88 protein-coding genes (2 of these 88 cut by a window edge) are annotated in these 115,343 nt (G+C 46.3%); 50 read left to right on the top strand and 38 right to left on the bottom strand.

The genetic code is table 11. The features are described 5' to 3' along the window. From ACJJIM_RS09985 to ACJJIM_RS09975, 3 genes are all read left to right on the top strand, one after another. A protein-coding gene (locus ACJJIM_RS09985) for a CobW family GTP-binding protein (RefSeq protein ID WP_444913172.1) crosses the window boundary here: on the top strand, window positions 1–156 show its end. Its footprint begins 885 nt before the window's first position; only the last 156 of its 1,041 coding nucleotides appear in the window; its start codon lies beyond the left edge, outside the window; the stop codon is at window positions 154–156. Window positions 157–277: 121 nt separating this feature from the next. After that, window positions 278–2,641, top strand: coding sequence for a M1 family metallopeptidase (locus tag ACJJIM_RS09980; protein ID WP_444913171.1), 2,364 nt, complete (start codon window positions 278–280; stop codon window positions 2,639–2,641). Window positions 2,642–2,749: 108 nt separating this feature from the next. Continuing rightward, the gene (locus ACJJIM_RS09975; protein WP_444913170.1) at window positions 2,750–3,235 is read left to right on the top strand and encodes a DUF6702 family protein; all 486 of its coding nucleotides are present in this window, start codon (window positions 2,750–2,752) and stop codon (window positions 3,233–3,235) included. Window positions 3,236–3,393: 158 nt separating this feature from the next. Here the strand turns inward: ACJJIM_RS09975 and ACJJIM_RS09970 are convergent, their stop codons facing one another. From ACJJIM_RS09970 to ACJJIM_RS09955, 4 genes are all read right to left on the bottom strand, one after another. Further along, window positions 3,394–3,951, bottom strand: coding sequence for a hypothetical protein (locus ACJJIM_RS09970; RefSeq protein ID WP_444913169.1), 558 nt, complete (start codon window positions 3,949–3,951; stop codon window positions 3,394–3,396). 548 nt (window positions 3,952–4,499) lie between these two features. Further along, window positions 4,500–4,697 (bottom strand): hypothetical protein, encoded by a 198-nt coding sequence (locus ACJJIM_RS09965; RefSeq protein WP_444913168.1) that lies wholly within the window; start codon window positions 4,695–4,697, stop codon window positions 4,500–4,502. Between the two features lie 165 nt (window positions 4,698–4,862). Further along, complete coding sequence (locus ACJJIM_RS09960) at window positions 4,863–7,190, bottom strand: TonB-dependent receptor (protein ID WP_444913167.1); 2,328 nt, start codon at window positions 7,188–7,190, stop codon at window positions 4,863–4,865. Between the two features lie 42 nt (window positions 7,191–7,232). Continuing rightward, on the bottom strand, window positions 7,233–7,955 hold the full coding sequence (locus ACJJIM_RS09955; protein WP_444913166.1) for a DUF1826 domain-containing protein: 723 nt from the start codon (window positions 7,953–7,955) through the stop codon (window positions 7,233–7,235). Between the two features lie 630 nt (window positions 7,956–8,585). Between ACJJIM_RS09955 and ACJJIM_RS09950 the strand changes: the two genes are divergently transcribed. Beyond that, window positions 8,586–10,811, top strand: coding sequence for a S46 family peptidase (locus tag ACJJIM_RS09950; RefSeq protein ID WP_444913165.1), 2,226 nt, complete (start codon window positions 8,586–8,588; stop codon window positions 10,809–10,811). Window positions 10,812–10,861: 50 nt separating this feature from the next. On the opposite strand, the gene ACJJIM_RS09945 is transcribed toward ACJJIM_RS09950, so the two are convergent. After that, window positions 10,862–11,485 carry a DUF3299 domain-containing protein gene (locus ACJJIM_RS09945; RefSeq protein WP_444913164.1) on the bottom strand — a complete coding sequence of 208 codons (624 nt, stop codon included), beginning with the start codon at window positions 11,483–11,485 and terminating at the stop codon, window positions 10,862–10,864. A gap of 86 nt (window positions 11,486–11,571) precedes the next feature. Between ACJJIM_RS09945 and ACJJIM_RS09940 the strand changes: the two genes are divergently transcribed. The 4 genes from ACJJIM_RS09940 (at window position 11,572) to ACJJIM_RS09925 (ending at window position 15,707) form a co-directional block, all read left to right on the top strand. After that, a complete protein-coding gene (locus ACJJIM_RS09940) occupies window positions 11,572–12,309 on the top strand; it encodes an ABC transporter ATP-binding protein (protein ID WP_444913163.1) in 738 nt (245 codons plus the stop codon). After that, entirely contained in the window at window positions 12,299–13,507 is a 1,209-nt protein-coding gene (locus ACJJIM_RS09935) for an ABC transporter permease (RefSeq protein WP_444913162.1), read from the top strand. Before ACJJIM_RS09940 ends, ACJJIM_RS09935 begins: the two co-directional genes overlap by 11 nt. Before the next feature lie 254 nt (window positions 13,508–13,761). Beyond that, window positions 13,762–15,066, top strand: coding sequence for a hypothetical protein (locus tag ACJJIM_RS09930; RefSeq protein WP_444913161.1), 1,305 nt, complete (start codon window positions 13,762–13,764; stop codon window positions 15,064–15,066). Between the two features lie 119 nt (window positions 15,067–15,185). Next, window positions 15,186–15,707, top strand: coding sequence for a DUF4166 domain-containing protein (locus ACJJIM_RS09925; protein WP_413662149.1), 522 nt, complete (start codon window positions 15,186–15,188; stop codon window positions 15,705–15,707). A 68-nt stretch (window positions 15,708–15,775) separates the two neighbouring features. Here ACJJIM_RS09925 and biuH read toward each other — a convergent pair whose 3' ends face one another. Then, window positions 15,776–16,498, bottom strand: a complete 723-nt coding sequence (gene biuH / locus ACJJIM_RS09920; RefSeq protein WP_444913160.1) for a biuret amidohydrolase — start codon at window positions 16,496–16,498, stop codon at window positions 15,776–15,778. A 602-nt stretch (window positions 16,499–17,100) separates the two neighbouring features. Here biuH and ACJJIM_RS09915 point away from each other — a divergent pair. From ACJJIM_RS09915 to ACJJIM_RS09905, 3 genes are all read left to right on the top strand, one after another. Continuing rightward, window positions 17,101–18,003 carry a prohibitin family protein gene (locus tag ACJJIM_RS09915; RefSeq protein WP_444897472.1) on the top strand — a complete coding sequence of 301 codons (903 nt, stop codon included), beginning with the start codon at window positions 17,101–17,103 and terminating at the stop codon, window positions 18,001–18,003. Between the two features lie 290 nt (window positions 18,004–18,293). Further along, window positions 18,294–19,085 (top strand): penicillin-binding transpeptidase domain-containing protein, encoded by a 792-nt coding sequence (locus ACJJIM_RS09910; RefSeq protein ID WP_444897471.1) that lies wholly within the window; start codon window positions 18,294–18,296, stop codon window positions 19,083–19,085. A 116-nt stretch (window positions 19,086–19,201) separates the two neighbouring features. Further along, complete coding sequence (locus tag ACJJIM_RS09905) at window positions 19,202–20,029, top strand: DUF2059 domain-containing protein (RefSeq protein ID WP_444897470.1); 828 nt, start codon at window positions 19,202–19,204, stop codon at window positions 20,027–20,029. A 195-nt stretch (window positions 20,030–20,224) separates the two neighbouring features. On the opposite strand, the gene ACJJIM_RS09900 is transcribed toward ACJJIM_RS09905, so the two are convergent. Continuing rightward, on the bottom strand, window positions 20,225–22,114 hold the full coding sequence (locus ACJJIM_RS09900) for a potassium transporter Kup (RefSeq protein WP_413662144.1): 1,890 nt from the start codon (window positions 22,112–22,114) through the stop codon (window positions 20,225–20,227). Window positions 22,115–22,418: 304 nt separating this feature from the next. Between ACJJIM_RS09900 and ACJJIM_RS09895 the strand changes: the two genes are divergently transcribed. Further along, window positions 22,419–24,059, top strand: a complete 1,641-nt coding sequence (locus ACJJIM_RS09895; protein WP_413662143.1) for an acetolactate synthase large subunit — start codon at window positions 22,419–22,421, stop codon at window positions 24,057–24,059. Window positions 24,060–24,111: 52 nt separating this feature from the next. Here ACJJIM_RS09895 and ACJJIM_RS09890 read toward each other — a convergent pair whose 3' ends face one another. The 4 genes from ACJJIM_RS09890 to ACJJIM_RS09875 all read right to left on the bottom strand — a co-directional run bounded on the left by ACJJIM_RS09890 (window position 24,112) and on the right by ACJJIM_RS09875 (window position 28,645). Further along, window positions 24,112–25,344, bottom strand: coding sequence for a TackOD1 domain-containing metal-binding protein (locus ACJJIM_RS09890; protein WP_413662142.1), 1,233 nt, complete (start codon window positions 25,342–25,344; stop codon window positions 24,112–24,114). A 305-nt stretch (window positions 25,345–25,649) separates the two neighbouring features. After that, window positions 25,650–26,675 (bottom strand): HlyD family secretion protein, encoded by a 1,026-nt coding sequence (locus tag ACJJIM_RS09885; protein ID WP_444913159.1) that lies wholly within the window; start codon window positions 26,673–26,675, stop codon window positions 25,650–25,652. A gap of 5 nt (window positions 26,676–26,680) precedes the next feature. Beyond that, complete coding sequence (locus ACJJIM_RS09880) at window positions 26,681–27,946, bottom strand: glycosyltransferase family 2 protein (protein ID WP_444894014.1); 1,266 nt, start codon at window positions 27,944–27,946, stop codon at window positions 26,681–26,683. Window positions 27,947–28,393: 447 nt separating this feature from the next. Further along, on the bottom strand, window positions 28,394–28,645 hold the full coding sequence (locus tag ACJJIM_RS09875; RefSeq protein WP_444894013.1) for a hypothetical protein: 252 nt from the start codon (window positions 28,643–28,645) through the stop codon (window positions 28,394–28,396). A gap of 171 nt (window positions 28,646–28,816) precedes the next feature. On the opposite strand from ACJJIM_RS09875, the gene norR reads away from it, so the two are divergent. Both norR and ACJJIM_RS09865 read left to right on the top strand, forming a co-directional pair. Further along, the gene (gene norR, locus ACJJIM_RS09870) at window positions 28,817–30,388 is read left to right on the top strand and encodes a nitric oxide reductase transcriptional regulator NorR (protein WP_444913158.1); all 1,572 of its coding nucleotides are present in this window, start codon (window positions 28,817–28,819) and stop codon (window positions 30,386–30,388) included. Window positions 30,389–30,411: 23 nt separating this feature from the next. Next, window positions 30,412–30,684 (top strand): hypothetical protein, encoded by a 273-nt coding sequence (locus ACJJIM_RS09865; RefSeq protein ID WP_413662138.1) that lies wholly within the window; start codon window positions 30,412–30,414, stop codon window positions 30,682–30,684. Window positions 30,685–30,780: 96 nt separating this feature from the next. Here ACJJIM_RS09865 and ACJJIM_RS09860 read toward each other — a convergent pair whose 3' ends face one another. Both ACJJIM_RS09860 and ACJJIM_RS09855 read right to left on the bottom strand, forming a co-directional pair. Continuing rightward, a complete protein-coding gene (locus ACJJIM_RS09860) occupies window positions 30,781–31,107 on the bottom strand; it encodes an energy transducer TonB (RefSeq protein WP_444913157.1) in 327 nt (108 codons plus the stop codon). Window positions 31,108–31,413: 306 nt separating this feature from the next. Next, a complete protein-coding gene (locus ACJJIM_RS09855) occupies window positions 31,414–33,600 on the bottom strand; it encodes a heavy metal translocating P-type ATPase (protein WP_444913156.1) in 2,187 nt (728 codons plus the stop codon). A gap of 77 nt (window positions 33,601–33,677) precedes the next feature. Between ACJJIM_RS09855 and cadR the strand changes: the two genes are divergently transcribed. The 3 genes from cadR (at window position 33,678) to ACJJIM_RS09840 (ending at window position 35,478) form a co-directional block, all read left to right on the top strand. Then, window positions 33,678–34,118 carry a Cd(II)/Pb(II)-responsive transcriptional regulator gene (gene cadR, locus ACJJIM_RS09850; protein WP_444913155.1) on the top strand — a complete coding sequence of 147 codons (441 nt, stop codon included), beginning with the start codon at window positions 33,678–33,680 and terminating at the stop codon, window positions 34,116–34,118. Between the two features lie 15 nt (window positions 34,119–34,133). Then, a complete protein-coding gene (locus ACJJIM_RS09845) occupies window positions 34,134–34,970 on the top strand; it encodes a metallophosphoesterase (protein ID WP_444913154.1) in 837 nt (278 codons plus the stop codon). 103 nt (window positions 34,971–35,073) lie between these two features. Beyond that, window positions 35,074–35,478 carry an acyl-CoA thioesterase gene (locus ACJJIM_RS09840; protein WP_444913153.1) on the top strand — a complete coding sequence of 135 codons (405 nt, stop codon included), beginning with the start codon at window positions 35,074–35,076 and terminating at the stop codon, window positions 35,476–35,478. Between the two features lie 39 nt (window positions 35,479–35,517). Here the strand turns inward: ACJJIM_RS09840 and ACJJIM_RS09835 are convergent, their stop codons facing one another. Both ACJJIM_RS09835 and ACJJIM_RS09830 read right to left on the bottom strand, forming a co-directional pair. Then, window positions 35,518–35,955 (bottom strand): cupin domain-containing protein, encoded by a 438-nt coding sequence (locus ACJJIM_RS09835; RefSeq protein ID WP_444913152.1) that lies wholly within the window; start codon window positions 35,953–35,955, stop codon window positions 35,518–35,520. An 11-nt stretch (window positions 35,956–35,966) separates the two neighbouring features. Continuing rightward, the gene (locus ACJJIM_RS09830) at window positions 35,967–37,142 is read right to left on the bottom strand and encodes a thiolase family protein (protein ID WP_444908172.1); all 1,176 of its coding nucleotides are present in this window, start codon (window positions 37,140–37,142) and stop codon (window positions 35,967–35,969) included. 230 nt (window positions 37,143–37,372) lie between these two features. On the opposite strand from ACJJIM_RS09830, the gene ACJJIM_RS09825 reads away from it, so the two are divergent. The 6 genes from ACJJIM_RS09825 to ACJJIM_RS09800 all read left to right on the top strand — a co-directional run bounded on the left by ACJJIM_RS09825 (window position 37,373) and on the right by ACJJIM_RS09800 (window position 44,316). Continuing rightward, a complete protein-coding gene (locus ACJJIM_RS09825; protein ID WP_444913151.1) occupies window positions 37,373–38,233 on the top strand; it encodes a LysR substrate-binding domain-containing protein in 861 nt (286 codons plus the stop codon). A 127-nt stretch (window positions 38,234–38,360) separates the two neighbouring features. Continuing rightward, window positions 38,361–39,296: an alpha/beta fold hydrolase gene (locus ACJJIM_RS09820; protein WP_413662130.1), complete on the top strand. Its 936-nt coding sequence runs from the start codon at window positions 38,361–38,363 to the stop codon at window positions 39,294–39,296. Beyond that, a complete protein-coding gene (locus tag ACJJIM_RS09815; protein ID WP_444913150.1) occupies window positions 39,289–40,143 on the top strand; it encodes an alpha/beta hydrolase family protein in 855 nt (284 codons plus the stop codon). The genes ACJJIM_RS09820 and ACJJIM_RS09815 overlap by 8 nt, the downstream gene beginning before the upstream one ends. A 273-nt stretch (window positions 40,144–40,416) precedes the next feature. After that, window positions 40,417–41,247 (top strand): hypothetical protein, encoded by an 831-nt coding sequence (locus ACJJIM_RS09810; protein WP_444913149.1) that lies wholly within the window; start codon window positions 40,417–40,419, stop codon window positions 41,245–41,247. Between the two features lie 366 nt (window positions 41,248–41,613). Next, window positions 41,614–42,918 (top strand): hypothetical protein, encoded by a 1,305-nt coding sequence (locus ACJJIM_RS09805; protein ID WP_444913148.1) that lies wholly within the window; start codon window positions 41,614–41,616, stop codon window positions 42,916–42,918. Window positions 42,919–43,434: 516 nt separating this feature from the next. Then, complete coding sequence (locus ACJJIM_RS09800) at window positions 43,435–44,316, top strand: DMT family transporter (RefSeq protein ID WP_444913147.1); 882 nt, start codon at window positions 43,435–43,437, stop codon at window positions 44,314–44,316. Between the two features lie 116 nt (window positions 44,317–44,432). Here ACJJIM_RS09800 and ACJJIM_RS09795 read toward each other — a convergent pair whose 3' ends face one another. The 3 genes from ACJJIM_RS09795 to csrA all read right to left on the bottom strand — a co-directional run bounded on the left by ACJJIM_RS09795 (window position 44,433) and on the right by csrA (window position 49,326). After that, window positions 44,433–45,389, bottom strand: a complete 957-nt coding sequence (locus ACJJIM_RS09795) for a histone deacetylase family protein (protein WP_444913146.1) — start codon at window positions 45,387–45,389, stop codon at window positions 44,433–44,435. A gap of 855 nt (window positions 45,390–46,244) precedes the next feature. Then, window positions 46,245–48,440 carry a hypothetical protein gene (locus ACJJIM_RS09790; RefSeq protein WP_444913145.1) on the bottom strand — a complete coding sequence of 732 codons (2,196 nt, stop codon included), beginning with the start codon at window positions 48,438–48,440 and terminating at the stop codon, window positions 46,245–46,247. 712 nt (window positions 48,441–49,152) lie between these two features. Further along, a complete protein-coding gene (gene csrA, locus ACJJIM_RS09785; protein ID WP_444897449.1) occupies window positions 49,153–49,326 on the bottom strand; it encodes a carbon storage regulator CsrA in 174 nt (57 codons plus the stop codon). A 725-nt stretch (window positions 49,327–50,051) separates the two neighbouring features. Here csrA and ltrA point away from each other — a divergent pair. Next, entirely contained in the window at window positions 50,052–51,350 is a 1,299-nt protein-coding gene (gene ltrA, locus ACJJIM_RS09780) for a group II intron reverse transcriptase/maturase (RefSeq protein WP_444913144.1), read from the top strand. A gap of 699 nt (window positions 51,351–52,049) precedes the next feature. Here ltrA and ACJJIM_RS09775 read toward each other — a convergent pair. Further along, the gene (locus ACJJIM_RS09775; RefSeq protein ID WP_444913143.1) at window positions 52,050–52,874 is read right to left on the bottom strand and encodes a sulfite exporter TauE/SafE family protein; all 825 of its coding nucleotides are present in this window, start codon (window positions 52,872–52,874) and stop codon (window positions 52,050–52,052) included. 634 nt (window positions 52,875–53,508) lie between these two features. On the opposite strand from ACJJIM_RS09775, the gene ACJJIM_RS09770 reads away from it, so the two are divergent. Beyond that, the gene (locus ACJJIM_RS09770; RefSeq protein WP_444913142.1) at window positions 53,509–54,204 is read left to right on the top strand and encodes a YopT-type cysteine protease domain-containing protein; all 696 of its coding nucleotides are present in this window, start codon (window positions 53,509–53,511) and stop codon (window positions 54,202–54,204) included. Window positions 54,205–55,047: 843 nt separating this feature from the next. Then, complete coding sequence (locus ACJJIM_RS09765; RefSeq protein WP_444913141.1) at window positions 55,048–56,193, top strand: hypothetical protein; 1,146 nt, start codon at window positions 55,048–55,050, stop codon at window positions 56,191–56,193. Between the two features lie 63 nt (window positions 56,194–56,256). Here ACJJIM_RS09765 and ACJJIM_RS09760 read toward each other — a convergent pair whose 3' ends face one another. Further along, on the bottom strand, window positions 56,257–57,129 hold the full coding sequence (locus ACJJIM_RS09760) for a glycosyltransferase (RefSeq protein ID WP_444913140.1): 873 nt from the start codon (window positions 57,127–57,129) through the stop codon (window positions 56,257–56,259). Between the two features lie 548 nt (window positions 57,130–57,677). On the opposite strand from ACJJIM_RS09760, the gene ACJJIM_RS09755 reads away from it, so the two are divergent. Continuing rightward, window positions 57,678–58,523 carry an alpha/beta hydrolase family protein gene (locus ACJJIM_RS09755; RefSeq protein WP_444913139.1) on the top strand — a complete coding sequence of 282 codons (846 nt, stop codon included), beginning with the start codon at window positions 57,678–57,680 and terminating at the stop codon, window positions 58,521–58,523. A 245-nt stretch (window positions 58,524–58,768) separates the two neighbouring features. Beyond that, window positions 58,769–59,485 carry an SMP-30/gluconolactonase/LRE family protein gene (locus ACJJIM_RS09750; protein ID WP_444913138.1) on the top strand — a complete coding sequence of 239 codons (717 nt, stop codon included), beginning with the start codon at window positions 58,769–58,771 and terminating at the stop codon, window positions 59,483–59,485. A gap of 326 nt (window positions 59,486–59,811) precedes the next feature. Here the strand turns inward: ACJJIM_RS09750 and ACJJIM_RS09745 are convergent, their stop codons facing one another. Both ACJJIM_RS09745 and ACJJIM_RS09740 read right to left on the bottom strand, forming a co-directional pair. Then, on the bottom strand, window positions 59,812–60,204 hold the full coding sequence (locus ACJJIM_RS09745) for an allophanate hydrolase-related protein (protein WP_444913137.1): 393 nt from the start codon (window positions 60,202–60,204) through the stop codon (window positions 59,812–59,814). A 34-nt stretch (window positions 60,205–60,238) separates the two neighbouring features. After that, window positions 60,239–60,700 carry an allophanate hydrolase-related protein gene (locus ACJJIM_RS09740; RefSeq protein ID WP_444913136.1) on the bottom strand — a complete coding sequence of 154 codons (462 nt, stop codon included), beginning with the start codon at window positions 60,698–60,700 and terminating at the stop codon, window positions 60,239–60,241. Between the two features lie 148 nt (window positions 60,701–60,848). Between ACJJIM_RS09740 and ACJJIM_RS09735 the strand changes: the two genes are divergently transcribed. The 6 genes from ACJJIM_RS09735 (at window position 60,849) to ACJJIM_RS09710 (ending at window position 68,732) form a co-directional block, all read left to right on the top strand. Further along, the gene (locus ACJJIM_RS09735) at window positions 60,849–61,415 is read left to right on the top strand and encodes a DUF1993 domain-containing protein (protein ID WP_444913135.1); all 567 of its coding nucleotides are present in this window, start codon (window positions 60,849–60,851) and stop codon (window positions 61,413–61,415) included. A gap of 214 nt (window positions 61,416–61,629) precedes the next feature. Beyond that, on the top strand, window positions 61,630–63,339 hold the full coding sequence (locus ACJJIM_RS09730; protein ID WP_444913134.1) for an alkaline phosphatase D family protein: 1,710 nt from the start codon (window positions 61,630–61,632) through the stop codon (window positions 63,337–63,339). A 252-nt stretch (window positions 63,340–63,591) separates the two neighbouring features. Further along, a complete protein-coding gene (locus tag ACJJIM_RS09725) occupies window positions 63,592–65,022 on the top strand; it encodes an aldehyde dehydrogenase family protein (protein ID WP_444913133.1) in 1,431 nt (476 codons plus the stop codon). A gap of 255 nt (window positions 65,023–65,277) precedes the next feature. Continuing rightward, window positions 65,278–66,252 (top strand): DUF3592 domain-containing protein, encoded by a 975-nt coding sequence (locus ACJJIM_RS09720; RefSeq protein WP_413662094.1) that lies wholly within the window; start codon window positions 65,278–65,280, stop codon window positions 66,250–66,252. 499 nt (window positions 66,253–66,751) lie between these two features. Beyond that, a complete protein-coding gene (locus ACJJIM_RS09715) occupies window positions 66,752–67,123 on the top strand; it encodes a BlaI/MecI/CopY family transcriptional regulator (RefSeq protein ID WP_413662093.1) in 372 nt (123 codons plus the stop codon). Further along, a complete protein-coding gene (locus ACJJIM_RS09710) occupies window positions 67,116–68,732 on the top strand; it encodes a M56 family metallopeptidase (protein WP_444913132.1) in 1,617 nt (538 codons plus the stop codon). Before ACJJIM_RS09715 ends, ACJJIM_RS09710 begins: the two co-directional genes overlap by 8 nt. A gap of 126 nt (window positions 68,733–68,858) precedes the next feature. Here the strand turns inward: ACJJIM_RS09710 and fghA are convergent, their stop codons facing one another. Together fghA and ACJJIM_RS09700 are read right to left on the bottom strand one after the other, a co-directional pair. Continuing rightward, window positions 68,859–69,710: an S-formylglutathione hydrolase gene (gene fghA / locus ACJJIM_RS09705; protein ID WP_413662091.1), complete on the bottom strand. Its 852-nt coding sequence runs from the start codon at window positions 69,708–69,710 to the stop codon at window positions 68,859–68,861. 56 nt (window positions 69,711–69,766) lie between these two features. Beyond that, entirely contained in the window at window positions 69,767–70,897 is a 1,131-nt protein-coding gene (locus ACJJIM_RS09700; RefSeq protein WP_444913131.1) for an S-(hydroxymethyl)glutathione dehydrogenase/class III alcohol dehydrogenase, read from the bottom strand. 140 nt (window positions 70,898–71,037) lie between these two features. On the opposite strand from ACJJIM_RS09700, the gene ACJJIM_RS09695 reads away from it, so the two are divergent. Further along, window positions 71,038–71,907: a LysR family transcriptional regulator gene (locus tag ACJJIM_RS09695; protein WP_444913130.1), complete on the top strand. Its 870-nt coding sequence runs from the start codon at window positions 71,038–71,040 to the stop codon at window positions 71,905–71,907. A gap of 43 nt (window positions 71,908–71,950) precedes the next feature. Here the strand turns inward: ACJJIM_RS09695 and ACJJIM_RS09690 are convergent, their stop codons facing one another. Beyond that, the gene (locus ACJJIM_RS09690) at window positions 71,951–72,751 is read right to left on the bottom strand and encodes an alpha/beta hydrolase (protein ID WP_444913129.1); all 801 of its coding nucleotides are present in this window, start codon (window positions 72,749–72,751) and stop codon (window positions 71,951–71,953) included. Window positions 72,752–72,779: 28 nt separating this feature from the next. Then, window positions 72,780–73,082 (bottom strand): putative quinol monooxygenase, encoded by a 303-nt coding sequence (locus tag ACJJIM_RS09685; RefSeq protein ID WP_444908198.1) that lies wholly within the window; start codon window positions 73,080–73,082, stop codon window positions 72,780–72,782. A 108-nt stretch (window positions 73,083–73,190) separates the two neighbouring features. On the opposite strand from ACJJIM_RS09685, the gene ACJJIM_RS09680 reads away from it, so the two are divergent. After that, on the top strand, window positions 73,191–74,189 hold the full coding sequence (locus ACJJIM_RS09680; protein WP_444913128.1) for a GlxA family transcriptional regulator: 999 nt from the start codon (window positions 73,191–73,193) through the stop codon (window positions 74,187–74,189). 315 nt (window positions 74,190–74,504) lie between these two features. Here the strand turns inward: ACJJIM_RS09680 and ACJJIM_RS09675 are convergent, their stop codons facing one another. Beyond that, window positions 74,505–75,074 carry a DJ-1 family glyoxalase III gene (locus ACJJIM_RS09675; protein WP_444913127.1) on the bottom strand — a complete coding sequence of 190 codons (570 nt, stop codon included), beginning with the start codon at window positions 75,072–75,074 and terminating at the stop codon, window positions 74,505–74,507. A gap of 573 nt (window positions 75,075–75,647) precedes the next feature. Between ACJJIM_RS09675 and ACJJIM_RS09670 the strand changes: the two genes are divergently transcribed. Further along, window positions 75,648–78,581 (top strand): YncE family protein, encoded by a 2,934-nt coding sequence (locus ACJJIM_RS09670; protein ID WP_444913126.1) that lies wholly within the window; start codon window positions 75,648–75,650, stop codon window positions 78,579–78,581. Window positions 78,582–78,949: 368 nt separating this feature from the next. On the opposite strand, the gene ACJJIM_RS09665 is transcribed toward ACJJIM_RS09670, so the two are convergent. Then, window positions 78,950–79,834 carry a homocysteine S-methyltransferase family protein gene (locus tag ACJJIM_RS09665; RefSeq protein WP_444913125.1) on the bottom strand — a complete coding sequence of 295 codons (885 nt, stop codon included), beginning with the start codon at window positions 79,832–79,834 and terminating at the stop codon, window positions 78,950–78,952. 479 nt (window positions 79,835–80,313) lie between these two features. Here ACJJIM_RS09665 and ACJJIM_RS09660 point away from each other — a divergent pair, with 479 nt between their 5' ends. After that, window positions 80,314–80,610 carry a group II intron maturase-specific domain-containing protein gene (locus ACJJIM_RS09660; protein WP_413662081.1) on the top strand — a complete coding sequence of 99 codons (297 nt, stop codon included), beginning with the start codon at window positions 80,314–80,316 and terminating at the stop codon, window positions 80,608–80,610. 74 nt (window positions 80,611–80,684) lie between these two features. On the opposite strand, the gene ACJJIM_RS09655 is transcribed toward ACJJIM_RS09660, so the two are convergent. From ACJJIM_RS09655 to ACJJIM_RS09635, 5 genes are all read right to left on the bottom strand, one after another. Then, window positions 80,685–80,993, bottom strand: coding sequence for a hypothetical protein (locus tag ACJJIM_RS09655; RefSeq protein ID WP_413662080.1), 309 nt, complete (start codon window positions 80,991–80,993; stop codon window positions 80,685–80,687). A 676-nt stretch (window positions 80,994–81,669) separates the two neighbouring features. After that, window positions 81,670–83,058, bottom strand: a complete 1,389-nt coding sequence (gene dbpA / locus ACJJIM_RS09650) for an ATP-dependent RNA helicase DbpA (protein ID WP_413662079.1) — start codon at window positions 83,056–83,058, stop codon at window positions 81,670–81,672. Window positions 83,059–83,321: 263 nt separating this feature from the next. Then, the gene (locus tag ACJJIM_RS09645) at window positions 83,322–86,456 is read right to left on the bottom strand and encodes an efflux RND transporter permease subunit (protein ID WP_444913124.1); all 3,135 of its coding nucleotides are present in this window, start codon (window positions 86,454–86,456) and stop codon (window positions 83,322–83,324) included. Then, entirely contained in the window at window positions 86,450–87,988 is a 1,539-nt protein-coding gene (locus tag ACJJIM_RS09640; RefSeq protein WP_413662077.1) for an efflux RND transporter periplasmic adaptor subunit, read from the bottom strand. Before ACJJIM_RS09640 ends, ACJJIM_RS09645 begins: the two co-directional genes overlap by 7 nt. Before the next feature lie 196 nt (window positions 87,989–88,184). Then, window positions 88,185–88,586 (bottom strand): hypothetical protein, encoded by a 402-nt coding sequence (locus tag ACJJIM_RS09635; RefSeq protein ID WP_413662076.1) that lies wholly within the window; start codon window positions 88,584–88,586, stop codon window positions 88,185–88,187. Window positions 88,587–88,785: 199 nt separating this feature from the next. Here ACJJIM_RS09635 and ACJJIM_RS09630 point away from each other — a divergent pair, with 199 nt between their 5' ends. The 4 genes from ACJJIM_RS09630 to ACJJIM_RS09615 all read left to right on the top strand — a co-directional run bounded on the left by ACJJIM_RS09630 (window position 88,786) and on the right by ACJJIM_RS09615 (window position 92,920). Then, window positions 88,786–89,679, top strand: coding sequence for a hypothetical protein (locus ACJJIM_RS09630; RefSeq protein ID WP_413662075.1), 894 nt, complete (start codon window positions 88,786–88,788; stop codon window positions 89,677–89,679). Window positions 89,680–89,752: 73 nt separating this feature from the next. Next, the gene (locus ACJJIM_RS09625; RefSeq protein WP_282932883.1) at window positions 89,753–90,310 is read left to right on the top strand and encodes a hypothetical protein; all 558 of its coding nucleotides are present in this window, start codon (window positions 89,753–89,755) and stop codon (window positions 90,308–90,310) included. Window positions 90,311–90,532: 222 nt separating this feature from the next. Continuing rightward, the gene (locus ACJJIM_RS09620; protein WP_444913123.1) at window positions 90,533–91,360 is read left to right on the top strand and encodes an SDR family NAD(P)-dependent oxidoreductase; all 828 of its coding nucleotides are present in this window, start codon (window positions 90,533–90,535) and stop codon (window positions 91,358–91,360) included. A 312-nt stretch (window positions 91,361–91,672) separates the two neighbouring features. Continuing rightward, entirely contained in the window at window positions 91,673–92,920 is a 1,248-nt protein-coding gene (locus ACJJIM_RS09615) for a DUF418 domain-containing protein (protein WP_413662073.1), read from the top strand. A 272-nt stretch (window positions 92,921–93,192) separates the two neighbouring features. Here the strand turns inward: ACJJIM_RS09615 and ACJJIM_RS09610 are convergent, their stop codons facing one another. From ACJJIM_RS09610 to ACJJIM_RS09595, 4 genes are all read right to left on the bottom strand, one after another. Beyond that, entirely contained in the window at window positions 93,193–94,545 is a 1,353-nt protein-coding gene (locus tag ACJJIM_RS09610; protein WP_444913122.1) for a lectin-like protein, read from the bottom strand. A gap of 463 nt (window positions 94,546–95,008) precedes the next feature. Next, window positions 95,009–95,980: a methyltransferase gene (locus ACJJIM_RS09605; RefSeq protein ID WP_413662071.1), complete on the bottom strand. Its 972-nt coding sequence runs from the start codon at window positions 95,978–95,980 to the stop codon at window positions 95,009–95,011. Between the two features lie 61 nt (window positions 95,981–96,041). Further along, window positions 96,042–97,232, bottom strand: coding sequence for an AMP-binding protein (locus ACJJIM_RS09600; RefSeq protein WP_413662070.1), 1,191 nt, complete (start codon window positions 97,230–97,232; stop codon window positions 96,042–96,044). Between the two features lie 118 nt (window positions 97,233–97,350). Beyond that, a complete protein-coding gene (locus ACJJIM_RS09595) occupies window positions 97,351–98,568 on the bottom strand; it encodes a CaiB/BaiF CoA transferase family protein (RefSeq protein ID WP_413662069.1) in 1,218 nt (405 codons plus the stop codon). A gap of 324 nt (window positions 98,569–98,892) precedes the next feature. Here ACJJIM_RS09595 and ACJJIM_RS09590 point away from each other — a divergent pair, with 324 nt between their 5' ends. From ACJJIM_RS09590 to ACJJIM_RS09580, 3 genes are all read left to right on the top strand, one after another. Further along, window positions 98,893–100,017, top strand: a complete 1,125-nt coding sequence (locus ACJJIM_RS09590) for a mandelate racemase/muconate lactonizing enzyme family protein (protein ID WP_413662068.1) — start codon at window positions 98,893–98,895, stop codon at window positions 100,015–100,017. 13 nt (window positions 100,018–100,030) lie between these two features. Continuing rightward, complete coding sequence (locus ACJJIM_RS09585) at window positions 100,031–101,590, top strand: BCCT family transporter (RefSeq protein WP_413662067.1); 1,560 nt, start codon at window positions 100,031–100,033, stop codon at window positions 101,588–101,590. Between the two features lie 522 nt (window positions 101,591–102,112). Further along, a complete protein-coding gene (locus tag ACJJIM_RS09580) occupies window positions 102,113–102,871 on the top strand; it encodes a hypothetical protein (protein WP_413662066.1) in 759 nt (252 codons plus the stop codon). An 84-nt stretch (window positions 102,872–102,955) separates the two neighbouring features. On the opposite strand, the gene ACJJIM_RS09575 is transcribed toward ACJJIM_RS09580, so the two are convergent. Further along, window positions 102,956–104,560, bottom strand: coding sequence for a (2,3-dihydroxybenzoyl)adenylate synthase (locus tag ACJJIM_RS09575; RefSeq protein WP_413662065.1), 1,605 nt, complete (start codon window positions 104,558–104,560; stop codon window positions 102,956–102,958). Window positions 104,561–104,681: 121 nt separating this feature from the next. Here ACJJIM_RS09575 and ACJJIM_RS09570 point away from each other — a divergent pair, with 121 nt between their 5' ends. The 5 genes from ACJJIM_RS09570 to ACJJIM_RS09550 form a co-directional block, all read left to right on the top strand. Continuing rightward, on the top strand, window positions 104,682–105,419 hold the full coding sequence (locus tag ACJJIM_RS09570) for a thioesterase II family protein (RefSeq protein WP_413662064.1): 738 nt from the start codon (window positions 104,682–104,684) through the stop codon (window positions 105,417–105,419). Between the two features lie 317 nt (window positions 105,420–105,736). Then, the gene (locus tag ACJJIM_RS09565) at window positions 105,737–106,066 is read left to right on the top strand and encodes an isochorismate lyase (RefSeq protein WP_413662063.1); all 330 of its coding nucleotides are present in this window, start codon (window positions 105,737–105,739) and stop codon (window positions 106,064–106,066) included. Then, window positions 106,063–107,478 carry an isochorismate synthase gene (locus tag ACJJIM_RS09560; RefSeq protein WP_413662062.1) on the top strand — a complete coding sequence of 472 codons (1,416 nt, stop codon included), beginning with the start codon at window positions 106,063–106,065 and terminating at the stop codon, window positions 107,476–107,478. Before ACJJIM_RS09565 ends, ACJJIM_RS09560 begins: the two co-directional genes overlap by 4 nt. Beyond that, on the top strand, window positions 107,456–114,082 hold the full coding sequence (locus ACJJIM_RS09555; protein ID WP_413662061.1) for an amino acid adenylation domain-containing protein: 6,627 nt from the start codon (window positions 107,456–107,458) through the stop codon (window positions 114,080–114,082). Before ACJJIM_RS09560 ends, ACJJIM_RS09555 begins: the two co-directional genes overlap by 23 nt. A 48-nt stretch (window positions 114,083–114,130) precedes the next feature. Further along, window positions 114,131–115,343, top strand: partial view of an amino acid adenylation domain-containing protein gene (locus ACJJIM_RS09550; RefSeq protein ID WP_444913121.1) — the start only. It continues 4,373 nt past the right edge of the window; only the first 1,213 of its 5,586 coding nucleotides appear in the window; its start codon is at window positions 114,131–114,133; its stop codon lies beyond the right edge, outside the window.

The following is a 115,343-nucleotide window of genomic DNA, read 5'->3' as shown; positions in this document are numbered from 1 at the left end:
GTGCTTACAGTTTTAGAGCTGGATGACACATTGGAAAGCCGGGTAGAGGCGATTAACCAAGCGCGTTTGGATTGGGATGCAATGGAGAGCTCCTGGATCGCTGCCCTGGCGGATAACCAGGGTACCGAAACAAAAGTGTTTTACGAATCCAAATAGCTATATGGCCAGGCATTCAAATCTGGCCTGGCTTATTAGAAATTTTTGCATAAATTCGGTCATTTTTTCGCGGCCGTATTCCGTAAAGTTTTAATCTGACGTAAATCTCTGAAGTAAACCAATGAATATAAAATTACTCGGCCGCTTAACTGTGGCATGGCTTGCTATGTCCGGAACCTCGGGCAGCTTTGCCGCAGACCCCCTCAATGTTACCGGTGATAAGTTCCGCCAGTTGGAGGAGCTACTGCCGACACCTAACAGCTATCGCACAGCTTCGGGAGCCCCTGGTCATGCCTACTGGCAGCAGCAGGCGGATTACGATATCAAGGTTTCATTGGATGATGATAAGCAACTGATCACTGCTTCAGAGACTATCACTTACACCAATAATTCGCCGGACACCCTGCGTTACTTGTGGGTGCAACTGGATCAAAATCGCTTCAAGCCAAATTCCTCTGGTAATTTGGCGACGCCGGTTGATATGGAAGCTATTGAACCGGACACCATTCCATTTAAGAGTTTTCGTCGTGCAGTAGTATCCGGTGAATTCCCAGGCGGATACCAGATTACTAAAGTGGCTGACACTCGGGGTAGGGAGCTTCGCCATACTATTGTCGATACCGGCATGCGAATTGACTTGCCCCAGCCTCTGGTCTCAGGTTCCAGCGTGAGTTTCCAGATTGACTGGGCTTACAAGGTTATTGAGCAGAAAGCACTGGGTGGGCGTTCCGGTTATGAATATTTTGAGCGCGACGATAACTACTTATACGAGATAGCCCAATGGTTCCCTCGTATGGCTGCATATAACGATGTTAGCGGCTGGCAAAACAAGCAGTTCTTGGGGCGCGGCGAATTTGCGCTGGAGTTTGGGGATTATCGTGTTGCTATCGAGGTGCCGGCGGATCATATCGTTGCTGCAACCGGTGTTCTTCAAAATCCCAAGGATGTATTGACCTCCAAGCAGCGCGAGCGTTTGAGAAAGGCTCGAGTAGCCAGTAAGCCTGTGATGATTGTCACTAAGGATGAAGCGCTGGAGAACGAAAAAAGTCGTTCAAATAAGCGTAAAACCTGGGTATTTGAAGCTGAGAATGTACGTGACTTTTCTTGGGCTTCGTCACGTAAATTCCTGTGGGACGCACAGGGTTACAAGAAGGGTGGAACCGATACGATGGCTATGTCCTTCTACCCGGAAGAGGGCACTCCACTGTGGGACAAGTACTCAACAGTGTCCATTATTCATACAATAGATATTTATAACCGCTACAGTTTTGACTATCCCTATCCGGTCTCTATTTCCGTCAATGGCCCTGTGGGGGGAATGGAATACCCCATGATCACCTTCAATGGTCCGCGCCCTGAAATTGATGAGGAGGACCGCAGCAAGCGTACTTACTCTCGCCGCACCAAGTATGGGCTTATCTCTGTGATCATTCATGAGGTGGGGCACAATTATTACCCTATGATCATCAACTCTGATGAGCGTCAGTGGACCTGGATGGATGAGGGCCTGAATACCTTCGTACAGTTCTTGGCTGAACAGGAATGGGAAGAGAAGTACCCATCCCGCCGTGGCGATGCACGGAAAATTGTCGAGTATATGAAGAGTGAAAACCAGGTTCCGATCATGACGAACTCGGAGTCTGTGCTTCAGCTTGGTAACAATGCCTACGGTAAGCCTGCAGCTGCACTGAATATCCTGCGTGAATCCATTATGGGGCGTGAGTTGTTCGATTTTGCTTTCCGGGAATATGCCCAGCGTTGGAAGTTCAAACGCCCTATGCCTGCGGACTTTTTCCGCACTATGGAAGATGCATCAGGTATGGATCTTGATTGGTTCTGGCGTGGCTGGTTCTACACCACTGATAATGTCGATATCAGCCTTGATGCCGTACATCATTACACCGTTGGTACACAAAATCCTGAAGTGGAGGGGCCTTGGAAGCGCGCCCAGCATAAACTGGAACCCGAGACTATCACTGTTATTGAAAATCGTGCGAAAAAGTTGACTCGAATCGTCGATGCTAAGCCGGAGTTGGAAGACTTCTATAATACTCACGATGAGTTTGACGTTTCTAATGCGGATCGCAATAGCTACCAAAGTAAACTAGAAAATCTAGAGGACTGGGAAAAAGACATGCTCAAGGTTGAGAGTAATGTCTACGTGCTGGACTTTAGCAATATTGGTGGCTTGGTGATGCCACTGTTCCTGCGGCTGGAATATGAAGATGGGAGTGTTGAGGATTTGCGTATCCCCGCTGAAATCTGGACTCGCAATGCCAAGAAGACCTCCAAAATGCTGGTGAGGGATAAGAGCAAGGTGCTTAAGTCTGTAGTGCTCGATCCCCATTGGGAAACAGCGGATGTCAATGTGGAGAACAACTTCTATCCACGTCGAATTATCAAGTCACGCCTGGAACTATTTAAGGATGAAAAGCAGCGTAACTTGATGAAAGATTGGGATGAGGAGCTTAAAGAGAAAGATTAGGCCTTGGAAAAAGTGCAGCACGCAGGCGGTCGGCCTGGAGAGCTGCACTTTTGTCCTTTTTACTAAAAATATCCATCTGAAACATTCATTGTGTAGTGGTAGTAATTGATGAAAGTTTTACTTTCCTTTTTAGTGATAGTCACAACCTCGGTATTTTCATTCCAGGCAAGCGCACATCGCTATCATTTTGGTTTGACCAACCTCTCCGTAAACGAGCGTACTCAAACGCTGGAGGTTTCCCATCGTTTTTTTGTTGCTGACATTGAAAAGGCCTTATCAATAAGTGCCAGTAAAGAGTTGAATGAAGCACAAAGACAGATGGAGAGCTATGTCAATTCAAGATTTCAGATTAGCCAAGAAAATGGTGAGGTGGTGAAGCTTAATTGGGTAGGTATGGAAGCCGACGTTCATGACATTTGGATATATCAGGAAGTGCCAATGGTAGATATTTCCAGTAAAAAATTGAACGTTAAACAATCAATGCTGATGGAGATAGAGCGGGACCAGGTGAACACATTGAATGTCAATAATGGCAGGGGAACTCAAAGCTACACCTTAAAGCCCGGTGAGAGTAAGGTAGGGTTCACTTTATGAGCTGGAAACTTGTCAGATAGTATCTAATTCTGTAGTTGATCGTTCAGGGTTGACCTGACAGAAGACCTTTTGAAAACCGGTAACTGTCAGATCAAATCTGAACTGATGCAGTCAAAAGCAGAATAGCTCAATAGGCTATACGTCACTCTTGAGAAAAGTTAAATTACTTGCCCCGTTACCGGCATATATATCATGGTTGTATGGGAATTGCCGTTATGATTACTATCTTTACCAAAAAAATGAGCCATATCTAGTAGCTCCCAACCGCCTATATTTCCATCAGTAAAAACACAGTCACTTTTATTGCCTGCTCCATGACCATTTGAGGTATGAATCATTACATGTCTCATAACTCCTAAATTTGATAGAAAACCAACGAAGCAGCCCTCCGGCAAGGTCATTAAATCGTGCAGAGTATTAACTGATCGGGTTCTGGGGGTGGCTCCAAAAATTCTATTGTAGTTATTGTTACCAGTAACATTATAGTTTTTGTTGTCCATGGTTACACTTGGGCAGTTTACACCCTTGGCGCTCCAGGCACAGTAGAGCGCAGCGTCCCAGCATTGCAAACTACTTAGTTTTGTATAAAGGGAAAGCTCTGGTCCTGTCAGAGTGCCGTTCATGAAAGCGGGTTTCGCATTTCCCATCGCCTCAGCTAACAGACGCGTTCTTCTACCTGGTGTTTGCCCCTCAGGGATTAAGGTCATTAGTGGCATTTTTGTTCCTTATTTTTATGCTTAGAAGTTGTTTTCTAAATGTTAATGCACCAAATGAATCGCATTGAAGCCATGATAAATGAATGGCGGACCTAACTGTTAGAAAAAAGTGCTATTTGTAATGCTGTGTTTTAGTCGGCTAATGGCAATCTCTAGATGCGACTCTTTATTTTATATTTTTTGATTAAATGGCCGCGTTTTGTGGGCGGCAAGTCGTAAAACCCTACTTGGTATCAGGGGTTTCATTTTCGTAATTTCCGTTTCAGATCTTTAGTTTGAGTAACTGTGATCTCTGGTATCAATTTCTGGATGTTATTAACGGCTTCATGTTGCTTGTAAAGGCAGTTGAGTTGAGGTCGCTATGGTTGTTTTAGGTTGGAGTAATAGCTAGATGTAAATCTTTCTTAAATTATCCGCATCGATGGGTAGGGTGTTTGGATTTCCTTATAAAACTATTAATCTGGAGTCACATAATGCCAGTCGAGGCTATTGTGTCCTTTGGTTTTGGTGGTTTTTGGTTGTCTCCGGGGTTATATTCCTTCACGTACTTATTTAAACCAGCTGAGTACTTTCTGGTGGTGTTCTTGCCCGTATAAGAGAATAAAATTACGGGTGTGGTAATTCTTGTTGTCCTGCAGTGCATTGATGCGCTCATCAACAAATTCTGGTGTTAGTTCGATGCCGCACTCTACCGTAATGCAATGTAGCCAAGCGTTGAAATTCTCTGGTACTACTGGCTGGGTCATAATAACTCCTAATTATTTTCTTGGTGCCTACGGGCCCTAAGGGAAGTTCTTGTGAAAACGCAGGGATTTATCTAAGTTCTTATTGAGGGCAATTTATAAAATGGAAAAACCACCGGCAATGATTACTGCTGGTGGTTTGATTGATTGACTAAAGCCTTTCCCTGACTAAAACATGCCTCGCAATCCAACACTAAAGTTCCGCCCCGGCAGTGGAGCAAGTTCCTTTAGGAAGGATGAATGCACGTAAGCTAACTCGTCAGTTAGATTGTTAGCCTTCAGGTAAACGGTGAGGTCGTGTTGGCTTCCTTGAAAAGTGTATGCAAGCTCAGTATTCAAAAGTGTGTAAGCAGCAGTGCTGGTTTCCAGTTCTGATACTTTGTTTTGCTCAAACGCGTGCGTAATCTCAATTCCTGCATCCCATCCATTGGAGCTATAACTCAACATACTGCCCAATCGTGCAGGTGGAATACGAGGCAGGTTACCTCCGTCATCTAACTTTCCACGAACAGTGTCTCCCCACAGTGTTAATGTGATTGGCTTGGATATTTGCCAGGCAAATTCAGCTTCTAGCCCGTAGAGTGTCGAATCAGCTTGATCGAAGACATAAACGGGTAATTCGCCATGATCGTGACTCTCTTCTTCCTCATCGTGACCATGCTCTTCAATATCTTCGCTGGTGTAGCCCGTATTTCGCTCGTAGTAGAAATTATCAACCTGGTTGTAGAATAGATTCAGCACCCAGCCGATATTTCCGGAATGCCGGCGAAAACTGAGGTCAATGTTGTTGGAAACCTCTTCCTCAACATTGTTCTCGTAGTAAAAATAGGGCTCTTCTGTGTCATCCAGTCTAAATAGTGCGCCGACTTCGAAGGTGCTGGTGCCAATATGGGGACCATAAGAAAAAAGTTCAGCGGCACTGGGTGCTCGTTGGGCGTGGGTAAAAGAGATGCCGGCATTGTAATTAGCGGCAATGTCCCAGACCAAGCCGGCAGAAAAACTATAGGGTGTGAAAGCTAACTTATCGAGATTTCCCCCCTCCCAGTCATCATCGGTGGCTTCGATAGTGACTCTTTCGATTCGGGCTCCTAACTGCCATAGGAACTCTCCCGTGTGCTTTTCCTGTATTAGCCCAATCGCTGAGCTTTCCGTTGTGCTCGGCGGAGTGAACGCCTCTTCGCCTATTGCTTCAAAATCGGTGGTTTTGCTTTCCAGGGTTATTGCACCACGCCAGCCGGCCATATCTTGCAGCAGCAGGTTGACCCGTGCTTGCAGTGTTTGATTACTGAATGTCGTACCGATAGCGTTGTTTTCGATCTCAGAATGTTCGTAGTCTGTGTAGCCAATTCTGGCATCCAGGCCGCTCAACCATGGGTTATCCAGTGACAGTTCGCTAGCCAATTGCCAGCGGTCCTGTTTCAAGTCAGAGACTACTTCTAACTCTTCTTCATGCTCGTCATGATGCTCTGACTCATCTTCCTCGTGTTCCTCATGTTCTTCAGCGTGCGAATGACCGTGCCCGGGAATACCATTAACTCGCTCCAGGCGTCCATAGGCAAGGCCGATAGATCCATTATCTAAAAACCAGTTTCCACCAATGTTGAACCCGTTGCTTTTTGAATCGCTGTTCTCTAAGACCCCACTGGAATGTTCGTCATGATTATTTGAGGAGGGGATTTCATAGTCATCACCTTTGCGCCAGAAACTGTCCACGTGGTATGCCAGCTGGTCATTACCGCCGGTATGGGCCAGTGAGGCTTCGCGTTCATTTGCAACAGTATTGCTTCCCAGCGAATAAGCAGTCCTGTTTTCACTAGAGGTGGGTATTCTCTCGTCTACCACATTGACGACACCACCAATGGCTCCGGACCCATAAAACAGGGTGGCGGGGCCTCGCAGGATTTCTATCTGCTCTGCGGTAATTGTCTCTGTGGCGACGATATGGTCTGGGCCAACCCGGGAGGCATCAGCGCTATCGAGTCCATTTTGGGTAATCAGGACCCGGGGGCCGTTGAGCCCCCGGATGATTGGACTACTGGCTACTGGTCCAAAGTAGCTGGAATGAACTCCCACTTCATTTTTGAGGGTTTCTCCCAGAGTGGAGGCTTGTTTTCGACGTAGCTCTTCGCCAGCGACTACGGTTACAGGTTGTGCCGACTCAATAGTAGAGGCATGTAATGGTGTGGCTGTTACATCGATTTGTTCGATAACGGTGTGTTGCAGGGTAACCTTGAGGGGCTCATCCTGACCGGCTTGTAAAACTATCGTTTTGTGGCTGTGCCCTGGGGCATTGATGTGGATTTCGCGGAGTTGCGAAGTATTCACCTCAAGTGAAAATCGGCCCTGGGCATCTGTTTGGGTCTGTAGTCGACTTCCCGCGACTTCAATACTGGCGCCATAGATGGGCTCTCCAGAAGTATCTAATACCTGTCCGGAAATTCCATGTGCTAAGTTTGAAAGAGTCATCAGTGCGAAAAGGTTCGCGGTAAATTTCATGGGTTATTCCTAATAAGAGTTTTACGTCCCAGTAAGCGCTCCTCACTCGTCGGCGGACCCGAAATCGAAAGTGAGTAGCAGTCGCAGTTGGCCGGGCTCGACACTCGGCGAGCGGTGGATGAGACCGGCCCCTTCATTGCCCTCCCAGAGTTCGCCTTTGAGAAGGGCAACCGAGCCGCATGCCAGGTGATTGATGGAAGTTGGAGGGAATTCCTGGTTAGCCTTTAAGTCGAGCGTATTTGGGTCAATAGAGTCTGGTGCCAGCCACTCTGTACCCGTACCTAAATATGTCGTAATCAATCGGCAGGGCACCCGATCTACATGAAACTTGGGGCACATTGCACCGTTCAGGGTTGTTAAACGAATACCGACTCCACTTAGCTCAAATAGGTAACTGAACATATCTGCCAGTAGCTGGATATCAGCACACAAGTGCGGGTAGGGAGCAAGCTCTGGCAATGCTTCACCGAGGCGCTCGATCTTGGAGGTGGGTAATAGAATCCTGCGGTTGGGGTGTACACCACTATTTAAGAGGGTGCGGCAATCACTGGCTATGCTACTGGGCAGTTCCCGTTGCCAGATGGCCATATTGATATCAGCTCGGAAAATATCTGCTAAAACTTCTCCATTATCTGCAGATACGGCCCGACGGGTATTTGGCAGGTCTGCCTCTGACAGTCCTTCCTCTTTCGGAGCCAGTTCAGCACTTGGAGTTTGTGTGATAAGTGTCTCATGGCTTCTTTCTGTAAAGTCGGTCAGGCTCAAGCTAATCTCCAATTAAGTAACTTCGTCTAATAAACTCTATTTTTAGAGGCTTTAATTGCTTTGCTCTCTGCTGTGGCGGGCGCTGCAATACCTAAATTCCTCACTCGCACTACCCACCTCCCAATACAAGCTATGATATAACATATCATATTGAGAATGGTCGGCCTAGGCAACCTCCAACATTGGGGTGAATCAAGCTTGAAGACCGAATTCATCGGGAGTTCTGACAGCTGGAGGGAACCTTGGTGAGGCGTATTGACCACTGCCTGGCGCAAGTAGATTATTCGGCGATGTTCTTTTTAGCAGCAAAACTGTTTATCGCAGATTTCTTTCTTGCTGTCGTCGTAATTCACATTTTGCTCAGATTTGATTGAATCAAAATGATATGGTGTATCAATTGTGTATTTATAGTTTATCCCACTTGAGTGGAGGAGCCAGGGAAATAATGGCAATGATTGGCAGGATTTAGCTAGGGGTGCAGCTTCGTGCCGGCCTGCAGCTGGGGAGGGTGTGTTACTCTGTCAGCCTGCCGTGTTTATGAGTGAATTTTCGGTGTACCGGAAAAGACAGGGTTAGCGTTGGGAAGTACCCAAAATTAACCTGTTATTTTTTAAATATTGCTGAGTAAATATGAAAATAAATAATTCTATTGTTTACGGGGTTGCAACTGCAGCATTATTTGCTGGAGCGAGTTGCGCCAGCCTCGCCGCAGAGAAAGAGAGTGTTTCGACAGAAGGCATGTGGCAACCTCAGCAGTTGCCTGAGCTGTCCAAAGAGCTTCGGACTCATGGCCTGGAGCTGGACCCAGCCAGCATGACCAAGCTTACTGAATTTCCAATGAATGCGGTGATCAGCCTGGGAAACTGCTCTGCTTCCTTTGTCTCTCCCACGGGATTGGTGATTACCAACCACCACTGCGCCTACGGTTCAATTTCATACAATTCAACTGAATCCAAGGATTTACTGGCTGAAGGTTTCCTGGCCGGAGATTTGTCTGAAGAGCTGCCTGCTGCACCGGGCTCCCGCGTCTACGTCACCGTTGCAATGAACGAAGTAACGGACAAGGTTAACGAACGCCTGACAGATGAGATGGATGGTGCTGCACGTTTTGCCGCAATCGAAGAAGCGGAGAAGGCGCTGGTTTCCGAGTGTGAAAAAGATCCGGGCCATCGTTGTGATGTCTATAGCTACTACGGCGGTTTGAACTACTACCTGGTTAAGCAGCTAGAAATCCGCGATGTGCGTTTGGTTCATGCGCCGGCGTCTTCGATTGGCAAATTCGGCGGCGATATCGATAACTGGATGTGGCCTCGCCATACCGGCGATTACGCTTTCTACCGCGCCTATGTTGGCAAAGATGGTAAACCGGCTGATTATTCCAAAGATAATGTCCCTTACGAGCCCAAGCACTATTTGCCTGTAGCGGCAAAAGGGCCTAAAGAAGGTGATTTCGTGATGGTTGCCGGTTATCCGGGGCGTACAAACCGTTATCGCACTGCCCAGGAAGTGGAAAGCAACTTCAACTGGTATTACCCAAACATGCAGCGGGTACTGGGTGAATGGTCGGAAACGATTGGTGCGGCAACTGCCGACAATAAAGATGCAGAGTTAAAGTATGCAAGTCTCGTGGCAGGTTTGAATAATTACTCTAAAAACTTTACCGGTATGATGGAGGGTTACCAGCGCAGTGATCTATTGCAGCGTAAAGAAAAGCTGGAAAAAGATTTGCAAGCTTGGGTGGATTCAGACAAGGCCCGCGAGAAAAAATACCAGTCGACGATCGATGATCTTGAGGCGCTGGTTGTAGAAAAAGAATCAACCCGTGAACAGGACCTGGCCATCGATTATATGGATCGTTCAGCCATGCTGGGTGCTGCGAGCAAACTGTATCGATTGGCCAAAGAGAACGAAAAACCGGATGCTGAGCGCAAGCCGGGTTATCAGGAACGGGATCTAACCCGATTCAAAGAGGGCATGCGTCGTATAGAGCGCAGCTATCACCCATCAGTCGACAAACAGATCTGGCTTTACTTCCTGGACCGTTACCAGGCGCTCCCGAAGGAGCAGCGTATAGCCAGCTTTGATCGTTACTTGAATATCGGCAAAGGCAATACTGACCTAGAGGCAACTCTCGACAAAATGTATAAGGAAACAGAGCTTTCCGATGTCGAGGTACGTGATGCGTGGATCGGTAAAAAGCCTGAAGACTTCAAAGAGAGCAAGGATCCGTTTATCCAGCTGGCAGTGGCAATGTACGATGATATGCTTGAGCGTGAAGAGCATGAGGAATCCATGAAAGGGCGTTTCGCCCAATTGCGCCCACAGTATATGGAGATGCTAATAGATTATTACCACTCCTTAGGTAAGCCGGTCTACCCGGATGCAAATAGCTCTCTTCGCGTGACTTATGGCCTGGTTAAAGGCTATGAGCCACCAGCTGGAACAATTAAAGAGGCAGCAGATGGTAATGACGGTAAACAAGGCTTTGTACCTTTTACAACATTGCGTGGTATTAAGGCAAAGTATACCGGCGAGGACCCCTTTGATGCTCCCAAGGCTTTGATGGAAGCGATCGATAAGAAGAACTATGGCCGTTACTATGAAAAGCAGCTGGATTCAGTACCGGTTAATTTCCTAAGTACCGTAGATATTACGGGCGGTAACTCAGGATCTCCGACAATGAATGGTCGCGGTGAGTTGGTGGGAGTCGTATTTGACGGAACCTACGATAGCATCAATGCTGACTGGGACTTCACTGATAGTACCCGGGCGATTCATGTCGATATCGCTTATATTCTCTGGGTAATGGAGAATATTGACGGGGCCGGATACTTGGTTCGGGAGATGGGCCAGTAGCCGACTATAGTTGAGTTAACGCCCTCAGTGAGCAATGCTCACTGAGGGCGTTATTCTTTGTAGGGTTGAATGTTATCCACTTCCATACTATAAGCCGCAGTACCGAATTCACTCTCCATTTTTAGTGTTCTTAGTTTCCCTTCTATTGAGAAAGGCTCGTACAGAGCGTCGACTTGAACTCCCTCAGGAAAAGTGCCGTGGATAACCTGATTCGGAGGTGGGGGGGGTAAGTGGATACAGGCTCCAAAGTAGGGCACCAAAAGGAAGCTGGAAATCGTTAATTCGTCATTAAATTCAATCGGGACGATAAATCCAGCAATACGTATCTGTTGATTGTCGAACTCTGGTTTTATTCGAGTGGAAGTCAAAGCGGCTTGGTAACGGCTTTCATTTTCAGTCGTAGTGGTAATAGCTGATGTGTTAGGCATTGAGTCGGCAGCCGAGCCTTCAACAATATCATCTATGTATTCTGGTGGGTTGAGTAACGCATCCAGATCATCTTTCGGGATTAACTCTTCCCAGCTGACTTCGCGATAATTGATACTTATTTGTTTGACTTGAGTATGTTCTGCAACTGGGGGCGAAACTGGACGAGTTTCAATTCGACTGTCACAGGCAGCAGCGAGTAGTGCAGTGGTCAGGGTGCAGGCTGCCGAAAGGGGAGTTCTGTTCATGGCTCGGATTTATTTACTATATAAAATGATGTGATATATCATTATATATCTGTTTGCAAAAATCCATGCTGTAAATGAGGTAAAAGATGAATGCCTTCACTACAAGACCTCAACTTGCTATTGAGGTGGAGCAGTTGCGCTTCGCCTATCGTAAAGGCCCGGCGGTTTTAGAAGTCCCCTATTGGTCGCTACCAGTGGGGGAGCAGGTGTTTTTACGCGGCCGCTCCGGTAGTGGCAAGTCAACGCTGCTGAACCTCCTGGCAGGCATTCTGGTTACAAAATCGGGGAGCCAAAAGGTTTTAGGCCAATCGCTGGGCGAACTGAGTGAGCGCAAGCGGGACCGTTTCAGGGCGAAACACATTGGTGTTGTATTTCAGCGATTTAACCTGATTCCCTATTTGAGTGTGGAGGACAACATTCGTGTCGCCACCCACTTCGCTGGTTTCCGAGGCGATTTTCGAGGCAGGGTTAGGGAGTTGCTAGGGGGGCTGTGTTTGGGAGAAGAGGTTTTACCCAAGAAAGTGATCCACTTGAGTGTCGGGCAGCAACAGAGAGTGGCAATTGTGCGTGCATTGATCAATGAACCGGAATTGTTACTGGTTGATGAGCCTACATCAGCTTTAGACCCCGAAGCGAGAGATGCATTTATCCAGCTGTTGATGAGTGCTTGTGAGCAAAAGAAATGCACACTGGTTTTTGTCAGTCACGATAGCTCCCTGGAACGACACTTCCCTTTGGTTGCGGATATGCGCGAAATAAATATTGCCTGGAAACTCAGGCCCGATTGGGATACTGCACCGGAGGCATTAGCCGATGTTTTTTAAGCTTGCCTGGCGAAGCCTGATGCAGCGTAAGGGTAGTGTGTCACTGGCCGTTTTGTCTGTGGCAATCAGTTTGATTCTAGTGTTGGGGATCGAACAGTTGCGCAGCCATACTAAAAACAGTGTTGGTCGAACTATTTCCGGGGTAGACCTTATCGTTGGTGCGCCTACAGGACAGTTGAACCTCTTGCTGTACAGCATTTTTCATATCGGGAGTGCCAGTAATCATATTTCATGGGAGAGCTACCGGAAACTTTCTAACTTGCCCCAAGTAGATTGGGCAATCCCCTTATCCCTAGGGGATTCCCATCTGGGTTACAGGGTAGTGGGAACCTCAACGGGATTTCTGGATCACTACCAATATGGCAATAAGAGGCCATTGGAACTATCAACCGGCCAGAATTTTATCGATACTTTTAGTGTGATATTGGGGGCGGAGGTCGCTCGAGAGCTTAATTACCAACTTGATGACACTCTAATATTAGCACATGGCCTTGTTGGAACACGCTTTACTGAGCACGTTGAAAATCCCTTTATCGTTAGCGGAATACTGAAGCCTACTGGTACACCAGTAGATCGAGCACTCTATGTGAGCTTGGCGGGACTGGAAGCAGTTCATGGTGTTAACGTGGAGCACGATGATCTGGTGCCCACTAATATTACGGCCTTCTTACTGGGGCTTAAATCCCCTATGGCGACATTCCAGATGCAGAGAAAAATAAATGAATATTCCAAGGAACCACTATTGGCAATTCTGCCGGGCATTGCATTATCGGAGCTTTGGCAGATATTGGGTGGTATAGAAAGGGTATTATTTTTTGTTTCTGCTCTAGTGGTTTTCGCTGCATTACTTGGCCTGTGTATCTTACTGCTTTCTACGATGCGCGAACGTAGATCCGAGATTGTACTGCTGAGGACTATAGGTTCTGGTCCTTTGTTTCTCTTTTTACTAATCCAGGCTGAGGCACTATTGGTTTTACTTTTAGGTGTGGTACTTGCTACTTCTGGGTTGATATTAGGGGGCTGGCTGGTTGAACCGATACTGATAGATAAATTTGGGGTTTACTTGGATGGCATTGTGATAGGTGAACATACTATCGTGCTTTTAGTTTTAGTCTTGGTGAGCACCTTAATTGTGACTGCATTTCCCGCAATAAGCGCATGTCGTCAGTCTTTAGGGGGTAGCGATTTTCTGCGTTGACTAGGGGGTTAGGCTGAGTTAACCCCACACTAGTAGCACTTTAAGTTATTGATATTAGAAATAACCAAATATCTTTTATTTTGTGGATGATACTAGTTTTGTAATTTCTATATATTTGCATTGTTGCCTTTCCATACCATTCGTGATCCTATTTCCAGGCTGCAAATTTTCCTGTCATGGGAAATGTTTATATCTCATGCCTTATAGCAGCTCACGAGCACTATCTAATAATTTTTCGTAACAAGGAAATAGTTTTGAATAGGATAATACTAACAATCTTAATGTTGCTGGGTAGCCTCAATATATTTGCTTCAACCCCGGATATTGAGCAGGCTAAGGACTCTTTAGAGATTGTAAAAGAATTAACCCCATGGCCTTGGGAAGAGTCGGTAACTCCAATTCTTGAAGAGTATATGGCAGCTGAATTTGATCAATACTCAGGGATGGCAAAATCCCACTATATGGTTGAAGAATTACTGATGCACAAGTGGGGCCAGTCAATCACAGAATTTATTGTATTAGCGGAGCTTCTATACACGTTTCAGCCAGAAGACTACCAGGAGCAATATAGGCCGGAATTTGATGCCGCTATCGCCGACCTGAATCTATTCAGATTGGCAATTAATGAGTTACTGCTTCCCCATGTGCCTGGTTATAAACTGAAACAGCAAATTTTGACTAAGCGCTTTGATGGTGAGGGTATGGTAATTGCTGTCTTTGATTTGTTTGATTCGACACGCTTACAAGAGCAGCGCGAACAGTATCCCAATATTGAAGCAGAAGTTGCATTTGGTGATCCCATTACTTTCCTTCATGGTAACACCGTAATTGATATCATTTTGGATATTGCTCCGAAGGCAACTATTGTACCCGTTAGTGCCGAGAGCAAAACTTATAATGATGCAATGGCCTATATGCGGTATCGAGATGACATTAGTGTGATCAATATGAGCCGTGCATTCCATATCACCAATGACCAACTCGACCAAGAGTTTGCAGAGCATCTTTCCGCTATTTTACAAAGTAAGATTTTTACCAAGTCACTGGGAAATACAGGTACGGATCTTGAGCATAACAACTCCGATGTGAGAGAGCGCTTGGAACTACCGCCACTCGGCAGCTTCTTTACCTATGACCTGGATTTAATCAGGGCATTCCTTGCTCAGAATGAAGGGCAGGCCGGCGCTGAGAATTTGTTTTTTGCAATCAATCTCCAGCCATTCTCAAATGAGATCTCACTTACGGCGACGGTTCCGGGTTACAACCCCTTGGCTATTAAGCAGAGCTTTGCTATTGCCGGCGATGCAGTATATTCAGCTTCCAGTCAAAACTTTGAGTCCGGTAGCTCTTTTGCCGCTCCTCAACTAGCGGCTGTCAGTCTATTGCTCCTTGAAATGGCAGACTACTATGGCCTTAGCAGGGTAGAAGCTGCTCGAATAGTGAGCAAATCATTGAAAGATAATGCTCGCCGCAGTTGGTTAGGTGATCACAACACCGGGCTTGGGTTCGTTGACGCCCACCGGGCTATGAGCGCTATTCTGAGAGCGAATAGAAAATAAGCTTGATTTAGTCATCGAGTTGAATGAGAGTGCGCTGGCAGGTTGAATATTTGCAGCCTGCCAGTTACTTATAAAGATGGTACTGTGGGTAAAGGAAGTAAAAAGAAAAGGAGTGAATATTGAACATACTTTCTGCTCATATGGGGTCCTCATTCAATGAATTATCTCCACTGCTGCAATTTGCACACACTGGGGTGAAGAGGTATGAGGGATCTGTTGTAGTCAAGCGAGGTGGAGTTATTGCGAATACTATTTGTTCAATATTTCGATTTCCGAAGGCGAGTTCAAGTTCGCAGTTAGTTGTTGATTGTGGGCACTTTTCCGATCGGATGGATTGGGTGAGAGATTTCGATGGGTTCAAGATGAGTTCATCATTTTATTCAGAAAAAAATTACCTGGTGGAAAGGCTCGGCCCTTTGGAAATGCAGTTTACCGCTCATAATGTCGACGGAGCACTTGAATATCAGTTTTCAAAAACGAAGCTATTAGGTATACCTTTGCCAAAGTTTCTTTGGCCCAAAGTCAAGGCTTATGAAACAGAGAGTGAAGGGCAGTATCAGTTCAGTGTCAGTGTGCACATGTTTTTAGTGGGGTTCATTTTATCATATGCTGGCGATCTGAAAATTACGGAACCCGCTTGATTTAAAATGCCATTAGGGAAGAGCGATCTCAGTAACAAGCTCTTCCCCAGCTACAATACATGATTTACTTACCTGGTATTAGAGGCTTCCGCTAGTCCCTTCAGGAGTTTCTGACTATCTGTGTGAGTGCCAAAGACACCTCCCTGCATAGTAATCATCTTGAGAGCTGACTCATGATTGCCGATGTCGGTCGCCCCTGTGCAGTCTGATAGAAGCAGGCACTCGAATCCTCGATCATTTGCTTCCCTCATGGTGGTGTGTACGCAGACGTCGGTTGTAACGCCCACGAGAATCAAGTTATCGATCCCTTTAAGCTTGAGTATGAGCCCGAAGTCTGTAGAAAAGAAGGTACCTTTGCCAGGCTTATCAATAATGACCTCGCCAGCTTTGGGCGCTAGTTCAGGGATCACGTCCCAACCAGGTTCCCCTCTGACTAAAATACGCCCACATGGTCCCGGGTCGCCGATACCGGCAGCAATTTGTCGCGAGCGCCAGCGTTTGTTTGGAGGGAGGTCAGAAAGATCGGGGCGATGTCCCTCCCGGGTGTACATAATGTGGTAGTTTTCTGCCCGCATCGCATTCAATACTTGCTGGATGGGTTCGATGGGCTTGCGCATTGCCTCCAGGTCATATCCCATCTTGTCGACATAGCCGCCGGGGCTGCAAAAGTCCACCTGCATATCAATAACCACGAGAGCGGTGTTTTCTGGCCTTAGATCCCCATTATATGGCCACTTGTATGGGTTGGCCTCGACAGGGCCATTTTTGTCCGATGAATCTGAAGAGCTCATTGTCAAGGCCTCTACTTATTGATAGAGAAAGTGATTGCTAATGGATAATAGCGTTGATTGAGAGCTTGATTGAATGGCAAGGCTTTATCGGGCGCACAATTCTTGCTTAGGTGAGGCATAGCTGGATTTGCATAAGTAATAAGTGCTCATCTGGTAGTGGGTTTAGGCGTATCTCTCCTATATCTTTTATTCATGAAGGGCCAAAAATATTTTGACATATATTTTTGTGTATACGTGTCTCTTCAAGTATTTGATCAAATTTAAAAGGCGGTTTTTATTCGTATATCTAGCATTTGAAATTGCGAATGCGATTTTATTGTGCGCTAAATATCTACAAACAAGATCGCGGTTGGATAGTTGAAGCTTACTTCTATATTACGGTTCAAAGAGTTCGTTCCACTGATATGTGGAAGTGAAACGTCATACTTTTTTTATTGAAAAATTATCTATATCATCCTGCGGGTCATTTTGAGTGAATTTTAGTGGGGCTTATTTGGTACTCCCTTCTGGTTTAGAAATATAGGGATTAAAGAATATCCGCTTATGTATTCATCTTTGAAGTTAAGAACCGTTTTTGGATGTAAGTAGTTAAAGGAAAGTTTGTGGAAAATCTTAAGAAGGGAATTTTCGCTGGTGTTGCATTACTGATTATTCCTATCGCCATGGGGACTGTTTTCACGGTTGACGAGGGGCACGTAGGAATTGTAAAGCGATTTGGTAAGGCAATCTCACAGGTTGATCCTGGAATTCATACGAAAGTCCCATTTATGGACAATGTGGTCGAAATCGAAGTAAGAACCCGGAAAAATGTTGAGACGATGAATGCCGCCACTGCAGAACAAATGCCGTTAAAAGCAGTGACTGCGGTGAACTGGACGGTAACTCGCAGTGCAGCCATTGATTTGTATAAGCAATATGGCGGTTTGGAACAATTTGAACAGCGGATTCTCGATCCCAGGCTGAGAAGCGCCAGTAAAGCTGGTCTGGCTGAATTCAAGGCAGAGCAGATTATCCAGAACCGGAATGCGGCAATTCGACGTATTGAGGAGCTCTTGGAGGAGGAAACCAAGGGGTTGCCTATGGAATTGGGAGATGTACAGATTGAGAGCATCAGCTTGCCTCCCAAGTACATCCAATCTATTGAAACCAAGCAGACAGAGTTGAACCTGGCGGCTGCCGAAAAGCACAAATTGGAACGTCAAAAGCTGGAAGCGCAACGTGAGGTGAATACTGCTAATGCGCGCCGTGATGCCACTAAAGCTAAAGCAGATGGTGAAGCACATAAGATTCGTGTAGAGGCCGAGGCGGAAGCTTTTGCGATTCTGGAGAAAGGGGAAGCGGAAGCCGCAGCGATTAAAGCAAAAGCTGATGCGATTGCCAGAAACCATACCTTGGTTGAATATATCCGCGCGCAGCAATGGAATGGTCAAATGCCTTCAACGATTATGGGTGGCGATCAGCCAATTCTGTGGGATATGGGGAATAACTCAGACCGCAGAAATTAAGATGGCCCAAAGCTAGATTTTTGCTCGCTTTTTACACAAAAGGTTTGGTGCTTATCAATAGGAAACGCCAAGCCTAGTTTGTTCAGTTGGCAGTATTTCCTAAATTCTAAATGATGGTACAGTTATTACTTAATAAGGACTGTTTGTTAGTCTCTTAGTTACTTGACTTGCCAAGTAACTCCTCCCAATACCCGAAAGGTACTTTTCGGTGTGCTAATTACCCAGTTTATCCGGATTAAATTTATTGATGTTCCTCGGGTATTACGCACTCTAAATCAAGGAGATTCCGGTTGAAACACTTTATATGGTTTATCACTGCTGCAATATTGGTTTTTGGTGTCAGCAACTCGGTGATTGCAGAAGATGGGGGCTCATGTAGCAAGTTATGTACTTTTGTGCTCAAGAATAGTCGGACCTCAGAATATACGGTAATTAATAGGGAGAGGGCAGCCAGGCAGTTCACACCATTCTCTACTTTTAAGGTTCCAAATACCCTTATTGCACTTGACTTGGGTTTAGTTGAGAACCTGTTACAAGAGCTAACCTATAATCATGACAAATACCCGGCTAAAGGGTGGTGGCCTACAATCTGGTCAGAAAGACCTTTGACAATTCGCGAAGCATTTCAAAATTCAGCGGTTCCGATCTATCAGCAATTAGCAACGGAGATTGGCGCGAAGAGAATGAATCAGTATTTGGCAGGTTTTAATTATGGTAATCGGGATGCTTCGTCTGGTATTGATACCTTCTGGCTCAATGAGAGTATCAAAATATCCGCGTTGGAGCAGGTAGACTTCCTGGAACGTTTATTTACTGGTCAATTACCTGTATCGCAGTCAGCTATAGATAAAATTAAAGAAGTGATGCTGGTAGAGGAGACTGATACCTATAAGTTATATGCAAAAACAGGAGGAGGGCCAATAGCTAAAAATAAGGCTTTAGGCTGGTATATTGGAATTGTAGAGTCCAATAACAATATTCATTATTTTGCGATTAACATAGATGGCAGCAGTTTTCGGGAAGTACAAAAGAAAAGAATTGAAATTGCCAGAAAGAAACTATCTGAGTTGGGGGTTATTTAGGCTCTTTATAGCAAAGCTGTGGTACGTCTGTTTTGCAATGGTTAGGGCTTTTTGATTGATTGTTGGGAGTCAATCGGCATAATGGCGATCAAATTCACTTTCATATGGGGCTTCCTATGGGAACTCAAACTGTAAAAGTTATATTTGCTTTATTTATCACCACCTTTTGCTCATTATGCCTGGCCGCCGATAAAGTAGCCAATTTGGATAAGCTTCTGCTTGTATCGGGTTTCACCAAGCAGGTTGAGGGGTTTCCTGAGCTAGTAAAATCTGGATTTGCGGAAGGCGTACAGCAGGGTGCACCAATTCCTCAGGATAAACTGCAAAAGATTCTTGAAAGTGCAGATAATACAATTTTGCCGTCCATCATTATGGATGAAGTGCGCTCGTCACTGAGTACTTCTTTGACCGATAAAGATGTTGAGGTCTTATTGGCTTGGTATGAGTCAGATATCGGTAAGAAAATTACTAAGGCTGAAGAGGAAGGAAGCTCTGAAGAGGCATTCCAGAATTTGATGGCTAATGCACAGCAGTTGATGGCTGACACAAAGCGCGTTGAAATGGCAACTCGTATTGATCAGCTTGTTGGTGCTACCGATATGGCGATGGAGATGCAGGCCTCTACGGGTATAGCTGTCTATTCCGCAGTGATGGCAGTGATGGCTCCCGGCCAAGAGATCAATTTAGATGCTTATAAGGCACAAATGGAAGCAATGAAGCCCCAGATGCGTCAAAATGTTGAGCAATTTGTTACTCTCTCTTTCGTGCAAACTTATCAAGGCTTCGACGATGCAAGCTTAGCGAAATATGAGAAGTTCTTGAGCCAGCCAGAAGCTAAAAAATTCAATTCCTCTTCAATGGCAGGGCTTAATAAAGCTTTAACACAAGTAATCGGCCGTTGGTCCGGTGATATGGCTTCTATACTTAAAAACGAAGCGAACTGATTATGGGGTAGGGAGCTCCTGAATATCTTTATACTTCTTAATTAGAGTATTTAGGGGGTTCTCGGCCTACCGCCTGCATCCATATTAGCTGTAAAGGAAGCAGGCGGTATGACCATCACACTTTTACCTTTCCGTTCTATACCCTAAAGTGAGTCTCATAGGCTTGTCAGTTATTTAATAAAATAGCTTGTCAATTCAAATCATTATATTCTCTTGCACTTCTACAGTCCGATTAGCTGGAATGCGGTAATAGTCGATAGCACTACTTGAATTCCTTACCATGGCGGCAAAGATCCGCTCTCGCCAATTTGCCATTTTGCTATAGCCGCCTTTAACAGGAAATATGTTATATCGGCAGGTAAAGAAAGAAGACTTACTTGGATCTATATCCAAAAGGTGCATTTTGTTGAGTTTATTTATGGCCCCTTCGACATCTGGGCGTTCCATATATCCATAACGTAATATTAGCCTGAAACATCCCTCTCTGATCTTGCTAATGATTGCTCGGTTCTTTGGGAGTACTTTTGGTGTGTTGGCCGACGTAACGGTTAGGAAAAGATTCTTTTCATGAAGGACACTATTGTGCTTCAAATTGTATATCAGGGCATGAGGTACAAAGAGTTGATTGGTTCCCACAAATATTGCAGTTCCAGGTACTCGTAATGGGGGATTATCAAAAAGTGAGTTTAAATAGGGCTCTAATTTAAAATTTTTCCCCTGTAAGTAACAATTTATCGCTTTTTTTCCATCTCTCCAAGTAATCATCAGCATCGCAATAAAGGCGGCTAAACTTATAGAGAACCACCCCCCGTGGCCTATCTTTGCCAGGTTTGAAGTAACAAAGGCAAAATCAATAAAAGCAAAGAATGAGCCGACAGCCAGGCAAATTATCAGATTGTATTTGAGGTAGTGACGATACACGATTGCTGCAATGCAGGAGGTAATCAACATTGCGCCACTCACTGATACACCATAAGCACTAGCCAGGTGGACTGAGCTTCCAAAGAGAATTGCCACCAGTATTACCGCTGTCATTAATAGGTAATTGACACCGGGCATATAGACTTGTCCCGCGAGTGCTGATGACGTGTGCCGGATGGCAAAACGGGGCATCAAGCCAAGTTGGATTCCTTGTTTTGTCAGGGAGAAGGTCCCCGAGATACAGGCCTGGGAAGCGATGCAGGTTGCTACAGTTGCAAGAATAATCATTGGGTAGAGCGACCAGTCCGGGTACATCCGGTAAAAGGGGTTGTCTACCGCAGAGGTGTCACTAATAAGTAGAGCGCCCTGTCCCATATAGTTCAACACCAGGGCGGGGAACACCAAACCTATCCAGGCAATTCTTATAGGCATACGTCCAAAATGCCCCATGTCGGTATATAGAGCCTCTCCTCCGGTAAACACCAGTAATACTGCACCTAATATCCAGAATGAAGCCATGCCATGGTTAGTGAGGAAGCTCAAAGCATGCAGCGGATTGACGGAATGGAGGATTACAGGGTTTTGGAGCACCCAGTAAAGGCCCGCGAGCAGCAAAACTAAGAACCAGATGGCGGTGATCGGGCCGAACAGTTTCCCCACGGTTTCGGTGCCGAAGCGTTGCACAAAAAACAATCCAAAGAGTATGCCGATAGAAATTGGCAGGATAAACGGTTTTAGAGTCTTGTTGACTATCTCCAGTCCTTCGACTGCGGAGAGAACGGAGATGGCTGGTGTGATAACGGCATCACCAAAAAATAGTGCCGCCCCACAGATCCCTCCGCCGATAATAAGCTTTCTTAATAATTCTCGCCCTTTTGTCGCTTCCAGGGCCAGTGTCATCAGCGCCATGATCCCACCTTCCCCTCGGTTGTCCAGGCGCATTACCAATATGACGTACTTAATAGTGACAATGAGGGTAAGTGCCCAGAAGACAGCAGAGACCCCACCAATAATGGTCTCGGTGTTATGGGGAATTCCAAACCGGGGGTGGAAAATCAGTTTAAAGGCGTAGAGTGGGCTAGTGCCGATATCACCAAATACAACCCCGAGAGCGGCAAGTGATAGAACCCAGTGTTTTCTTGCGCCTTCTGAGCGAGATTCCATTTGCAACTCTTATCATCCGGTGTCATACAAAGGCAGTGATTTAAGACTTATCAGGGAGTTTGCTGTCATCACTTGGATGGTGGATATCAGCGCGCAAGAAATTAATTTTCCCTGAGACTGATCTTAGCAATACATTGCTAAGGCACCATGTGAGCTACTGTGCAGGGTGCAAACTTACAAGCCGATAAAGTGAGATGTAAGAGAGGTATCCGCGTAATTGAGCAATCGTGACAGGCAGTTATAAAAACAGCTCTTTTGGCGGGGATCTTATTGTTAGTAAGGCGGGACTACAGGAGCCTCCCCAATGAAAGCATCGGACCTTTTTATTCGTGCCCTGGAGAAAGAGGGCGTTGAGTATATCTTCGCGATTCCTGGTGAGGAAAACCTGGATATGCTGGAGTCTTTGCGGGGCTCAAAGATAAAACTAATTGTCACGCGCCATGAACAGGGTGCCGGTTTTATGGCTGCCACCTATGGTCGGCTTACGGGCAAGCCAGGTGTCTGTATGTCTACTTTAGGTCCGGGGGCCACGAATCTGGTGACTGCCGCAGCTTATGCCCAGCTCGGTGGAATGCCGATGGTGATGGTCACCGGTCAAAAACCTATCAAAAGTTCCAAGCAAGGGCAGTTTCAGATTATTGATATTGTTGACATGATGCGCCCCCTGACCAAATTCACCAAGACAATCGTGGGGGGCGACTATGTGCCAGCTCATGTCCGTGAAGCCTTTCGGCAATCTGAAGAGGAGCGGCCGGGGGCAACCCACTTGGAATTTCCTGAAGATATTGCCCGTGAACACTCCACCATGCCGGTCTTGGAGCCCAGCTATAACCGCAGGCCAATTGCCGAAGAGAAGGCAGTGCGCAAAGCTGCAGAAGCGATTGAGGCATCCCGTAAACCTCTGCTGTTGGTGGGAGCAGGCGCAAACCGTAAATTAACCGCCAAAATGTTGCGCAAGTTTGTCGACAAGCTGGGTATTCCGGTGGTGACAACTCAGATGGGTAAGGGAGTAATTGATGAATCGGGACCGCACTTTATTGGCAATACCGCGCTATCCGACGGGGATTTTGTTCACCGGGCCATTGAGCAGGCCGACCTGATTATCAATGTGGGCCACGATGTTGTAGAAAAACCGCCTTTCTTTATGCGTCCCGGTGGCCCGGAAGTTGTACATATCAACTTCAATTCAGCGCAGGTGGATCCAGTCTACTTCCCGCAGATAGAGGTGGTTGGCGATATTGCCAACAGCTTGTGGCAGCTGGACCAGCACTTGGAACCCCAGGATCACTGGAGCTTTACCGATGCGCACCGTATCCGTGCCGCGCTTCAAAAGCACATCCAGGAGGGCTCAAATACCACCACTTTCCCAATTCGTCCGCAACGACTGGTAAAGGATCTCCGCGAAGTAATGCCGGAGAAGGGCATTATTGCGCTTGATAATGGCATGTTCAAAATCTGGTTCGCGCGGAATTATCCTGCTTTAGCCCCGAATACCGTGCTGCTCGACAACGCACTGGCAACGATGGGGGCGGGCTTGCCTTCGGCAATGGCTGCCAAGTTGGTGTGTCCAGACCGCCGTGTGGTCGCAATTTGTGGGGATGGGGGCTTTATGATGAACTCCCAGGAGATTGAAACGGCGGTTCGCTTAAAGCTTGACCTTATCGTACTTATTTTGCGCGATGATGCCTACGGAATGATCAAGTGGAAGCAGGCCATGATGGAGTTTGATAACTTTGGTCTGGATTTTGGTAACCCTGATTTTGTCGACTATGCAAAATCCTATGGTGCTCATGGCCACAGAATAACGGCCACGGATGAGTTTAAGCCGATGATAGAAAAATGTTGCAGGGCGGGTGGAGTCCATCTCGTGGATGTGCCCGTGGATTACAGCCACAACGACCGTATCCTGAATCATGAAATTCGCGAGTTGTCGAGTAAGTTGTAGGGGTAGCCGGCTCGGGTAAGGTAGTTGTAACAGGGAGGCGTTCGACTTTCTTTTAAACAAGCTCCTCGGGCCCAAGTACTTTAAAGTAGGGGCCAATATCCAGCCTTATGGAGGACATGGCAATCTTGATCATTTCTCTGCGATCTTCGAGTATGTCCTCCTTAGCTATTCCATGTAGAACCATATAATCTTCATATTTCCCGGTAATAAAGTCCTCTTTCCGTATACCTTCGTAAGCTCTACATAAAACTCCATGAAGGTTCTCTATGAATTGGCGGCGGCTCTGCATTGTTTGTCGGGGCCCATGCTCGACTTCGAGTTCATGAGCATGTTCATAGTTGATATTCACCAAGCAAAAATTTGTTTTGTTCTCTTTCCAGGCTCTTGCCGCCTGGTTGAGTTCTACGATCAGGGTGAAGGGTAGGTCAGCGAACATAGGGTTATGGTCAGTAAAATCGAGAAATGCATAGCCAGCTCTTAGGTAGCTACTGGCGCGTTCCGTAATGTCGTAGCTGTGAATGTCCCCGGTGCGTATGGATTCGCTGTCGGTATCTTTCTGGCAGTTGAGGCACAAAAAACCTATCTCCACTTCTGAGCTGGCATGGCCGCAAGCATTGCAAATAAGTAGTGTGCCGGGTTTGTCGTAGTCACTGCCGAAGTGTAAAAGCTCCTTTCGACATTTGGGGCAAATTAGGTCTTCACCTTCCCTGAAGTCAGCTTCGCGTCCCAGGTAGGCGCAGCTGAAATGGTGCAGATAGAAGTCTTCGGTAAGGTTAGAGGATCTGCATACCGCGCACTCTTCACGGACATTAAACTGGGAACCTCCACAGCCGTTACAGATATGGCGTCGATCGAAAAACTTGCCCTGTAGAAATCCTGATTCGATCAGTTTTTCACATTCCGTCACAACAGTTGGGCTATCGAGGATAATATTAAAATCAACAGTCGCTTTGGAGTTGGGGCTATAGTGCGGCGAGAGACTTACGCCAGATACAAATAATCGCGCTAGTATTTTGTCGCTATCTTTCTGAGTGGTGTGGAAATCCAGGTGGACTTGCGCGCGCCGATAGTGAAAGTCGTCAATAACCTGGCTCACAACGGGCATATCCTGCGCACTAAGCTTTGAGCAATCCAGATCTGCCTTCTCGCCGACTGTTCCAGTGAGATCAATAACCGGGAGTAGATACAAGCCACCACGCATATGCCATATATGCGTCAGGTCATCTACTGATGCTGGCTCCTCAATCAAAATAGCGTCTTTGGATTCACCGGTATGCGATGTCACCTTAGAGTCACCGGGCCAGCGAAAAAAGCTATATTCGTCACTTAGAAAGGAGATACTGATTCCTCCACGCCTATATAACTTTTGGCGCTTGAAAGATTAAATGAGTGTTTTAGCTTATTTCATGCCAGTTATACGTAACTGTGTAACCTGTGGTGTATATGGCGTCCCTTTAACTGAATAGATTGTTGAGTATTTAAGAAAAGATAGGTGAAAAATTGGCAATAGGCAGGGATAGGTGCCCTACGTCCCTGGCAGGAATTAGGAATAACCGTATGACATAAAAGGTAGTCGTCATCTGGGGGGAGTTAATTGATAAATTTATCAATAATGACATCAATCCAGTCAATCTTTAGGGTTATGGTAACTTTCTCGTTCACCGGAAATTTTGATGGGTCAAGTAAGACTATTTTCGCTAACTGATTACGCGATGTGGGCTTAAATGTATTTTGGAACTCCTGGGGTAGTGCGGCTGAGAGGGGGATCATTTCTACTAGTACCCCTTTGTCTTTAAAGCGTCCACCAGTAACCAATACCTCCATTCCAGGCTTGATCACGAATTGATATTGATTGGGTAGATAGGCTAGGACATAGGCTTCCCCGGTGTAGATAGACATAAGGGGCTCCCCAGCATCATAGACATTGCCGACATGGGGGACTGAAGCCCCAACTAGACCAGAAGTGGGGCTTTGAATAATACCGTTATTGTAATGCTCCTCCAGTTTTCTTAGCGCTTGTTCGGAGCGATAAATTGCCTCATCAACAGATCTACGTTTTCCTTCCAGGGTGGCGCTTTCAACTTGTAATTTTACCAGGGTTTCACTGGCCTCGAAGTTATCTTTCAATACATCTTGGTAACCGACTTCGCTGACTACTCCTTTATTTGCAAGTTTATTGATTCTATCTACGATTCGGCCAATTTGTACTTTACGCTCCTTGGCGGGAGTGAGTAGTTTTTTAGCAGTCTCTGCCAATAAAGTGAATTCAGCAGAAATCTGTATTAGGTTAGCTTGGCGGGTGGAGAGATCGGCGATTCGCTCCAGTAGCTCCATTGATTCAATCCTTAAGAGTAGTTCGCCCTCTTTAACAGCTTGTCCTTCATCTACGGCAACCTCTACTACTTTTACCAAGTAGCCCATTTCAATAACGCTTTGATCGCGCAACACCAGTCCATCGCTTCGCAGTAAAAACCAGTCACCCCATATATAGCGAATAACGCCAATACCAAATAGGATTAACATGGCTAAGTATATTCGACGGCTTGCAGAACCCCGGGTTTTTCGCTGTTCACTTTCGAAACTATCAGGGCGTAATCGTTTTCGCAGAGCCTTCATTCAAGCTACTCACGAACACGGTGTACTTTTAAAGGGGCGAAAGAATCTTTATAGGATGTTCTAAAGATCCATTCCTGAACATAAGCATACAGTCTTACGACTCGCATAAAGTTTACATAAAAAATGCTGTAAGCTGGAATATAAGGCCAAAGGGGAAGTGATTTAACTTTTGGCGTCGCATAAGAGGCTAAAGCAAAGGTAATTGTATCGAGCGCAATTAATACAACCTGAGCCCCAGCCAAAATAAACCAGGCATTTTCGCCATAACGCACGAATAGCCAGATTAAATAGACTGGTAAAGCTATTGCGGCAATAACATTGAAAACCAGGAATTCATATTGGTGAAAAAACTCTTTTAGCTGCATTCCTTGGCGGAACGGATTAATAAAATGCAGGTACTTGCGATAGCGAAGACGAATAGCATCCCGCTCCCACCTAAAGCGCTGGCGCATTAGAACGGTGATGCTGGTGGGAACATCGGTATAACAAATCGCCTCAGGTGCAAATTCCACTTTCCAACCGTAATCCCGCAAACGAAAGGTGATATCTAAGTCTTCTCCTCCGCCGGCATCAAAGCCGCCAATTTGATTCATTGCGGATACCCTAAAAGCACTGAAGGCACCGGAGGCACAACACATTTGGTCGAGCATTGCCAGTGAGTGTCGCCCCAAGCAAATACTGATTACATATTCAATGGCCTGGAATGAGCTGAGTATATTTTCTGTGGAGTTTCGGACAATTACATTACCTGAAACCACGCCAACCCTGGGATCTGCAAAGCCTTGCATCACGTATTTCATAGCGTGGCGATCGAAGGTGCAATCGCAATCAATTGAGGCGATAAAGTCGCCAGTTGAAAATCTCTGTCCTAAGTTGAGGGCTGAGGCCTTGCCTCCACGCAGTTCTGTTGCATGAGCGCCATCCAAGCGACCTTTATTTTGCAGGTAGTGAATATCGTCTCGGGTTTTATCTGTGGAGCCATCGCTGATTGCGATGACTTCATAGGGGATATAGCTCTGCTCCTGTAAGCGCTCGCCACACTTTTCAATAGAGTTTTCCTCATTGTGACCGGCGATGACTGCAGTGAGTCTGCCCAAGGATTCAATGTCCTCCTCGTACTCTGGTTTTGTGGCAAAAAAGAATACCGAGGTAAAAAACGACATTAAATATCTAGGGAATTCCAATACCACTACGATCCAAAACATCGTAAAGAGGGTGGCGTAGCTCTGAGTGGCAAAGAAAGTAATTCCATCATCGATCATTTCCCACATTTAGGTCTGCTCCTGAATAAGCGAATATAGACCCCGGCTATTGCTGTTACCTATCTGTGATGTGGTAGTGATCTTATTAGGAGAACAGCGAGTGTCTCGCGGTACCTCGCTTGGGTGGACTAGGGGGCGAGCATGGAAGGTTGGTCTTACACTTGGCTTCCATTCACTGGTAAGGGATATCAGCTCACTGCTTATAAAGGCTAAGCCCAATTTTGATACCCCCTGACTTTGGCCCTTTATGCTATAGAGCCTGTAAAAGAGACCTTGGCTCAACCAGAGGGGCAGCCATAAGTCTCCCTAGAAGGAAATGCTATCTCTGAGACTGTCAGTATAGTCCACGGTGGTTTGAGGTGTCGGGCAATGCTGAACCCCAGAGCCAGCAGGGGCTCTGGGTTGATTTATTCGCTGCTATTAGGAAGGGGGAATTTGGAGGCGGTGGTTCAGCCTTTATCGAACCTCAAGGTCCAGGTTGTATTGAGCAACCACACGACCTATGTAGCCCAGTTTTAGAAACGTCGCACTAATCACCATGAAGATATGTCCTGCGACTTGCGCGGGAATTGAAAATAAGTGCGATAGGGGATAGCAGATAACAATCGTCAGAATAAGCAGGGGAACTGACAGAAGCAGCGTAAAGTTACCGGCTTTTAGCAGAAGCTTGAAACGCTCACGCAGTAAGGGGTTTTCCGTATTCAGCATATCGGCCTCAGATTCAAACGGCGTCAATCTATCTTTAGCAACTGCTATGCCAAATATAAATGCCAATAAAAACAAGGGGTTATGGTTTATTCTTGGTATTTGTGTGTCAAATTGACCTTTATGGTTACTGTGTCATAATGACTCTAAAAGGTCTTTTGGACTGATTTGGCTATGGTAGATACCAACGCAACCTTACTGCTCGAAGTGGCTCTGGACCTGGCTAACAGCCTTAACAACAGCGATCGCTTTGAGCGCCTGCTGTCTACTATCCGCAAAGCGATCAAATGCGATGCCGTTGCCTTGCTTGGGCTCAACGGCGATACACTCACTCCTCTCGCAGTTCAGGGGCTTGCCCGAAGGACTCTGGGGCGGCGATTCCTGATTGATGAGCATCCACGGCTTGCGCAAATCTGCGCCTCGGAACACCCGGTCCGCTTCCCATCTGACTGTCAGCTGCCAGATCCCTTCGATGGTTTGCTGTTGGATAGGGAGGGAGATCTTCCCGTGCACTCTTGTATGGGCTTGCCTCTCTATTCAGATAACCATCTGATTGGTCTGGTAACAGTGGATAGCATGTCTGCGGATGCCTATGCCCGAATCAGTGATCGAACCCTGGAGCTGATAGCCGCGCTGTCTGCGGCCACTTTACGCACAGCTTTAGAGCTAAAGGCCCTGTCACACTCCGCCGAGCATGCCGAGCAATTGGTGAAAGATCTGACCCAGCAGGCTCTGGAGCGGGATGGAGGTGAATTAATTGGTGAGAGCGAGGAAATGCAGTCCCTGCGCAGTGAGATAGAGCTGGTGGCTGGGTCGGATTACAACGTGCTGATTCTCGGTGAAACGGGAGTGGGGAAAGAGCTGGTGGCCCGTACCGTCCACAGGTTGTCGGCTCGCAAGGAGAAGCCCTTAGTCTATTTGAACTGCGCTTCCCTGACTGAAACCCTGGCGGAAGCTGAACTTTTTGGCCACTCAAAAGGGGCCTTCACCGGCGCAGATCGTGAGAGGCCCGGTAAATTTTTACTGGCGAACGGCGGCACTATTTTCCTGGATGAGGTTGGCGAGTTACCGCTTGTGGTGCAGAGCAAATTGTTGCGTGTATTGCAAAGTGGTGAGATTCAGCCGGTAGGTAAGGATACGGTACAGCATGTAGATGTTCGTATTGTAGCGGCGACTAATAGGGATTTACGCAAAGGGATTGAAAACGGTACTTTCCGAGCTGATCTCTACCACCGCCTCTCTGTATATCCCCTTGAAGTCCCACCGCTATGTCGGAGGGGTAATGATGTCCTGCTGTTGGCAGACTACTTCTTGGAGCGCTCCCGCAGGAAGCTGGGTTTTCGTCAGTTGCGTCTCAGTACAGAGGCCACCAATAAGCTACAGCGATACGCTTGGCCGGGTAATGTTCGCGAGCTGGAACATATTATCAGCCGCGCAGCCCTTAGGGCCCGCAAAGGTAGCTCTCCAGAAGCTATTGTTGCCATTACTGCAGCACAAATTGAAATTCCCGATGACTTGGTTATTCAGAAGCCTCCGCGGAAACCGGTAGAGTCGCTGTCTGAGGCTACTGATTTAAGGGGGGAAACGGAAAACTATCAGCGCGAACTCATTGGGCGTGCTCTAGCTGAGACCGATGGGAACTGGAGTAAAGCGGCCAAATTACTATCCGTAGACCGAGGGAACTTGGTGCGTCTCGCTAAAAGGTTGGGTGTTTACATCAAGAAAGAGGTTGTTCGAGGTAAGTAATCTATTTGAAGCAAGGAGTTGCAATGTTGATTAGCGATAAAGGATTACGGTTTTCGCTGGTTGTAGGGGTAATTTCCCTGACTATCGGCTTACTGGCATTTGCGTATAACTGGAAAATTATTGGTGGGGGTTGGCCGTATTTTGGTACATTTTTATTTCCAGGCAATCTTGTGCTGTCATTCTTCTCTGAAGAAATAGATTTTTGGCCAAAGTTTGCACTTCAGATGAGTGGTCAGTTTTTAGTTCCTTTTTTGCTGGCCCGTAGCCTTATAAGTTTTAGACGCTGGTGGAAGTGATAAGGGGTGTTACGATTTGCATGTGGTATTACTCCAAGCATTTGATAGAAGGCTAGAGCTGTAAATACTTATACTTGCGATCTTGTATAAAAATAACTAAATCGCTAGCCACAATAAATATGCAAAAAATGTTTCTTGGCTATCAGGCCGATTCTCGGCAATATTATAAATGACTTTGGTTCTAATGTTATTGAACTCTTCTGGAGTTGCTTCATATTTAAAGTGTTTTGCTGTCTGGATAGCAGATTCTTCAAAGAAACCCGAGGGCTTACTTTTAATAACTCGGGGGTCTATCGGATCGCCGTTTTTATTAGTGTCATACTCAACAATTACGTAGCCTTCCATCTGCTTTTCCAGCGCTTCTTGCGGGTATATTGGCAGTGATTTGTAAACAGGAACAGGCCCGCCTTTCTCTCTTGCCATTTCCCTGTCTTCAATGCTGGATTTATAAAAGTCAATGTACTGGGGGCATTCGTCGTAAGAGCTGCAATTTTTGCTTGTTGGAGAGTCAGTACAACTGCAAAGAAGAAAAATAATAGATATCAGGGCTAATTTGTTCAAAACTTTTGATCTTCTTTACACTTATTGAAATGGCAAGTGTAACACCCTATAGATTTTCTCTGTAGCTGTTAAATAGCAAGTAATCTATCCGGTATCTAGCGGAGTTAACGGAAAGACTGTATTGCTGAATTAGTACGGTTAACTAGAAAAACCGTATATCAAACCGGCTCATTTCCTCATCACTCTCAACCCATTAAAAACCACGAGCAGGCTAGTCCCCATATCGGCAAAAACAGCCATCCACATGGTTGCCTCTCCGGCAAAAGCAAGCACTAGAAAGACCGCTTTAATGCCCAGCGCTAAGATAATGTTCTGCCAAAGAATGTGGGCCGTTGAACGAGATAGTTGGATAAAGGTGGCGATCTTGCCCAGATTGTCGTCCATCAGGGCCACATCAGCGGTTTCTATCGCTGTGTCGGTTCCCGTTGCTCCCATCGCAAACCCAATATCAGCACGCGCCAAGGCGGGGGCATCGTTAATGCCATCGCCAACCATGCCAACCTGGCCTTTTCCAGATAGAGCCTCCACCTCTCTGAGCTTGTCTTCCGGCAGTAGGTTGCCTTCAGCCCGATCGATGCCGACTTGCTTGGCAATCGCATCTGCAGTGTGCTGGTTGTCCCCGGAAAGCATCAGTGTTTTCACGCCCAGCTTGTGAAGGCTCTCAATGGCGTGCAGGCTCGATTCCTTCACAGTATCGGCGACAGCAAATATCGCCAGTACGGAGTTTTCCCGGGTCAGCATCACAACAGTTTTCCCTTCTTCCTCAAGGGTTCCCAATTGGCGCTCCAGCTCGGCGGAGCAAATGCCCAATTCTTCAATAAGCCGGTGGTTACCCAGGTAGCACTGATCCCCCTGAATTCTGCCCCTGACGCCGCGCCCGGCCAGGGCTTCAAAACTATCCACTTCTTGTAGGCGTTCGTGGGGAATCTGAGCAAACTCCAGTACGGCCCTGGATACCGGATGATCGGAACGTTCGGCTAGGCTCGCCGCCAGGGTTTGTACCTCTTCCGCGGGCATTGGCGCTAACACTTTAAAATCCGTGACGGTTGGCAGGCCATGGGTGATGGTTCCAGTTTTATCCAATGCCAACCAGCGAAGGTGGCGCCCCTGCTCAAGGTATGCCCCGCCTTTGACAAGGATTCCGTGGCGGGTGGCCGATGCCAAGCCGCTTACGATGGTGACAGGAGTTGCGATCACCAGTGCGCAGGGGCAGGCGATGACCAGTAGCACGAGTGCACGATAGATCCACTCCATCCAGCTGCCAGCAAAAATCAGCGGCGGTATTACTGCGGTAGCCAGTGCCACTGCAAATACCAGGGGTGTATACCAGCGGGCGAATTGGTCGACAAAGCGCTGGGTTGGCGCGCGACTACCTTGTGCGGCTTCCACCGCATGAATGATTCGGGCGAGCAGGTTATCGTTGGCAGCAGCCGTAGATTGGTACTCGAGTGCCCCGGATTCGTTGATACTGCCGGCGAAAAGTTCATCTCCAGGGCCTTTGTCTACCGGAAGGCTCTCTCCGGTAATTGGGGCCTGGTTTACTGCTGAATTGCCGCGTATTACTTCCCCATCTAGAGCGATACGTTCGCCGGGGCGCACCCGGATGGTTGTGCCAACCGGAACAGTCTTGGCTGACATGGAAACCCACTCGCCATCTGGCCCCTGTACGGTGGCGGTTTCCGGGGCCAGGTCCATTAACTCCCGAATCGCATTGCGGGCACGATCCAGGGATTTGGCTTCAATTAATTCTGCCAGGGTGAATAACACCATCACCATTGCCGCTTCGGGCCAGTGACCGATAAGCAGGGCGCCGGTGACCGCGATGGACATCAGCGCGTTCATATTCAGGTTGCGATTGCTGAGCGCAATCCAGCCCTTTTTGTAGGTCGTGAGTCCGCCGCCAGCGATAGCGGCCAGGGCCAGTATCATTACCAGCCAATTGTTTCCCCCCTGTAACCAGAATACGACCTCGGAGGCAATCGCCGCCAAACCGGCCGCGCCCAATAACCACCAGTTTGCATGGGTGGCAGGTGGCGCGGAATCGATGTCATCTTCCGTGGCCAGGCGTGCGTCCAGGTCAAGAGGGGTTAGGGTGTTGAGGATCTTGCTCTCCATACCTGGCGCGTGGCGCACCTGTAGGATTCGCTGCACCAGATTAAAGTCCAGCTGGTAAATTCCCTGCATGCCAGAGAGCTTGGCGCGTATCAACCCCTCTTCAGTGGGGCAGTCCATCTTGCTGATGGAGAACAGGGACAGGTCACCTTTGTCGCTGTTGTTATTGGTGTTTTGAATCGGCGTCATGGTTGCGGCTTGGGTTGCCCCGCTGCAGCCACAGCTGGAATCGCGCTTGACCATTATTCACTCTCGGATAGATCAGTCAGTGAGCCAGTATTACAATCCCTCTAGTAACTATAGAGTCAAGAGGGAGTGGCATGGCTTACAAAATTGGTGAAGCTGCCAGGAGAGTGGGCTGCAAAGTGGAAACGGTTCGTTTCTACGAGCAGGCAGGGCTACTGCCAGAGCCCGCTCGCTCAGAGGGTAATTTCCGGCTCTACTCAGAGTCTCACCTGGAACAACTGCGTTTTATTCGCCACTGTCGTTCTCTGGATATCCCCCTCGAGGATATTCGCAACCTGTTGAGATTAAAAGAGGCTCCATCGCAAAGCTGCACTGATATTGATAGCGTGGTTGATGATCAAATTCAAAGAGTCGAAAAACAACTGGAATCGCTCAAGCAGTTGCGAAAAAGCTTGGTAGATTTACGCAATCGATGTGAGGGTGGCCAGGCAGTTAATGCCTGTGACATTATGCGGGAGCTGACAGATTGTAGCTGTCATGGCCATCCGGCAAATAATAATGAGTGTAAGTCGTAAATTTTGGGTCTTGTTTTGAGTAAGTGGCGTATAACTTTTATCGTATTATTTTGTATTGGTTTGTTGTTGGCCGTATGGGCATTTATCGTTGAGCCTGCAAGTTTCCGAATTAATGAAGATGATATTGTCGTAGATGCCTGGCCAAAGGAATGTAATGGGCTAAGGGTCGCGATACTTGCTGACCTGCATGTAGGTTCCCCTTACAAGGGGCGGAAGAGCTTACAAAACCTGGTTGAGGCTGTTAATAAAAGCCAACCCGACCTTATTCTCCTACCCGGTGACTTTGTTATTCAGGGGGTTGTTGGAGGTAAATTCGTTCCGCCGGAGGATGCAGCGGGAATTCTTAAAGAACTCAAGGCCCCGATGGGGGTGTTTGCCGTATTGGGAAATCATGATTGGTGGCTTGATGCAGCGCGGGTTGAGCAATCCCTTGAAAGCCAGGGGATTTCAGTGCTAGAGGATAAGTCAGTAAGGCTGGTAAGTAGCGAATGTAAATTACGGCTAGTGGGAATCAGTGATTTTTGGGAGGGGCCTCACGATGTTAAAAAAGCAATGCAGGGGATAGATGAAGGTGAAACGATATTGGCCTTCACTCATAATCCGGATATATTCCCCGAACTGCCTGCGGAGCTGTCATTAACTATCGCCGGGCATACTCACGGGGGCCAGGTCTACTTGCCGTTTATTGGGCGGCCCATAGTACCTTCAAGCTACGGGCAGCGTTTTGCTATTGGACATATTGTGGAAGGTGATAAACACCTCTATGTAAGCCCTGGGGTAGGGACCAGTATTTTGCCAGTACGTTTCCTGGTGCCACCAGAAGTAACTGTATTATCCATATTTGGTCCTTGAGTTTGATCTCTCACTGATGGATTTGGGTAGGTGGTTTGGTAGGAATGGAGCGGGGACCTTCACATATAATTCCAGCCCAAATAAGAAATAACGGGTTGATACGATGATAACCGTCAAACGAAAAGTACTGTTCGGGGATTGTGATCCCGAGGGAATCGTATACACCCCAAGGTTCTCATCTTTTGCACTTGAGGCAACCCATGATGCAATGGCTGTTCTGCTTGAAGGGCCTGCTATCGCCAGAATGAAACAACTGGGTTTTCTTACACCTGTAAGAGCTTTTAACCTGGAATTTCTATCCCCTGTAACCTGGGATCAAGAATTAAGTATCCATGTTTCTGTTGCGGATATTGGTAATCACTCTTTTACGTTTCAAACGAAAGGCTTTTTGGATAATGGGATACTAGCGTTCACCGCCAATATTACCTATGTCACCCTGTCATCCCCTGAAAAGCTAAAGACCCCGTTACCTGGCTATCTTAGAGAGGCCCTGCTGCGCGTCAGTTAGCTGCCAATTCATTGGCAAGTTATTAGAGTAGGGTGCTTCCTAATTATCTTTTTGAAAGATCGTTGTCGGAATTCCCTTGGCACCAGCGTAAAAAATGATGAGTATCGCTGGCTTGTCGCCTTCATTGCGCCCAAAATGCCACATATCGGTGACTTCGACGTAGGCTTTCCCCTCATCCAAAGTTAGGCTTTTATTCTGGTCAACGAGGGTAACTTTTAAAGTGCCTTCGGCAACATAGACGCTATTAGGTACGGGGTGTTTGTGCACTGGTAGCCGTGCGCCGGACTCGATTGTCACACGCACTACAGAGAGCTCTGGCTGCCCCTCTGGATATTGGGGTAGTGTATCTCCGGCCCAATCCTTGGTCGATTCTACCAGTGTGTCAAATTTTACTCCCTGCATATTTTCCTGTAGATAACCCGCCAAGGGGAGCAGTAGCAGTAATACTAGGGCAGCTATAGGCTTCCAGGTATTCATGGGGCGACTCCTTATCGCTCTAAGTAAGCAGCCGTCGCCATGCCGCCGGCAGTGCAGACACCAATAATTGCCCGATGGGCGTCGCGCCGGCCCAGCTCTAACAGGGTTGAACCCAGGTAGCGGATGCCCGACATACCGTAGGGGTGGCCGAGCGCAATAGCACCGCCATTAACGTTGGTAATGTCCCAAGGGGTTTTGAGTTCAGCTTGGTTGTATAGGGTGGTTACGGCAAAAGCCTCATGTAGCTCCCAAAGGTCAATCATATCCTGGGTGAGTTGGTGGCGCTTCATAAGGCGACTGACCGCTGGCGCTACCGCAATACTCATCTCTTTTGGCGCTACCGCTCCCAGCTGCATACCGCGAAACAGCCCCAGAATAGGCAGGTTTCTCTGCGCTGCCAGTTCAGCATCCATCATGACGACCGCTGCGGCCCCATCGGATAATTGGGACGCATTACCGGGAGTTATCGTCCCCCCTGTGTTTACGGGCTCCAGCGCAGACAGGGCTTCCATGGTTGTGCCGGGGCGGGGGCCTTCATCTTCTGACAAGGTGACTTTCAGGCGATTCGTTTCGCCACTCTCCTTATCTTTCACTGCCATTACCGTATCAAACGGCGTGATTTCCTCGGCAAACTTTCCGGCCTTTTGAGCTTCGGCAACACGCTTTTGTGATTCAACCACATAGCGATCCTGGTCTTCACGACTGATGTTGTATTGATCGGCGACATAGTCGGCCGTTTGGATCATGGTCCACCAAACTGCCGGCACTTTCTTTTGTAAGGGCTCATAGACAAAATGGTTCAGGTTCAAGTTGAACTGCACCAGGCTGATACTCTCGACGCCACCGGCCACCCCAATTTGCATTTCGCCTGCGGCAATACGGTTGGCCACAATAGAAGCCGCGTTAAGGCCAGAGCCGCAGTAGCGATTTATAGTAAACCCCGGCACTTGAGACCCAAAGCCGGCAAAGAGTGCCGCGTTGCGCGCAACATTGTGCCCAGTAGCTCCCTCGGGTAAGCCGCACCCCAGCACAACGTCTTCCACTTCCTGTGGCGTTAAACCCGCCTTATAAACCACCTCCCTCAGGACATGGGCAGCCATAGAAATACCGTGAGTTTCATTTAGCGCACCCCGCCTGGCTTTGGCGATGGCAGTTCGGCAATAGGCAACAACGGCGACATCTCTCATGGGTGTAGCTCACACGATCGGGGAGGGGATGTGTTTACATTAGATCAGATAGAGGGGCTTGCAGGAGGGAGGTGAGTTTGGAGCTGCTTTCAAGCGTAACCGCTCCAAGGGGAGGGGTTGTTTTGGGCTAGATTCTCCTCAATTTTGGCAGCTAACACGTTGAGGGAGCCTGTAGTACCCATGATAATCTGCCATTCACAAAATAATGGTATGGCATCACAGTATTCTTCATGCGGAAACTTCCCTCGACTAACTTGCTGGTAACCTTTGATGCGGCTGCTCGGCACTTAAGCTTCAAGGACGCTGCACAAGAGCTTCATGTAACACCTTCCGCTGTTGGGCACCAGATACGAACGCTGGAGGCGGAGTTGCAAACCAAGCTATTTATTCGTTTCAATCGAACTATTGAACTTACGGGTGTTGGTAGGGAATACCATCTGAAAATTGCCAAGGCACTGGAAGTGATTCGACGGGCAACTTTGGATTTACTTGCGCGGGATCAAAATAAAACACTTACCATCCACAGTATTCCATTTCTGACCAATACAGTACTCGCCCCAAATATCAAATCCTTTAAAGCGCTATACCCCACAGTGTGTATTAGTATCGAGTCTCAAATCGCCCGCGCTAGCATAGACCCTGGCGAGCTGCAGGTTGCTATACGTTATGACAAGGAGTCGAATGATGATTTGTGTTACCGGGAGATCTCAAGGGTGCGAATTTCACCGGTTTGCGCGCCGGGTTACTTGAAGAACGATCGAGCAAATCAGATCCAATTGTCTACAGATAAGCTGGGTTGGCAAAGATGGTCGGCAGATTGGGGCTTATCAGTTGAATTCAATGAGACGCTGACTTGTGATGGCTTACAACCCGTACTCGAGATGGCCGAGCAAGGGTTGGGAGTCGCAATGGGATACTTTCCCGCACTAACGCCTAAAGTCAGATCTGGAGAGCTTGAACTACTCTACCCTGAAAAATTCAGTGAGCTGGCTCCTTTGTATCTTGCCTTTAGCAAGTCATTGGAGGGTAACGAAATTATTGAAGGATTTGTTCGCTGGTTTATAGAAGTTGTCCATTCCCTAGAAGGTTAATCACCTAGCTTTATTTTCCCAGACAAGATTTTCTTGCCTGAGCCTAAGGAAAAACCCATTTGTCGCAGTGTTGTCACTTCCCTAGGATTATCTGATTGAGTATCTAAAGTAATCAGGTGGCCAGAGTATGATATCGGCAGTTATAGATGGCTTTGTGCCGAGTTTGCTTAAAAGTCAAACCCTTAAAGGGTACGCAGCTCACTCAAGAGATGGTATTCAGTTTATGGATTTGGGCTCTTGTGTGATTCGCTATCGAAAGATAGGGCGAGGCAGCCGTGTAATTGTATTTGAAGCAGATCCGCCAGTTGTTATTGAGCATTATGACTATCTTGTAAGCCAAGTTCCGAGTGATTTCACCGTTGTAATATTTGAACCACCTGGCTTTGGTTTTTCCATTCCTTCAACGAGTCTTGATTATAACTTTGCATCTTTAGTTAGTCTTACCGAGGTGTTTTTACAAAACCTTGCCCTTGGATGTGTGACGCTTGTTGCTCCATGCGTACTCGGCTTTGGAGCAATTGCACTTGCGTACAAGCGTCCAGATTTGCTTGACCACATAGTGCTATCTCAAGTACCGAGCTGGGGAGAAATGTTGAGATGGAAGGAGGGGAGAGATCCACGAGGTTTGCTGAGCAAGCCAATTTTAAGTCAGCTGTTGCTAAAAGCTCTGAAACGTAAGCGAACACTTGCCTGGTTTGAAGCTGCGCTAGGGAGGAGTGAGCTGATCACACCGTTTAATGAATTGGCCCAACAAGCCTACCAACATGGAGCAACTTTTAATCTGGCGTCAGCTTTTCAACGATTATTAGTCGGCGAATCTCCTTTGCAGGGTACTCTTTTCTCCAAACCCTTAACAGTGAGAGCCTTATTTCTTTGGGGGGAGCGGGACCTTTCTCATAAATGTACTTGTAAGCATTCAAGTTTGAATATGATCCCGGAGGCCTCTCTACTACGCATAGCAGAAGCTGGACATTTCCCTGAGCTGGAGGCTCCGGATGTGGTGCTGGGTCCTCTCATAAATTTTGTATTAGACCAAGATATGGAGGTCTCAAGTAATGATTGAAGAATGTCGAATAGTAACTCAGGATGGCCTATCTCTCGGGGCAACGCTATTTTCACCAAAAGGTCCGCCTAAAGCGGGGGTAATCATAAATTCGGCTACTGCGGTCAAGCAGGGCTATTATGCTGAATTTGCAAAATTCCTGGCTAAGAATGGCTACTTGGTAGTGACCTATGACTATCGAGGTATAGGTAAGTCTGCGCTTGCCAATCAACGAGACTCCCGACTATCTATGAGCGCGTGGGGAGAGTACGATTTGGCCGCTGTTATCGATTGGTCTACTAGCCAACACAAAACGCTAACCTGGCATTGTGTGGGGCATAGTGTAGGGGGCCAAATTATTGGCTTCGCAGATAACAATACCCAACTTGCTAGTGTCTACTGTGTATCCTCCCAAAGCGGGTATTGGGGTCATTGGGGATTGCGTCAGAGGCCCAAAATATTGTTTGCTTGGTTCGCTATGATACCGCTCTTATCAAATATTTTGGGGCAGGTTCCAGGCCTTTTCCTTGGAGGTGAAAGTTTACCCGCAGGCGTTGCCCGGCAGTGGGCCTACTGGGGGCGCCATAAAGACTATATTGTCGACCAGAGAGGTAGTCCCGTACGAGATGGCTTCTCCCGTCTAGAGTGCAATATGAAGTTTCTATACATAGATGACGATATAGATTTTGCTCCACTGCAGGCTGTGAAGGCTCTCAAGGCGTTCTACTGTAATGCAAATACCGAAATAAAGATTGTGAATGCTAAAGCCGTGGATACAAAGCCAATAGGTCATTTTGGTTTCTTCAAGGCGCGCTACGAAGATAGTTTGTGGAGGGACACTTTAGATTGGTTGAATGCTGCGGCTTGAGCATCTAGGGGGACTATTTCTATTTTGATTTGGAAGTCGCCCCACTCATCATACTATTTACTCTTCTTTATCAGGTCCTGCTGGTTAGTCTTGGGTGTTCATCTTAGAGTGGGTTTTGATGACTGAATAACCTAAATTTGCGAAGGAAAATACAGTGAGTGCGGGATAAAATAGGCATAGATGCCGGCTGAAGGCTTATAAACGTGTAATCACAGTGAGTTTTGAGCCCACTTTATTCTCCTGTCCTTTTCTGTTGCAAAAGAGTTGCCGTTAATGGTCGTCAAGAATCTAAAGAAAGTTATTGTCGTACTTTTGATTGCGCTCCATTGTGGCCAGCCCTCAGGCGGTATGGCTTACCGTGATAAGGCATTTATAGTTGAGAGCAGTAAAGTAAATAAAACATCAGAATACTTAATGGAAATAGGTCTTTCCAATAGCGTATTGCCTAGACCAACTGACTGGTGGTCAGGTGAAAATACATGTAATTACCATGGGATTAATGCGGGCAGATGTGCACCAGAGGGAATCTCCCAGTGGATTCTTACTATGAACGATACGAATAGGGCTAATGAAAGTAGCTCTAGTGTTGCGGTACATGGTAATTCAAAAATAAAAAACTACAGGCTTTTTGAACTTCATTCAAAATACAAGGGTGAAGATATAAGGTGTCTTAAAAAATTTAAATATATGTGTCCTGCATATGTTATTTATTACACAGATGCCCAGCGAGAGGGGACGAAACTATCGGTGATGGACGGGAAGATTTATGACTCTACTGGTGAGCTTTTTGATACTAGGCGCGCACAACAGGCAGAAGATTATAATGGTAGAGCTGCTATCTATGTTATGGATAAGAATGGAAATATATATTCAAGTTACTTTTATCCAAAGCCAGTCTTTGCTCATTCGACGTTTCTGGCAGGAGATAGTGTTGCAGCAGCGGGTGAGATCGTGGCGGAGGGTGGAAAGATAGTTTTTGTTAACACCTGTTCTGGCCATTATCGGCCCACTCCAGTTGCCATTGATCAGCTTCGAACTCAGTTGTTGTTGCTAGGATATAGAGATGTGAGCTTTGATAGTTCCACTGATTGTAAATGGCAATAGATGTCTTTACATGACCACATATAGGTTTCAATGACTTTGGCGGTATGTTTTGCTCTGTCTTCTGTAGTCTAGATGTTGTCCGCTCCAGTCAATACTGTTGTGGTCAACTTCAACAGGGCACTCCTTTTAGCACATTTATCGAATTCCATAGTGGCTATGCGATAAAGGAATCAGCTATAAAAGATGTGTATATTCACACAATATTTCATTTTGTGATCTCTTCTGTTCCATTATTTTTGCCTTATAACTCCGAATTTTGGTTGGATTCGTGGACGACTAGAATCTAATTTTATAGTTACTATATGGCTATAGCGCCTTCTCTTTCTATACTATTGGCAGTGATCTCCCCAATGGGAAGAGCCTGCAATGAAAAAAGCAAAACCTTTTCGTAAGCTTGGGGCTCAAGAAGCACTTTTTGTAGAGTTGACCGAAAAGTCAAACGGTGCGGTACAACTGGCTGTCTTCTTTAAGACATGTAAGTCTCTGGGAGTCCAAGAATTAATGAAGGGAATGGAATACCTGCATAACCTGCACTCAATGCTCCGTTCTCGGGTAGAAAAAAATAAAAATGCCTACTGGTTCTGTGATGTAGGTTTCGAAGCTATTCCTTTTGAGATTAAGTACGATGCATTGCCTTTAGATTATCAGGAAGAGTTCAAGCGCTTAGGAAGTAAAGTTCTTGAGCTTGATAAATATATTTATCGTTTCACGGTTTATGCGAATGAGCATGAAGAAGTAAAGTGGATTGCTTTTATGGTAAGCCATGCTGCTATGGATGGGCGCTCCTTATTACTCTTGGTTAGAGATTTGGATCGGTACTTGAGAGGGGATTCAGAAGATAAACCCTCTGCTTCGATAATGCAAAAATCGGTGGTGGACTATATTGGATCAATAAAACATCTCAAAAAAACGCAGTCGGCAATTAGTAGTGATAATTGCGCTCTCCCAAAGTGGTTAGTAGAGCAGGCGGCAGATGCTTCACATCGAAAGGGATGTTCTATTTACCGAGTCCTCCCCAAGAAATTATGTGAGAAATTGTACTTGCGCTCAAAAGATAAGAATATTCAGGTTACCTCTATCTATGATGCTGCTGCTATTATTGCTGCTCGGTCACTACCCGGTTTCTGCTCCACCACAGAGTTAATGTTGCCTATAAATGCCCAGTACTTATGTAAACACCAAATAGATCGGGATGTTATTGGAGAGTGTACAACTACATTGTCTGTATCCTTGTTATCAAATGAAACTAGTCTCGACTTGCTGAGTCTCGCGCATTTCATTCAAAAAAAAGTCTATATGCAGTTTAGATGTGGAAATTTCTTTGAGCCTTCACTTGTACCCGATTACAATCTCGAAGAGATCGAACAGCTGGCTAAAGATTCTAGCTCTGCGAAAGATTACTTTCCCTCTGGAATTTGCGTATCCAATGTAGGGGATATAGGTGAGTATACGGGCCCTTTGAAGTTCTTTGACTTTGGTGTGGTTATGACCGTTCAAACACATGGAGAACACCCCATAATGCTAGTGACATGTACAATAGATGGAGAAGGGGTGTTTGTTTTTGGATATTGCGAACCGCTGGTTAGCAAAGAAAGCGCTCTAAAGTATGTAGAAAAATATATGAAGATACTAAGAGAATTTTCCGAGAGCGGTGATATTTATACAAGTTAGCGATCGGCAAGGCATAACGCGAGTTTAATAAATAGGGTGTAGGTACAATTTCCATATTCAAGCGAGCGTCTATAGATTCTTACGCTCCACCGCCAATTTGAAGTAATTTAGGGCTACCAACCATCCTTGTGCGATAAAGCCCATAGGTTTCGCAAGGAGAAGTAGCGAGATATTGGGTTGGGATTAGGTCTGTTGGAAAGGAAGTGCCGACAGTCGCTTACGCTGTATATCTGTTGGGGTAGAACTGGGGACAGGATTAATACTCTTGATCTAAAAGTGGTCAAAACTCAACTTTCATATTATGACGTTCATATTTTTTGTAACAGGGAAACTGACGCCGGCAGGCAAGTAATTACTGCGCCAAAATCTTTGGTCAGCCCAACAGGAAATGAATCAATCGGAGGGCTAATGTTACATAGTGCTCTGCTCTGTAATGACCTGCCCGATGCATAAATGAAGTCATCATTATTACCTCTCAGGCAGGTTTGACCTCTATTTGCCAAAGGTAGTGACAGTTTGCCATCTACTTATCAAAATCATTCCCTGGGTGTTGGGTTAGCTCTTCTCGGCGGAGTGTTGATGGGGTGTCTTGGTATTGCCGGTAAGCTGGGTTCTGGTGCAGGCCTTAGTCCATTTCTACTATTGGCTGCACAGGTCATATTGCTTGCTCCATTGTCGGGTATGTTTCTTCTGATGCGACAAGGGGTGGCGGGGATAAGGCCGGTGAATCCCCAGATCCTTATCCTTCGCTCCATATCAGGTTTTGTCTATTTTGCTGCCTTCTATTGGGCGGTCAAGGGCATACCCATCGCAGATGCCCTGGTGCTGGAAAGCACGAATCCATTCTTTGCCATGTTGATGGCCCGAGTATTCCTCGGTCACCGGGTTAGCATCGCCACTATCTTTCTTGCGATACTGGCATTCTTGGGCGTATGCCTCATTTTGATCCAGCACAGTGTTCAGGGCATTTTCAATCCCTACTCACTCCTTGCGTTGTTGGCGGGAGTAGCGCGTGCAGCGGGTAGTATCACAACCGGTGTCGCAGGCCGGACCGAGCCACCTGAGCGCATCATGTTCTATTTCGCTGTTGGGATGTTGGTCTTTAGCTTATCTATTGTATTCTGGGAGGGGGCGAAGGTAGAGACATCGTCGCTATGGATTCTCGCGATTCCCGCGCTGCTGTTTGTCCCACAGAACCTCGCTTACACGATCGCTAATCGTGTCGCACCTGCTTATCTCGTTGGGGCACTGTTTTACAGTGCGATCCTCGTCGGTGTGTTAGCTGATCGTTTTATGTTTGGCACAGAATTCGGTATCCGTGGTGTGATAGGCATGGGTATTACGGTTGCCGCTGGTCTCGGGTTGGCTTGGTTGCGGGCGAAAGAGCTCAAAGAGTAACTTGGTGCTCAGTTCTCCAGCGTCAATCAAGTGCCTAAATACTCAAAAATCCGGTGGGTTAGGGAGCGGTTGTTTACTAGGCCACTTTTCTCAATGACAGAGGCCTCTCCAGAGCTTCAACTTGTTACCTTTTTTGCCTGGTAAATCGCCAAGTCAGCTATTAGACGATAGGAGTTTTCGGAGTAGCCGCCACTGGTTACGGTGACCATAGGCACATCCAGCGATTGAATCTGGTCAACCAGCCATTGGTCCCTTTTTCTGGCCCCATCGATACTGACCTGGAGCCCCCCCAGCTTATCCTGGGCAATAATATCTGTGCCTGCATTGTAGATAACCAATTTAGGCAGCGGACTCTGCTTAATGAAGTCCGAAAATTCCGACTCCAACCGACTGAGGTAACCTTCAGTATCTGTTCCTTGCTTTAGCGGGACTAAAAATGGCCAGCGAGATTCCTGCTCATCGGGGTGCAAGCCGGGGTAGGCTTGCATATTGTACATATCAAAGATATGTATATTGGGGTCCTCCATGGCCCAATCAGCAAACCCATTCCCTCTATGGGCATCAAGGTCAATTACCCAGATATTGTCATCTGGTGAGAGCAGGTGCTGTTTGCGGGCACGATTAATAGCAATGGCTACATCGGCGAAAGCACAGAACCCTTCACCGTGACCAGCGAATGCGTGGTGATAGCCTCCACCGAGATTTAAGGTAGAGGATTTCTTACTCAAGGCTTCCTGTACCGCCAAGCAAGTGCCTTCAGCTGCAAAGCGCATTGGCTTCATGAAATATTTATTTAATACGCCTGCGGGCAGCAAGCGCAGTAGCGGCATCTCTATAACGCGAGCCAGTGTTTTCGATTGATGCAAGCTATCTAAATAGGGCTGCGTATGTACAGATAATAGCCAGTCTTGACTAAGAGGCTCTGAAACAACTTTTAACTCAATTTTCGCTTCTGACTCGGCATTAATCAGTGCCAATGCTTTCTCATATTTACAGCCATCAAAAGGGTGCAAGCTGGAAAGCAGCGGCAAGCTGATGTTGTAATTTGGCGAGTAGAATAGCGGTAGGCTCATGAGGTTATTTGGCTTCGAATTTGTAGCGCATAAGCTAACCCATCATTGGGGGTCCACATATCAATATGATTACCAAAAAAGCGTAACTGGAAGAGAATACGGTAAATAGGGCTCGCTGCCCAGTCACTGATCTTGATTCCACCTTTTCAGGGTGATGTGAATCCTGAGCCAGTCTCAAGTAGCCAGGCAACGACCGTCGAGCAATTCTGATCCTTCATATTGTAATGCTTCTGCTCGACCTTGAAGTTTTCCCAGGCTTCAATCATTTTTGTTTCATTCAGCTCATCGATAAGAATATTCTGATCCGCATCACCGCCCTCGAGGCGTCTATCAACTCGATAACCACTTGGAAAGGAGGGCTGTGCGATCGCGCGATTTTAAAGTCCTTTTTCCTTGATACTGAAGAGGGCCAGTAGCTGATATAGGTGTTATCAATAGTGATGGAAGCATGCCCGACATCCCCGGTTTTTTGCTTCCAGACATGAACAGTAATAGCCATTTCCTTATTGCTTAGCGACTTCTAAATTCAATACTCAATGAAGAAAGAGCGGTTCAGTTTTTGTAGTTCAGTGACTTATTTTATTTAGGTGGGAGGTTAGCATACTTGCATCTGGGTACGTAGTTTCAGGCAATTACACTGATCTGGTGCCGTATTATTCTGCCGATCCAGTAGTCATTGTGTGAAGGAACAATAGTTTTGAGTTTATATTCGACAAGGATTTGCCATCGATCGATAAATGGATGAATAGCACTTCTTTATCTTTGTAGCTTCTGGAGGTCTAACAGTTGTGTGATAAAAATAGAAAGCAAAAGCCTCTATTTTTATCACAGCTAGTTTTACTTTTTATGAATGAATCAATTGGCGCTATTTGAGTGGTAAATCATCGCTTGCCAAACGTTCTGCTTGCCGCCGCCGTAACTATCAATTGTAGGGTTCTTGATATATGACCAAGCGACTTTACCGTTGCCCATGAAGACAGGCTCGTCAAGCCCGCCCCAACCAAAATTCGTCAACTTTACAGGGCCTTCCAAAACCTTTAGGTCTGCATCAATTTCCATAACATAGTAGGCTTTCGGAACAAGCATCCGCATTGCCCCATTTTTAGCGGAACTCCGGTTATAAGAAAGGTTGTCGGAAATGCACTGAAATTGCGCATAGCCAAATAGGTAACGCCCATTTTTCAAGTCGATAAGTTGTGGATCACTGATTTGACAGTCGGGCTCTTCTACAAGCCATTTAAAGCCTTCCCCCTCGATACTTCCTTCACCATCCACTTTAGCAATACCAATGCGAGTCAGGGATGAGGATTCCAGAGCATCCCCACTGCGTAGCCCCTGTCTTGAAATGGTTGGATTATCGCTGTTTGACATGTAGGAAAAGAAGCAGTTCGTATCATCGGATGAGCATTGCTGGTCAAAAGGCCCTTCAGTGCTGGTATCAATGCCGTATTCGCTTTGCAGGAAGCGATTCATTTCTTCGTCATCAATGTACTTGGGGGACACGATGAGAGATAAGTTAGTATCTTCATTTACAGGAACTACAGTATGTCCACCTCCGTTAGAGAAAAATGCGTTGTCGGAAGGGATCAGATAATTGTAGTAACCTTCAAATCTACTGGTAGAAGAAATATCCTCCATTTTGATGGCAATAGTATTTAATCCGCGCGATTGATTATATTGACCACCATCGCTAGTGCAAATCGCTCCATATTTTTCGGTACCAGGATTATAAAATGCCCGGATATTCAAGACATGACCGTAGCCGCAAAGCCAATACCAGCCTCTGTTATTACTGCCACTCATATTTAAGGACCAGTTATCGCGATCAATAACAGTCATTCCAGCAGAATAGTGGGAGCCACCATAGCTGCTATCAAAAACCCGAGCAGTTACTGAGAAGGCGTAGCTGGTGCGGCCTTGGCTATCATTCTCGACATAGATAAGCTCTTGGGCTCCGGCGTGGCCGCCACCATGCATCTTGTTTACAACGTAGGCAGCAGGCTTCTCGCTAAGCGCTAAGTTATCCCACTCCATTAGCCAGATTTGATCATTATATTTGTAGCCATTCTCGCGAATATACTCGACCATAGCGTTATAGTCGGCATCAGAGAGTTGATCGACAATATAAGCCATCTCCTCTTGCATTTCGTTACCTTTAATTGTCTTAAAGGTCGGGGAATCGCCGAAGTCGGTCTCGGGGAAATTTTCTTTTAGCCCAGGTAGGAAGTCCTCGAACTTTAGTGTGAGATGGTCCGTAAAATAGCCAATGTATTGACTGTGATTGGTAGATATCATCAGGCCGATATCCCTTTCAATACGTCCGTCAATAGCACTGATATTATTTTCCATCTTCATCCAGTCGCTACCGTATTGCTCAACCAGATCCCCTTGAACATCATAGCGCTCGTTTGCCTGGTATTCAGTGTTGCATAAGACCGCAACCCGTGAGCAATCAGCGCTAGCTGCGATACCATGGGCTTCGTAGCATTGTTTTAGAATTGTGGTATTGCCGGTTTGGTCGAAGCTTAGAGTTTCAGGATTATATTGCAGCTCATAAACAGTGCCATAAGTGATTTCATCTTCTCCACTACCTTCGCTAAGGGTTTTGGAAACAAACATCCTGGGTCTATCAGTATCGGTTGCGCAAGCTGTGGTGTAACTTCGCATGGGCACGGACTGTAGATTGTCATCCTGATTACTATCTGTTCTAGCTATATAGTGTGGGAGTCCATGGACTTCTTCGGCATTGGTTTGGCCATTCGGCAATGTGATATCCCGGGAAGTAATCTGGGCAAACCCCAGATCTGCTGTTTCTATATCGCCAACAGTCACGGTCCCAGGTTCGTTGTCTGGAAGGGTCCCCGATCCGCTATCCCCAGAGCCGCTACCACTACCTGAACCGCCACCATCTCCAGAGCCTTGGCCCCCGCCACTGTCGCCAGATGATTGGGCTGGGTCCGAATCTGAAGAAGAGCCTCCACCTCCTCCACATGAAGCCAGTATGACTGTAAATGCCAGTGCTAAAGTTTTCTTGCTGAATAGCTTGCTCATAAGTTTGCCCGTAAATGTGCGATTGGAATCGATTGTTATCCGTGAAATTGTCGACAAAATCTCATTTTTGAGTTATTAGAATTGGGAGCGCCATTCTAGTTCTCTCGATCTACCTTTCTGTGGGTTACTTAATAATTTCTCTAAAGGGGCATTATTTTGATAGGAAATCTTGTGAAGCCCCTCTGTTTGAGTATTTGAAGAAGCTTTACATGGGATCACTAGAATTTTTGTCGAAGGCCAAGTGGGGTGTCCGCTATATTAATTGGTATTGTTGATCCTATAGTTTTCACCAATGATTCTGGCTAGCGCTTTGATAAGGTTTTCAAGAGTGAAAGGGTAGGGGGTTAATCTATTATCGGAATAAATTCCATTAAAGCTGATGCGGCTGGAGGTAAATGTATTAAACGGTTTGAACTAAGTTACAGCGTGCGCAGGGGAGGAAGCATCGGCAATAGCCCGCGCTAAGATATCAGTATTTATTGAGGCAAATATAAGTTTGTTGTACTGCTCCCACTATCTCACAAAGTCTTCGCAAAGCCTCAAAGAATTCCGATTCAGAAATGGTCAGTGCCTGGTTGATAGAGTGGGCTGTGCCGAGATAGGCGCTGTGCTCTCGGCAACACGGTGTTCTTGTCTGAGGTCTAAAAATCTCCAGCCCGTATGTATAAAATCTGAATAGTGGTTTGGTTGAGGCGACGACTGATAAATAGCTTTAAGGTTTCTGTTTCTTCTTGATACGTATATAGATCTCTTCACGATGAATGGGTAGAGACTTGGGTGCATCTATACCTATCTTCACTTGACTGCCTTTTACTTCAATAACTGTTATTACAACATTTGTTCCAATTCTCAGGTTTTCACCAGTCCGGCGCTTTAAAATCAACATGCTTATTTCCTTCGGAAACTAAATTATGTGCGGATTCCACACAAGGGGAAGCTGGAAAGTGGTGTGTGGAGGAGGGTTAGGAGGCGCACGAGAACGGTAGGCATAAAAGAAGAAAATACGGATGCAACGCTTCCAGAGCTTGATGAAGCACTCTAAGCTCCTGAGCCTAGTCAACTTTATTGAAGACGAGCGGGTTTCTAGCGTATTATCCATACAGCCAGTGCGTCCTGAGTATTTTTTTTTATTTATTTTTTTATAAATAAAAAAATACGTGCTATCCAGGAGATGGAGGTCGGCCCTCCGTTATCGCTTTGCAGGAAGTGGTAACAAACCGCCTCAAGGTGATCGGAGTAAAGAGCTTTGGTTAGAAGCGATTGAGGAAAAGGCGTACGAGATACGTCAGGTATGTTGTGTAGAGACGAATGCAAATGAACCACTGATGAGGTGTCGAAAGCGTATTACCAAGATGATGTCAAAACCCGTGCACTGGCTAAGTGCGGGGATAAGCTTGGAGGTTACCTGTTTACCGACCGAGTGGCATCCGGCATAGAGGTGGCGTGAACACACAGCAGGCTTTTGGGTGGAACAGGAGAACCTGTCGTCCAGGTGTTAAGGAAGAGCGTCAAGTAGAGGCCCTACAAGACGTTGAGTACCAAGACTGGTCACAGGGGCGGAACAACCCGTAGTAGTGGAGAAGCGGCTGTAATGGACGTGGAGCGAAGGGGTTGTCGTATTCGGCGACTAACCGTGTAATCAACCCAGATGGGGAGGAATTAACGATTAGCGCAAAGCCATTCAATATTCCCAAGCGAGCGGTTTGGGAAGCGTGGAAGCAGATCAAGGCCAATGGCGGCGGAGCAGGGATTGATGAGATAACGATAGAGCAATACGAATCGAATCTTGTCAAAAACCTGTACAAGCTATGGAATCGGATGTCATCTGGCAGCTATTTTCCATCAGCCGTCAAACGAGTGGATATTCCGAAACTCGATGGCAGCCTGCGACCACTGGGTATCCCCACAATCGAAGATCGCATTGCACAAATGGTGGCTAAGCAACTGCTGGAGCCAGAATTGGAGAAGGTATTTCACCCTGACTCCTACGGTTATCGGCCAGGCAAATCTGCTATAGACGCAGTGCGTCGAGCTCGACAACGATGCTGGGATAGAATCTGGGTAGTTGATTTAGATATCAAAGGTTTCTTTGACAATATTAATCACGAACTTCTGCTGAGGGCATTAGATAAACATAATAATCATCGGTGGGTCAGACTCTATGTACAGCGCTGGTTAACGGCTCCAGTACAACATCGGGACGGACAGCTTGAAGAGCGAACACAAGGTACTCCACAAGGGGGTGTAATCAGCCCGCTACTGGCAAACTTGTTTTTGCACTACACGCTGGACGCCTGGATGGTGAGAACGCACAGAGATATTCCTTTTGAGCGTTACGCGGATGATGCTGTTTACCATTGTCGTAATCCTCGTGAGGCGGATCGCTTACTGGCGGCTCTAAAAGCACGCCTGGCTACCTGCGGGCTTGAGGCTCATCCAGAGAAAACGCGCAAGGTCTATTGCAAGAATAGTAATCGTAAAGACTCCCACCCAGTGATCCACTTTGACTTTCTGGGGTTTCGATTTGGTCCCAGAAAAGCAAGGAATCGCCAAGGACAGATCTTCACCGCATTTAGTCCTTCAATGAGCCCTAAAGCTTTCAAGAGGATCAAGGATAAGGTTAGGCAGTGGCGTGTGATTAACTGGGTGGATCGATCACTATCTGAAATGGCAAAGGTACTTAATCCCGCAATACAGGGTTGGCTGAACTATTATGGTCACTTTGGGCGGAGATATGGTGTTTATCGGTTACAGAAGTATCTTGATCAAACGCTGATGCGTTGGGCTAGGAAGAAGTTTAAGCATCTGAAGCGAAGCTGTTTCAAGAGTTGGGCCTTTATTGGAAAGGTTCGTCAACAAATGCGCGGCTTGTTTGCACACTGGAGAATGGGAAGATTGAAAATGTGCTGAATACGAAGAGCCGTATGAATTGAGAGGTTCACGTACGGTTCTGTGAGAGGTCGAAGGGGAAGTTCCTTTGGTCTACTCGACCTTTGATAGGTCTGATATCAACTTGGTTAGCTGGCCCCTGGTGTTGGCGCACCTTGGGTCAGCGCTTTTACTTTTCTCTTATGTCACTTTACCGTTCTCCTTTTGGGGGAAAGCTTTGATAAAAAATCTTGGAACGATTGATTCTGTTGGACTATTAGCCCTGTAGAAAACCCCTGAATTGCGAACCAAGTACTGATAAATATCTATCGATTTTACGCGGCTTTGACACTAAAACAAACTTAATAAAATCCAATAAGATTATTTTCGTGCCTATATTTTAATGGGCTTTCATCTTTTCTATTTCAATTTCCTGCTGGTAGTTTCAATTTAGAACGAAGTATTTTCTAGTTTGAAAATATAGATTACCAATGGCTAAAAATAATCTTTGCCACTTTGAACGCATAATTTTTGGTTGGCATGTATTGAGGGGAAATACCAATCATTGTATTACTAATATCCTATAAGGATGTTTCAGCCGCGTAATCTGAAGGGCTGGCAAGAGTAATTCGACCGGGAGCCTTTAAGACCAGAATGTTTATTGCGAGCATCTGATAATAGATGCTTGGGAGGGATAGACTGTTTACTTCCGATCCGCTAAAAACAATCCAGGGGGTAGGTCTAGCCTAGTCCAGCTAAGAGATTGAAGTTTTGCCAGATAAAACGAACCCCGATAATACAAAGCAGTAAGGCAAAGCACAGCTTTAAGCGCTTAGCAGATATTCGGTGAGCAACGCTGGCACCAAGCCTGGCAAAGAGCACGCTGGTAAGTACAATTCCCACAAAAGCCGGCCAGTAAATATAACCACTACTCCACTTTGGTAGTAACTGATTGTCCCACCCTTGCACGGCAAAGCTGATTGAACCAGAAATCGCGATTGGCAGACCAAAGGCAGCAGAGGTTCCGACAGCGAGCTGCATTTTTGTACCGAAGTGCGATAAGTAGGGAACCACCAAGGCCCCTCCGCCAATACCAAAGATCGCTGCGAGCCAGCCGATTACTCCTCCGGAACAGATCAAAGGTGCTGCCCCGGGTAAGTGATCGCCATTTTCTTGTGAGGTTGCCGAGGCCAATCCACTTAAGCCCATACGCAGGGACATAAATATGGCAAACACGCCAATCAATAGCTGCAACCAAGCACCAGGTAACAAGTCTGCTGTCACGCCGCCCAGCCAAGACCCCACAAGTATCCCTGGAGTCATAATCCAGAATAGGCGCCAGTCAACGGCACCTTTTGCGTTGTGTGCCCAGACCGAGCTGACTGAAGTCACGATAATGGTTGCCAACGAAGTCCCCACCGCCATATGGGTTAGCACCTGGGGGGAGATACCCGTGGCAGAAAAAATCAACACCAAAGCAGGCACGATGATCAAGCCTCCACCAATCCCCAAGAGGCCTGCTGCAGTACCCGCGATGACGCCGAGCAACAAGTAAATAAATAGCATTTCCATAGTGCATTAGTTTAGTCACTCCTGAAGGCAACCAAATACACTGAATCGCGCCGCTTGATACATTAAATTGCTTTTTATAATTTTTGGGATCCAGTTAATTGACACATTAAAAAATGCAATTAAACGTCCATTAAGAAATGGAGGAAGGTGTATCGGTAGGATTCGCGCCTGTCAAGTTTGAGTTCTAGGCGGGATTTATATTGGACTGTATAGGTGCGGTATTCAGCTGGCACTTGAACTAGATCAGCAAGCTATTTACTCATTTTCAGGCCTCATTACTACTGACCGGGTGTTTAGCCTAAAAGGCATCGAAATCACTGGTTATTTTTGGCATTTGATGAAATTTACCTTACTTGTTTATTTGTGTGGTTAGGTCTGAGAAAGCAAGGGAATCATAACTATCAGTATTTTACCAGGATCACAAAATAAACTTGCCTGTCTGGACTTAAAGGAAATTGAAGCTTCCTTATCTGCATAATTCAAAATACGTTTCAGGCTAGAGCAAAGACGACTTATTGCACCAAATAATGGTTGCTTTAAGCATTGCAAAATTTACCTTTCATATTCTTTGCATGATTCACAAATAGAATCAGCAATGTAATATGTAATATTGTGGTAAGGACAAACTATGCCAAATGATGCTGGAGCCTCCAATTTTGGAGGTCAGAAAACTTGGAGTTTCAACCAGGGCAATTACAACAGTATGCTTAAAAAGCACCCAAATTCTAAGGGTGGAATATGTGAAGCTCTAGCGGTAAGTTGGATTAGCAAGGGGCTTCAATCTGGTCTTCAGGATGCATTATCTACAGGAGGAGATGTTGACAAAACGAAAGTGGCAGTAGTTGCTCAACGTTTTGCCTCCATGTATCGATTCAAATTTAAAGATGGAACTGAGGGGGATCCACTAAAGGGTTTCCAAATGATAAAAGAATCCCAAAAGTATTTGGAGTCTCAAGGCTTCAAGCATATAACTCATGTAGGGAAGGCCTCAAAACAAAAAGACAAGGTTGGAAACCCTCCTTTAAAAGAACAATTTTCCATTGTGTTTGACGGCATTGAAGCAGAGCAATGCTTTACTCAGCAGACTCAAACAATTTATAGCATGTTAAGGTTTTCTGGGGCTAAGTGGGCACATGCAACAGCATTCAGGATTGAGCCCACTGCAGATAAAACCACATATTTTTTTGACCCTAATGCGGGAGAGTTCAAGTTCTTAAAATTTGCACAGTTTCGAAAGTGGTATGAAAATTACCATAGCAGCAACAGATTATACCGGACATCCGCAACGATAGGATTTCAGTTGTTGGCTCACAATGATCGCTAACTCAAACAGATTGTCTGCCCATTAAAGTCTGTTAATACAGGAAATAGTATTAAAAATAATAACTACCAATAGCTCTAGAAAAATTTATTTATGCATTGATATTCAGCGCCATCCCCATAAATGAAACCTAAAAGATAGTGAAGAGCACATATCTATTTAGCAGGCACTGAAGCGACTGGGGCGTGCTGAATATCAAGGTATGAGGCCATTGATGATTAGTAACCTCAACTTATGTTACTACTACAATGAAAGTGATGAAAAGCATGAACGCCTGGCAATCAGTATTTGAGCAATAAGGTGTAGCTATCTCACAACTTTTACTGGCGCCACCTAGCCTTTATGGAGCTGGCATCAATATGGGGCGCCAACCTGGCTTAGGGTAAGGCTAAAAACTTGTCACAGTAAAGCCTCACCATCTAAGGTTGGCTCCCTTCATTATCTCTAAGTGGAGATAGGGCAATCTCAAAGAGTTGTTGGGCCGTTTTCGCAGCTTGGTATACCAATTTTTTAGATGGTGAAAATTATCATCGGATAAGGCTTCGTTAGCTTTAAATTTAAGAAAATAATTTGATTAAATATGCGTCTTGCGACAACCCTGTCAGGAATCTATGGGCGTGTAGTTTTTCTTTAGTTATTATTTAGATATGGACCCCGGCGCATACACAGTTGTGTTAATGGTTGTTAGCTGATAATAACTACTTGTCTTATGTTTTTCTATGCCCTCTTTATGCTAAGTTGCTCAAAGGAAAACCTTTAAGTAATTGTTGCCATAAGGGTAGTTGACTAAATTTAGATGGTATGTGATCGACTGAAGTGACAATCCCTCCCTTGTAAGGTGGTATCGTGGCCGACAAATCCAACTTTCTGTCCAGACTATTCACGCCGATAGAAGCGCCAGAGAGCTTTGTTCAGCAGCACCTAAAAGGTTATGGCTGTGTATCTACTTTACTTATAAATGTTGTCACTAGAACTAACCAAGATGAAATTACTGATTGTCTAGACAAGCTCTATGACTTAGTTGCATTGACTACCGCGCCTCACCCGAAACGCTTTTACTTAGAAAAGATTGAGGCGCTGAGGGAAGAGCTGACAGGTGTCGTTGGGAGGAAGGTCCTATATAAGAGGTTGGAGGTTGAAAAGATCCCCTTCTACATCCACTTTGATAGCACATCTGTATGCTTTATAGCAAATCATGATTTTTTTTCCGGTTACACTGGCCTGCTCTTTTCTAAATATGCCAATTGCTTGTTGAAAAAAGATCAGGAAAAGTCAGATGCATATTGCTCTTCAATAATGCATATATACAAGGGTAATGGGCAATACTCAAATTTTCACCGGGTTATAGGGTTGGTCCAAGCTTTATTTATTGGTTTAAGTCTGAGAATGTTTAATAGGAAGGAGAACAAGCCAAATCCATTTCTCTTGGAGGAAAAGGGTTGTATAAAAGGAGATCTCGATGACATCGTATTGGTGTCAGCTAAAGTTGAATCTAGCGAGATATCTTTCGAAAATGTCTTGAAATCTTTTATAGATAATTTTGTCAGTACTTTCGAAAGGCAGCGGGCAAACATATTGATTACCCAAGAGTTTATTCACAACATTCCTGATCAGGGTGAAAGACTGGCTGGGGTAGGAAATACGGCATCTGGTTTCTATTTTTCTCTAAATAAACTCTCTAGGTATCAAATATACCTATTAAAAAGGTACCACATTGCATATTATGCAATGGTACTCCTCAATATGTTAAAAGTAGAGAAACAAGTTACATCAAGTATCAACGAAGACTTTACGTTTAGTTATTTGCCTGCTCGAGAGGTCGACTGCATCGCGACCTATTCAATCACAAGAGATGCACTGGTCTTTGTTATCAGTAAAGCTTCTGATGGTTATCATATTGAGGTTGCTGTTAATGAGGCTATTTTCTCTCTTGATAAGGTTGTTCTGTTTCTGAAATCTTTCTCTAGTGAGATTGAACTATCAGATATCTGATAGATGCTTGAAGAATGTATAACAATATTTAGGCGCGTTTAAGTTGGTCACTCAGGTCAATTGTTAGCTTGCAGTAGTTGTTAGCCCAAATCGTTTGAATTCGCGATTACTAAACTCATAATACCCGGAAATTCTCTTGCAGATATATTGATAGTTTGGGTTGCTCAAATCTTTAATTTTGTTCTTCTTGCCATTGATTGTCTCTGTTAAATTTATGTTGTCTTGATGGTAGACAATGGCTTCTTTCATAAAAATTGGCTGTACTTTGAGTTCATTGATAACTCGATAAGCCAGGTCTATGTCATCGTAACCCCAGGTTCCATCGTATTTTTCATCAAAAAAACCAACTTTAATGACATCCTCCCTTTTAAATACCATATTACAGCCATAAAAGTGCCCCCAGGGGTGTTCTGTATTCGGTAATTGCTCTATTTTCCCTAGGCGCCTATCTTTACTGAGTCCATAATTTGATGGGCTATTAAATCTAGGGCATGCGTAAAGGTACTTGCCGTCGCCGTCCATTTCTGCTGGGACAATATCTTTAGAGTGAATAAATTCCCTTATCCCGGTCATGCAGATACTAGGCCCATAATCATTGATTATTTTTTGAATCTCTGCCAGATAGTTCGGGGCGGGGATACAATCACTATCTGTAAATACACACCACTCGTATTTAGCAATCTTGACCCCTAAGTTTCGCGCCGAGTTAAGTGCAAATGGGTCTGGTAATTGAGGTCTGAATAGTAAAGTTAAAGTAAGGTGGTTCTTAAACTGGTTGTAACATGACAGGATGTTGGGGTCTTGCGAGTTGTTATCTACAATAATGATTTCAAAATTTTCCTTTGGAAAGGTTTGTAAAGTGTAGCCTTGTAATAGGTTATACAGAAGGTCAGAATCGTTGTAGCATGGCATAATAATACTGAATCGATCGGACATGCACCTAAACTTCCTGTTGTCTATAGCTCAAAATCATTTTAAGTGAATCAGGTGGAATATAAGGTGAGCGATAAATCGAATCTCCTTAACTTGGCGACTGGATTGATCGGCTATCAAACCTTATCCTTGCATTTTAGAGTACTTAGAAGTTTTAGCACTTTTGATAGTGAATATGAGGATTATTGGCAGGGTATATCTTTGTGCAGCTCACGTGGACATTTGCAGGTGAAATAGTGGAAAGCTAGAGCAATAGTCTGCCATGTTATTTGACTTTTTGGTAAAGCTACCTCCTTTCAATTCATAAACTGGAACATCAAATCTCATTATATAGGGCGATATAATTAAGGCTTTTAACTTGCTCTAGTCTTTAGGGGGTGGTAAATGTCGAGAAGTGAATATTCAAGTCAATTTACTGCTCTTGGAAGGAGGAAATACCTGTTAGGGATCAGCTTGTTAATTACATCTCATGTGATAGACCGGAAGTATTGGGTGGAATTTTAACTTACCCAATAGTTTGTGTTGAATTACACGGGGGAACCTTTGAATAAATGATTGAGGCTCAGCAAATCCCCACTAACGATGGGATAGTGCTTGGTGCAAGGCTATTCTCGCCGAGTGAGGTGCCCAAAGCCGGCATCATTATTAATTCTGCTATGGCGGTTAAGCAGAGCTACTATCGGGATTTTGCTTGTTTCTTAGCTCGGAATGGCTATTTGGTTCTTACTTATGATTACCGAGGTATTGGTAAGTCCTCTATCGAGAATCAAAGGGACAAACGGCTGACCTTAAGAGCCTGGGGGGAGAGCGATTTGGCGGCAGTGATTGATTGGTGCAGCAAACGAACTAAAAGCTTGGAGTGGCACTGCATATGCCATAGTGTCGGTGGTCAAATTGTAGGCCTTGCGTCAAATAATACCCGATTTGCGAGTGTGTATTGTGTTTCTTCTCAGAGCGGCTATTGGGGGCATTGGGATGCAAGGTATCAGCCAAAGCTATTATTTGGATGGTACTGCGCATTTCCTTTGCTATCGAATGTTTTGGGATGGGTGCCCGGAGTACTTTGGGGGGGAGAGAACCTACCTGCAGGAATAGCTCGTGAATGGGCTTACTGGGCTCGACATAAGGATTACGTTGTCGATCAGCATGGTCGGCCGATTCGTGAGGGATTCGAGCGCATGCAGTGTGATATGAAGTTCCTGCTTATAGATGACGATAAGGACTTTGCACCAGAGAAGGCTGTCCGTGCATTGCGAGATTTTTACAGTAATGCGAATACAGATATTGAGATTATTCAAACCAGCTCTATTGGAAATACATCAATAGGCCACTTTGGGTTTTTCCGAAAGGAGTTCAAGGAGAGTCTTTGGCGGAACGTATTAGGTTGGCTGGACTAGTCCCTCCTGGCGTTGATACGCCCTCGTATCACACATGATGCCTTTTATACCAACTCGAGCCTGTGGTCGTTAGCATGGAGAGACAAGTACTATGTAGAGGCTTACAAGAACCAGAAGGGCCCGTCTGTCTGCCTGATGGCCGCATTTATGTCACTGAAATGGCATCTAGACGGCACTGTATAAGCTGTATTGACTTGCAGGGTCAATATCAACAAATAGGGTATCCTGCTCGGCGACCTAATGGCATGGCAATCGATGGGTATGACAATTTATGGATTGCAGATGGAGGGGGTAAGCAGCTTGTTCGCATGGGGCTAAATGGGGATCTTATTGAAGCTTATGACGGACCAGAAGATCAGCCCTACTTATGGCCCAATGATCTGGTTTTTGGTGATAATGGCTTACTTTACATAACAGACTCCGGGATTGACCCGGATATTTTTGTTCAGGGGCAGGTGATTCGAGCTGATTGCCGATCTTGTCGCTACTATGGACAGGTATTAGAGATAGATCCTCGCAATGGAGATGTGTTGCGACAGCTTGATTCCGGATTGCGTTTTCCCAACGGTATTGCCATTGATGATCGGGGCCAGCTGTATGTAGGGGAGACTATTAGCGGCAATATCTACCGCTACAATTTCGCTTCGTTAACGCGCCCCAAACGGGAGCTTTTCGGCAATGTGGTTGTTGGGGCGCCAGAGGGATTTGTAGGGCCAGATGGGATGGCTTTCGGTAGTGACGGGCGATTGTATTGTGCAGTGTTTGGTCAAGGTGACGTGACCGTTCTTGATGGTGAGGGAAGGGTGGCCGAACGAATACCCACCTGTGGTAAACGACCCACCAATATAGCCTTTTGCGAAGACTCGAGAGGTGGGGCGGTAGTAACGATTCTGGATGCAGGGTGCTTAGAGTGGGTAGGAATACCGTGCCGTGGTAGGCAGCTATACCGCCCAAAGATATAGACTGAGTGGATTGTTTAGCTAAGGAGCCTCTGAATAATTCCGTAATATCTCTGCGGGCCTTGAAGGCTGCAGATGTTAGGCGCAGCTCGCAGTGAATGGCCGTAGCCCTTTGCAAGAGCTGCAACGCAGCAGTTGTGGCCTTCAAGGCCCGCCCTATGGGGCTTTCAGAGCGATTCACACTCCGCGTTGCAACTTCTTGAAAGGTCTAGACATTCCTGCGAAGTCGCGCCTTGATTGTGAACCGCTCTGCAAGCCAGAGACATCACGGAATTATTCAGAGGCTCCCTAATGATATTGTTTAGGATTAAATAAAAGTAGCTTCAACGTCAGTTTTTAGATTTCTGTTGTATATAGTTGCGCCATCCATGAAATCGGGAAATATCTTCTTGTTGCTGAGTCAAATAGTTTTCTCCTAATATCCCTAAAACTTGCCCGCCATTTTCTAAGACTACTTTACCCAAAGTTAGTCCCGCCGCTTCTAAATTAAGTACTTCAATTAAGTTGGCCTTGGGTAAGGACCAAATTTCAACGTTGAACCATGTTCCACCTGTGCGCACTCTCTGCATCGAAGGATATTCGCCTTTGATTGCCCACATCCGGTAAATGGCTTCTGTTTTAGCCTCTCTCACAAAGGTTGCATTGTTTTGTATTAAATTTTTATCTAACGCCAGGCCACGCATCAATGGTCCATTTACTGCGACTTCTGTATGTGTACTCATTTCGATTGTCTAAATCAAATATTTGATATTAGTGCTACTGACCGGTTTCATTACTACTCATACTCTCTGCATAGGCTCGCCAGCCATGCCACTTGGATATATCTTTCTGGTTTTGGATAATATAGTTTTCACCCAGTATGCCTAATACCTGTGTTCCATCCGCTAAAGCAACTTTACCTAAAGCTAACCCTTTGGCCTCCTCCTCTAATAGATTGACCAAGTTGGCTTGCAGAATCGACCAGATCTCCAGTGTAATCCATGTGCCGCCGTTGAGAACTCTTTCCATTGCGGGGTATTTGTCTCCAATTGACCACATGCGATAGATCGACGCCGTTTTAGCCTCTCGTACAAAAGTGGCATGGTTTTTAAGCATGTGTTTTTCGAGGGCGAATCCACGCATTAGCGTGCCATTAACTGCGACGTCAATAGATTCAGCATTCGCTAGTGACACTAATACCATTAAACTAGCAGCAATATACCTGAGTATCCTGAGCATTGATTTATCTCGAGTCGACGCCTTATGAATTTAGCTTAGATATGGAGGCAAGAAGACACTAAATTATGCTTGTGCCTCCCTTATTATTTTAGAATGGTACCAGAGATATATTTTGTCGCTTATCAATAAAAACCAGTGGAAACATATTATGAACCTGACTGATTTGTTATTGCCTACGTATATACAACTATTGGAAGCACTTTCTAGTTGGTTGGATAAGGCAAAAACAGAATTTCCAGAAGATGAGTCTGAAGCCCTCCTTAAAGCGAGGCTTGCTCCAGATATGTTTCCTTTATCATCCCAAGTTCGGTTTAGTTGCTTACAGGCGCAAGAGGCAATATTTCGATTGGGGCGGCGTGCGCTTCCAGATTTTCTGGAGCAGTTGGCTCGTGAAGGGCAGGGAGCTGGTGAAAACCCCGGGTCCATTTCCGAAGCTCAAGAGCGAATTCGAGAGGCACTGGCATTTTTAAGAAGCGTTTCGCCAGATGCAGTGATGAAAGCAGTGGATGAGCCTGTGACGATTAAGCTCCCGAATGGGATGACTTTCGATATGACTAATGAGCAATATGCCAGGGACTGGGCGTTACCTCAATTTTATTTCCATATCAACACGGCCTATGCAATCTTGAGAGCTCAAGGTGTTTCCTTAGGAAAAGCCGACTATGTACAGCACGCTTTTGCTTATCTCAGACCAGAGATGATTTCAGATTGCTAATGGGTAACAAGGCTAAGTTTTTCAAGTTTATAGCTGATGGAGAGGGGGACTTTGCTTCTCTCCATCTGACTTTTGTGTATTAACTCCATAAATGTGAATTTCGAGAGAAAAAGAGATTACTAGATAAAAAGTCAAACTTCTTTGTTGGTACGTTCTTCTATAGAATCCGCTCCCTTTCCGATTCTTCATACGTACGATAACAGGAAGTTTATATATGACCATCTCCCGCCGAACCTTTGTCCAGGCCATGGGTGTCGCACTTTTGACCCCCTTTACGGTCCGTTCTCTCGCGGACACTGATAGTGAAACCTATGCACGTTTTGTACTGGGCGGCACCACATTCGCTGATCAAATTGATAACGACGGAATTGTTTTTGATTTATCAGTAGCCTCGGGAGATCCCAGTCAAACTGGAGTGGTTCTTTGGACGCATATTAACCCTGATTCCTATATCGCGGGTCAGTCTTTGTATGTAGATGTCGCGCTGGATGAGGAATTTACCCAGCCAATTCTAAGTGCTGAGATTAATGCTAGTGATATCACTGCAGACCGTGATTACACCGTTAACATCGACCTGGAGGGCTACTTATCTTCTGACCAACGTTACTATTACCGCTTCAAATACGGGACTGTCAGTAGCCGCGTTGGGCGTTGTCACACACTGCCTACCGGTAGCCTAGAGAATTTAAAGATGGCTGTGGTTACCTGTCAGGATTACACCACCGGTTATTACAACGCCTACAACCATATCGCGGACGAAGATGTACATTGCGTACTGCATTTGGGTGACTTTATCTATGAATATGCCCAGTACGAGGGCTTTGAAAGCTCAATAGTGCATTCGATCTCTCTGCCTTCTGGCGGCTCTGTTGCGATGGATCTTGAGGACTATCGTCATATTTACAGAGAGTATCGCAAGGATAAGAATCTGCAGCGAGCGATGGAAATGCACTCATTTATCATCACCTGGGATGATCATGAAACTGCAGACAATGCTTACTGGGATTACGAGCGGGATACTCTGGGTGTGCCATCTCATCCCTACCAGACCGGCGATAACAACCCTGACCAGCTGCGCCAGCTGCGTCGCGATGCTCAGCAGGCCTGGATCGAATATGTTCCAGCGCGGGTAAAAGTCGATGAATCCGCAAGCCACGCTTTTGACTACTTACAGATTTATCGTTCTTTCCAGTTCGGTGACTTGGTTGATCTGTATATGACAGATAGCCGCACCTATAGGACCAAGGAGCCGTGCAAGGATGGTACAGCTTGGGAAAACTACTGGTGCACAGATTATGAAGAAGATACCCAAACCATGCTGGGTAAGACTCAGCGGGATTGGCTGATTGATGGAGTTGTTAACTCCAGTGCCCGCTGGAAAGTGTGGGGGAACCAGACTTTGCTGGCACAATTGGCTGGTACTATTTTGGGACGCTCTCTTGTGTATGCCAATTATGATGCCTGGGATGGTTACCAGTGGGAGCGGGAAAAGATCCTGTCATCTGTTAAGGACAGCAATGTCGATAACTTTGTAGTGCTGACAGGGGACCTCCACTCCAGTATCGCTTCATACCTGAAAGTTGATTTCAGCAAAATTAGCAACTGGGACTACGACAACCTGGTTGGCGTTGAGCTGATGACCCCTTCCATATCTTCTCCCAATATGAACGATACGATTGAGAAAGGTATTGATGTTGGCAGTGTGTTTACATCACTGCTAAATGGCGGGGTTCAGGTCAATAACCCACATATCAAAGATTTTGTTAGTAATATCTATGGATATGCAGTGATCGAATTCAATGTCAATGAATTAAACTGGACCGTATACAACATCGATAAGAAGAGTGATAACCCGGATACCGAAAAAGCGGTATATAAGAAGTTTAATTATGAGCCTGTTGGCATGTGGTTAACCGAAAAGTAGCTGGTTCTCAGTCAATATGAAGTTGTGGGGCGCTTGCCCCCAACTTCACAAGATTCCACTGTTTCGATTCCTTCTTCATCATATCTAGCTTGTACGAGTAAGAAAGCCCTTCCCCGATAACAAAACTAATAAGCCAATGAACACGCATTTGATATATACCTGCGGGTCATCTATACCCGACGATGGGCACAATGCTGTATCTGGCGTTGGGGCACTCTAGATAGATCAGACATCAAGTAAAAGGATATTACTTTGCTGCAAGAATCTTACCCTTACTACCTGGCCAATGAAGCAGTGCATGCCAACACCGATCTGGAAGTTACTGACAAGTATTCAGGGAAAGTAGCTACCCGGGTTGCAATGGCTGATGCCAAGGTTATTGACAGTGCCATCGACTGGGCGCTTTTGGCAGAAAAACCGATGGCTAATTTGCCGTCTTACACCCGCCAGGAAGTTTTACAGCATTGTGTTGTACGTTTTCGTGAAAGGTTTGAAGAGCTGGCCGAAGCGCTGTGTATTGAAGCTGGTAAGCCAATTCATGATTCGCGGGGCGAGGTGCTGCGTTTAATCGATACATTTCATGTGGCTGCTGAAGAGGCAGTGCGTATCAATGGCGAGATTATCAATCTTGAGATATCCAAGCGCTCACGGGGTTATCGCGGATATATCAGACGAGTGCCAGTAGGCGCATGCTCATTTATATCGCCGTTCAATTTCCCTTTGAACCTTGCCGCTCACAAGGTGGCACCTGCCATCGCGGCTGGATGTCCCTTTGTACTGAAACCTGCAAGCCGGACACCTATTGGGGCATTGATTATCGCTGAAGTCCTTGCGGAGACTCAGTTACCGAAGGGCGCTTTCTCTGTATTACCTTGCCACCGGGAAGGGGCAGACCTTTTTACTGTGGATGATCGATTCAAACTACTCAGCTTTACCGGCTCACCTTCGGTGGGTTGGGATCTAAAGGCCAGGGCGGGACGAAAGAAAGTGGTTTTGGAGTTGGGGGGTAATGCAGCCTGTGTTATCGATAGAGATACAGATCTTGATGATGCTGTAGAGAGGTTAATTTTTGGTGCCTTTTATCAGTCGGGTCAAAGCTGTATCGGCGTCCAGAGGATCTATGGACATTGCAGTCTATATGAAGACCTGAAGCGACGTCTGGTTGAGCGTACCAAAAAGCTTAAGAAAGGCGATCCTCGATCAGAAGATACATTTATTGGCCCAATGATTTCTGAGGGAGAGGCTACCCGCTTGCATTCCTGGGTGGAAGAGGGGGTTCAAGCAGGGGGAACCCTGCTTTGTGGAGGCACACGAGACGGCGCCATGCTTGATCCAACGCTATTGGAAAACGTGCCCGATGACTGCTTCATTGTACAGCAGGAGGCATTTGGCCCAGTTGCAATTCTGGAGCCTTTCGATAGCTTTGATGATGTTTTAGACAAGGTGAATGACAGTGCCTTTGGTCTGCAGGCTGGAATATTCACTCGTGACCTTTACAAAGCCCAGCAAGCCTGGGATACCTTGGAAGTGGGTGGTGTGGTTATTGGTGATGTACCCAGCTGGCGGGTAGATAATATGCCCTATGGTGGTGTTAAGGATTCGGGTCTTGGTCGGGAAGGGGTACGCTGGGCTATTGCGGATATGACCGAGGAGCGGTTGATGGTGGTGCGAACTCCAGGGTAGGACCTAAGAATTTATTAAATTGAGATGTTACTCACAGAGGAAAGCGATAAGTTAGACCTCATATCTGACGTGTCTTGATTGTGATACTATACAGCAATTATTTTTGTATATAATAATTAATCCGCTGTTTATGTTTAGACTCAGCCTTTATTATTTTGCTAATTATTTCGCTATTTTTTAAGTTTCTTTTACGGCACTAGATAAATTGAGTTGACGGCCTCCAGTAGTGATTGAAGTTGTTTTAGGTGTTTTTTCATGGATGACCGGATAAAAAATAAAGCTAAGATATCACCGAAGTCTTTATTATATTTTATTACCTATCAAACTCTATGTTGTGCCTGTTTATATCTATGGGTGCTTTCACCAATAGTTGACAAAATTAGGATGTCAACCTGGTTTCCGATGGACGCTCAAATTCTTGATATAGATTTAGAGGTTTATCAGGATGGGCACAGTACCTATCGCCAGGTTGTTGCCAGTTATGAATATTATATAAACGGTAAAACCTACTGGGGCAATCGAGTTGATATACATTCAGAGTCTGATGATTCTGCAGGAGGTTACTACCATGAAATCATGTATGACAAACTTCAGAAGTATAAGAAGCAGAAACGCACGTTTAGTGGCTGGTATAACCCAAATGATCCCTATGACTCTGTGTTGGACAGGGGGTTGCGATGGTCAGAGGTTATTGTTCCAGGATCAGTGTGCTTTATCTTTATTCTTATCGGAGTAGTTGTTCTTAGAATATATACTCTTCAGGAGCAAGAGCAGAATCCTAAGTTAATTGAGAGAAAACCATGGTTGGCAAAAAACAAGTGGAGTTCTGAAGGTATAATATATGAAACCAGAGTAATCCTTAAAAAACAACTGTGGGGCGGAGTATTAGTATTCTTGCTTGGGTTGATCTTTATTTTTATAGGGTTGACGTTTCTATCGAACTGGAATTCTGACTGGCTAATAACTTTGATATTAGGTGTTGTCAGTTGCTTATTTATAATTGTGCCAATCATTAATTGGTCTAGATATAAGGCAATTGGAAGGGTGCCTATTGTTATGCGGCCATTTCCTGGCCGTATAGGAGGTAAGGTTTCCGGGTATATCCAATTTCCTCCACTACTAGAGCTAACCGATAAATCTATTCGTATCAAATTAAAGCAGTTCGCGTGTGTAACAGAGGGGAGGGGAAAAGATGCTAGAAAACGTGAGTATGTGAATTGGGAAAAATGATACAGGGTAATCTAAAGGCTACTGCTGTGGGGAATAGGATCTATTTTAGTTTTGATATCCCAGAGGGCTTACCTGAATCTAGTACCAGTGTTTATTGTGGGGATAGAGAATATTGGTACCTAAATGTCAGCGGGGAAATCCGTGGCGATTACTTTGAAAGGGAATATGAGCTTCCAGTTTTCAAATTAGCGTCCTCTGAACACGGTGCAACTATTTAGAGGGAATAAAGCGACACCAGAGCGCCGTTACTATCAATGGCTAGATACATCAAGGGGGGCAAACTCAATAATTTTATGACCTCACACCTATTTGGTCCCAATGTAGAAATTTACCTTTGTTGTCCTTAGGTAGTTATTAGGATAATCATTTCGTTTAATAGAAAGTTAAGTTTAACTTTGTGTGATCTTTGGGAATTATTTTCAAAAGATCGCTTTACAGGGTTTGGGTACTTGGATTACATTTGTAGTCACTGGACTACAAATGTAATCAAGGAGCGTAAATGGAGATTACCGATGCTGAGTTCGAAGTTATGGAGGCGATGTGGCAAGGGGCGCCTGCTACGGCGCGGGAGCTGTATCAGAGGTTGCATTCGCGCAAGTCATGGCAAGAGAAAACGGTTAGGTCTTTAATCAGCCGTTTAGTTAAGAAAGGCGCCCTTTCTTTTGAAAAAGCAGATAGAGGTTATTTGTATTCACCTTGCATTGAGAGGGGGGAGTATCAGTTAAAGCAAGGTCGGAGTATTCTGGACCGCTTGTTTGAAGGGCGGGTATCTCTTTTCTTTTCTGGATTTGCCTCCAGTGGTGAACTTAAACGAGATGATATTGAGGAATTAAAGGAGTTAATTAGAAACTGGGAGCAGGAAAATGAGTAGCTGGGTGTTTCAGCAGCAACTTTTTTTCTCTTTTCTAGCAATTCTAGTGTTACTTGGTGATCAGTTTCTTAGTAAACGTCTTGGTTCTGTTTTTGTATACAAGCTGTATTTGCTGATCCCAGTATGCTTAGTGTTAGCCAATTTGTCAGCCTCTGATACTTTTAATTTAGAGTTCGAGCAAGCGACACCAACAATTCAAGCCGTCAGCAGTGGTTATAGTAATGTCACTGACTCAGTGTCTGAGGTGTTGAACCCGGTATCTGAAGCTCGCTCGTTTGATTGGATAGGCACTGTCTGGTGGTCTGGGTTTGTATTTCTTTTGTTCATACTGGTAATAAGCTTTCTGAAAGTTAGCTTTTTACCCTTGGCGCCACGCTCAGGCTTTTCTTCTGAAGAAAATTGTAGAGAAAAATTTTTCACATCCAGGAAGATATCAAGTCCTATCTTGATTGGTTTTGTTTCACCGAAAATAGTGCTGCCTGAGAACTATGGTCAAATTTACAGTAATAGGCAGTTGTCATTAATTTTTTCACACGAGGAGGTGCATGCAAAAAGATACGACAACTTATGGAATTTGTTAGCTTTAATTGTGGTTATTACATTTTGGATAAATCCGCTGGCATGGGTTCTGCTATATAGATTTCGCTTATTTAAAGAGTGTTCATGTGACGAGATTGTGCTTGCGAATGCAGTAAAATCTGACCGTTTGGAATATGCCAAAACTATGGTGATAACCAATGAGTTGAAGACTGATTTTGGTATTCTTCAGTCACATTATGGAGATAAAAGAACAATGATTACAAGGATTGAAAGAATGAAGAACAAGTTTATACCTTCTAAAATACTCAATATTACAACTAAGGGATTTTGTCTGTTGGTCGGGTGCTTGTCGATAGTCTGGGGGCAAGCTGTGGCGGGAGAGAAATCAAGTTTGCAGAGCTTGGGAACCTTTTCCTCACTATATCGCCAGCCCCCACGTCAAGCATTCTTTGCGGGAGTACAGGGGGAAGTATTACTGCAATTTAATGTAGCCGAGGATGGGGAAGTTTCGAATATTAAAGCTTTGCAGGTTGTGACTTCCGGGGGATTTGAGGATCAGTTTGTTGAAAATGCAACCTTCCTCGTTAAGAATGCAGCATTCCAGACAAAGGGTAAGCTTGTCGAAGATGTTAAATACATTGTTCGTTATCACTATGCAGGCGTCGGTACATCTGCTGAGGCTCGTGATGAAGCCCTAAAGAAGATGCCGAAAAGAGATATAAAATTACTGCCTTACTCTATTCCTGACTCCGAGGCAACGCATAGCTTTAATATTGACCAGTCTTTATATGCGATTAAATCCCATTTTCCCCGCTACCCTTCTAAGGAGTTGGAAATGATGGGTGTGAGTGCGGAAGCTACCGTGGAGTTTGATGTTAATTCCAGTGGAATTCCATTTAATGTCCGGGTCATTGACTTGGAAGTTCAGGACCAATACAGAGATTTATTTATGGAGGAAGCTCAGCAGGCCTCTGAGCTCTATGTCTTCAGCAATCAAACATCTTCAACTGTTGAAGGAGTTAGAGTAAAGCTCAAGTGGCAGCCCTCAATTCAGATTGTGCAGAGATAGGGTTTGTCACTTTGTAGTTTGGTGGCGAAACCTAAATGTTTAACTGCAGATGGGCCCATTGTGGCCCATTTGTAGTTCGAGTTCTCCTCCAGACAGCCGCATTAGGTTTCTAAAGGGCATCAAATATTATCTTTTGAGTGCTTGATTGAAAAAGCTGCCATGAAACCGAAGATGTTCCTCAATAAAGCTGGCGATAAAGTAATAGCTGTGGTCATAGCCGGAATGGCGGCGAAGTTGGAGCGGGTAGTTACTTACTTTGGCAACCGCTTCGAGCATCTCGGGTTTCAGCTGTTCAACAAGAAAGCTATCAGCTTCCCCTTGATCCACCAACATCGGCACAGACTTCTCGGCATTTTTGAGCAGTTCGCTGCTATCGTAGTCTCGCCAACTATCCCGATCTTTGCCTAAATAGGTTTCAAAGGCTTTTTGTCCCCACGGACACTGAGAAGGATTGCTAATGGGGCTGAAGGCTGATGCGGAAACATAACTTGTCGGATTGCGTAGGGCGATTATCAGTGCGCCATGGCCCCCCATTGAATGTCCTGCAATGGCCCGCTGTGTTGTCACAGGGAAGGTGCTCTCGATAAGTGCCGGCAGTTCTTCCACCACATAATCATACATGTGGTAGTGGCGACTCCAGGGCGCTTGGGTGGCGTTGATATAAAATCCAGCACCTTGCCCCAGATCATAGGCTTCATCATCGGCAACAGATTCTCCACGGGGACTGGTGTCGGGAGCAACGATGGCTATCCCCAGTTCGGAGGCAATCCGCTGGGCTCCTGCCTTTTGCATAAAATTCTCATCGGTACAGGTCAGACCTGACAGCCAGTAGAGCACCGGAACCTTGTGCATTTGTGAAGCTTGCGGTGGCAAATAAATAGCAAAACGCATTTTGCAGTTAAGTGACTGAGAGTCGTGAAGGTATTGCTTGTGCCAGCCGCCAAAACTCCGGTTGGCACTGATATTTTCAATAGACATGATGGATAGCCCTAATTGGACCACCTCCAAGGGATGGCCCAATTGATCATTGCTGGTTATTGATCGAAGTGAATGACGGTGCGGATACTTTCGCCTTTATGTAACAGATCGAAAGATTTATTGATGTCATCCAGGCTCATGGTGTGGGTGATAAAGTCGTTGAGCTGGAATTCGCCATTCAGGTAGCGCTCTACGTAGTCTGGTAATTCGGAGCGTCCTTTAACGCCGCCGAATGCGGACCCGCGCCAGACTCGGCCTGTTACCAGCTGGAAGGGACGGGTGGAGATCTCCTGGCCGGCACCAGCTACACCGATAATGACCGATTCACCCCAGCCCTTGTGGCAGCACTCCAGAGCGGAGCGCATCACATTGACGTTGCCGATGCATTCGAAGGAGTAATCCACACCGCCCTCGGTGAGTTCGACAATGACTTCCTGAATTGGCTTATCGTAGTTGTTGGGGTTGATGCAGTCCGTCGCCCCCAGTTTGCGGGCTATTTCAAACTTGCTTTCATTGATATCGATGGCAATGATTCGCGAGGCCTTTGTCATGGTAGCGCCGATAATCGCCGAAAGGCCAATGCCCCCAAGGCCAAAAATCGCAACAGTATCGCCTTCTTGAACTTTGGCGGTGTTCATCACAGCGCCCATACCAGTAGTGACACCACAACCCAGCAGGCAGACTTCCTCTAACGGTGCAGCCGGATTTACTTTTGCCAGTGAAATCTCTGGCAGTACGGTGTACTCCGAAAATGTCGAGCAGCCCATATAGTGGTAGATGGGCTTGCCATCTTTATAGAAGCGTGTGGTGCCGTCGGGCATCAGGCCTTGCCCCTGAGTTTCACGGATCTTTTGGCAGAGGTTCGTCTTGCCGGACTTGCAGAATTTACACTCGCCACATTCTGGGGTGTACAGGGGGATCACATGATCACCCTCTTTGACACTGGTAACCCCTTCACCGACATGCACGACAATACCGCCACCTTCATGGCCCAAAATACAGGGGAATTTGCCTTCCGGGTCGTCGCCAGACAAGGTGAAAGCATCGGTGTGACACACTCCCGATGCAATGACCTTGATCAATACTTCACCAGCCTTTGGCAGCATGACATCCACTTCTTCGACCGATAACGGTTGGCCAGGCCCCCAAGCGATGGCGGCCTTCGACTTGATAAATTGTTCAGACATAAGATTACTCGCTGTTAAACCATGTCATTCAGGGCCTGAAGTTGGCTGGCCCCGCTGTGACGACTGGGGAGCCATTATATTGATTGCAGAATTGATTATAATTGGGTGTTTTTGAAACTTACTTTTACATATTTGCAATAATGAAAGACTGGGAAGGCATTACGGAGTTCGTTTATGTTGCTGAAAGCGAGAGCTTTACCCTCGCAGCGCAGCGGCTGGCTATTTCTACTGCTAAAGTCAGCCGCCAGGTCAGTGCTTTGGAGAGCCGTTTGAATGTCAAACTGCTATATCGAACCACGCGCAAGGTGTCACTGACACAAGAAGGTACGCTGTTTTACCAGCATTGCCGGGGGGTGCTCGATGGGCTGGAGGCGGCGGAACGAGCAGTAACTCAATTACAGAGCCACCCACAGGGCAAAATCAAACTGACGGCACCGGTCACTTATGCTGAAAAGAAGGTTGCACCACTGATCAATGATTTTGTGATTCAAAACCCCAAGATTGAGGTCAATGCCTATTTCACCAATCGCCAGGTTGACCTTATAGATGAGGGTTACGATATCGCCATACGCCTGGGTAAGTTGCAGGACTCAACCTTGATGGCAAGAAAGTTGGCGGATCGGCGAATTCATCTATGCGCCTCACCGGATTATCTTGAAGAGCACGGGACCCCACATTCCTTGTCTGAATTGAACAGGCACAACTGCCTGCTGGGAACACTGGATTACTGGCGATTCAATACCAGGGAAGGAGAAAAAAACCTTAGGGTCAAAGGTAGCCTTCGTTACAACAACGGCGGGGCGCTTTTAGATGCAGCGCTAAAAGGCCTGGGGGTTGTGCAGTTGCCAGATTATTACGTCGAGCAATATATCGCTGAAGGAAAGTTAATCAACCTCTTAAGTGATCTCGAAGATAGGGATGAAGGGGTATATGCAGTTTACCCCGGCAATCGATATATCGCGCCGAAAGTCAGGCTGCTGATTGATTATCTAGCCGAGTATCTCACTTGAGAAAAGGGGGGAGGCAGATTAAGGGTTTGGTGTAGTAAAGGGTTCATAGTGATTTATTACTAGCGGAGGTGGTTTCTTCAATTTGTTGGCTTACCCACTTACTGCAGAATACCGCAATCCGTTTCCATTTTGGCTCTAGCATTAAATAGTGACCATAACCTTCCGCCCGGTAGAAGGTGGTATTTTTACCTTGCCGCTCCGCAATTAACTGTGATGTGGAAGGTGGAATTGCCAGGTCATCGGTTCCCGAAACCATTAAAGTGGAGCAATTGATTTTTTGATAGTCAATTCTGGTTGTTTTATTGCTGTCAAAAATCCAGAAGAACAATTCAAATAGGACTTGCCCAGATTCAGGACCTAATCGATCGAAGACCTTGTGCTGGTCGTCTGGATTAAGTTTATTCAACCCGAATTTCGCCATTGTCGCGAAATCCGGTAACAGGATATCATTCCAAAATTCACCCGCAGCCATAAACAACTTGCCCAGCGCACGCTCTTCTTCTGTGGTGGGCAGTATTCCCCAGTTCACGCTTCCGTTAAGCAATACGATTGCCCGTGCCAAATCCATCGTTGCCAATTTTTGTGCAATAACACCGCCCAGGGAGTGGCCGACTAGTACAGGTTTTTGATCTAAAGATTGTACAAATGCCCGGATGTCATCAACGTAGTCGGTAATACTCAGTCCTTTAAGGTGCTGCTGATTTTGTTCTGACTTTAGATCTTGATGGTAGCGGTAGCTTGGGCTGTGACAATAGAATCCTTCCTCTTCAAAATGCTGGTGGAAGTTCTCCATTGTCCAGGGGCCGGCATTGGTTCCGTGGATAAAGACGATAGGGGTATCCAAAGCCGGCTCCCGGTTTTTCAAGGCTTCCTTAGACTTTAGATGCGAGGATATCCGCAGTCATAATTTGTGGTTCTGATGCGAGCAGTTCATCCGCTTTGCCAAGCAATGCTGCAGCGATCTTGCCGTTAAGATGTGCAGTTAAGCCGTCTTCATCGCTAAACGTGTCGAAAATAGCAAATCGCGTAGCGTTGATTTGTACGGCATACCAGCTCAGGGTTCCTTGCTCTTCCACAGCGAGTGGTTGGGCTGAGGTGAGTAGCGCTTTTACTTCATCAGCCTTATCCGCTTTGGCGTCGATCAGTGCCACGATGGCCAGCTTTGCTTCAGTCATTGTTTTCTCTCACGTTGTTTGGTGATGAGTATCCTAGGGGAAGCTTAGGCTTGACTATCAGTGTCCAAAAAGACAATGATCAGACAAAATTCGCCACTTTGAGGATTTATGGCCCAGATAGTCATCTTGTCTATGCCAGGAGTTTTGCCGTCGGCCTTGGCTGGCGTTCAGGATATGTTTGCCCTGGGTGGCCTCCGCTTATCTGAAAGCCAGCACTCCCTGGACCCAGCCTATCAACAGTCCTGGTCCCCCGAAATCCTAGTCGCCAGTGCTGATGGCGCCGACATTGTAGACGGGCAGGGCAGGCACTTTCCTGTAGGCCATGGGATATCACAAATATCCAGTTGCGATGCCGTGATAGTCCCCGGATTTATGCCCAACCAGTTTGGTGTGCCCCCTGAAAAGTTACTGGACCAATCGACTTGCGAATGGTTGCGAACCCGATATAGGCGCGGGGCAATTATCGCGGGTTCTTGTAGTGGCGTTTTGGCGCTGGGTGAAGCGGGTCTGTTAAATGGACGGCAATGCACAACCACCTGGTGGTTACACAATGAGTTGAAATCCCGCTTTAGTAATGCCTGCCCGCTATGGGCTAGTGGACTATTGGTAGATGAAAATATAGTGACAGCGGGTGGCCCTTTATCTTGGGTAGATGTAACTCTACAAGTGATCAAGATGCTAGCTGGCGAAGAAGTTGCAACCAAAGTGGCTGATCTCGCTGTTGTGGATTCCCACCCGCGTTCGCAAACTTTGCATGTACCAAAAGGCTACCAGGTATCAAAAGAGCAGTTTCTGGTGGATGCTGAAAATGTGGTTCGTCAATATTTTGGTCAACAGTTAGGCAGCCAGTTGCTTGCAAAAGAACTGTCGATATCCGAGCGAACATTACACCGGAGGCTAAAGCAGTTAACAGCGCAAGCACCCAAACAATTTATCGATAGCGTCCGTATGGAGTACGCTCGCAGCCTTTTACTAAACCCAGCCAATAAAGTTGCCAGTGTTGCGCAAGAATTAGGCTATTCCGATGATGCAGTATTCCGACGTGTATTTAAGTCGCATGTGGGTATGAGTCCCAGTCAATTTAGGCAGAAATACCAGAAAAGCTGATTTTTTTGGTGATAGAAGTCAGCGCCCCAGGTTCCTGGAAAAAGCTAAGGAGCCTCTGAATAACTCTGTAATGCCTCTGCGGGTCTTGAAGGCTGCAGATGTTAGGCGCAGCTCGCCGCGAATGGCTCAGTCCTTTGCAAGAGCTGCAACGCAGCAGCTGTGGCCTTCAAGGCCCGCCCTTCGGGGCTTGCAGAGCAATTCACACTCCGCGTTGCGACTTCTTGAAAGGTCTAGACATTCCTGCGAAGCCGCGCCTTGATTGTGAACCGCTCTGCAAGCCAGAGGTATCACGGAGTTATTCAGAGGCTCCCTAAGTTAATTTGGCGGTAGATAGACATTCACCGTCTGTGCAATCTCCTGCGATAGTTCTTTCCCAAATAAGCAGGTGACGAGTTCAAAAGCGAACTCGATAGCGGTCCCGGGTGATTGGCTGGTCACCAAGTTCCGGTCGACAACCACTCTCTGATCACTAGTTTCCTTCACATATTGACTAAGTTCACCGCGAAAAGTCTTGTAGCAAGTGGCCTTGAAATTGGTAATTAACCCTTGCCGACCAAGAACGATTACCGGAGCAGTGCAAATTGCCCCTAGCCAGCGGCCCGACTCAAGTTGCTCTCGGATGAGCTTTATTAGGTGGGCCGAGTTATGCATTTGCTCGGCACCTTCCTTGCCGCCTGGCAGAGCTATTAGATCCCACGTAGAGTCCAAACAATCCTCTATGGAGCAGGGGGCTTCAATAACAAGGTTACGCAGGGTAGTTATACGCCTACTTGGCATAATCGATGCCAAGGCCAGCTCTGCATTCGTTCGGCTCAAAATATCGTAGATGGCAATAGTTTCGATATCCTCATTACCATCGGCGACGGGAATCAATATGTTGGGCATTGATATAACTCCAAATTATTTAGATTATCTATACGCTTTTAAAACTAAAAATATACCTTTGTATCTTTCGTCTTTAATAATTTATAGCTAATGTGCATTGCGAAAATGTTTGCGCCAATTTGAATGCTATTTGAGTTGGATAAGGATTGCTGGTGTAAGTCAAACTAAATTGTAGTTGAGCAGCTGTATTTAGCTGATTTTTTGTACCATTTATATGGCTGACTATCATTTAAAGGCAGAACTAAAGGTGATTTTTAATTGTTTCATTATTAATGACATGAGTGGACTTATTCTTAAGGGGGGGTTAAATGCAAGAATAGAATGCAAACCACTCATATTAGGAGTATGCAATATACTAACCATAACTGCCAAAATGTTCGAAGTGCCAAAATTTTTGGTACGGTTAATACAATTTGATACTTGAGGCCCTTTAAGAAATATAAGCTTTTATCTGATAGTATTAAACATTTAAAGTCAAAGTGATTTTGTTTCGTGGAACTAGGCAATTAAACCTTTGGGTCGACCATGCCGGCAGTTCTGTTATTCCTTTATATCTAATAAGTTGGGGCAGTTATGAATTGCATCTACAAGCAAGTACTTGTGATTTTAGCCGTTTTTCTTGTATCTGCATGCGGCGGCAGTGGCGGCGGAGATGGTGACGGTAATACGGGTGGAGGATCCAGTTTTCGAATCACAGAGGAGAATGCCAATGTGGTTGCTTCACAAGCCATGGACTCAACTGCCACTATATTAAAGCTTGGAATACAGCTACAAGAAGCTCTTGATGCCACAATTCTATCTGGAGAGGAAAGTTATGAGTTTTACTGTGACGGTTCTGGAAGTATCTCCATTGATGTGGTGAGCGAAGCAGAGGTGCTTGTAAAATTTAACAGTTGCGAGAACTCGCAGCTAGAGATTGGATTTAGTGGGCAGGCTGAGTTAATCCCCGAATCTGTATATTCTAATTCTGCTCAAGAAGTTTTCTTTCAAGGACGAGTCAATATTGATGAGGATTTAAGTTTACATGATAACACCTACGTATCTGTACTAGGTAGCTTCACCCTCGGTTTACAGGCAACCTGGTACGGTGATGTTATTGATGTGAAACATATTTCTGAGAACCCACTCAAACTAAGAGATGAGTCAAACAGTATTACTTTTTCCAAGATAGAGGCAAATATTGAATATGACCTAGATCAAGGTTTAAACATGTGGCCTAGGTCGAACTTCTTTGGCGAATATTCTGTGAAGTTAAATAGTAGTTTACTAGGAGGCGAGATCAGTTGTGATACCAAAGAGCCATATGGTATGGGAGCGTGGAATCCGAAAGATTTTGAAATTTATTGTTCTGACAGTAACCCTGATGTTTTGCTTCTTAGTGAGGGGTATGCTGGAGGGACTATGGATGTATCAATTCTTGACGTAGACAGCCAGGAGTATCGCCCAGTTTTAGGCATGTACTGGAATGAGTTTGAATCAGTTTATGAGTATCAACCTGGATTCCCTCAACCAACCTTTGAAGTTCCTGGACTCCCATCTATTGAATTCAGTATGGATATCAATGATGCGGTTTACTCCTCGAGTTCGGGCTATTTTTATATAGCCATACCTGACAATGGGTCAGAGTATGCCAATCACTTGATAGAGTATGAGCTATCGTCAATGAGTATCACCCGTAGTCTTGCACTAAAGGGGGAGGCTGGTCCGCTGGCAATATCTGGTGATGGATCAATTTTGTATCTGGGTTATATTAATTTTCCTGAAGTGCAGCGTGTAGATCTTTCTGATTTTACCCTATCAACTTTACTTGATTTGGGAGAAGAGGATGGGAGACTGCATTATCCACGCAATATAACAGTATCTCCAGCTGCTAACGATACGGTTGCTGTTGCGACTTACCATCTAGGGCTTGACTCAGATAGTAAATATTCGGCAAAAATAAAATTTTTCCGAGATGGGGTTGAGCAATCGGTTGTGGGAGATTGGTTTTCTAGTCCAACACGAGTCACTTTTGATGAGATTGGAAGCAGATTAATTACATACACAGATGATTCAACCGCCTATGATATTGACGTTTTTTCGGTCGGTATAAATGGGTTGGATCATGTACTGAACTTAAAAGATTATGCAAGTGGACCTTCCGACATTCTTATGTATGACGGGGCTCTTTATAATGGAATTGGAACTGTAGTTAATCCAGACTCCGGGGAATTGTATGGTAGAAATTCAGTTGTTAACGGATATGATAATGAGGAATATCGAAAGCTTGCGCCTTTGATTACACCGGGTGGTGAATATACCTATATATTTGCTAAATATCTTGAGATATATGACCGGGATCGATATACCTACTTGGGAGTATTCGATCCAGGTGTAGAAGGTAAATTTCTACGTTTAATTAACATTAATGATAACAAATTTGCTTTCGTAACTGATGCTGGAGTTAAGATATTTAGTCATGAGGATGTTCCAGTTGATCGAGATGCGAATTGTGGGCAATATTTTATTCCCGATATGAGAGTTGATCTCGATATTAGCTTTTCCGGTTGTTTGTTCGGTGATGCAGCCTACAGTGCAGAGTATGATAAAATTTATGCATCAATTCCGGGAGTTGCAGGTGTCAATGGTAATTCTATAGCTGTTATAAATAGAGAATCACTGAATTTTGAAAAATATATACCTGTTGGTTCTGAACCCTACGAACTAGAAATAAGTAAGAATGACAAATTCCTTTACATTTCTTATCTGGGTACGAATAAATACTCTGTACTTAATTTAGACGATTTATCCCTCGAAATGAATGTAGACCTGGGAACAAGGGATAACTATTCTGGACCAATTTTTGCTGGTGATCTGGAACCTTTCCCTACAGATGAAGGCAGTGTGCTTATTTCTACAGCCAGGCAGGGGTATACCACAAATTTTGAAGGAATGGAGGTATATGTGGATGGCATTAAACTATCGACAAGTTCAAGTGACATTCCTGCTGGAATCCGTGCAAACCGTATCCGTTTCGCAGGTGATAATTTAGTATTTGGTTATAATACTGATAGTACCGGTTTTGAAGTGAGCGAATTCAAAGTTGATTCTAGTGGAGTCACCTTCGTCAATGAGTATGATGATTTAATTTGGGGATTTCCAAATGAAATCGCTTATTCTTCCGAGAGACTATATAGCTCACTTGGATATGTGATTAATACTGATTCCATGGAGCTAGTTGGACAGATGGAAGGCTTGTCGACAGATAATTGGACACGCCATCATTTTGTAATTGATGAAAACCGGGGAGTGATGTATTTGTATGCATCAATGTTGACATCTGCCAATGACCCAGCACTCAAGGTGTTTAGCCTGGATACATTTGAAGAGTTAGCTTCAGTGAAAATGCCGACATTTGCGATTCTTCTGGGGGAAGGCAGGGCGCTCATTGATCTTAATGAAGATGAATTACTTGTCGTGCTTGGGGGTGTTATGTACATAATTAATAAGGATGATATTTTACATTAAACAAGAAAATGGGCCCGGGAGGGCCCATTTTAGTTACACTGAATGAAATTAAGTACCTTATACTAGAGTACGCTGCATCCGATATCTTCAATCTTCCATTTTTTAGTGACTGTGCTGCCACATTGCGCTTAATGACACTGCCGGTCCGGTTGGTATGTACTTCCGGACCTTTGGCGATATCCAGACCGCGAACTGTCACATCGGTGGCCACTAGAATTGAGGCGATCAGGCAATTGTGAGCCTCAGTGTTGCTCCCTTTCCCCTATTCATAATTCCAGCAGTCCAGCTAATGCCGTTTGCAGTAATAGCCAATCCAAGAGAGTGGCTGCCCAGGGTAGTCGTAAGCGGAAAGAAGCGGGCTAAATTTGTTAGTTGTGATTATTTATGATGTATTCCAGGTGCCTTGTATCAGTGCCGCAGCAGCCGCCCAATATATTGAACCCGCTATTCTGATTTAAGTGAAGCATAAGATTACCCCATTCCGATATGCTGTCGGAGTGCGTTGTTTTGCTGTTTTCTAGTTCATTGTGCGTTAGTGATGAAGCATTGGCTTGTATGCCGATTAGTCTGTCAGGTAATTGACTTGAAGCGTTTAGAAAAGAAGGATGAGAACAATTAATAAAGTACCCAGAAGGTTTAGGCGAAACCTGGTGATCAATATGTGAAATTGCTTCTTGAATGGTATGGCCATCTAAAAGGCGGCCATCTGAGCCAATGACAAAGCTAATAAAATATGGCTTAGAGTACTTTGACATTAGAGATGCAATGCCAAGTGCCTCTGGTATAGCTGGTAGGGTTACTCCCATGAGGTAGTCAGCATTAGAGGCTCCGAGCTTATCAATTTGCCAACGATGATAAGAAAGAGATTCTTTGTAAGTTAGGCCTTGCTCTGGTTTGTAGCAGTCATTTTTACAGCCGACTAGGCCTCCTACATATACATTTCCTTCTTTTGGCAAGATATTCGAAAGAAAATTAACAGCGTCTTCATTGATAGACGTAGGTGCCTTGGCTAGAGAAACTCTCTCTGAGCTGGCCCTCCATGTGGGAGTTGCAAGCAAAAGAGGGAGTTTTGCATCAATTGCAAGGTTTATGTATTCACTGTAGATTCGTTTAAGGCTTTCAGCACCAGCTTTGCTATAGATTAATTTAGCATGGTCGACATGGCTGCAAAGGCTTATATCTTTGTTACGCCTGACTCTTTCGAGTATGGCCGCTTCAGTAAGAATCAACTTTTCTGAAAGAATTCCTTGCATAATGCTCTCCGATGTAAGCGGTCGGGCGCTGAAGTTGAGCACCCAGTTATAAGTTTAAACTTCATACTGCCGCCATTAAAGTTGCCATGCAAGAAAGACTAGGATTAAAACCCAACTACTGACAAAGTAAACTCCAATGAGCGATAAAGTGTACTTTGGTACTTTTGGAGCGAATGAGCTGCATAACCAATTCCCACTGCAAAACCAGCGAGTGTAAGGGCAGAAAATATGATTAGCTGGATGTCGTTAGTGGTTAAGGACTCAGCCCTAGATATAGAAGCCATTATTAAAAGTAATGGGCTCAAACATATCCAGCAAGCTCCATATTTATAGTTTTTAGCTTCCATACATATGACTTATAACGCTTTGGTAAGTTGTACTGTCAGGCGCCCACTTGATTAACCTGTTAATTTAAAACGAGGGCTCTCAAATGAAACCATGATGCCAGTTTCAGGAGGGATCTTTGGGTAATTGCGCTCATGTGTAACATGGTGCTTGCTGAAACGAAAGGGTTTTTATTTTTTGGGGCAAAGCTTGTCTCACATGATAAGTCTTTGCTCCAATATAAATGCCATTCTCGTCAGATTACTGGCCGATCCCGTGGTATTTTGATGGAAAAGATACTGAAAGAGCTTGCCGTGTTTCTCCGTGGTCGGATTAATTGTTTTGGTATAGCCCAAGGCTATCAAAAATGTATTGATCTTGACTATTGGATACGGCGGAGATTAAGAATGAGCCATTGGAAGAACTGGCGCAGGGTGGGAGTGAGAGTCTGATTGCAGTACCGTATGGTGGGTAGTGTTGGGCCGGTAGCTAGAACCTACCGGCTGCCCGATAATTTATGTGTTCGCTAGCGAATAAACCAATACAACCCTTTAAAGCTTGGTGCAGCTAGAATATCAGTATGCCTCACTGACTGTGGATCTTCCTGCAAACCTTTCCTTAACTTGCGTAGTTTGACAATGCCTCTTATCGCCTGAGAGAAAATCAGCACTGCCAACGCTAGAATTAAGGTATCGAATCCCACTCCAAGAAGTAACGTAGATGTGAGAGTAATCAGTGCAAGGGGCCCCATTAAAAATGAGGTGATCCAACAGCTGAGCAAGTTTGAATCAATCTCACCATAGAGGTCTATTGGCTTTTTTCGAGTTCTTCTCATTTTTTTCCTACAGACAGATAAAGCCTTTGTAGCGGGCAGCTTTGCTGCGATGCAGCGCTTAAAGCTGTCCAGCCCGAAGGGCGATCGCTGACAAACTTGTTATGTGTTTGCACTGCGAGCCCCAACTATTGCAAACCAAAAAAACGCTACACCTGATAATACAACTGCAAGCGCTGTGTGGTTTGGCTCTATGCTACGGACATAAAGCAAAGGCGACGCACCCATTACCATTGACATAAATAGGTATGCAAGTTGTGGCGACCTCTTGGTGCCGTTCATTTTCTTCCGCCAAACATTCAACAGTAGAGTGCCGACTGGAATGAAAATGATCATGAACACTTCAAATATTCCCATATCTCTTTATGTCACATAACATTTATATAGTAACCATATTGACCACTATGATCCTGATTATTATTTCGGAATCAATTTCTCAACTACAACCAAAATACTGTTATAAAATCATTGGGTTAAACATAATTGTCACGACTGTGCAAACTGCAAAAAGGATCACTTTGACTACTACCCCATTTCTTATATCACTCTGTAACTCTTTGATTCATAGTTGATTATTATATTATTCGTCAGCTTTTGAAATAACAGTCAGGATAACCATGAACCCGAAGTGAGCGCAAAAGGGCAATCCCCCGGCGTCGCCAGGGGATATTCACTCGACTTAGCCTCGAATACGCCGCACCCGAAATTTACGTCCTTTCAACTTGCCGTTTTCTATTTTCTTCAGTGCTTGTGATGCCACATTGCGTTTAATCGCAACATAGGCGGTCATGTCCAGTACGTTGATCTTGCCAACATCTTTACCGTTAATCGGGCGATCGCCGCCGGTTAGGGCACCGAGGATATCGCCGGGGCGGACCTTTTGCTTCTTGCCGCCATCGATTTGAAGAGTGGCCATCGGTGCCTGGAAAGGGGGTTCACTTAATATGCTGGCGGGTGGCGGTGTATCTGGATCGGATAGTGGGTCCTGGGTTAGGTCCATACGAACCAGTTTGTGGCCCTCTTTTTCAGCAAAAAAGGAGTAAGCGCAACCGCGCTCACCGGCGCGGCCTGTCCGTCCTATGCGATGGGTATGAACTTCCGGATCTTTGGCGATATGAAAGTTGATAACCGCATCCAGCTTGTCGATATCAAGACCGCGTGCCGCTACATCGGTGGCCACCAGAATTGAAGCGCTGCCATTGGCGAAGCGAATCAGGGTTTCATTGCGCTGGCGCTGCTCCATATCACCATGCAGGGCGAGGACATTGAAGCCAGCCTGTTTCAGATCATTGGCTACTTCATCGGTTTCGCGTTTGGTGTTGCAGAAAACCAGGGTATTGACTGGTTTATCATTGAGCAGGACACGCCGAGTCATCTCCAGGCGATCCTCGAAACTCTCAGTTCTGTAAAAGCGTTGTTCGATCACCTTGTCACTATGGGCAGAATCGATTTTAACCATCACCGGTTTTTGCATCACTCGGGCGCTGAGCTTTTCAATTTCACCGGGGTAGGTAGCGCTGAATAGTAATGACTGCCGCCCAGTTGGCACCTGCGCCAGAATAGTGTCGATAACGTCCTGGAATCCCATATCGAGCATTCGGTCGGCTTCGTCAAAGACCAGCGTATCGACATGCTCTAAGGAGAGTGTTCCTTTGCGCAGGTGTTCTTCGATACGTCCTGGAGTACCAACGATGATATGGGCTCCATGGGCCAGGGAGCCGATCTGCGGGCCGAAAGGCATGCCGCCGCAGAGAGTCAGAATCTTTATGTTGTGAATTGCTCGTGCCAGTCGGCGTAGTTCCTGCGCAACCTGGTCTGCCAATTCCCGTGTTGGGCACAGAATCAGCGATTGAATCCGAAAGCGGCTGACATTGAGCCGGTGCAGCACCCCCAAACCGAAGGCGGCCGTTTTACCGGAACCGGTTTTTGCCTGGGCGATAACGTCCTTGCCGTCAAGAATGATCGGAAGCGTTTTGGCCTGAACCTCGGTCATGGACTTGTAGTTGAGTGACGCCAGGTTTTTCAGCAGGGCGGGGTTTAGGGGGAGATCGGAAAAAGGTGCAGTCAAGGTGAATCCTGGAGTCGTTAAATGTCAAATACGCGTATTACACAAGCAGTAGGGAAAGTGATCGTCACCTACTTAGCCTTTGTGAACGCTGCAATTTTGCAGTTTGTGCAATACAAAATTTGTATGGAATTTTAACAGTTAACCCTGAAGAAACCTATGAATCACCTTGTTCCCGTTAAAGTCTCTTCTATCCAGATTATCTTCTTGTGAAATGAGAACTGGGGCACTGGGTAGCATAAACCCGGTGCCCCAATTTACTAACGTCAGCTTTGCTTACCTTTGCGGGCTTTCCATTGATAGAAAACCCCGGGCATCACTAACAACACAAACAGCAGTGTGGTTATGGTGCCGCCCACCATTGGTGCTGCGATCCGTTTCATAACATCTGCGCCGGTGCCATCGGAAACCATGACTGGTATCAATGAAATTAACAGTGTCAGGCTGGTCATTAGCATCGGGCGAATACGGCCAGCTGCCGCTTCGGCAACAGTCGCAGTATTGCCGCGCTCAGAGTTATTTCCGGCGGCAGATAAGTAGTGCAGCATTAATAACCCCATCTCAGCGGCGAGACCAGCCATGGCAATCATGCCGACCCATACAGCAACGCTCAGTTTGTAGTCGAGCAGGTACAACAGCCAGAAGGCGCCGATCAGTGCCATTGGCATAGCGGTGAGTACAAACAAGGTGTCGGATAGCCTGCCTCTATGCAGATACAGGAGGAAGCACACAGCCAACAGGGTCAGGGGCACTAACCATTGCAGGCGGGACTTGGCGCGCTCCAGGTATTGGTATTGGCCGGCCCAGGCGATACGTTGCCCGGGAATCAGATTAACCTGATCGGCAACAACCTGCTTTGCGCGATTAACATAATCTGCAACGCCGATATCGCCCTTCAAGTCGACAAATACCAAGCCCACCAACTGCCCATCCTCATTGCGGATCATGGGCGGGCCAGTGCGGAAGTCCAGATCAGCCAGCTGGTTCAGGGGCACTTGGGAACCATCAGAGGCGGGGACCAGGATTTGTTCCAGCTGTTCAGGAGTATCCCGGTAGTCGCGGGCATAGCGCACTAACACATCGTAACGTTCGCGGCCTTCGATGGTCTGGGTTGCGGCCAGGCCACCAGCCGCTGCGGCGATCACATCTTCGATATCCTGTACATTCAAGCCGTGGCGGGAAGCCCGTGCGCGATCGATATCAAAGTCCAGGAAGTAACCGCCGGTTAGACGCTCGGCGAAGACGCTTCGGGTTTGCTCCGAAGTGCGTTGGTCACTGCGCAGTGCTTCTTCGATGGCCAAAGCGGTCTGTTCGATCTCCTCCAGGTTGTCTCCAAACACTTTGATGCCGAGCTGGCTGCGAATGCCGGTGGCGAGCATCTCAGTGCGGGTTTGGATGGGCATCCACCAGATATTGGGCATGCCCGGATAGCGCAGCTTTTCATCCATTTCCGCCAGTAGGTCGTCCCAAGTCATGCCGGGGCGCCACTCACTTTTAGGCTTCAGGGTGATTACGGTTTCTACCATTGAGAGCGGTGCAGGATCGGTGGCGCTATTGGAGCGGCCAATCTTGCCAAAGACATGCTCAACTTCTGGGAAAGCTTTCAGTTCCTCGTCCATTTGTTGGAGCACCTTGCCCGCTTCGGTAACCGACATGCCGGGTAGGGCGGTAGGCATATACAGGATGCTGCCCTCATTGAGCGGCGGCATAAACTCACCACCTAGTTTGCTAATGGGGTAGGCCACGGAAACCAGAGCTAATACCGCGAGAGTGGCTACAACTTTGCGTTGCCGCACACAGAAGTGAATCACTGGCTGTAGTGTATGGACTAAAACGCGGGAAATCGGATTTTCCCTGTTGCGAATTTTGCCACGCATAAGCAGTACAGCGAGCGCTGGAATCAAGGTGATTGCCAATAGGGCGGCGAAAGCCATGCTGTAGGTTTTGGTGTAGGCGAGGGGTTTGAATAGGCGGCCCTCGGTAGCTTCCAGCGCGAATACCGGCAGGAATGAAACCGTGATAATAATCAGGGAGAAGAAAATACTCGGCCCGACTTCCTGCATTGCCCGAACGATTAGCGTTCTTTTCTCGCCCGGAGACAATTCCTTATCGCCATTGGTTGCCAGCTTTTTGTGGATGTTATCCACCATTACCACTGCCGCATCCACCATGGCACCGATGGCTACGGCAATACCTCCCAGTGACATAATGTTGGCGGTAAGCCCTTGTAGGGACAGTGGAATAAAGGCCAGTAAAACTGCAATCGGCAGAGTGATTACAGCTACCAATGCGGAGCGGGCGTGGAGTAGGAAAATAGCGATCACAGCGGCGACCACCAGCATCTCTTCAATCAAGGTGTTCTTGAGATTGTCGATCGCACTATTAATTAATTGTGAGCGATCATAAGTTACTACCAGCTCAACGCCTTCCGGTAAGCCCGCACGGACTTGCTTGATACGCTCTTTAACTCTCTCAATAACCTTGAGGGCATTTTCACCGTAGCGCATCACTACGATGCCACCTACGGTCTGGCCCTCGCCGTCCAGCTCGGCAATACCGCGCTGCATCGCAGGCCCCAGAGTAATATCCGCTACCTGATCCAAAGTCACCGGAATCTTTGCCGCATTGACCCCGATCACCACCTCTTCGAGATCGTCAACACTGCGGATATAGCCACGGCCACGCACCATATGTTCGTGGCCCGCGATCTCCAGTACTCTTCCTCCGGTGTCGTTGTTACTGCGGCGAATGGCCTCGACCACTTTACCAAGCGGAACCTTAAACATCTGCAAGCGATGGGGGTCGATTTGGACCTGGTACTCCTTTTCGTAGCCTCCAATGGAGGCAACTTCGGCCACGCCTTCAACAGAAGTGAGCCAATAGCGCAACTTGAAATCCTGCAGCGCACGCAGTTCTTGCAGGTCGTTGTTACCGCTTCGATCAACCAGCGCGTACTGGAACACCCAGCCCACTCCAGTGGCATCTGGGCCAAGCTTTGGCTGAACACCTTCTGGGAGCTGGTCGGCTACCTGGTTGAGGTACTCCAGAACCCGTGAGCGGGCCCAGTAAATATCAGTGCCGTCTTCAAAGATGGCGTAGACAAAGCTAAGACCAAAAAAGCTCTGGCCCCGCACATATTTGACTTTGGGCAGCCCTAACATTGCGGTGGAAAGCGGGTAGGTGATTTGATCCTCGACCAGGTCAGGGCTGCGCCCCGGCCAGTCTGTCATCACAATCACCTGGGCGTCGGACAGGTCCGGAATAGCATCCAGGGGGACACTGGTTAGCGCCCGGTATCCCGCCAGGGCTGCGATCGCTACAAGAATCAAAGTGATCCCCGGCTTACCGGCGCAGGCCCCTATAATTCGGGCAATCAGCCCTTTGGGTTCGGAATTTACCACTGCTGTACCCCCGACTTCAGGCGGCTTTCCGCCGCGATCAGGAATACACCCGAGGTGACAATTTTATCTCCTGCCTGGAGGCCAGAACGGATAACAATCCTGTCGCTGTCGCCATAACCGGTGCGTACCTGCACCGGCTCCAGACGACCCTGGCCCAAGTCGCGGAAAACAATGCGTTTCTTGCCGGAGATCAATACTGAATCCCTGGGTACCACCAGGAGATTTCCCAGTTCGGCAGTCAACATGATGTCCGCAAACAGTCCCGGGCGCAGTTCACCATCGGTATTGGGCAGGGTCACACGCAGCCGTGCACTGCGGTTATTGTGATTAAGGAAGGGATCAATCTGGGTGAGGGTGGCTGGGATTTCCTCGTGGTAGACGTTGGTTAAACGCACCTTGGCCGGCATGCCTTTTTCTATCAGTGGCAACTGATCTTCGTAGGCGTGGGCTTCAATCCAAACTTGGCTGAGATCGGCTATGCGCAGCAGGTTGTCGCCCTTTTCAAACGCAGAGCCCGCGACAATATTCTTCTCAATAATCACACCACTGGCGGGTGCAAAAATCGGGATATAGTCCTGCGCTTTTTGTTGCTCAACCAGCCAGTCGATTTGCTCTTCAGAGAGACCCCACAACAGTAGACGCCTTCGTGCTGCTTTCTCCAGGGCGTCGCCACGTCGGCGGGCTTTTAGATACTCGTCTTGGACTGCGAGCAACTCCGGGCTGTAAACAGAAAACAGTACTTCGCCGCGTTTAACCTGCTTGCCTTCAAAATCTGCATCTAACTCACCAATCCAGCCGTCGAAGCGTAGGCTGATATCCCGCAAGCGGGTTTCGTCATAGGTAACCTGGCCGTGTAGGTGAATGGGCAAAGCGAATGGCTGTCGCTCGACGATACCGGTTTTGATACCAATGGCCTGGCGTCGGCCGCTATCCACCACAATGCTGCCACTTTGCAGTTCATCGTGGCTCACAGGCTGCAGGTTCATACCGCAAATAGGGCAGCTACCGGCTTCGGCAGCTCTCACCGATGGGTGCATCGAGCAGGTGTAATAGGCGGTATCTGAGGCCTCAGGCGCAGACTTTAGGCGCAGGCCTTTGCGATTGGTGCTCATATCAAAGGCAAGATCGACATGCTTATCGTGGCCTGTCGCTACATCTACCACCATGGGCCAGGAGCCCACCATGGCCAGTTCAATTTCACCGGTGAAGATACCGGGGCTGGATTCGCTGATATCGGCGACGGCACGCATAGCTGGCATGGCGCCCATGGCAGGCATCTCGGCTACCGCGCGAACTTCGGCTCCAGATACCGGCTCATTGTCAGCATTGCGAACTTCAATTCGAATTTGGTTTTTACCCGCTTGGGGTTGCAGCGGATCGACAGACACGGCGATCTGGAACGGGCCAGCTTGCACAAAATCGGCATTTGGAGCTGTGGCTTGTGTAGAAATTTTCTTCCAATAAAAGGCCGCGCCGGCAGCGGCTAACAGCAGGATAAGGGCGATTAAGCTCAATGTTCGTTGCTGGCTCATAGGACACCCTCCTGATTGAAGGAAAGGGGCATCTGCGCGCAAAGCACATTATCAATAAACGGGGCAATGAGCAGGCTACCAATGGCCGCTATAGCTTGTTGGGAAATCAAAAGGTTCACTCCTAGAACAATCTTTCTGAAGCCGCCAGCAAATTGGGGCTGGGGCATATTTCGCTAGTCAGAGAGAAAGGGAGTGATCAAATACGCAGGCGCAAGGTGGCAAGCCAGGTTCGGTTGCCGGGGTGGGATTCTGTCGCAGTAGGAGATAATTCAGGCGTACCGAATGGCGGAGCGAGAATTTGGGGCCACTGGTAAGTTGGCGGTGGCGCCAACTGGGGAAGTTCCAGATTTAAGTGTGCGGCGGTGACGGCAACTTGGTGGTCGTCCAGCGAAGTCTTCAGGGAGACTTGGGCATCATAGCCACAACAGTCATCATCTGAGTCTGACCCCTTGGCCATATCATCGCAGCAGCATTCCGCTGATGGCTTGGGGTCCTCCATCATTTCGCAGGCGAGCACAGTCTGCACCTGCAACATCAGCAGGAGCAGGGCCGCCATGGCAATCAGCTTGGCGCGAAATGTGGACGAATAGTTCTTCATTACTGATAAATCATACACCAGAGGCCGGTTGCACGACAAAGGTTGCTTTCGCTATGTGACCAAGGGGTACTTCTAAGTTTTTCTTTCTTCTATTAGGGGTAATTACGGTACAGGTTAACCCTTCGGCAGAGATTTCTTGACGATAGTTAGTAGATTCCCTTCGATAAATGCCACTACAACAGCACCACAAGGTGTCTCTATGAAAGTAACTCCTCCGGTTTGCCTCCTTCTGATCTGTTTATTGACGGCACCTTCTTTTGCAGATTCTAAACGCACATCTCTCGAGGAGTTATTTGCGACTACCTATAAACATAATGAAGAGATTAACAGTGAATGGGTGCTGAGTAGGGAGCGGAACTGGGCTGCCTGGCAACGAATGAGGGCTGTTAGGGAAGCTGCTAATAGAGGGGAGGACTTGTCATACCTCAGTAAGTATGGGCTTGAGAGAAAGTCCGCGTGGTACGAGATTGATTTAGGAAAGCAACGAGCGTGGCTGACGTCATTTAGACTGCTAGGGGTACTCTCTTCTTGGTATATGTTAAAGACGAATCAGGAGGAGCTTTATGAGCTTGGTATGACTGTGGCTGAAGTGGAAAAGTTGGGTCGCTATGTTATCGCCAATGACATCAAAGAAATAAACATCCAGGCAAGATTGGATTATTTCCACAAAGAGGAAGCTGGTTACATAGGCCGGATCCTTCAAGGCGGTGAGGACTTTGCCGCTATCTATTTAGAGCTTCAAGGTAATCTTGAAGCTCTTGAACACCTCTTGGAAACTAATTGGATCATAGATCTATTCAGAAAGTTTGATAGTGAAGCTCAAGAGATATTACTGGCCTATAGCTTATCGAAATATAATTCACGAGAGGGAATGGGCCGTAGTAATTACAGTCTGGATCAAGAAGCCGAAATGTTTGTCGATAAATTTCTCTCTGGAGAGATAAACGCAATGACGAAGGAGGCTTTGGAAAGGCTTCAAGAGAAAAGGCTGGCTAAAAAAGCTACCATCAATGTGGAATTTAAGCCCCCGGTTGATTCGCCCGTAAATGAGTGCAAGTGTCCTCCCGATCAATGTTCCTACAATAATTCTTGATTATACTTAATTTAATAGATTTCCCGTCATAATCGACCGCGTGGCATGGTCTTCACTTCGAGTGGTAGTTGTAATGACTGTAACAAGGATCTGTTTTTGGCTTGTCGCGCTTTTCTATTCCTTATCCCCCTTTGCAGATGAATACATAGTTCAGAGCGAGGACTACGACCCGTTTACCCAGATGACAGAACTCTGGCTAAAGGGTGAAATATCAAATCGTCAGATAAGGGATTTGGCACTAAGAGGCCGATATCAAAATAGCTCTGCCGCTAATAGTGCTCATGTCTCGTTCTTTCTTGATGAAATGCAGGTGATTGCGCGGGGGAATTCTGTATCGGGTCGTTCGGCCCAGATATCCGTCCAGGTTGATGAGTCAATTTTTGACTTGGATTATGACCTCGTATCAATGCATATGATGATCAATGGTCATGGAAATGGGTTATCGAGCAAGCAGAAATTCCTTTTGGTTACCTTTATGTACCGGTTAGCAGCAGAAGGCTGGAGCAAGTCTTCTGGAGTCGATGAAATGGAGAAACATCTTATTTATCGAACTCTCGATTACTTATCTGAAATGCCTGCAGATTATAAAATGTGGGTGATTGCCAAAGAAATACAATACCCGGTTCATTAGGTTGTTAATCTATAGCTTCATTAAAGTTTAAGTGGCTTAAATGGCCACAACAGACTTTAACTGAAGGGCTAAAGGATAAGATTCCTGGCAGTTATTCAGATTATTGGTAGAGGTTCAATTTATTCAGTTTTTATTTCTGTGAATAGCTATATATCAACTATTTAAGGATTTGTTTAATCTAAAGTTCCTAGTCACGTTGAATACATTGTAAAAAGGAAAGTTATGGATTTGTCTGATAAAGTTGCTGTTGTTATAGGAGCGGGAAGTGGACTAGGGCGGGCTTTAGCAATACGTTTGGCCGAAAAAGGAATGAAGTTGGTATTAGCCGGATATACCCTAAGTCATCTCGAATCAACAGCCAAGTTGATAGCACGAGAAGGTGCTGAGTGTATTTGCGTACAAGCAGATGTATCTAAACTTGGGGATGTGCAAAACATCGCTGATAGAGCTTTAAAGCACTTTGATAAGGTACACTTGCTCTGTAATGTGGCGGGTATAGGTCCTTTGGGGGCTATAGCAGAAACCTCTATGGATGAGTGGGAGTGGATTTTATCGGTGAATTTGTGGGGGCCTATTAACGGTATTCATGTATTTCTCCCTCATATCGAACAGAATGACGAGGGCCATATATTGTCTGTAGCATCGGAATCCGGCCTATATGGTATAGGGTACTTAGGGGCCTACAATGTTTCAAAATTTGGTGTTGTAGGTTTAATGCAAAGTTTAGAGCGGGATCTTCGTTTGGCTAACTCGCCTATAAAAACTTCTGTATTTTGTCCTGGTGCTATAAAAACTAATATTCTCGACTCTTCACGTAATAGGCCTGCAAGTGTAGCGGTAATTCACCCTGAGTCTGAAGTCGAGAAAAAAGTTAAAGCCAAAGTTGTCAAGGTGGTTTCTGAAGGTATGAAGCCAGAAAAAGCTGCTGATATCATTACTAGTGGTATAGAAAGCGGGCAGTTTTGGATTTTCTCCCATCCTTATGTACCCGAAACTGCATTTCAGCAGGCGAAGGCGATGCTAGATAGTAATACGTTAATTGATATTTAGCTTAGTTAGGGAACTTCTGATTAATTTCGAGCCAACTTGGTAGTATTCCGCTATTCGTCAAGATCTTGCCCCTAGCTGCCTTTGCCGAAGCCGCATATAATCTGAAGCGTCATGGAGCTCCACGCGAGAAGTTTCTTTCTCAGATGCATTCTCTCATCCCATGGGGGTGGCTAGAAGTCCATTTATCAAAGCTTCCCTAGAAAGGCCCTAGTTGGTACCTACGAGCAGAAAAAATATCGCGATTTCGTCCTCTTTTCCTGTAATCTCTACCTCTTTATATCCGTATCATATTTTGGTTTTAAAAGGGCTTATATGCAGGATCGAATATCACAGTTGGATTTGTTAAGGGGATTCGCTTTGCTGGGGCTTCCTTTAATGAATATGATAAATTTTTCTATGCCTATGGCGGCTTATTTGAATCCAAAGGCCTATTTGCCGAATGGCCCTTTGAATGATTTTCTCTTTAGCTTTTTCCATTTGTTTGCTGATCAAAAATTCATGGGGCTTTTTGCCATGCTTTTCGGCGCAGGCATCATACTTTTAGCTGAGAAACGTGAGCAACAGAATAAGTCTGCTGCAAAAATTCACTACAGTCGAAATTTCTGGCTACTGTTGATTGGCCTTTGTCATGGCATCTTCATTTGGGAAGGCGACATCCTGATGATCTATGCCTTTATAGCCATGTTTGTCTATTTGTTACGCAAGTTGCGCGGAAGCTGGCTGATTGCATTGGGGGTGATTACTCTTGCCTTGTCAGCATATAGCTCATATCTGACAGGAGCTTTTATAGAACCCCTAACAGGAGAAGCTCGATATGCAACGGCAGCCATTTTTGCCCCTGATACAACGCAGATCCAGCAAGATATAGAAATATATCGAGGAGGGTTCTGGGATCTGGTCGGGAGTCGATTAGTTGCTGGTAATTTAGCTTCTAGTCCGGAATCAGCAATCGTTATTTCCTACTTTAGTCTCTCCATTATTTTAAAAGCTGCCGCTATGATGTTGCTGGGAATGGGCCTGTTTAAGTTGGATATCCTACGTGGCCAAGCCAGTTCGTCTGCCTACAAAAAACTAGCTATTACTGGGTTGGCTATTGGGGTGACATTGACCGGTATAGGGCTTATCTGGAACTATAGTCATGACTGGAGTATGGATGATTACTTCACCTATGGTGCCATTTTTAATTTGGTAGGGTCCACATTTACCAGTATCGGTTATATTGGCTTGATCTGCCTTTGGTTCAAATTAGGTAAACACCTATGGATCAAAGGCAAGATCCAAAGTGTTGGGCGGATGGCATTTACCAATTACTTGGCTCAATCATTTATTTGCATCTATATTTTTTATGGCTTTGGATTGGGTTTGTATGGTGAGCTGACACGTATAGAAGTACTTGGGGTCTGTGTGCTGCTGGGTCTGTTTCAGCTGGCCTATTCGGATCTTTGGCTTAAGGCATTTCGTATGGGGCCGCTAGAGTGGTTTTGGCGAACTTTAACATATTTCAGGTTTGCACCGCTGATAAAGGAAAGGGGCGTACCGGTGACCGAACAGCGCTTATAGAGTTCATAGCTAAAATTTGGCGGGCTGCTGTTAATCTTGAGAATAGGAGTCATCGGTAGCTCGTTACCTGTACCACAGATTGTTTATTACGAGGTCTTTTAAATATTTTTATAGGATGATGGGCCGTAAAGATAAGATGTTTTCACATTAAAAATAGGCATGATTGAACTTGATCTGACAGGACTTCTTCTAAGAAGCGGGTAACTGTCAGATCAAGTTGAAAGTTAGTAGATCTCTAATTACCTTAAGACAAAGAACCCTACAATATCTTTTTAGTAATCTACAGTTGTTATTATAAAGTCACCTTCAATTGTACCTTCACTATCCTGGTCAGTATAAGCAATCCAGGCTGCTGTCTCACTGGCAGCTGCCAGCTTACTTTTCAATGCGAGCGCTTCCATCATATTGCGAGGCACATCGAAGTGCCATTGAGTACCCAGTGCCTGACATTCACTTTCTCCATTCGACCAGGTAGACTTACTCGTAGTCAGTGACCACATAACAGGGTAATTGATAGCGCCATCATCTTTTAAGTCGTTTACATGCAGTTCGCCATTTAACCGTCTCTTACAAGCAAATGAATAGGAACGATCACATTGGCGGTCATTAAAGCGCCCGTCGCTTCTGATAACAGCGCAGTCCTCTCCGCTACCATGATCATTGGGTTCTCCCTCTCCCCAAGACCATAGTCCTTTATTTTGAAATCTGCTGTCTGTAGCACTGACATCATAGTGTTCTACGGTGTTGATGCCGTCATCCCAGTTATCCAGGGAATCGTCATCGCCACTCTTCCAGTGTCTGTCCAGTCCACCCCATCCATCGAATATTACATCGAATGACTCATTATCATCCCCAATATTGCTGTCATTTTTTGTCCAGAAAAATACGAATCTCTTTTTTCCATTTACACCATCATGTTTACGGACTGTCTCCCGTGATAACTCTTGAGAGGGGAGTGAGGTTCGTTTATAGCTCGTGACTTCAACCCCATTGGGAAAGTCCTCTCTATAGTCTTGGGGAGTGTAAATGTATTCCAGGCCTATCTGATCTATAAGATGATTTTTAAAAGTTACCTGGGCACCGGACGATACCGCATTTTCGATATGTACGATTACTGTACGGTTAGTGCCATATTGATCCTGCTTGTAAGCCCAATCCCTCAAATCTCCCAATACAGTAGAGATAGGAACGCGTTGAGGATCAAGCCAGAAATTGCAATAGAATGAGCCATGACAAAAATATTGTTCACCACTGAACTGATGCAGGTCCAGCTCAATAATTTCAGCACCAATATCAATTTGGTCTTTAACCCTGGCAGATTGTTCAGAGCCTACCCAGATAGCACCATAGGCATCAGAGTTATAACTGTTGTGTGTTGCAAGGACTTGTGTATAGCGAATTGGTGTTGAGTAAGTCAGGCGCCGTTGTAGCTCGAGTGCATATTTTGCGTGGTCATTGGTACCTTGCTCTGTCTCGTAATCGTAATAGAGGTTGAATTGAACCAACATTGAATAAGGATCGGTCTCTGCAAATAGAGGCGTACTCATCAACGTTATATAACTAAATAGAGCGATACAAATCTTCTTTAGCCCTTTCGAGAGTGGCCATGAATAGTTTTTTTTCATTATTATTCCTACTGTTCGCCTGAGTTTGTTATTTTTTAAACAGATTTAATTGCGCTCTCTATTACGACTGCCGAGATAAAAGTAATCGCATGCAGCAATACTTGCGTCTCTAAACGTATGAAGTTTATTTCTACCCATCTCCCTTGTGAGGCCGGATATCAGGAACTTCAATAATCTTCAAATGTTTCAAGTATAAACCCCTGAAGGGCAATAGAGTGCGAAAGCAATGATATCGAAAAGATATAACCTGTTAGCTACTTTAAATGTATTAACGAGAAGCACCTCACAAAGTTATAGTTTTATAATGCTTAAATCAAAAACTATTTACTATTATTTAAAGGTTAAACACTTTCTAGCTAATATCCTAATAGTCAGTCGGTGACGAAATGGTAATCAAAAAACGAACTGCTCTTGGAAGTAGCGATAGATAGCATATAAGTAAAATAGGATAATAAGGGTAGGGCTAGGGTTTTCTGGCCGATAATACCGAGAAATAGCCGAGTGCCTGGTATGATTGAGGATTTACAAATCCTGCTGTCTCAAGCATCCGATAAAGCTCTTTGGCTGAGTATAGTTGGGAGCCGTGGTTCATAAACAAATGAAAGCAGAACAAGCTTGGCGTTAAACGAGTATCATCGAAGAGCATATCGTGGATAAATACCTGCCCACCTTTTGGTAAAAGTGCGAAGGCTCTGTCGATTAAGATTTGGCATGTAGCATGCTGCCAATCGTGCAACACATTGCTAAAGCAAATGCCATCGAACCCCTCAGGCCATGGGTCTCTAAAGAAATCCCCTTTAACTATCTGGATTTGCTGGTCTTTCTTGAACTTATTTATATACATTGCTGCTATATCGCAAACCGGCGGCAGGTCGAAGAGCAGCGCATTGCGCTCAGGATAGGTATCGCAGAAGGCGAGAGCAATGGTTCCAGAGCCTCCACCGGCATCGAGTAGGGTTTGAGCGTTTTCAAAAATACCGCAGGAAGCAGCCTCAACTGCGGAGGCAAACCCCTGCGAATGCATCAGATGAGTAAAAGCTGCTGCCGAGTCATTGTCCATTTCATTTTTTTGCCACATGTCGGTTACAGAGCGACCTTTACATTCCAGCTCATATTCTCTTTGTAAGCTGGTGAGTATCTTTTTATCCAGGTGATTGATGTCATAGATTTGAAAAGGATCGAGTAAGACTTCTCCCCAATAGTAGTGACTATTCTTGGAGAGGTAGCATTTCCCCAGCTCTGTATTTTTCACTTGTTGTTTGTCGAAGCAGATATACCCCAAATGACTCAGAATCAGCAGAAAGAAGCCCATTCCTTTATTGCTGAGCTGCAATTCCTTACTGAGTGCTTCGCAGGAATCATAACCGCATTCAATTAGCCCGGTGATATCCAACCTTGCAGAAACCATCAGGCAGGCAAAATTATAGTTTCCCATAAGACGGTCCCACATAGGACCGTCGGATACGCTAGGTGGAGTTATGCTTTGAGTTCTACCGCTATTTCCCATCGCTCATTCTCCAAATAACCCGGGGAACTTTGTTGGTGCGTTCGATACGCTTAAGTCGCTCGGCTTTTTGTACTGTGAAGGACTGAGGGTACTGTCTGACAACAGAGGCGAGGTTGTGAATGTTGTTCAAAATATGCTCACAGATGCTGTTGGCACTTGCCGTGCCTGTGAACTGAACGACTATTAAATCGGCAGACTTTTTTGTTTGGGGGCCGCCGCTGAGAAGTAGTTGAACTTCTTCGACGCCTTCACATTCATAGGTGAGCTCTATGATCTTATTGAGGTCCAGAAGGGCGCTGCATAAATCGACATTATCATCTGCTCTCCCCTGAATAGATAGGCCATTAGGACGACCACAGGGACAAGTTGCTTTTTGGATTAGGTCACCTAATCGGTAACGCACTATCGGTACCGTCCACCCTGTACCTACACGGGTAAGCAGGGCGCCTTGATCGTCAGTTTCGATCAATTGGTCCGCTAAAAGGTGATATATGTTCAAATCACACTCAGGGGAATTGACAGCAATGCTATTGGTTTCTACCGATCCATAGTCGCACCACAGCCCAGCATTAGGGAAAGCCTCACGTATGACCTTCAACTTTGCTTTGGTCCAAGGTTCCCCCATCCAGATAATTGTCTTTATTGGGAGTTGGCTACCTGAATCTAGTATACCTTCGGCAAAATCTGCCAGTCCTGTGGGTGCGCCAGCAAGTGAGTCCACATCGATATTACGTAGAAGTTCCAGCCAATTCTCCACCTCACCAGATATAAAGGGGCCTGTAGGTGCAATAGTGCATTTGGAAGCCTCTGCCAGAGTTTGAATAAAGTAGTGTGCACCCCATAGCCGCCCAGGATTAAAGAGATTAAGAAGAACACTTTGAGAGCTGAGCGGGCGCCATTCCTTCAGCAATCTTTGAATTGCCTGGTGATAAGGTGTATAGGCCAGCTTCGGCTTTCCAGTTGTGCCGCCGCTAGACATGATAATGGCTCCGTGTTCCTGAGCGGCATTTTGGCTGATATGTTTCAGTTCAACGGGGCCACAAACGGGGATGTCATCGAGACAGACGGCAGAAACAGGTATATCTGGTCCACCGTAGGGTGAAAGACTGCGGGCGTGGGCGAGAATGGCATTCCAATCCAGGTGGCCGATGTTCATAGCGTTAAGGTAGCTCCCGTTCAATCCCGTCTTCCTGGGGTGGTGAGGTATCGGATGGAACTGAGGAAATTGTAGTAACAGGGCGCCTAGGTAGAGAGTGGTCTGGCCAATTGGGAGTTATCCTCATCAGTACCGATGTATTTCAGCAGCAATAGATCACGCCAGCTTTTGCCAGGGACTCCACTTCATCTTGTGGGATACCCAAGTCATCAAGGATCTCTCGAGTGTTCTCTCCGTAAAGTGGTGCTTGCTGGAAAGGCACTGGAGAAGTGTCGGGAATAGAGAAGGGGGCGTTTATAAATTGTATTGAGTCACGGCTTGTACTGCGTGTATAAGGAATTGATACAGTCTTGTCGTTATCTTGGACATAGGGGTTGTTAAGCGCCTCGGCGATATCATAAACCGGGGCACAGGGGATTTTACCCTCCATTTGAGCGCACCATTCTTTTGTTGTTCTCTTCTGGAAGTACTGGTCTAGAGCATCTGTCAGCAGCTCTCTGTTTTGCATCCTGCTTTCATTGGTCAAAAAGCGGGCATCAGTTTGTAATAAATCGGAGCCTAGTTCGTGACAAAGCATTTCCCAGAATTTCTGGGTTAAGCAGGCCACATAAAACCAACCATCTGCTGTCTTTACTAATTGGCAAGGTGCTTGGGATGCGTGGGCCGAGCGAGGTTGCTTCCCTGGGACTATCCCCTCGTTGAGAAACCATAACCCTTGGTAGCAGAGGCAATTTAGCGCTATATCGAATAAGTTAGTGTCAAAATCACCGCCTTTTCCTGTGATTTCGGTCCGCAGTAACCCTGAAACTGTACAGAGGGCTGAATAGACACTCCCCAGGAGATCTACTACTGATACGCCAACTTTGGTTGGGATAGATCCTGGTTCTCCAGTCACTGACATCCAACCAGTTTCTGCCTGCATAAGGAAATCATATCCTGGCCAGTGTTTTCTATTGTTGTCTCTGCCATACCCTGAGAGATGGGTACAAACTATTTTGGGGTTCGCTACTTTGAGGTCAGCATAGGTAACGCCTAACTCTTCGGGCAAAGAACCTCTAAAGTTGTCGATAACAGCATGTGAGTTATTCACAAGCTTCAAGAATACCTCCCTGCCAGTGGGATCCCTGATATCCAGGGCCAAGCTCTTCTTGTTGTGGAGCGTCGATTCACTTGTCTCATTGTCTTCGCAAGCTTCATCAAGATAGATAGATCCCATTTTTCTAAGTGGATTCCCACCTTGTTTGGGGTCTTCAATATTGACTACTTCTGCGCCCAGAAAAGCTAGTAAAGTGCCATGAAAGGAACCTGCGCCCCAGGTTTCGAATGAAAGAATACGCTTTCCGTGGAGAGGGAGCATCATGATATACCTGATTTGCGCAAACAAAATTAATGGCCAGCCAAGTTTTGCCACTTAGTTACAAGTGGGTATTAGTTTATAGATCACTGTGTAAATCTGATGTGGGAAAAGAGAGTACGAAGTTTGCATTGGTTATTAGGATCTATTGAAGTTACGGCGGACATTGAGTGTTTAATTATTCCTTATAGGTTTGGCTGACAAATAGTATCCCGATCCGAAGAGTAGTTTTTACCTAGTAGTAAGTCTAAGTATGTGCCACCAACGCACAACTGGGCATTGCGAACTAGACTCCTTGAGATCCAGTTAATAGCTTTTAAGGATGTGAATATGGATCGTTTTCATATCAGCAGGGTGGAGCTATATGCGATAGCCGATAAAAATGCGCCGCCAATTTGTTGGACTGCTAATCAAACTCCGTTGTTATACACCAACAACGTTATTCGCATTATAACCAGTAATGGTATCGAAGGTATTGGTGCGACATTGAGTTATACCGAGAACGGTTTTGATCGATGTATTATTGAATCCATGCGCACAATTGCACCTGGTATTTTGGGTAAAAACCCATTGAGGACAGAGGAATTATATAACTGGTTAATGGAACGGTGTACTTGGGGCGGGTTGCCTGCTAAATCGCCTTTTGATATTGCTGCATGGGACATAAAAGGCAAAAAGGCTGAGATGCCGATTTATGAACTTTTAGGTGGGGCACGCTCAAAAATACAATCTTATGCATCCTCTCCTATGTTTGACACTGTGGAGGAATACGAAACATATATCGAAGATTGTATAGCGGAGGGGTTTACAGCAATAAAATTTCATTGCTCTTGTATATATGAGAGAGATATGGAATTAGTTTCAGCAATTCAAGCACGTTTTGAAGGGAAGTGTGTGCGTTTCATGCTGGATACAGCCTCTCTATATACTCCTGCTGAAGCTATGGGCATGGCCAAGTGGTTGAGTGAAAACAACTGGGAGTGGTTTGAAGCTCCAGTTCCAGATTCTGATTGTAGGACTTATCAAGATCTTGTTAATAAATTCGATTTACGAATATTAAGTGATAGTAATTCCTTGTTAACACTACATGAGATAACCAATGCGTTGAACTTGGATACCTGGACTAGTGTTCACCTAGATGCCACTGTTTGTGGAGGTATTACGCCTTTAAATAAATGTTTTGCCATTGCGGAAGGGTTTGGTAAAACGTTAGAGATACAAAGTATGGGATTTACGCTTACACAAGCTGCGAACCTACACGTTGCCCTTGCACATAAAAATTGCAATTATTTTGAGCAGTTTTTCCCTTATGAAGGTTTTGAGCTTGCGAGCAAGGTGTCTATTCGAACCGATAAGGAGGGTTATGTCCATGCCCCTCAGGGAAATGGGTTGGGAATAGCCATGGATTGGGAAAAGGTAAAGGATAACTGTTTTTGTCAATATGTGTTTGAGTAGGGTGATCTAGACTATGCAGGAATCGGATGCCAAGAAATATATCATGGATAAGAAGTTAACATTGGTTAGTTTCTTTTTGGTTTTACTTCTTGGTGTTGTTGCAGTTATTTATCCTGAAGGTACCAAGGACTTTATGAAAGAAATGTTGGCTCTAACTATAATTGACTTAGGGACAATATTTCTTTGGTATACTCTTTTAGGGACCTTGGCCCTTTTGTTTTTGGCATTTTCAAAATATGGCAAGCTTCGTTTGGGAGAGGGGAAGGCAAAGTATTCTCTTGTTCAGCTTTTTTCTATGGCTCTCTGTGCAGGTATGGGGGCTTCGACGATGTATTGGGCGTATATTGAAGTAATTCATTACTATATGGACCCCCAGTTCGGTATTTCTGCCGAATCGATTAAAATGGAGTACGCAACGGCTTTCAATATTTTCCACTGGGGGTCGGCAGGATGGGTTATCAATTTGATGGTGGCGATCCCTTTTTCTGTGAGTTTTCATATTAAAAAGAATCGAACCCTTAAGTTGTCCTCTGTATTAAATAACATGCTTGGCGATCGTATGCCTGAGTGGTTGAAAAAAGGTGTAGATTTGTTGTTCATTGTGACCACGCTTTCGGCTACGACATTAACCCTTGGTCTTGCGATTCCAATGATTTCGTATAATGTCAGCGCCTTAACGGGTATTCCGGATAGTCTTTCTACAGGGATAGCCATTATCATAGGTTTGTCTCTCCTTTTTTCATTGTCGTCATTTATTGGCATTGAGAAGGGGATGTCACGTATATCTGAGTGGACCATCTATATAGCAATTTTCCTGCTTTTATATACGTTTATTGTTGGGCCAAGTGCTCTTATTGCAAATAATGTAACGAATAGTTTGGGGATATTGTTTTCTGAATATTTCCGTATGTCCTTAAGTACAGACCCATATGGGAGTACGCATTTCCCTCAGTATTGGACAATTTTCTTTTGGGCAACCTGGATATCCTATTCGCCGGGTGTAGGTGTGTTTGTTACAAAAATTTCTCAGGGGCACCGTCTGAGAGATGTGATTTTAACTTTGATCCTTGGGGGAGGGCTTAGTAGCGCATTTATCTTTGGGATAGCGGGAACTTATGCTGTAGATCTTATGAATCAAGGAGCTGTTAATGCAGTGCAAGAGCTTTCCAACGGAGAGCCTCTTCGTCTCGCCCATGATATTTTAAATCAATTGCCGCTTCCTGAGTTGGCGATAGCCATTTTTCTGCTGTCAATGATATTGTTTTGCGTGACAACCTTGGATGCAACTTCATATTCATTGACCGGGGTTGTCACAAAAAATCTTGATGCTGAGGCAAATGTTATGCCGGCATATCGAGTTTTTTGGTGCGGGTTGCTAACGGTGATACCCATTGTGTTTTTATTTATTAACGCCGATATGGATACGCTAAAATCCTTTCCCGTTTTAATTGTAATCCCTCTCCTTCCTATATTGGTAATTCTATGTGTTAAAACAGGAGCTTATCTGTTGTCTCAATTTGGCGACATGTCTGAGGGTGAAATTGAAGCGTATAGAACACCTGCTAAGATTTAATGTGTAGGAAATTATTGAGTTGTACCTTAATTATAGAGTGTAACTCTGTGCTAAATAGCTGGCCAAATGACATGAAAAGATAAGTGGTCGCGGGGTATTCCGATTTTCAGCCTTCCTCCTTGAGTTGTCCGATATAAAAGTATCAGTACTATTAGAGTGTCAGTTTTGATTGTAGTTTATATCGAAACTCAGCGTGTTTAAACGGGGTGTATAAATTTAACCGCTGCGCTCTTATATTGTTGGTTTATACCCGTTCATCACTTTGCTAACACCTTTCGGTATCCTGGCAGTAATTTGAGCTCTGGAAGTTTGGAGTTACTGCTACTTTTAAATTCATAGGAGTATAGATTTACTTTGAATCCATTACTTTTATTGCACAAGAAAGCCATTTATCGATATTAGGATGAGAGTGTTGACAAATAGTGTCTTGTTCCGCCGTAGAGGACTATTAACCATATCGATAAATCTCTGTATTGGATTCTGTGTGGGTTTTGAGTTGTGTGAAGCGACAAGGAGGTTACTATGCGCCTGCACTCAGCTGTCATTTTGGGAGCACTTATTTTTTCCATGGAGGCTATAGCCGATGACTATAGCGGTCTAGAAAACCCGTGGGGGTTTCGTCCATATGTTTCACTGAATGGTGGAGTTAATAGGCTGGAGGTTAAGCAGGATTATCGTACTGTAGGGGTATTTTATGACCCATATTTCTACTACGATTATTTTTACGAATATAGTTACTACAAAACCTCAAGTTCAGGAAGTGAGCCTTGGGGCAGCGTCGATATCGGGATCGACTTCAATGGCTACCCGTTTGAACTTCGCTTTAGCTATGGCAGAACAAATTTAGGGCGATCGATATCGGTAGAAAATATCGATTATATTGATGACGAAGTTACAGTTGTTGAGCGATACCAGGTCGATCAGAAACATCGCTTGGATGTATTTTCAATTACAGGAACTCTGGATTTATCTTGGTATTGCGACAGGTCCTGCATGTATTTGTTGTTGGGCTATAGTTTTGCGCAGCTGGACTGGTCATATACCATGGATGAATTTTACGCTGGTGGTAACTATTATGGGTCAAATGAATTCAGTAAAAGCTATTTCCATGTAGGTCTAGGTGCGCGATACAACTTTAATAACTCTTTCCGTATAAGTGCCGAATACATGCTGCATAATGTTGGTAAGGTGGGGGAGTATTATATAAATGACTTTGACCATATAGAATTTGATTTAAGGAACCTTAATGTGTTGCAAGTTGGTATATCCTTTATATTCTGATTTATACTTCTTGTTCATTTAAAATGAAAGTATGGGTTAAAGCCATACTTTCATGAATATGGGTGCTCAATCTCTCAAATAGTACTAATCGATAAGATCTAAGAGCTTCCTCTTATCAACTTTCCCGACTGCGGTAGCCGGCAGACGAGATAACACTTTAAGCTGCTCAGGTAGCTTAAAGCTGGCCAGGCCCCTTTCGGTTAAGAAGTCGCGCAACGTTTGCAAGCTTGGCGCTTTATCCGTACATACGATAGTCGCTCCAACTTGCTCTCCCATCTCTTGGTCTGGCAAAGCGATGATAGCTGCTTGTTGGATGCTGGGGTGGGCGAGTAGATGCTCTTCAATTTCGTCACATGCAAATGTTTCCCCGCCCCGATTTACAACATCTTTGAGTCGTCCAGTAACTACAATATTGCCATTGTCCAGAATGCGTACACGATCCCCGCTGCAATAGAATCCATCTGGGGTAAAAGCGCGTCGGTTATGTTCTTCTGCACGGTAATAGCCTCTCAGTGTATAGGGGCCGCGAGTAAGCAGTTCTCCTTCTTCTCCGGCTTTCACTTCCTGCCCGTACTCATCAACCACTTTTAGAGTATCGAGGGAACTCATAGGTCTTCCTTGAGTATTGGTGATGGTTTCATTGTTATCTTCGCGATGGGTGTAACAAATCAACCCTTCGGCCATTCCGAATACCTGCTGTAGTGCACCGGGAAAAGCATCTATCGCAGCATTGGCGTCAGTTGGACTCAGCTTTGAGCCACCAACTTGAAGTAAGCGGAGAGAGCTTAAATCAGCATCTTCCCATTCTGTCGCTACAGTCCAGACTTGAGCCAGTGCTGGGACCAGGGCTGTGGCGGTTACGCCGTAACGCTCTATCAGCTCAAAGCAGTAGTCCGGGCTTGCATCTTTGGTGAATATTACCTGCCCACCCATGGATAGCGTGCCCAGAATGCCGGGGCAACCCAATGGAAAATTATGGGCGGCGGGGAGTACTGCCAGATAGATTTCATCTTTTCCTAAATTACAAGCAGCCGTAGCGCAGGTAATGTTGTAGCGATAGTCATTGTGGGAGCGTGGAATAAGTTTCGGAAGTCCTGTAGTGCCACCGGAAACGAGGAATAGAGCTGGGGCGTTGGGGTCTACGGGAACAGGGGTGAAGCCTTGGCATTCTCTTCTGGGCAGGGAGGGGAATGTGTCATTTTCATCAGAACTGTATATGCCTCGCAAAGTCGGAGATTGCGAAGCAATTTGTTCTATCATGCTGTGACGGCTTGCATCACTTTCCGCTCCTGAAGTGATATAGATACTGGCACCCGAGACCTGTGCAAAATGGCATATTTCATTTTGGCGATGCGCAGGCAAAGCTAGTACAGGAACCAGTCCCGCTCGAAATAAGCCGAGCAGGGTTGTAATAAAACTGACCTGATTGCTCCACTGGAGTATTGCCCGCTCCCCAACTTTGTAGCCTTGTTCCACCAGGCCTGCAGCAATGCTATCGGCCTCATTAACCAATTCAGCATAAGTTAATTGATCCGATAGGTCCCGAACTGCGCATTGATTGGGAAAGTTTTTCGCATTACGTGTGATCAGCTCCCAAATAGGTTGGTTATCCCAAATTCCTTGTTGCTGATAGAAATCCTCTAGTTCCTTTGGGTGAGGCGTGTAACCATTAAGTAAATTATTTTCCATGCTGGTCTCCTGAAATGTTTGGGTGGAGCAGGGGAGTGTTTTTTTGAATCTTCTTCAGATTTCTAAATTAAGAATTAACAGTTAGTATTCACGGCTTCAAATTTCTTATTGAGATAAATCTATGTCCGGCGCTTGGCTACAAATCCCTCGCCCTCAACCTAAAGCGGCTATCCGACTTTTGTGTTTGCCTCATGCTGGTGGTACAGCATCACTTTATCGGCCCTGGGCGAAATTATTGCCAGATTCCATAGAATTGGTTCTCGTATGTTTACCGGGTAGGGAGCAACGCTGTAATGAAACTATGCCCACAAATATGCAAACTTTAATTGCTTTGTTAAGTAGGGCTATCAAACCTGTCATCGATAAACCCTGGGCAGTATTTGGGCACAGTATGGGAGCTACAGTTGCTCATGAATTGGCTCTCTCCTTGTATCGCGAAAAATTGTGCGGTCCTGAACACATATTTGTCTCTGCGCGCGAAGCTCCACAATTTCAAAAGAGTGGAAACGTACACCAGTTGAGTGATGAATCTCTGTGCCAACAACTCATTGAGCTTGGCGGCACCTCTCCTGAATTATTGGAAATTCCTGAGTTAAGGGCTCTACTACTTCCTACTATACGCCAGGATTATCGATTGATCGAAACCAGCAAGATGTCCTCGGACCAACTTTTAGATTGTCCCATCACCGCGATGCTAGGACGGGATGATCCTGAGTTGAGCACCGATGAAGCTCGGGGTTGGCAGCAGTGGACCAATGGTGAGTTCCAATTGAAAGAATACGCAGGTAACCATTTTTATCTGTCAGATTGTCCCGATCTGGTGGTTGGCCATATTGTTCAGAAGCTCCGCTTGGCCTAACTGCATGTAAAGTTAAGTTGGCCGTATAAAATCTTTCTGTTTCTTGTAACGCTATCGAAATTAATTGTCGGGAGAATAGGGTTGTTGAGCGGCCCTATATTCTCCATCGTTCAATAGATAGCGGATCTCTGCCTCGATTAATCCGGGATCATTATTTTTGATGATGTTCGAATTATTTCTCTTTAGTAACAAGTAGCACACACTCTCTCCACCCTGACGCCCAAATCCAAAACAAACATCCCGTTGATTTCGCAAATGATATGTTATAACGTTTCATTATCGATGGGAAGATGAACAGCTTAGGTGATGGAGTTTCTATGCAAGCAACGAAGCTACCAATGGAGTGTGAAAATCTGAATGAGATCCGCCAAGGTATCGATTCCATTGATCGCGAGATCATCAGGCTGTTGCAGCGGCGTATGGGGTATGTTTTGTCAGCAGCCCAGTTCAAGCCGGATGAAACGAGTATTCCTGCTCCAGACCGGGTTGCGGAGATGTTGATTGACCGCCGTCGTTGGGCTGAGAAAGAACAACTTTCCGCAGATTATATAGAGCAGCTTTTTACCGGGATTATTCACTGGTTTATCAATCAGCAAAAGCTGCATTGGCGCGCTGAGCGCGGCTTGCCAGTTGAGGAAGGTGTATGAAGGGCCGCTCTAAATATGCTGGCCTGGAAGCCTGTTTGCAGGAAGCGAAGTCCAGGGTAAGCCAGGGACAGCCAGAGGTTCTGGCATCTTTTTCATCTCCATGTCATAGACGCAACCCAATAGGGTTGTTTGCCTCCGGCTATCAGCATGAAAGGTTCGCGTCTCTGTGGGGTGTGCCCTCTAGAGATGAATATGCTGTGACCTTTGGCTCTGCCTGTGAATTTAGTTGTGCCCCAGGGGAATCTTGGTCTGAAATCCAAGCCAATTGGCAAAAATTGATGTCCTCCGCTGTGGTAAGCGGGGGGCATCGGCCGGTTTTGTGTGGTGGGTTTGCTTTTGATAGCCAAAAAGATTCCTCATCCTTGTGGCAAGACTTTCCCGCAGGGGCGCTTACGTTGCCTGAGTTGGCCCTTTACTGTGAAGGGGATCGCAGTTATCTGGTAATGAATTTTATCGTTACCGATCAAACAGAATGCAATCAGGCTGCGGAGCGGCTGAAGGCGCGGTGGCAGCATATTTTGTCTCGTAGCTCTGACTTTTCTGCGAATGACAATTTGTTTTCGGTGGAGTCTGATTTTAGCCAAAATTATGCAGGCCAAATGGCTTGGCAGCAGCGTGTAGTAGGCGCGGTCGAATCAATCAAGCGCAACGAATTTCAAAAAGTAGTTCTCGCTCGTTCTGAATCACTGAGCGCGGATTGCTGCCCGGGAAGTATTCTCGGATATTTACAAGAATCTTACCCCGATGCCTATTTATTTGCCTTTTCCCGCGGAAAAAGTTGCTTTCTTGGGGCTTCGCCTGAGCGCTTAGCGGCTGGTAAAGACGGGCGTATTAGCACAGTTGCTTTGGCCGGTAGCGCACCTCGGGGAAAAAACCCGGCAACTGATTATAAATTGGGGATATCTCTGCTTGACAGCGATAAGGACCGATTTGAACACGACCTGGTTGTCCAACATCTCCTTTCTATTTTGCGCAAATACTGCCACAGCGTAGCGGAACCAGAACCGCCCCAACTCTGTAAATTAAAGCAAATTCAGCATTTGCTGACGCCTCTAGAGGGATTGGTGAAAGATGGCGTAAATCTGTTGGATATCTTATCGGATTTACACCCCAGTGCTGCGGTGGGAGGCCTGCCGAGGAAAAAAGCACTGAAGTATATCCGTGAAAATGAAGACCTGGATCGCGGTTGGTATGCCGGACCTGTTGGTTGGCTCAATGCCGAGGGGGAAGGGGAGTTTGCTGTTGCGCTGCGTTCTGCACTTATTACTCCGGGCAAGGTAACACTATTTGCCGGTTGTGGCCTGGTTGAGGCTTCCCTTCCTACCCACGAGTATCGTGAAAGTTGTATCAAAATGCGTGTTATCCGAGACGCAATAAGGAGCGTATCTCTTGTCGCCGAAGCCGCAGAATAAATCAGAGCCAATCAGTCCGGCCAGTTTGTTAAAGGATTTAGTTTGTCAGGCTATTGATGCCGATATTAATGGCATTAATCCGCAGGATGACTTAATTGCACTGGGGCTCAACTCAGTACAAATCATGAAGATAGCTGGCCAATTAAGGCAGAAAAAGATCAAAGTAAAATTTGCTGATCTTATTGCAGTGCCTCAATTGGGAGCCTGGCTTTCTCTACCTCAGTTGGCTACTGGAACTGAAGAAAGTACCAGTGAACATTTATCTGTGCCGGGAGCCTTTGATGAAGGCACTCCCTTTGATTTGGCACCGATGCAACATGCCTATTGGATTGGACGAGACCCGAATCAATATTTAGGGGGCGTTGCCGCACACTTTTATCATGAGTTTGATGGCCAGGATGTAGTACCTGATCGATTGGAACAGGCTGTGCGCTCCCTATTCGAGCGGCATGGGATGCTGCGTGTTCAAATCCTCGATGATGGTCGACAGCAGATTCCCGCAGAAGTGAGCTGGCCCGGTTTAAAGGTTCATGATTTCAGGCATCAGGCTGCCGCAGAAGCGGAGCAGAGTCTTATCGCTGTTAGGGAGCAACTCTCCCATCGGCAGCTGGATATATCGCAGGGCGAGGTTTTTGATGTACAGCTCTCATTGTTACCTGCGGAATTAAAAGCTGGCGGCACACGCTTGCATATTAATCTGGATATGGTAGCTGCAGATGCCTTTAGTCTGCGCGTGTTACTGAATGACTTGGCCAAGCTCTATCTGGAACCAGAGCAGTCTCTGGTTCCGTTGAATTACAGTTATCCGCGCTACCAGGCTGACCGCAGCGCTCTTCACTCAAAGGAAGAGCGCCGAGCTGAGAAGCAGCAGGCCAAAGAACACTGGCAGGATCGCCTGGCAGATTTGCCCGGCGCTCCTCAATTACCCACTGCGATAGGTACTGAGTCTAAAGACACTCGTCGAGTTGTTCGGCGTCACTATAGCTTGTCTGCTGACCAGAAAAACCAGCTAGCGGAACTTGCGAGCCGTCACGGAATTACTTTGTCCATGACCCTGGCAGCGGCGCTTGCCGAAGTGCTTACGGTCTATAGCGAAGAGTCAGACTTCCTGCTGAATCTCCCCCTGTTCGACCGGGAATCTCTGCACCGGGATGTCAACTCCCTGGTAGGAGACTTTACTTCTTCGATCTTGCTTGCCTGGCAGGGCAGCCAGAGTGGGACCTTCGTTGAGCGTGCACAGCGTTTACAAGATAACTTCCGTCAGGATGTAGCGCACGGGAGTTATTCCGGCGTAGAGGTGCTGCGTGACCTCAGCAGGCAACAGGGACAAACGGTGTTTGCGCCGGTTGTCTTTACCAGTGCGCTTGGGTTGGGAGAATTATTTGGCGAGTCAGTTCGCAGTGCCTTTGGAGATGTCAATTGGATTATCTCCCAAGGACCACAAGTGTGGCTGGACGTACAGGTTATGGAACTCAAAGGTGGCCTGTCCGTAAACTGGGATGCGCGAGAAGCTGCTTTTGCTCCCGGCGTCCTGGATGGCATGTTTGCCGCCTTTACGCAGTTATTGGAATGCCTGATCGGTAGCCCGGAATTCTGGGCCCAGCCGATACCATCGCTGCTGCCAGCGGAACAAAAGCAGCAGCGCCAGCAGGTAAATTCCACAGCCAAGCCATACCAGCCTCACCAATTACACGAACATTTTTTTAGCAATGCCAAAAACTGCCCAGAAGCAGTGGCTCTCTATTGGAGCGGTGATCAAATCCGTTACGGGGAGTTGGCCCGCAGTGCTTTGGCGATGGCCGCGTATTTACAGCTTCAAGGTGTTGAGCCCGGTGATTTGGTCGGTATTTTATTACCCAAGGGACCGGAGCAGATTATTGCAGCCTTGGGCGTATTAGCGGCAGGAGCGGCTTATCTGCCGCTGGGTATAGACCAGCCACCGTTGCGTAGAGAGCGCGTGATAAAGCTTGCTGGAGCCAAGCTGGTTATAGATAACTTGTCTGTGCTCTCCGGTGTCGCGCCTTTATCCAAGCCTGTCGTGGGAGAGGCCAAAGATCTCGCCTATACCATTTTCACCTCCGGCTCTACCGGTGAACCCAAGGGCGTAGAAATTAGTCACGGGAGTGCCTGGAACACAATAGCGGACATTAACACGCGCTTTTTGGTTAACGAAAATGATCGAGTGCTCGCCGTATCAGCATTGGATTTCGACCTTTCCGTTTACGATATTTTTGGGCTCTTGTCCGCCGGCGGTGCATTGGTATTGGTTGAAGAGGAGTCCCGGCGGGATGCTGAGCGCTGGCATCAGCTGGTGTGCCAGCATGGCGTTACTGTGTGGAATACGGTGCCGGCGCTTTTGGATATGCTGCTGACTACGGGTGGTAATACCCCAGCTGGAGAGCTGCGCCTGGTATTAATTTCTGGCGACTGGATCAGCCTCGACCTGCCGGAACGGTTAAAACGAGTTAACCCAGGTTGCCGCTTTATCGCTTTGGGCGGCGCCACCGAAGCTTCTATTTGGTCGAACAATTTTGAAGTCAAAGAAGTTGATTCCTCTTGGCGATCTATTCCCTATGGTTACCCTTTGGCCAACCAGCAATTCAGAGTGGTGGATGCCCAGGGGCGTGATTGCCCCAACTGGGTGACAGGGGAGTTGTGGATCGGTGGTGCTGGCGTTGCCTTGGGGTATCGCGGTGCTCCCGGTATCACCGCAGCCCGTTTTGTGACAGATGAAGGTAAGCGCTGGTACCGCACCGGAGACTTGGGCCGCTACTGGCCGAACGGGTGCCTGGAGTTTTTGGGCCGCGCCGATAACCAGGTCAAGGTGCGCGGACACCGCATTGAACTCGGTGAGATTGAAGCGGCACTGACTGCGCACAAAGGGATTGCGCAAGCGGTCGCACTGCTGACTCAGCGAGGTGTGGTTGCGGTTGTCGTTCTGGAATCCAAATTATCGCAAGGGAATATAAATTCAGAAAAGTGCTTTGTTGATTTGCAGCAGTTGCAGGAACCTTTGAACGATTTGCGGGAGTTCCTGAGTCAACGATTGACCAGCGCCATGTTGCCCAGTGAGCTTTGCTGTCTCGCTGAAATACCGCTTACCGCCAATGGCAAAATTGATCGCGGCGGTTTACAGCAGTTTGCCGATGAATCCCTGTCGCAGCACCAGGCAAAGCAGAACCCACCGCAAGGTAAATTAGAGCAGCAGGTGGCTGCCGCCTGGTGCAAATTCCTCGATGTTACCGATATAGCGCGGGACGATAACTTCTTCGCACTTGGGGGTGACTCCCTGTTAGCAACCCGTGTTGTGCGAGACCTGCGCGAGTCTGGCTTTGAAGGTGTCACACTGTCGGAATTATTTAGCCAGCCCAGCCTGGCCGACTTTGCTGCGACATTAGTTCAAGACCTACCTGAGAACCTACAGCCAAATAAAGGCACTACCGAAATTGCTTCTACACCCTGGCAATCGGATAAGGCCAATCGGTACGCCGCTTTTGAACCTACCGATGTCCAACGGGCCTATTGGCTGGGAAGGGACCCCGAATTTGTTTTGGGTGGTATCGGTTGTCATTTTTATCGCGAATATGACGTTGTTGATCTCGATCTGGAGCGCTTGGAATCTGCGCTAAACGCTATGATTGCCCGCCATGAAATGCTGCGGGCTGTATTCGACAGCGAGGGGCGTCAGCGCATCCTTGCCGATGTGCCGAGATTTTCCATTGATGTTACAGAGGTAGACAGCGATCCAACTTCTGATTTTGCGCAACTTCGACAGGAGTGCGCTGAGCAGGTGTTTGAGCCAAGCCGGTGGCCACTGTTTGATGTCCGTGCTGTGCGGTGTGGCCGCAATACCCGATTGGCTATCGGTTTGGATAATTTGATTCTCGATGCTTTCAGTATTCTGCTGTTTTATCGTGAGTTAAATATCCTCTATCAGAGCCCCGATACTGATCTACCTTCTATCGAACTCTCTTTCCGCGACTATGTGCGCAATGTATTGCCACAAACGACCGTCGTATTTGATAGTGATCTTCCAGAAGGTCCCCTGGCTGCCGCAAAAACATTTTGGCAGAACAAATTATCGGAGCTGCCTCCCGCGCCCCAGCTGCCCATTGTGCGGGAGCCGGCATCCATTGAGCGCCCGCACTTTGTGCGTCATCAACAGCATATTGATAAAGGGACCTGGCAAAACCTGGTTGCACGCGCGGCTGAGCAGGGAATCACGCCGTCAAGTCTGCTTCTAACCGCTTTTGCCGAAGTGCTTAGCCGCTGGAGCAGTCGCCCCGACCTGAGCCTTAACCTTACCTTGTTCGATCGCCGTGAAGTCCATCCGGATATCTATCGGGTGATGGGGGATTTCACCTCCCTGACACTGGTGGGTTACCGGCCAGAGGCCGGTGACAGCTGGTTGGTGAGAGCGAAAAAAATACAAGGGGAAGTTGGCGCGGCCCTGGAACATCGCGATATTTCCAGTGTTAGCCTGATGCGGGAATTAGCCCGCCGACAGAGCGATGCGGAAGCCACAATGCCCGTGGTCTTCACCAGTGCCCTGGGTATTCCCGGTGGCACAGCGGCACCGGAGGATGGGCCTCTGCGGAAACCTATCTGGGCCCTGACACAAACACCGCAAGTCTGGCTGGATCACCAAGTGGTCGAAGTCGAGGGTGGCGTTTTCTTAAATTGGGATGTTGTCGAAGCGCTTTTCCCAGAGGGGATGTGCGCGGAAATGTTCCAGGCCTATATCGGCTTGCTCCAATGGGCGGGTGACGCTGAATGGGATTCCACACCGCCTGATTTATTACCCAGTGCTCAACGGGAACTGAGAACCCAGCTTGAAAAGCGTACCGCGATTGACCCAACGGATAATTTGTCGCAGCGATTTTTCCAGCAAGCAAAAGCGAACCCTGAGAATATCGCCTTGTATTGGGGGGACGATAATTCCCTGAGTTATGGCGTCCTGGCAGAGCGTGCTTTACGTATCGCTGCCTGGTTATTGGAAAGTCAGGTTTCATCTGCCGAGGTGGTGGCCGTCAACCTGCCGAAAGGGCCCGACCAGATTGCCGCTGTTCTGGGAGTACTCGCAGCGGGAGCCGCTTACTTACCTGTCGGTATCGATCAACCGCAGGCAAGGCGCGAGTCAATGTTGCGCCGTGCCGATGTAAAAGTGGTACTCGACCAAAGTGCAATTCAACAGGCCGAACAGTTCGCTCCTATAGATAAGCCTATTGCAACAGAACCCAAGCAACTGGCTTATATCATTTTCACTTCCGGCTCCACGGGCGAACCCAAGGGCGTCGAGATCAGTCACGGTGCTGCCTGGAATACCATTGCGGATATCAACGAACGCTTCTCTGTTGATAAAAATGATCGTGTATTGGCCATTTCAGCCCTGGATTTTGACCTCTCTGTTTACGACATCTTCGGACTGCTATCGGTCGGTGGTGCGCTGGTATTGATTGATGAGGAGGACCGGCGGGATGCCGAGTGCTGGCATCAACGGGTATGTCACTACGGCATCACCATCTGGAATACGGTACCGGCGCTACTGGATATGTTACTCACTGTCGGTGCCGCTACACCGCCTGGCAATTTGCGTTTGGTATTAAATTCCGGCGATTGGATTGGCCTGGATTTACCCCAGCGCTTAAAACAAGTACAGCCCGATTGCTGTTTTATTGCACTGGGTGGCGCCACTGAAGCTTCTATTTGGTCTAACAGTTTTGAAGTTGTAGAAGTCGACCCAAGCTGGCACTCGATCCCATACGGATACCCCCTGGCCAACCAGAAATTCAGGGTGATGGATACCCAAGGCCGCGACTGCCCTGACTGGACAACGGGAGAGCTGTGGATCGGTGGTGAGGGTGTCGCCATGGGCTATCGCGGGGCGCCCGAATTGACCGAAGCGCGCTTTGTTACAGTCGATGGTGAGCGTTGGTATCGCACAGGGGATCTTGGACGCTACTGGCCGAATGGATGCCTGGAATTTTTGGGGCGCGCCGATAGCCAGGTGAAGGTCCGTGGCCATCGCATAGAGCTGGGTGAAATTGAAACGGTATTTAATCGTCAGATGTTTGTGCAGCGCGCGCTGGTGTTGACCACAGAAGAACAACAGCTGGTCGCTGCCGTTGTGCTCAAACCTGAATGTCCTTCAACTTTTAGTACTGATGACTTGCGCGAGTATCTTCGCTGTCACCTGCCTTCCTATATGGTCCCGGATTTCATAGTGACTTTGCCGGAAATGCCCCTAAGTGCAAACGGCAAATTGGATCGGGCTTCAGTATTAAAGCTCGTGCATGCGGTGGAAAAACCGCAACAGGACAAGGCGGCTGAGCTGGCAACAGATAACGAGCGTCTGGTAGCACTGATCTGGCAGGAACTTCTTAACCTGCCAGCGATAAACCGCGATCAAAATTTCTTTGAATTGGGTGGCGATAGTTTATTGGCCACCCGGTTTATCGACCGCTTAAAACAGCAACACCGCTTGCTGCTTCCCCTCAGACGTTTATTCGCCTCTCCGAGACTGGCAGATGTTGCCGGTGCCCTAAGTGCAATGGAACCGCTAGTGGATGTTGATCCCGATACGGTGGAAGAGGGTGTGATATGAGCTTGTTGGCAATTTTATTTTTCAGCGATTGGACGGAGTTTTAACCCCATGACGGCTATGGAACTGATCGACGAATTACAAGGGCTTGGGGTGGAACTCTGGACCGAGTCTGAACAACTGCGCTTTCGCGCGGCCAAAGGCCTGCTGTCGGAGCAGCACAAGCAGAGGCTGCGGGAACACAAGTTACAAATTATCGAAATACTGAGCGCTGCTCAAACAGCCGCTGGCAACGACCAGGACCTGGGAGTGGTGGTAGAGGCTGATAAAGATAATCGGCATGAACCATTCCCTTTAAGCGATGTGCAGACCGCCTACCTGTTGGGTCGACAAAATGCATTTGGCTACGGCGGCGTTGCTTGTCACGGTTACTTGGAGCTGGAATACCCGGGATTAAATCCAAAAGGTTTGCAGGAAGCCTGGAACCAACTCATTGAACGTCACCCGATGTTGCGGGCGGTTATCGAGCAGGAGGGATACCAGCGGGTTCTCCCCCAAGTGCCGCACTACGAAATGAAAAGCCAAGACCTCACCGGTTTGGACGAGGACGCCCTGGAGCTTGCCTTGGAATCGGTGAGAGATGAACTGGGCCACCGCAACTACCCCATTGGTGAGTGGCCCATGTTCGAGCTGCGCCATAGCCGCACAGATAAGGGCCATATAGTGCATTTCTCTATGGATGCACTGATCGCAGACTGGGCCAGTGCGGGCATTTTATTTAATGAACTCGACCTTCTGCTATCTCACCCCGGTGCAGCCCTGCCGCCACTGGAAATTGATTTTCGTGATTATCTCCTGGCCGAACGAAGTCTATTGGACAGCCAGGGCTACCAAAATGATCGTCGCTATTGGTTGGATCGCCTTGAGCAATTGCCGCCCGCACCTGAGTTACCGGTTTTGCCGCTCGCTTCAGAGGCGGAATCTGTACGTTTTAATCGCTACCACTACCGCCTGGACACCGCGCACTGGCAGACACTGAAGCAGCGAGCCGGAACTGCCGGCTTAACCGCGTCGGTTGCCGTGCTGGCTGCCTACGGAGCGGTATTGCAGCGGTGGAGCCGCCAGCCATGCTTTAGCCTGAGTCTTACCTTATTGAATAGGCTGCCCTTACACCCTCAGGTTAACCAGCTGATCGGTGATTTTACTTCGGTCAGTGTGTTGGCGATTGGTGATTCCAATGGAAAAACCTTTCGCGATTGGGCGGCTGGCATTGGCGAACAGTTGTTCAGTGATATTGATCACCGCTTGTTCTCCGGCGTGGAAG

Source organism: Microbulbifer maximicatervae (SeqCode) (assembly GCF_052467615.1).
Note: the sequence above shows the minus strand (reverse complement) of the source record. Positions and strands in the feature narration are given on the sequence as shown.

Coding starts and splice junctions, on each gene's coding strand:
- ACJJIM_RS09980 (WP_444913171.1), top strand. CDS start 278: ATGAATATAAAATTACTCGGCCGCTTAACTGTGGCATGGCTTGCTATG.
- ACJJIM_RS09975 (WP_444913170.1), top strand. CDS start 2,750: ATGAAAGTTTTACTTTCCTTTTTAGTGATAGTCACAACCTCGGTATTT.
- ACJJIM_RS09970 (WP_444913169.1), bottom strand. CDS start 3,951: ATGCCACTAATGACCTTAATCCCTGAGGGGCAAACACCAGGTAGAAGA.
- ACJJIM_RS09965 (WP_444913168.1), bottom strand. CDS start 4,697: ATGACCCAGCCAGTAGTACCAGAGAATTTCAACGCTTGGCTACATTGC.
- ACJJIM_RS09960 (WP_444913167.1), bottom strand. CDS start 7,190: ATGAAATTTACCGCGAACCTTTTCGCACTGATGACTCTTTCAAACTTA.
- ACJJIM_RS09950 (WP_444913165.1), top strand. CDS start 8,586: ATGAAAATAAATAATTCTATTGTTTACGGGGTTGCAACTGCAGCATTA.
- ACJJIM_RS09945 (WP_444913164.1), bottom strand. CDS start 11,485: ATGAACAGAACTCCCCTTTCGGCAGCCTGCACCCTGACCACTGCACTA.
- ACJJIM_RS09940 (WP_444913163.1), top strand. CDS start 11,572: ATGAATGCCTTCACTACAAGACCTCAACTTGCTATTGAGGTGGAGCAG.
- ACJJIM_RS09935 (WP_444913162.1), top strand. CDS start 12,299: ATGTTTTTTAAGCTTGCCTGGCGAAGCCTGATGCAGCGTAAGGGTAGT.
- biuH (WP_444913160.1), bottom strand. CDS start 16,498: ATGAGCTCTTCAGATTCATCGGACAAAAATGGCCCTGTCGAGGCCAAC.
- ACJJIM_RS09905 (WP_444897470.1), top strand. CDS start 19,202: ATGGGAACTCAAACTGTAAAAGTTATATTTGCTTTATTTATCACCACC.
- ACJJIM_RS09900 (WP_413662144.1), bottom strand. CDS start 22,114: ATGGAATCTCGCTCAGAAGGCGCAAGAAAACACTGGGTTCTATCACTT.
- ACJJIM_RS09895 (WP_413662143.1), top strand. CDS start 22,419: ATGAAAGCATCGGACCTTTTTATTCGTGCCCTGGAGAAAGAGGGCGTT.
- ACJJIM_RS09885 (WP_444913159.1), bottom strand. CDS start 26,675: ATGAAGGCTCTGCGAAAACGATTACGCCCTGATAGTTTCGAAAGTGAA.
- ACJJIM_RS09880 (WP_444894014.1), bottom strand. CDS start 27,946: ATGTGGGAAATGATCGATGATGGAATTACTTTCTTTGCCACTCAGAGC.
- ACJJIM_RS09875 (WP_444894013.1), bottom strand. CDS start 28,645: ATGCTGAATACGGAAAACCCCTTACTGCGTGAGCGTTTCAAGCTTCTG.
- norR (WP_444913158.1), top strand. CDS start 28,817: ATGGTAGATACCAACGCAACCTTACTGCTCGAAGTGGCTCTGGACCTG.
- ACJJIM_RS09865 (WP_413662138.1), top strand. CDS start 30,412: ATGTTGATTAGCGATAAAGGATTACGGTTTTCGCTGGTTGTAGGGGTA.
- ACJJIM_RS09860 (WP_444913157.1), bottom strand. CDS start 31,107: ATGGCAAGAGAGAAAGGCGGGCCTGTTCCTGTTTACAAATCACTGCCA.
- ACJJIM_RS09855 (WP_444913156.1), bottom strand. CDS start 33,600: ATGGTCAAGCGCGATTCCAGCTGTGGCTGCAGCGGGGCAACCCAAGCC.
- cadR (WP_444913155.1), top strand. CDS start 33,678: ATGGCTTACAAAATTGGTGAAGCTGCCAGGAGAGTGGGCTGCAAAGTG.
- ACJJIM_RS09840 (WP_444913153.1), top strand. CDS start 35,074: ATGATAACCGTCAAACGAAAAGTACTGTTCGGGGATTGTGATCCCGAG.
- ACJJIM_RS09835 (WP_444913152.1), bottom strand. CDS start 35,955: ATGAATACCTGGAAGCCTATAGCTGCCCTAGTATTACTGCTACTGCTC.
- ACJJIM_RS09830 (WP_444908172.1), bottom strand. CDS start 37,142: ATGAGAGATGTCGCCGTTGTTGCCTATTGCCGAACTGCCATCGCCAAA.
- ACJJIM_RS09825 (WP_444913151.1), top strand. CDS start 37,373: ATGCGGAAACTTCCCTCGACTAACTTGCTGGTAACCTTTGATGCGGCT.
- ACJJIM_RS09820 (WP_413662130.1), top strand. CDS start 38,361: ATGATATCGGCAGTTATAGATGGCTTTGTGCCGAGTTTGCTTAAAAGT.
- ACJJIM_RS09815 (WP_444913150.1), top strand. CDS start 39,289: ATGATTGAAGAATGTCGAATAGTAACTCAGGATGGCCTATCTCTCGGG.
- ACJJIM_RS09810 (WP_444913149.1), top strand. CDS start 40,417: ATGGTCGTCAAGAATCTAAAGAAAGTTATTGTCGTACTTTTGATTGCG.
- ACJJIM_RS09805 (WP_444913148.1), top strand. CDS start 41,614: ATGAAAAAAGCAAAACCTTTTCGTAAGCTTGGGGCTCAAGAAGCACTT.
- ACJJIM_RS09795 (WP_444913146.1), bottom strand. CDS start 45,389: ATGAGCCTACCGCTATTCTACTCGCCAAATTACAACATCAGCTTGCCG.
- ACJJIM_RS09790 (WP_444913145.1), bottom strand. CDS start 48,440: ATGAGCAAGCTATTCAGCAAGAAAACTTTAGCACTGGCATTTACAGTC.
- csrA (WP_444897449.1), bottom strand. CDS start 49,326: ATGTTGATTTTAAAGCGCCGGACTGGTGAAAACCTGAGAATTGGAACA.
- ACJJIM_RS09775 (WP_444913143.1), bottom strand. CDS start 52,874: ATGCTATTTATTTACTTGTTGCTCGGCGTCATCGCGGGTACTGCAGCA.
- ACJJIM_RS09770 (WP_444913142.1), top strand. CDS start 53,509: ATGCCAAATGATGCTGGAGCCTCCAATTTTGGAGGTCAGAAAACTTGG.
- ACJJIM_RS09760 (WP_444913140.1), bottom strand. CDS start 57,129: ATGTCCGATCGATTCAGTATTATTATGCCATGCTACAACGATTCTGAC.
- ACJJIM_RS09755 (WP_444913139.1), top strand. CDS start 57,678: ATGATTGAGGCTCAGCAAATCCCCACTAACGATGGGATAGTGCTTGGT.
- ACJJIM_RS09750 (WP_444913138.1), top strand. CDS start 58,769: ATGGCAATCGATGGGTATGACAATTTATGGATTGCAGATGGAGGGGGT.
- ACJJIM_RS09745 (WP_444913137.1), bottom strand. CDS start 60,204: ATGAGTACACATACAGAAGTCGCAGTAAATGGACCATTGATGCGTGGC.
- ACJJIM_RS09740 (WP_444913136.1), bottom strand. CDS start 60,700: ATGCTCAGGATACTCAGGTATATTGCTGCTAGTTTAATGGTATTAGTG.
- ACJJIM_RS09735 (WP_444913135.1), top strand. CDS start 60,849: ATGAACCTGACTGATTTGTTATTGCCTACGTATATACAACTATTGGAA.
- ACJJIM_RS09730 (WP_444913134.1), top strand. CDS start 61,630: ATGACCATCTCCCGCCGAACCTTTGTCCAGGCCATGGGTGTCGCACTT.
- ACJJIM_RS09720 (WP_413662094.1), top strand. CDS start 65,278: ATGGATGACCGGATAAAAAATAAAGCTAAGATATCACCGAAGTCTTTA.
- ACJJIM_RS09715 (WP_413662093.1), top strand. CDS start 66,752: ATGGAGATTACCGATGCTGAGTTCGAAGTTATGGAGGCGATGTGGCAA.
- ACJJIM_RS09710 (WP_444913132.1), top strand. CDS start 67,116: ATGAGTAGCTGGGTGTTTCAGCAGCAACTTTTTTTCTCTTTTCTAGCA.
- fghA (WP_413662091.1), bottom strand. CDS start 69,710: ATGTCTATTGAAAATATCAGTGCCAACCGGAGTTTTGGCGGCTGGCAC.
- ACJJIM_RS09700 (WP_444913131.1), bottom strand. CDS start 70,897: ATGTCTGAACAATTTATCAAGTCGAAGGCCGCCATCGCTTGGGGGCCT.
- ACJJIM_RS09695 (WP_444913130.1), top strand. CDS start 71,038: ATGAAAGACTGGGAAGGCATTACGGAGTTCGTTTATGTTGCTGAAAGC.
- ACJJIM_RS09685 (WP_444908198.1), bottom strand. CDS start 73,082: ATGACTGAAGCAAAGCTGGCCATCGTGGCACTGATCGACGCCAAAGCG.
- ACJJIM_RS09680 (WP_444913128.1), top strand. CDS start 73,191: ATGGCCCAGATAGTCATCTTGTCTATGCCAGGAGTTTTGCCGTCGGCC.
- ACJJIM_RS09675 (WP_444913127.1), bottom strand. CDS start 75,074: ATGCCCAACATATTGATTCCCGTCGCCGATGGTAATGAGGATATCGAA.
- ACJJIM_RS09670 (WP_444913126.1), top strand. CDS start 75,648: ATGAATTGCATCTACAAGCAAGTACTTGTGATTTTAGCCGTTTTTCTT.
- ACJJIM_RS09665 (WP_444913125.1), bottom strand. CDS start 79,834: ATGCAAGGAATTCTTTCAGAAAAGTTGATTCTTACTGAAGCGGCCATA.
- ACJJIM_RS09660 (WP_413662081.1), top strand. CDS start 80,314: ATGTGTAACATGGTGCTTGCTGAAACGAAAGGGTTTTTATTTTTTGGG.
- ACJJIM_RS09655 (WP_413662080.1), bottom strand. CDS start 80,993: ATGAGAAGAACTCGAAAAAAGCCAATAGACCTCTATGGTGAGATTGAT.
- ACJJIM_RS09640 (WP_413662077.1), bottom strand. CDS start 87,988: ATGAGCCAGCAACGAACATTGAGCTTAATCGCCCTTATCCTGCTGTTA.
- ACJJIM_RS09635 (WP_413662076.1), bottom strand. CDS start 88,586: ATGAAGAACTATTCGTCCACATTTCGCGCCAAGCTGATTGCCATGGCG.
- ACJJIM_RS09630 (WP_413662075.1), top strand. CDS start 88,786: ATGAAAGTAACTCCTCCGGTTTGCCTCCTTCTGATCTGTTTATTGACG.
- ACJJIM_RS09625 (WP_282932883.1), top strand. CDS start 89,753: ATGACTGTAACAAGGATCTGTTTTTGGCTTGTCGCGCTTTTCTATTCC.
- ACJJIM_RS09620 (WP_444913123.1), top strand. CDS start 90,533: ATGGATTTGTCTGATAAAGTTGCTGTTGTTATAGGAGCGGGAAGTGGA.
- ACJJIM_RS09615 (WP_413662073.1), top strand. CDS start 91,673: ATGCAGGATCGAATATCACAGTTGGATTTGTTAAGGGGATTCGCTTTG.
- ACJJIM_RS09610 (WP_444913122.1), bottom strand. CDS start 94,545: ATGAAAAAAAACTATTCATGGCCACTCTCGAAAGGGCTAAAGAAGATT.
- ACJJIM_RS09605 (WP_413662071.1), bottom strand. CDS start 95,980: ATGGGAAACTATAATTTTGCCTGCCTGATGGTTTCTGCAAGGTTGGAT.
- ACJJIM_RS09595 (WP_413662069.1), bottom strand. CDS start 98,568: ATGATGCTCCCTCTCCACGGAAAGCGTATTCTTTCATTCGAAACCTGG.
- ACJJIM_RS09590 (WP_413662068.1), top strand. CDS start 98,893: ATGGATCGTTTTCATATCAGCAGGGTGGAGCTATATGCGATAGCCGAT.
- ACJJIM_RS09585 (WP_413662067.1), top strand. CDS start 100,031: ATGCAGGAATCGGATGCCAAGAAATATATCATGGATAAGAAGTTAACA.
- ACJJIM_RS09580 (WP_413662066.1), top strand. CDS start 102,113: ATGCGCCTGCACTCAGCTGTCATTTTGGGAGCACTTATTTTTTCCATG.
- ACJJIM_RS09575 (WP_413662065.1), bottom strand. CDS start 104,560: ATGGAAAATAATTTACTTAATGGTTACACGCCTCACCCAAAGGAACTA.
- ACJJIM_RS09570 (WP_413662064.1), top strand. CDS start 104,682: ATGTCCGGCGCTTGGCTACAAATCCCTCGCCCTCAACCTAAAGCGGCT.
- ACJJIM_RS09565 (WP_413662063.1), top strand. CDS start 105,737: ATGCAAGCAACGAAGCTACCAATGGAGTGTGAAAATCTGAATGAGATC.
- ACJJIM_RS09560 (WP_413662062.1), top strand. CDS start 106,063: ATGAAGGGCCGCTCTAAATATGCTGGCCTGGAAGCCTGTTTGCAGGAA.